The 115,343-nt window shown below is 58.2% G+C and carries 92 protein-coding genes and 2 pseudogenes (1 of these 94 cut by a window edge); 42 read left to right on the top strand and 52 right to left on the bottom strand.

From position 1 onward, the window contains the following. The 4 genes in view from GRX64_RS12325 to GRX64_RS12310 are tightly spaced (at most 26 nt apart) and all read right to left on the bottom strand, a layout consistent with a single transcriptional unit that may run on beyond the window. A protein-coding gene (locus GRX64_RS12325) for a protein kinase domain-containing protein (protein ID WP_166267623.1) crosses the window boundary here: on the bottom strand, positions 1 to 1,162 show its 5' portion. It extends 689 nt beyond the left edge of the window; the window shows 1,162 of its 1,851 coding nt (coding positions 1-1,162); its start codon is at positions 1,160 to 1,162; its stop codon lies off the left edge, out of view. 9 nt (positions 1,163 to 1,171) lie between these two features. Then, a complete protein-coding gene (locus tag GRX64_RS12320; protein WP_166267621.1) occupies positions 1,172 to 2,779 on the bottom strand; it encodes a dihydrolipoyllysine-residue acetyltransferase in 1,608 nt (535 codons plus the stop codon). A 26-nt stretch (positions 2,780 to 2,805) separates the two neighbouring features. Beyond that, the gene (locus GRX64_RS12315) at positions 2,806 to 3,783 is read right to left on the bottom strand and encodes an alpha-ketoacid dehydrogenase subunit beta (RefSeq protein WP_166267619.1); all 978 of its coding nucleotides are present in this window, start codon (positions 3,781 to 3,783) and stop codon (positions 2,806 to 2,808) included. A gap of 1 nt (position 3,784) precedes the next feature. Then, entirely contained in the window at positions 3,785 to 4,972 is a 1,188-nt protein-coding gene (locus tag GRX64_RS12310; protein ID WP_166267617.1) for a thiamine pyrophosphate-dependent dehydrogenase E1 component subunit alpha, read from the bottom strand. Positions 4,973 to 5,390: 418 nt separating this feature from the next. On the opposite strand from GRX64_RS12310, the gene GRX64_RS12305 reads away from it, so the two are divergent. The 13 genes from GRX64_RS12305 to GRX64_RS12245 all read left to right on the top strand — a co-directional run bounded on the left by GRX64_RS12305 (position 5,391) and on the right by GRX64_RS12245 (position 18,401). Next, positions 5,391 to 7,040: an AMP-binding protein gene (locus GRX64_RS12305; RefSeq protein ID WP_166267615.1), complete on the top strand. Its 1,650-nt coding sequence runs from the start codon at positions 5,391 to 5,393 to the stop codon at positions 7,038 to 7,040. Continuing rightward, on the top strand, positions 7,037 to 7,453 hold the full coding sequence (locus GRX64_RS12300; RefSeq protein ID WP_166267613.1) for a PaaI family thioesterase: 417 nt from the start codon (positions 7,037 to 7,039) through the stop codon (positions 7,451 to 7,453). Before GRX64_RS12305 ends, GRX64_RS12300 begins: the two co-directional genes overlap by 4 nt. 4 nt (positions 7,454 to 7,457) lie before the next feature. Continuing rightward, the gene (locus GRX64_RS12295; protein ID WP_166267611.1) at positions 7,458 to 8,264 is read left to right on the top strand and encodes an alpha/beta fold hydrolase; all 807 of its coding nucleotides are present in this window, start codon (positions 7,458 to 7,460) and stop codon (positions 8,262 to 8,264) included. Between the two features lie 75 nt (positions 8,265 to 8,339). Then, positions 8,340 to 9,137, top strand: coding sequence for an ABC transporter ATP-binding protein (locus GRX64_RS12290; RefSeq protein ID WP_166267609.1), 798 nt, complete (start codon positions 8,340 to 8,342; stop codon positions 9,135 to 9,137). Further along, entirely contained in the window at positions 9,134 to 9,856 is a 723-nt protein-coding gene (locus GRX64_RS12285) for an ABC transporter ATP-binding protein (RefSeq protein ID WP_166267607.1), read from the top strand. Before GRX64_RS12290 ends, GRX64_RS12285 begins: the two co-directional genes overlap by 4 nt. Positions 9,857 to 9,978: 122 nt before the next feature. Further along, positions 9,979 to 11,193 (top strand): ABC transporter substrate-binding protein, encoded by a 1,215-nt coding sequence (locus tag GRX64_RS12280; RefSeq protein ID WP_166267605.1) that lies wholly within the window; start codon positions 9,979 to 9,981, stop codon positions 11,191 to 11,193. A gap of 104 nt (positions 11,194 to 11,297) precedes the next feature. Beyond that, complete coding sequence (locus GRX64_RS12275) at positions 11,298 to 12,185, top strand: branched-chain amino acid ABC transporter permease (RefSeq protein WP_166267603.1); 888 nt, start codon at positions 11,298 to 11,300, stop codon at positions 12,183 to 12,185. Positions 12,186 to 12,226: 41 nt separating this feature from the next. Then, on the top strand, positions 12,227 to 13,183 hold the full coding sequence (locus GRX64_RS12270; protein WP_427901658.1) for a branched-chain amino acid ABC transporter permease: 957 nt from the start codon (positions 12,227 to 12,229) through the stop codon (positions 13,181 to 13,183). Between the two features lie 189 nt (positions 13,184 to 13,372). Further along, positions 13,373 to 14,998 (top strand): acyl-CoA synthetase, encoded by a 1,626-nt coding sequence (locus tag GRX64_RS12265; protein WP_166267599.1) that lies wholly within the window; start codon positions 13,373 to 13,375, stop codon positions 14,996 to 14,998. A 439-nt stretch (positions 14,999 to 15,437) separates the two neighbouring features. Further along, entirely contained in the window at positions 15,438 to 15,968 is a 531-nt protein-coding gene (locus tag GRX64_RS12260; protein WP_345790078.1) for a GFA family protein, read from the top strand. Positions 15,969 to 16,050: 82 nt separating this feature from the next. Beyond that, the gene (locus GRX64_RS12255; protein WP_166267595.1) at positions 16,051 to 16,335 is read left to right on the top strand and encodes a hypothetical protein; all 285 of its coding nucleotides are present in this window, start codon (positions 16,051 to 16,053) and stop codon (positions 16,333 to 16,335) included. Positions 16,336 to 16,582: 247 nt separating this feature from the next. Then, the gene (locus GRX64_RS12250) at positions 16,583 to 17,713 is read left to right on the top strand and encodes an alcohol dehydrogenase family protein (RefSeq protein ID WP_235937658.1); all 1,131 of its coding nucleotides are present in this window, start codon (positions 16,583 to 16,585) and stop codon (positions 17,711 to 17,713) included. Positions 17,714 to 17,789: 76 nt separating this feature from the next. Then, positions 17,790 to 18,401, top strand: a complete 612-nt coding sequence (locus GRX64_RS12245) for a cation efflux transmembrane domain-containing protein (RefSeq protein WP_166267593.1) — start codon at positions 17,790 to 17,792, stop codon at positions 18,399 to 18,401. A 268-nt stretch (positions 18,402 to 18,669) separates the two neighbouring features. On the opposite strand, the gene GRX64_RS12240 is transcribed toward GRX64_RS12245, so the two are convergent. Further along, positions 18,670 to 19,227, bottom strand: coding sequence for a PEP-CTERM sorting domain-containing protein (locus tag GRX64_RS12240; RefSeq protein WP_166267591.1), 558 nt, complete (start codon positions 19,225 to 19,227; stop codon positions 18,670 to 18,672). Positions 19,228 to 19,714: 487 nt separating this feature from the next. On the opposite strand from GRX64_RS12240, the gene ybiA reads away from it, so the two are divergent. Then, entirely contained in the window at positions 19,715 to 20,263 is a 549-nt protein-coding gene (gene ybiA / locus GRX64_RS12235; protein WP_235937657.1) for a riboflavin biosynthesis intermediates N-glycosidase, read from the top strand. Positions 20,264 to 20,427: 164 nt separating this feature from the next. On the opposite strand, the gene GRX64_RS12230 is transcribed toward ybiA, so the two are convergent. Beyond that, a complete protein-coding gene (locus GRX64_RS12230) occupies positions 20,428 to 20,997 on the bottom strand; it encodes an NnrU family protein (RefSeq protein WP_166267589.1) in 570 nt (189 codons plus the stop codon). 343 nt (positions 20,998 to 21,340) lie between these two features. Between GRX64_RS12230 and GRX64_RS12225 the strand changes: the two genes are divergently transcribed. After that, complete coding sequence (locus tag GRX64_RS12225) at positions 21,341 to 22,726, top strand: FAD-binding oxidoreductase (protein ID WP_166267587.1); 1,386 nt, start codon at positions 21,341 to 21,343, stop codon at positions 22,724 to 22,726. Positions 22,727 to 22,858: 132 nt separating this feature from the next. Here GRX64_RS12225 and GRX64_RS12220 read toward each other — a convergent pair whose 3' ends face one another. Both GRX64_RS12220 and GRX64_RS12215 read right to left on the bottom strand, forming a co-directional pair. Next, positions 22,859 to 25,117 (bottom strand): ATP-dependent DNA helicase, encoded by a 2,259-nt coding sequence (locus GRX64_RS12220; RefSeq protein ID WP_235937656.1) that lies wholly within the window; start codon positions 25,115 to 25,117, stop codon positions 22,859 to 22,861. Further along, positions 25,114 to 26,814 (bottom strand): VRR-NUC domain-containing protein, encoded by a 1,701-nt coding sequence (locus GRX64_RS12215; RefSeq protein ID WP_166267585.1) that lies wholly within the window; start codon positions 26,812 to 26,814, stop codon positions 25,114 to 25,116. Before GRX64_RS12215 ends, GRX64_RS12220 begins: the two co-directional genes overlap by 4 nt. A gap of 107 nt (positions 26,815 to 26,921) precedes the next feature. Between GRX64_RS12215 and GRX64_RS12210 the strand changes: the two genes are divergently transcribed. After that, entirely contained in the window at positions 26,922 to 27,464 is a 543-nt protein-coding gene (locus GRX64_RS12210) for a glutathione peroxidase (protein WP_166267583.1), read from the top strand. A 482-nt stretch (positions 27,465 to 27,946) separates the two neighbouring features. On the opposite strand, the gene GRX64_RS12205 is transcribed toward GRX64_RS12210, so the two are convergent. From GRX64_RS12205 to GRX64_RS12165, 9 genes are all read right to left on the bottom strand, one after another. After that, positions 27,947 to 29,635: an AMP-binding protein gene (locus tag GRX64_RS12205; protein ID WP_166267581.1), complete on the bottom strand. Its 1,689-nt coding sequence runs from the start codon at positions 29,633 to 29,635 to the stop codon at positions 27,947 to 27,949. A gap of 52 nt (positions 29,636 to 29,687) precedes the next feature. Continuing rightward, on the bottom strand, positions 29,688 to 30,266 hold the full coding sequence (locus GRX64_RS12200; protein ID WP_166267579.1) for a peroxidase-related enzyme: 579 nt from the start codon (positions 30,264 to 30,266) through the stop codon (positions 29,688 to 29,690). Positions 30,267 to 30,285: 19 nt separating this feature from the next. Beyond that, the gene (locus tag GRX64_RS12195; RefSeq protein WP_166267577.1) at positions 30,286 to 31,188 is read right to left on the bottom strand and encodes a hydroxymethylglutaryl-CoA lyase; all 903 of its coding nucleotides are present in this window, start codon (positions 31,186 to 31,188) and stop codon (positions 30,286 to 30,288) included. After that, positions 31,188 to 33,203, bottom strand: a complete 2,016-nt coding sequence (locus tag GRX64_RS12190) for an acetyl/propionyl/methylcrotonyl-CoA carboxylase subunit alpha (protein ID WP_166267575.1) — start codon at positions 33,201 to 33,203, stop codon at positions 31,188 to 31,190. Before GRX64_RS12190 ends, GRX64_RS12195 begins: the two co-directional genes overlap by 1 nt. Next, positions 33,203 to 34,009, bottom strand: a complete 807-nt coding sequence (locus tag GRX64_RS12185) for an enoyl-CoA hydratase-related protein (RefSeq protein WP_166267573.1) — start codon at positions 34,007 to 34,009, stop codon at positions 33,203 to 33,205. The genes GRX64_RS12190 and GRX64_RS12185 overlap by 1 nt, the downstream gene beginning before the upstream one ends. Positions 34,010 to 34,023: 14 nt before the next feature. Next, positions 34,024 to 35,631, bottom strand: a complete 1,608-nt coding sequence (locus GRX64_RS12180) for a carboxyl transferase domain-containing protein (RefSeq protein WP_166267571.1) — start codon at positions 35,629 to 35,631, stop codon at positions 34,024 to 34,026. Between the two features lie 246 nt (positions 35,632 to 35,877). Then, a complete protein-coding gene (locus GRX64_RS12175) occupies positions 35,878 to 37,044 on the bottom strand; it encodes an isovaleryl-CoA dehydrogenase (protein ID WP_166267569.1) in 1,167 nt (388 codons plus the stop codon). A 131-nt stretch (positions 37,045 to 37,175) separates the two neighbouring features. Further along, positions 37,176 to 37,586 (bottom strand): MerR family transcriptional regulator, encoded by a 411-nt coding sequence (locus tag GRX64_RS12170; protein WP_166267567.1) that lies wholly within the window; start codon positions 37,584 to 37,586, stop codon positions 37,176 to 37,178. Between the two features lie 304 nt (positions 37,587 to 37,890). Continuing rightward, complete coding sequence (locus GRX64_RS12165; RefSeq protein ID WP_166267565.1) at positions 37,891 to 39,168, bottom strand: porin; 1,278 nt, start codon at positions 39,166 to 39,168, stop codon at positions 37,891 to 37,893. A gap of 201 nt (positions 39,169 to 39,369) precedes the next feature. On the opposite strand from GRX64_RS12165, the gene GRX64_RS12160 reads away from it, so the two are divergent. From GRX64_RS12160 to GRX64_RS12125, 9 genes and pseudogenes are all read left to right on the top strand, one after another. Beyond that, the gene (locus GRX64_RS12160) at positions 39,370 to 40,290 is read left to right on the top strand and encodes a LysR substrate-binding domain-containing protein (RefSeq protein ID WP_166267563.1); all 921 of its coding nucleotides are present in this window, start codon (positions 39,370 to 39,372) and stop codon (positions 40,288 to 40,290) included. Between the two features lie 153 nt (positions 40,291 to 40,443). Then, a complete protein-coding gene (locus tag GRX64_RS12155; protein WP_166267561.1) occupies positions 40,444 to 41,976 on the top strand; it encodes an ABC transporter substrate-binding protein in 1,533 nt (510 codons plus the stop codon). A 2-nt stretch (positions 41,977 to 41,978) separates the two neighbouring features. Continuing rightward, positions 41,979 to 42,896, top strand: a complete 918-nt coding sequence (locus GRX64_RS12150; RefSeq protein WP_166267559.1) for an ABC transporter permease — start codon at positions 41,979 to 41,981, stop codon at positions 42,894 to 42,896. Then, complete coding sequence (locus tag GRX64_RS12145; RefSeq protein WP_166267557.1) at positions 42,897 to 43,841, top strand: ABC transporter permease; 945 nt, start codon at positions 42,897 to 42,899, stop codon at positions 43,839 to 43,841. Further along, a pseudogene (locus GRX64_RS19600) lies at positions 43,801 to 44,748 on the top strand (ABC transporter ATP-binding protein); the annotation flags it as partial. The gene GRX64_RS12145 and the pseudogene GRX64_RS19600, both read left to right, overlap by 41 nt. Before the next feature lie 87 nt (positions 44,749 to 44,835). Next, a complete protein-coding gene (locus GRX64_RS19595; protein WP_427901657.1) occupies positions 44,836 to 45,909 on the top strand; it encodes an oligopeptide/dipeptide ABC transporter ATP-binding protein in 1,074 nt (357 codons plus the stop codon). Then, complete coding sequence (locus GRX64_RS12135) at positions 45,906 to 46,979, top strand: alpha/beta hydrolase family protein (RefSeq protein WP_166267553.1); 1,074 nt, start codon at positions 45,906 to 45,908, stop codon at positions 46,977 to 46,979. Before GRX64_RS19595 ends, GRX64_RS12135 begins: the two co-directional genes overlap by 4 nt. 32 nt (positions 46,980 to 47,011) lie before the next feature. Then, positions 47,012 to 47,875, top strand: coding sequence for an alpha/beta fold hydrolase (locus GRX64_RS12130; RefSeq protein WP_166267551.1), 864 nt, complete (start codon positions 47,012 to 47,014; stop codon positions 47,873 to 47,875). A gap of 24 nt (positions 47,876 to 47,899) precedes the next feature. Then, a complete protein-coding gene (locus tag GRX64_RS12125) occupies positions 47,900 to 49,309 on the top strand; it encodes a lyase family protein (protein ID WP_166267549.1) in 1,410 nt (469 codons plus the stop codon). Positions 49,310 to 49,432: 123 nt separating this feature from the next. On the opposite strand, the gene GRX64_RS12120 is transcribed toward GRX64_RS12125, so the two are convergent. From GRX64_RS12120 to GRX64_RS12065, 12 genes are all read right to left on the bottom strand, one after another. Then, entirely contained in the window at positions 49,433 to 49,804 is a 372-nt protein-coding gene (locus tag GRX64_RS12120) for an acyl-CoA thioesterase (RefSeq protein WP_166267847.1), read from the bottom strand. A gap of 138 nt (positions 49,805 to 49,942) precedes the next feature. After that, positions 49,943 to 51,406 (bottom strand): NAD-dependent succinate-semialdehyde dehydrogenase, encoded by a 1,464-nt coding sequence (locus GRX64_RS12115; protein ID WP_282433950.1) that lies wholly within the window; start codon positions 51,404 to 51,406, stop codon positions 49,943 to 49,945. A gap of 87 nt (positions 51,407 to 51,493) precedes the next feature. Next, positions 51,494 to 52,624: a zinc-dependent alcohol dehydrogenase family protein gene (locus tag GRX64_RS12110; RefSeq protein WP_166267545.1), complete on the bottom strand. Its 1,131-nt coding sequence runs from the start codon at positions 52,622 to 52,624 to the stop codon at positions 51,494 to 51,496. A 33-nt stretch (positions 52,625 to 52,657) separates the two neighbouring features. After that, positions 52,658 to 53,332, bottom strand: coding sequence for an ATP-binding cassette domain-containing protein (locus tag GRX64_RS12105; protein ID WP_166267543.1), 675 nt, complete (start codon positions 53,330 to 53,332; stop codon positions 52,658 to 52,660). A gap of 1 nt (position 53,333) precedes the next feature. After that, positions 53,334 to 54,110 (bottom strand): ABC transporter ATP-binding protein, encoded by a 777-nt coding sequence (locus tag GRX64_RS12100; RefSeq protein ID WP_166267541.1) that lies wholly within the window; start codon positions 54,108 to 54,110, stop codon positions 53,334 to 53,336. After that, complete coding sequence (locus GRX64_RS12095) at positions 54,107 to 55,051, bottom strand: branched-chain amino acid ABC transporter permease (protein ID WP_345790077.1); 945 nt, start codon at positions 55,049 to 55,051, stop codon at positions 54,107 to 54,109. The genes GRX64_RS12100 and GRX64_RS12095 overlap by 4 nt, the downstream gene beginning before the upstream one ends. Beyond that, positions 55,048 to 55,947, bottom strand: coding sequence for a branched-chain amino acid ABC transporter permease (locus GRX64_RS12090; protein ID WP_166267539.1), 900 nt, complete (start codon positions 55,945 to 55,947; stop codon positions 55,048 to 55,050). Before GRX64_RS12090 ends, GRX64_RS12095 begins: the two co-directional genes overlap by 4 nt. A gap of 67 nt (positions 55,948 to 56,014) precedes the next feature. Then, the gene (locus GRX64_RS12085) at positions 56,015 to 57,340 is read right to left on the bottom strand and encodes an ABC transporter substrate-binding protein (RefSeq protein WP_166267537.1); all 1,326 of its coding nucleotides are present in this window, start codon (positions 57,338 to 57,340) and stop codon (positions 56,015 to 56,017) included. Positions 57,341 to 57,384: 44 nt separating this feature from the next. Then, a complete protein-coding gene (locus GRX64_RS12080; protein ID WP_207308792.1) occupies positions 57,385 to 58,752 on the bottom strand; it encodes an ABC transporter substrate-binding protein in 1,368 nt (455 codons plus the stop codon). 217 nt (positions 58,753 to 58,969) lie between these two features. Then, on the bottom strand, positions 58,970 to 60,325 hold the full coding sequence (locus tag GRX64_RS12075) for a sigma-54-dependent transcriptional regulator (RefSeq protein ID WP_235937655.1): 1,356 nt from the start codon (positions 60,323 to 60,325) through the stop codon (positions 58,970 to 58,972). Continuing rightward, the gene (locus GRX64_RS12070) at positions 60,300 to 62,060 is read right to left on the bottom strand and encodes a sensor histidine kinase (protein ID WP_166267535.1); all 1,761 of its coding nucleotides are present in this window, start codon (positions 62,058 to 62,060) and stop codon (positions 60,300 to 60,302) included. Before GRX64_RS12070 ends, GRX64_RS12075 begins: the two co-directional genes overlap by 26 nt. Before the next feature lie 636 nt (positions 62,061 to 62,696). Next, positions 62,697 to 63,620 (bottom strand): peptidoglycan-binding domain-containing protein, encoded by a 924-nt coding sequence (locus tag GRX64_RS12065; RefSeq protein WP_166267533.1) that lies wholly within the window; start codon positions 63,618 to 63,620, stop codon positions 62,697 to 62,699. A 313-nt stretch (positions 63,621 to 63,933) separates the two neighbouring features. On the opposite strand from GRX64_RS12065, the gene GRX64_RS12060 reads away from it, so the two are divergent. The 8 genes from GRX64_RS12060 to GRX64_RS12025 all read left to right on the top strand — a co-directional run bounded on the left by GRX64_RS12060 (position 63,934) and on the right by GRX64_RS12025 (position 78,722). Next, positions 63,934 to 65,076, top strand: coding sequence for a 4Fe-4S dicluster domain-containing protein (locus tag GRX64_RS12060; protein WP_166267531.1), 1,143 nt, complete (start codon positions 63,934 to 63,936; stop codon positions 65,074 to 65,076). Next, a complete protein-coding gene (locus GRX64_RS12055) occupies positions 65,073 to 65,537 on the top strand; it encodes a cyclic nucleotide-binding domain-containing protein (RefSeq protein ID WP_166267529.1) in 465 nt (154 codons plus the stop codon). The genes GRX64_RS12060 and GRX64_RS12055 overlap by 4 nt, the downstream gene beginning before the upstream one ends. Before the next feature lie 2 nt (positions 65,538 to 65,539). Continuing rightward, positions 65,540 to 66,370 (top strand): FAD/NAD(P)-binding protein, encoded by an 831-nt coding sequence (locus GRX64_RS12050; RefSeq protein WP_166267527.1) that lies wholly within the window; start codon positions 65,540 to 65,542, stop codon positions 66,368 to 66,370. A gap of 1 nt (position 66,371) precedes the next feature. Further along, positions 66,372 to 67,154, top strand: coding sequence for an NADH-quinone oxidoreductase subunit B family protein (locus tag GRX64_RS12045; protein WP_166267525.1), 783 nt, complete (start codon positions 66,372 to 66,374; stop codon positions 67,152 to 67,154). Beyond that, the gene (locus GRX64_RS12040) at positions 67,144 to 68,433 is read left to right on the top strand and encodes a Ni/Fe hydrogenase subunit alpha (protein WP_166267523.1); all 1,290 of its coding nucleotides are present in this window, start codon (positions 67,144 to 67,146) and stop codon (positions 68,431 to 68,433) included. Before GRX64_RS12045 ends, GRX64_RS12040 begins: the two co-directional genes overlap by 11 nt. Further along, positions 68,426 to 68,977, top strand: coding sequence for a hydrogenase maturation protease (locus GRX64_RS12035; protein WP_166267521.1), 552 nt, complete (start codon positions 68,426 to 68,428; stop codon positions 68,975 to 68,977). The genes GRX64_RS12040 and GRX64_RS12035 overlap by 8 nt, the downstream gene beginning before the upstream one ends. Before the next feature lie 269 nt (positions 68,978 to 69,246). Further along, the gene (locus GRX64_RS12030) at positions 69,247 to 70,212 is read left to right on the top strand and encodes a universal stress protein (RefSeq protein WP_166267519.1); all 966 of its coding nucleotides are present in this window, start codon (positions 69,247 to 69,249) and stop codon (positions 70,210 to 70,212) included. A 2-nt stretch (positions 70,213 to 70,214) separates the two neighbouring features. After that, positions 70,215 to 78,722 (top strand): glycoside hydrolase family 94 protein, encoded by an 8,508-nt coding sequence (locus GRX64_RS12025; RefSeq protein WP_166267517.1) that lies wholly within the window; start codon positions 70,215 to 70,217, stop codon positions 78,720 to 78,722. A gap of 425 nt (positions 78,723 to 79,147) precedes the next feature. Here GRX64_RS12025 and GRX64_RS12020 read toward each other — a convergent pair whose 3' ends face one another. Beyond that, positions 79,148 to 81,580 carry a response regulator gene (locus GRX64_RS12020; RefSeq protein WP_166267515.1) on the bottom strand — a complete coding sequence of 811 codons (2,433 nt, stop codon included), beginning with the start codon at positions 81,578 to 81,580 and terminating at the stop codon, positions 79,148 to 79,150. Positions 81,581 to 81,825: 245 nt separating this feature from the next. Further along, complete coding sequence (locus GRX64_RS12015; RefSeq protein ID WP_235937654.1) at positions 81,826 to 82,797, bottom strand: LysR family transcriptional regulator; 972 nt, start codon at positions 82,795 to 82,797, stop codon at positions 81,826 to 81,828. A 100-nt stretch (positions 82,798 to 82,897) separates the two neighbouring features. Between GRX64_RS12015 and GRX64_RS12010 the strand changes: the two genes are divergently transcribed. Both GRX64_RS12010 and GRX64_RS12005 read left to right on the top strand, forming a co-directional pair. Further along, the gene (locus GRX64_RS12010; RefSeq protein WP_166267512.1) at positions 82,898 to 83,374 is read left to right on the top strand and encodes a DoxX family protein; all 477 of its coding nucleotides are present in this window, start codon (positions 82,898 to 82,900) and stop codon (positions 83,372 to 83,374) included. A 100-nt stretch (positions 83,375 to 83,474) separates the two neighbouring features. Further along, complete coding sequence (locus GRX64_RS12005) at positions 83,475 to 84,290, top strand: DODA-type extradiol aromatic ring-opening family dioxygenase (protein ID WP_166267506.1); 816 nt, start codon at positions 83,475 to 83,477, stop codon at positions 84,288 to 84,290. 587 nt (positions 84,291 to 84,877) lie between these two features. On the opposite strand, the gene GRX64_RS12000 is transcribed toward GRX64_RS12005, so the two are convergent. The 9 genes from GRX64_RS12000 to GRX64_RS11960 form a co-directional block, all read right to left on the bottom strand. After that, a complete protein-coding gene (locus GRX64_RS12000; RefSeq protein WP_166267504.1) occupies positions 84,878 to 85,219 on the bottom strand; it encodes a hypothetical protein in 342 nt (113 codons plus the stop codon). A 777-nt stretch (positions 85,220 to 85,996) separates the two neighbouring features. Further along, a complete protein-coding gene (locus GRX64_RS11995) occupies positions 85,997 to 86,236 on the bottom strand; it encodes a sulfurtransferase TusA family protein (RefSeq protein WP_166267502.1) in 240 nt (79 codons plus the stop codon). 114 nt (positions 86,237 to 86,350) lie between these two features. Then, complete coding sequence (locus GRX64_RS11990; protein WP_235937653.1) at positions 86,351 to 87,394, bottom strand: formate dehydrogenase subunit gamma; 1,044 nt, start codon at positions 87,392 to 87,394, stop codon at positions 86,351 to 86,353. A 214-nt stretch (positions 87,395 to 87,608) separates the two neighbouring features. Continuing rightward, a complete protein-coding gene (gene fdh3B / locus GRX64_RS11985; protein WP_099617849.1) occupies positions 87,609 to 88,217 on the bottom strand; it encodes a formate dehydrogenase FDH3 subunit beta in 609 nt (202 codons plus the stop codon). A gap of 15 nt (positions 88,218 to 88,232) precedes the next feature. Continuing rightward, positions 88,233 to 91,118, bottom strand: coding sequence for a formate dehydrogenase subunit alpha (locus GRX64_RS11980; protein ID WP_166267498.1), 2,886 nt, complete (start codon positions 91,116 to 91,118; stop codon positions 88,233 to 88,235). Positions 91,119 to 91,205: 87 nt separating this feature from the next. Beyond that, positions 91,206 to 91,397 carry a twin-arginine translocation signal domain-containing protein gene (locus GRX64_RS11975; protein WP_166267496.1) on the bottom strand — a complete coding sequence of 64 codons (192 nt, stop codon included), beginning with the start codon at positions 91,395 to 91,397 and terminating at the stop codon, positions 91,206 to 91,208. 41 nt (positions 91,398 to 91,438) lie between these two features. Continuing rightward, the gene (locus GRX64_RS11970) at positions 91,439 to 92,050 is read right to left on the bottom strand and encodes a TorD/DmsD family molecular chaperone (protein WP_166267494.1); all 612 of its coding nucleotides are present in this window, start codon (positions 92,048 to 92,050) and stop codon (positions 91,439 to 91,441) included. Between the two features lie 94 nt (positions 92,051 to 92,144). Then, positions 92,145 to 92,744 carry a DUF3306 domain-containing protein gene (locus GRX64_RS11965; protein WP_166267492.1) on the bottom strand — a complete coding sequence of 200 codons (600 nt, stop codon included), beginning with the start codon at positions 92,742 to 92,744 and terminating at the stop codon, positions 92,145 to 92,147. Further along, entirely contained in the window at positions 92,744 to 93,322 is a 579-nt protein-coding gene (locus GRX64_RS11960) for a DUF3305 domain-containing protein (protein ID WP_166267490.1), read from the bottom strand. The genes GRX64_RS11965 and GRX64_RS11960 overlap by 1 nt, the downstream gene beginning before the upstream one ends. A 150-nt stretch (positions 93,323 to 93,472) precedes the next feature. Between GRX64_RS11960 and GRX64_RS11955 the strand changes: the two genes are divergently transcribed. Genes GRX64_RS11955 through GRX64_RS11940 form a run of 4 tightly spaced genes read left to right on the top strand, consistent with a single transcriptional unit; the run spans position 93,473 to position 97,494 of the window. Beyond that, entirely contained in the window at positions 93,473 to 95,452 is a 1,980-nt protein-coding gene (locus tag GRX64_RS11955; RefSeq protein WP_166267488.1) for a 4Fe-4S binding protein, read from the top strand. A gap of 22 nt (positions 95,453 to 95,474) precedes the next feature. Beyond that, positions 95,475 to 96,320 (top strand): Mrp/NBP35 family ATP-binding protein, encoded by an 846-nt coding sequence (locus GRX64_RS11950; protein WP_166267486.1) that lies wholly within the window; start codon positions 95,475 to 95,477, stop codon positions 96,318 to 96,320. Then, positions 96,317 to 97,021: a biotin/lipoate--protein ligase family protein gene (locus GRX64_RS11945; protein ID WP_166267484.1), complete on the top strand. Its 705-nt coding sequence runs from the start codon at positions 96,317 to 96,319 to the stop codon at positions 97,019 to 97,021. Before GRX64_RS11950 ends, GRX64_RS11945 begins: the two co-directional genes overlap by 4 nt. Beyond that, positions 97,018 to 97,494 carry a DUF6505 family protein gene (locus GRX64_RS11940; protein ID WP_166267482.1) on the top strand — a complete coding sequence of 159 codons (477 nt, stop codon included), beginning with the start codon at positions 97,018 to 97,020 and terminating at the stop codon, positions 97,492 to 97,494. Before GRX64_RS11945 ends, GRX64_RS11940 begins: the two co-directional genes overlap by 4 nt. Here GRX64_RS11940 and GRX64_RS11935 read toward each other — a convergent pair whose 3' ends face one another. From GRX64_RS11935 to merT, 8 genes are all read right to left on the bottom strand, one after another. Then, on the bottom strand, positions 97,495 to 98,742 hold the full coding sequence (locus tag GRX64_RS11935) for a molybdopterin-binding protein (protein ID WP_166267480.1): 1,248 nt from the start codon (positions 98,740 to 98,742) through the stop codon (positions 97,495 to 97,497). After that, on the bottom strand, positions 98,739 to 99,245 hold the full coding sequence (gene mobB, locus GRX64_RS11930; RefSeq protein ID WP_166267478.1) for a molybdopterin-guanine dinucleotide biosynthesis protein B: 507 nt from the start codon (positions 99,243 to 99,245) through the stop codon (positions 98,739 to 98,741). The genes GRX64_RS11935 and mobB overlap by 4 nt, the downstream gene beginning before the upstream one ends. Continuing rightward, positions 99,242 to 99,829, bottom strand: a complete 588-nt coding sequence (gene mobA / locus GRX64_RS11925; protein WP_166267476.1) for a molybdenum cofactor guanylyltransferase MobA — start codon at positions 99,827 to 99,829, stop codon at positions 99,242 to 99,244. The genes mobB and mobA overlap by 4 nt, the downstream gene beginning before the upstream one ends. 32 nt (positions 99,830 to 99,861) lie before the next feature. Then, entirely contained in the window at positions 99,862 to 100,731 is an 870-nt protein-coding gene (locus GRX64_RS11920) for a formate dehydrogenase accessory sulfurtransferase FdhD (protein ID WP_166267474.1), read from the bottom strand. Positions 100,732 to 100,815: 84 nt separating this feature from the next. After that, positions 100,816 to 101,613 carry an ABC transporter substrate-binding protein gene (locus tag GRX64_RS11915; RefSeq protein WP_166267472.1) on the bottom strand — a complete coding sequence of 266 codons (798 nt, stop codon included), beginning with the start codon at positions 101,611 to 101,613 and terminating at the stop codon, positions 100,816 to 100,818. A gap of 9 nt (positions 101,614 to 101,622) precedes the next feature. Next, positions 101,623 to 102,333 carry an ATP-binding cassette domain-containing protein gene (locus tag GRX64_RS11910; protein ID WP_207308791.1) on the bottom strand — a complete coding sequence of 237 codons (711 nt, stop codon included), beginning with the start codon at positions 102,331 to 102,333 and terminating at the stop codon, positions 101,623 to 101,625. After that, positions 102,326 to 103,021, bottom strand: coding sequence for an ABC transporter permease (locus GRX64_RS11905; RefSeq protein ID WP_166267470.1), 696 nt, complete (start codon positions 103,019 to 103,021; stop codon positions 102,326 to 102,328). Before GRX64_RS11905 ends, GRX64_RS11910 begins: the two co-directional genes overlap by 8 nt. 503 nt (positions 103,022 to 103,524) lie before the next feature. Continuing rightward, the gene (gene merT / locus GRX64_RS11900) at positions 103,525 to 103,881 is read right to left on the bottom strand and encodes a mercuric ion transporter MerT (RefSeq protein WP_166267468.1); all 357 of its coding nucleotides are present in this window, start codon (positions 103,879 to 103,881) and stop codon (positions 103,525 to 103,527) included. Between the two features lie 73 nt (positions 103,882 to 103,954). Between merT and merR the strand changes: the two genes are divergently transcribed. Further along, positions 103,955 to 104,368 (top strand): mercury resistance transcriptional regulator MerR, encoded by a 414-nt coding sequence (merR, locus tag GRX64_RS11895; protein WP_166267466.1) that lies wholly within the window; start codon positions 103,955 to 103,957, stop codon positions 104,366 to 104,368. A 93-nt stretch (positions 104,369 to 104,461) separates the two neighbouring features. On the opposite strand, the pseudogene GRX64_RS11890 reads toward merR, so the two are convergent. Continuing rightward, positions 104,462 to 104,952: pseudogene (locus tag GRX64_RS11890) on the bottom strand (IS66 family transposase); the annotation flags it as partial. A gap of 77 nt (positions 104,953 to 105,029) precedes the next feature. Between GRX64_RS11890 and GRX64_RS11885 the strand changes: the two are divergent. Next, positions 105,030 to 106,131 (top strand): IS3 family transposase gene (locus tag GRX64_RS11885; protein ID WP_166267464.1). Its coding sequence is split into 2 segments (ribosomal slippage): positions 105,030 to 105,283 and positions 105,282 to 106,131, totalling 1,104 coding nucleotides; the frame shifts between segments, so codons are not numbered across the junction. 373 nt (positions 106,132 to 106,504) lie between these two features. Here the strand turns inward: GRX64_RS11885 and GRX64_RS11880 are convergent. The 3 genes from GRX64_RS11880 to GRX64_RS11870 form a co-directional block, all read right to left on the bottom strand. Continuing rightward, on the bottom strand, positions 106,505 to 108,262 hold the full coding sequence (locus GRX64_RS11880) for a putative bifunctional diguanylate cyclase/phosphodiesterase (protein ID WP_166267462.1): 1,758 nt from the start codon (positions 108,260 to 108,262) through the stop codon (positions 106,505 to 106,507). A gap of 88 nt (positions 108,263 to 108,350) precedes the next feature. Further along, on the bottom strand, positions 108,351 to 109,736 hold the full coding sequence (locus GRX64_RS11875) for an ATPase domain-containing protein (RefSeq protein ID WP_166267460.1): 1,386 nt from the start codon (positions 109,734 to 109,736) through the stop codon (positions 108,351 to 108,353). A gap of 753 nt (positions 109,737 to 110,489) precedes the next feature. Then, positions 110,490 to 112,061 (bottom strand): ATP-binding response regulator, encoded by a 1,572-nt coding sequence (locus tag GRX64_RS11870; protein WP_166267458.1) that lies wholly within the window; start codon positions 112,059 to 112,061, stop codon positions 110,490 to 110,492. A 1,017-nt stretch (positions 112,062 to 113,078) separates the two neighbouring features. Here GRX64_RS11870 and GRX64_RS11865 point away from each other — a divergent pair. After that, positions 113,079 to 114,554 (top strand): bifunctional diguanylate cyclase/phosphodiesterase, encoded by a 1,476-nt coding sequence (locus GRX64_RS11865; RefSeq protein ID WP_166267456.1) that lies wholly within the window; start codon positions 113,079 to 113,081, stop codon positions 114,552 to 114,554. The last annotated feature ends 789 nt before the right edge of the window (positions 114,555 to 115,343 follow it).

Here is a 115,343-nt window from a genome sequence, read left to right as displayed (position 1 = left end):
CGGTTTCGCCCATGCCCTGCATGAAGTTCTTGTAGTAACGGTCAAGCTGGACGTCGTTGACGTCATTGAGGGTTTCCGGCGCGCCTTCCTGGCGCAGGAACGATTTGCGTGAGCTGTACACCACGGTGTCGATCTCGCGCGGTGACGGCCGCACCCAGACCGGCACCAGCGGCGCCACCGCAGGTTCGGGCAGGTCGACCATCACCGTGCGGGCGATGCGTGGCATTTCTTTCAGATAATAGTCTCCGGCCCGTTGGCGTTTGATCGGGTCGGGGTCAAGCATGGCGTCCAGCATCCGGGCAAATTCCATCGGCAGCCCCAGTGACGTGGCCGGAATGGCCCGGTGGCCGAACCGGCACGACTGCCCCGAGGCCAGGGCATAGAGGGTGCCGGCCGCGCCCTGTTCGTCAAACCGTGGCGACGACAGGCCGCCGTACAACTGCTCGTCGCCAATGAAATAGACGTCGCCCAGTCGGGCGTTGGTCTGCTGCAGGTTGTCCGACATCAGCTCCATGACGTTTGCGGTAACGAACTGCTGGTTTTCATCCAGCTGTGCAAACACCGACGAGCCCCAGTCGATCAGCGCAATGGTTTCGTGCTCGGCATCAAACACCAGGTTCGAGGGCTTGATATCGCCGTGCACGATGGGCCGTCCCGCCGGCCCAGCCTCGCGTCGCAGGTTGCGCAGGATGTCCGCCAACTGGTCGGCGATGCGCACCACCAGCCTGGGCGGCAAGCGCCCCTCCTGTAGTGAGACTTCTTCCAGGTTAATACCGGCGGCCCGCTCCATCACCAGAATCGGCTGATTGCGGGCCCGCTGATAGGAAATCAGGCGCGGCACCCGGGGGTGCTCGACCTGTTGCAAGATGAAGGCCTCATCCTCGAGGCGGTCCTGCAGGTGTTGTGGCAGGTTGACGCGAGTGAACTTGAACACATGCTCAAGATCACGGACGCCTTCCAGTTCCAGCCGGCCGGCGAAGACGAAGCCGTATGCGCCCTTGCCGATCATCTCGATGTCCTGGTAACCCAACTGCCGGAGTTGGGTGGCGCACAGCGCCACCCAGTCCTTGAGCTTCTTGGCATCGTCGTGACTGAGCAGGTAAATCGACTGCTCTTCCGGGATGTAAAACTGCTGTAGCTGGGACTGGTTTGGTTGCGCCATGGTGAAAGCTTAACCCAAATGCAGCAGCATCGACTGCGGTGATTCCAGGTAGCCTTTCCAGCAGTTGCAGAAGCGCGCAATGGTGCCGCCATCAATAATGCGATGATCGCCCGCCCAGCTGACCGTCATGATCGCTTTTTCCACCACCTGGCCACTGGCGTCGAAGCGTGGCAGGCGTTGGGTGCGGCCCAGTGCCACAATGGCCACCTCGGGGGCATTGATGATCGGTGCCGCGTAGGTGCCACCGAGCGCGCCAATGTTCGAGATGGTGATGGTGCCACCCTTGAGGTCGGCCTGATTCACCCGGCCCTCACGGGCGGCCGAGGTCAGGCGTGCAACTTCATCGGCGATTTCCAGCAGGGTCAGTTGTCCGACATCTTTGACGTTGGGCACGATCAGGCCTGCCTTGCTGTCCACCGCCATGCCGATGTTGCATTGGGGCTGGTAGCGGATCTCGGTGACCGCCTCGTTGACCTGGCTGTTCAGGATCGGGAAGTCTTTCACCGCCAGCGCCATCGCTTTCATGATGAACGGCATCAGCGTCAGTCGCGAACCCCGTGCCTCGGCTTCGGGTTTCAGCTGCTGTCGCAGAGCCTGCAGGGCGGTGACATCGATGTCCTCGCTGTAAATAAAGTGCGGGATGGTGGTTGCCGACGCCACCATGCGTTTCGCCATCACCGCCTGCATGCCCTTGATCGGCTCGACCCGCACCTCCTGGTCGGCTGTGCCGCGACGGGGTCTGGCCTGAGCCTGCCCCTCGGCCCTGGGTTCAGCCGTGGTGGCTTTTGCAGGCTGATCCAGGTGAGCCAGGATGTCGGCTTTCAGCACCCGGCCATCCTTGCCTGACCCGGCAATGTCGGCCAACTGCAGGTTGTGTTCCCGCACCAGCCGCCTGACCGCCGGACTGGCCGGGATGCGTTGTCGATTGCCGCCGGTCGATTTGGCCGGGGCTGGTGGCCGGTCCGGTGCCGGGGCGGAGGGCGCCTGTGAAGCCACCTCGGCCTGGGAACCCGTGTCGGCTGGGGTCTCGCGGTCACGGGGCACAAACGCAAACAGCGGTGCGTGCACCCGGGCAATCTCCTGCTTCTTGCAGTACAAGCGGGAGACCCGGCCGGCCTTGGGCGCGGTGATCTCAACCACGGCCTTGTCGGTCATGACATCGACCACCGGCTGGTCTTCCTCAATGTCGTCGCCCTCCGCGACACGCCACTCCACCACCTCACATTCGACAATGCCTTCGCCGATATCCGGCAAAATGAAATCCTCGGTGACGTTGTCGCCGGTCACGACCGCCTCGGTTTGAGGGCCGGTGTCGGGCACGGGCGACCGGGGCGTTGCTGCATCCGTAGGGTTTTTGTCACTGTTGTCGTGCGCCTTGCCGCTCTCGTCCACCAGCGCAAACAGCGGCGCGTGCACCTTGGCGATGTCGCCTTCCCGGTGGTAGAGGCGGGTAACCCGGCCTTTATAGGGCGCCGGAATTTCCACCAGTGCCTTGTCGGTCATGACCTCCGCTACCGGCTGGTCTTCCTCGATCAGGTCGCCCTCGCTGACCAGCCACTTCACCAACTCGCACTCCACGATACCTTCGCCGATATCGGGCAGAATAAAATCACTCATAGTTGTTCTCCTGTCCTGATATCGACCTAGAAATCGACGCTGGCTTTGATGGCGTCATACACTTTCAGATGATTGGGTAGATGTTCCTTTTCCAGCACCAGCGGGAAAGGGGTATCCAGGCCAGTCACCCGGGCGATGGGGGATTCCAGGTACAGAAAGCAACGCTCCTGTATGGTGGCGGCGATTTCGCCGGCAAACCCGCCGGTCAGCGGCGCTTCGTGTGTGACCACCAGCCGGCCGGTCTTGAAGACGGAGCTGGCAACGGTGTCCGCGTCCCAGGGCAGAATGGTGCGAAGATCGATTATTTCGCAGGAAATGCCATCTTTTTCAGCCATTTCGACTGCCTGTTCGATCACTTCCATTTGCGCACCCCAGCCCAGCAAGGTCACATCGGTGCCTTCCTTGAGGATTTCAGCCTCGCCCAGCGGCAACTGGTAATCGCCTTCCGGTACGTCGCCAACGGACGCGCGATACAGTCGTTTGGGCTCAAAGAACAACGTTGGGTTCGGGTCGTGGATGGCGCCCAGCAGCAAGCCTTTGGCCTGGTGCGGATTGCGTGGCACCACGATCTTCAGCCCCGGTGTGTGGGCAAAATAGGCTTCCGGTGACTGCGAGTGGTAGAGCCCGCCGGCAATGCCGCCGCCGTAGGGCGCGCGAATGGTTAACCGACCGACATCGAACAGGTTGCCGGAGCGGTAACGGAACTTGGCCGACTCGTTCACGATCTGGTCAAAGGCGGGAAAGATGTAATCGGCAAACTGGATCTCCGCGACCGGCACTGAACCCTGGGCCGCGAGGCCATTGGCAAAGCCGATGATGCCCTGTTCGACCAGTGGCGTGTTGAAACAGCGGGATTTGCCGTACTTCTGTTGCAGGTTGCTGGTGGCTCGGAACACGCCACCGAAAACACCCACATCCTCACCGAAGCAGAGCACCCGGTCATTGGCCGCCATGGCCGTGTCGAGGGCGTCGTTGATGGCCTGTAGCATATTCATCTTAGCCATGTCATGACCCTCCCTTGGCGTGGCTGGCGCTCTTGGGGTACGCCTCCGGGTACTTGCGGATATGCACCTTCAGTTTTTCGAACTGCGCCTGCAGCGCCGGCGGCACGGTGTCGTAAACATCGGTGACCAGGCTTTCCAGTGGCGGCGGTGGACGCTTTTCGGCGCGCTTCATGGTCTCCAGCACCTCGCGGCGCAAGGTTTCCTGCAGGTGCTTCTCCTCGTCTTCGCTCCACCACTGGCGGTGTTCCAGCCAATGCCGCATGCGCAGAATCGGGTCTTTTTCGCGCCAGACCGCTTCTTCGTCCTTGCTGCGATAGCCCGAGGGGTCGTCCGATGAAGAATGCGCCGCCAGCCGGTAGCTCATGGCCTCGATCAGCACCGGGCGGTTTTCTTCCACCGCCATGCGGCGGGCCGCGCGGGTGGCTTCGTGGACGGCCAGAATGTCGTTGCCGTCGACCCGGATCACATCCATTTTGTAGCCATAGGCGCGGGGGGCGACACCGTCGGCGGCGAATTGTTCGGTCGCGGGGGTGGAAATCGCGTAGCCGTTATTGCGGCACAGGAAGATGACCGGCACCCGATGCACGGTGGCCATATTCAGGGCGGCGTGGAAATCGCCCTCCGAAGCCGCGCCTTCGCCAAAATAGACAATGGTGCAGTGGCCGTCGCCGGCCAGTTTCTGGCCATAGGCATAGCCGGTGGCCTGGGGTATCTGGGTGGCGAGCGGTGACGAAATGGTCATGTAGTTGAGCTTGCTGGAACCATAGTGGATCGGCATCTGGCGACCCTTGCCGTAGTCCAGTTCGTTGCCGAACAGCTGGTTCATGAACTCGTCGATGGTAAAGCCGCGATAGGCGAGGGCGCCCTGCTCACGGTATTGCGCCATGATCATATCGGCGTCGTCCAGGGCGGCGGTACTGCCGATGACGGCAGCTTCCTCCCCGGTGCATTGCATGTAAAAGCTCAAACGGCCCTGGCGCTGGGCGGCCAGCATGCGTTCATCGAGTACCCGGGTGGTAATCATTGCCCGGTAGATGCGCAAGGCCTTTTCGCGATCAAGGTCCGGCTCTTTTACGCCCTTGTAGAGCTTGCCGTCCTGCTTGAGCATCTTAAAGGTGGGAATCCGGAACTCCGCACCGTCGGTAAATTTCGGCGTATGGCTAACGCCGGACTTTGTTGTTGTCGACATAATCCTCTTCCTGGGGTAATGGCCTGAGGAACAAAATACCCCTTGTGGGGGTATCGTTGGTTTCAGTATAGCCAACCTGCCGGAACCTGATGTGAATCCCGGTGGGGCCAAACTGGGGCATTACGTTAACGTAAAATGAGGCTGGGGGACAGGGTAAAAAAATTGGTGCTAAACTCCCTGGAAGGGCCGCCACAGTGCCACAGGCAGACGAACACGGTCGTGTCAGCAATGGCGACCGCCTGCCGGGCCGGTGTTTTCCGCAGGGCCTTTCTGACACAGGTCTTGCGGTCGGTTTTAACGGCGTTGCGCCAGGGTTTTGGGCGCGGGCGTTACCCCTAAAGTTTACCTTTACGTAAACAAGACCCTGTGATACACATTGAGCATGCAATCTGAATCACAACAATAAAAGGAATCGGACATGAGCCTCCCGGAATACACATCCGTCTACGACAACTTCGATCCCGCTGCCCTGGAAGCCGACATTCTGGAGGGGCGCCTGAGCACCGGTCTGAACGTCTGTACCGAGATCTGTGACAAATGGGCGGCCGACCCTGCGCGGGTGGCTCTGTACTGGGAGAAACCTGATGGCGGCGCCGGTAAGCTGACCTTTGCTGAACTGCAGGCCGCCGCCGCGCGCTTTGCCAACTATCTGGCCTCCCAGGGTATTGGCAAAGGCCATCGCGTTGCCGGTTTGCTGCCCCGGGGCCCGGAATTGCTGATCGTGATCGCCGGCACGTTGCGCGCCGGTGCGGTCTATCAACCCCTGTTCACGGCGTTTGGTTCCGGTGCGATCGAATACCGCCTCGAACGCGCCAGCACCCGCCTGGTCGTCACCGACGCCACCAATTTCCCCAAGCTGGATGAGGTAGCCAGCTGCCCGCCGGCGCTGTGTGTTGACGCCGCCGACACCGGCAGCGATGTGTCCGATTTCAAGGCCGTGCTGGCGCAGCAGTCGGATCAGTTTGAACCAGTGATGATTACCGGCGCCGACCCGTTCCTGCAGATGTTTACCTCCGGCACCGTGGGCAAGGCCAAAGGCGTTGCGGTGCCGGCCAAGGCTCTGCTGGCGTTTTACGTGTATATGAAGTACGCCATCGACCTGCGGGACGACGACGTGTTCTGGAACGTGGCCGACCCGGGTTGGGCTTATGGTCTGTATTACGCGGTGATTGGCCCGCTGATGATGGGCCACGCCACGCACTTTAATCCGGGCGCGTTCACCCCGGAGAGCACTTACAACATGATCCGCAAGTACAAGATCACCAATCTGGCGGCGGCACCGACCGCGTACCGCCTGTTGAAAGCCAACGATGACGTGTTGCCGGAAGGCGAAGTGCTTGGCTTGCGGGTCGCCAGCAGTGCCGGTGAGCCGCTGAACCCGGAGGTGACCAACTGGGTTGAGCGCCGCCACCATTGCCCGGTGCTGGACCACTACGGTCAGACCGAAACCGGCATGACCTGCTGCAATTTCCACGGCCTGTCACACCTGAAGCGCCAGGGAGCCATGGGTTACTCCTCACCCGGCCACCGTGTCGTTGCGTTGAACGAGCAGAACGAAGAGGTGGGTCAGGGCGAAGTGGGCCAGTTGGCGGTGGACGTAAAAGCGTCGCCGCTGTTCCATTTTGACGGCTACACCTGGGGGGAGAAAGACCCGTTTGTGAACGGCTATTACCTCACCGGCGACATGGCCATCTGTCATGGCGATGGCAGCTTCTCTTTCAGTGGTCGCGACGATGACATCATCACCACGGCCGGCTACCGGGTTGGGCCTGCGGATGTGGAGAGTACCTTGCTGGAACACAGTGCGGTGGCCGAATCCGGTGTGGTCGCCAAACCCGACGAGAAGCGTGGCTCCATCATCAAGGCCTATGTAGTGATTCGCTCCGGTCAGGAGCCGGTGGATGAGAACGCCTTGAAGGAGGAGCTGCAGACGCTGGTTCGCCGTCGGCTGTCGACCCACGCCTACCCGCGGGAAATCGAATTTGTTGAGCAACTGCCGAAAACACCGAGCGGCAAGATTCAACGCTTCGTTCTACGCAAGCAGGCCAAAGACGAAATTGCGCAATGACGGTAACGGTAGACGAGTTGCGGGCGTTTCTGGCCGAGCAGTTCCCCCAGGGTGAGCGCTACGGCACCCTGCAGAGTCTGGGTGATGGCTGGGCCGAAATGGTGTTGGAGGTGACGGAAGAACACCTGCGACCGGGCGGCACCGTATCGGGCCCTGCAATGATGGGGCTTGCCGACGTGGCACTGTATGCCGCGCTGCTCAGCCGGATCGGTCTGGTGCCGTTGGCGGTTACCAGCAATCTCAATATTAACTTTCTCCGCAAGCCTGTCGCCCACACCGACATCACGGCCAGGGCGACGTTGTTGCGGGTGGGCAGAACGATGGGCGTTGGCGAAGTACTGGTGCATTCGGTTGGCATGGCCGATCCCGTGGCGCAGGCCACCATTACCTATGCCATACCCAGGCCAAGGTGAGGTCTTGAACGTTCTCGATCTTGCCGTGCCGTTGGGCGATGGCGTGGTGTTTCAGGCGCAGCGGATCTGTCACCCGGCCAGCCGTGGCCCGACGGTGGTGTTCCTGCACGAGTCACTGGGCAACATTGCCTTGTGGAAGCGTTTCCCGGCCCAGCTTGCGGAACGTACCGGCCTTGATGTGCTGGTGTATGAACGCCAGGGCTATGGTGCCTCCACCGACGAGGTGTTGCCGCGGCCTTACCGTTACCAGGAAGACGAGGGCGCAATCTGGCTGCCCCGGTTGCTGGACGCGCTGGGCATTAACGAAGTGGTGCTGATCGGTCACAGTGACGGCGGCTCCATTGCCCTGGTGGCCGCCGGCGCCCTCGGCTCCCGGGCCCGTGGGCTGGTGACCATCGCGGCGCACACCTGGGCCGATCACCTCACGGAGTCCGGTATTCGGGCGATGATGGCGCGCTATGACAAAGGCCTGCGGGAAAAACTACAGCGCCATCATGGCGAGCGCACCGATGAGCTGTTTCGGGCGTGGCACGGCATCTGGCTCGATGAGGGCTTCCAGCAATGGCTTGATTTCTCTCACTGGATGGACGTCATCGACTGCCCGGCCCTGATTATGCAAGGTGAAGACGACGAATACGGGGTGCCGGAACAGGTCACTGACATCGTTGATGGTATCGGGCCGAATGCCCGGGCGGCTTTTATCGAAGGCACGGGTCATGCCCCGCATCTGGAGCAGCCAGAGCGGGTGTTGGCGCTCATCTACGACTTTTTGCTCATAGTGAACGGTCGAAAAGGTGAAGGTTTTGTTTGACGCTTACGTATACGTCAATCTAATCTGTCGCAGCATTAGATGAGTATTACAACAAAAACGAAAGGTATATGGCACATGAGTGACCAGTTTGTTCTGGAGACCCGGGGCCTTGTCAAAGAGTTCAAAGGCTTTGTGGCTGTCGACGACGTTAACCTGAAGGTTCAGAGCGGTCATATCCATGCTCTGATCGGACCCAATGGTGCGGGCAAGACCACGGTCTTCAATCTGCTCACCAAATTCCTGATTCCTACCCGGGGCAAGATCCTGTTCATGGGTGACGACATCACCTCCATGAAATCCGCCGCTATCGCCCGCAAAGGGGTGGTGCGCTCGTTTCAGATTTCGGCGGTGTTCCCGCACATGACCGCACTGGAGAACATCCGTGTGGCGCTGCAGCGTTTTGAGGGGCACTCCTTTCACTTCTGGAAATCCGGCAACAGCCTGAACGCGTTGAATGAGCGCAGCATGGCCCTGTTGGACCAGGTCGGGTTGACCGAATTTGCCAACACCACCACCGTCGAGCTGGCCTACGGCCGCAAGCGGGCGCTGGAACTGGCCACCACGCTCGCCATGGAGCCCAAACTGCTGTTGCTTGACGAGCCTACCCAGGGCATGGGTGCCGAAGACGTCGACCGGGTGGTGGAACTGGTGCGCAAGGCAGCCCAGGGCCGCACGGTATTGATGGTGGAACACAACCTCGGCGTGGTGAGTAAGCTGTGTGACCGCATCACGGTGCTGTCTCAGGGCTCAGTGCTGACCGAGGGCGACTACGAAAAAGTCTCCAACGATCCGAAGGTGCGGGAAGTCTACATGGGCAAGTCTTCAAACAGCCCATCAGCCAGTGCACCAGAGAACCAGGAGGCCTCCGAATGAGCCAGGCGCCGCAAAAGGAATACGAACAGCTGCGGGTATCCGGGTTGCACGCATTTTATGGCGAGTCCCACATCCTTCATGGCATTGACCTGGTGGTTAACCGCGGCGAGCTGGTCACCCTGCTGGGGCGCAACGGCGCCGGGCGCAGCACCACCCTCAAGGCCATCATGAACATGGTGGGCCGCCGTACCGGCTCCATCATGATCAACGGTGAGGAAACCATGTCGTGCCCGCCTCACCACATTGCCCGTCTGGGCGTCGGGTACTGTCCCGAACACCGCGGCATATTTTCCGAGCTCAACGTTCAGGAAAACCTGACCTTGCCGCCGGTAGTGCGCAGCGGCGGCATGGCGCTGGAAGAAATTTACAACATGTTCCCCAACCTCTACGAGCGCCGGCTCAGCATGGGCACTAAGCTGTCAGGAGGGGAGCAGCAAATGCTGGCCATGGCCCGCATCCTGCGCACCGGGGCCAACATGCTGTTGCTGGATGAGATCACCGAAGGCCTGGCGCCGGTTATTGTTGAAAAACTGGCGGAGGTGCTGATCAAGCTGAAAGAGAAAGGCCTGACCATCATTTTGGTGGAACAGAATTTCCATTTCGCCGCCCCCTTGGCCGACCGTCACTACGTGATGGAACACGGCCTGATTGCGGAGGAAATCAGCGCCGGGGAGCTTGAAGCCAAGCAAGCCATGCTGAACAACTATCTGGGCGTCTAGTGTCCCGCAGATAGCAACAGGGACAACACGAAACGACACTGCCAACAACAACAGGAACCGTAAAAGACAGCTTTTAAACAATCGACAACAACCAAAGCACTGACAGTAGCGGAGATACAACAATGACAATTATGAAAAAGCTTCTGACCTCAGCGATTGCATCAACCCTGATGGTAGCCGGCGCCCAAGCCGACATCTCAGGTGATACCGTCAAAATTGGTTACCTGGCCGACATGTCCGGAACCTACCGTGACCTGGCTGGCCCGAATGGCCTGATAGCGCTGGAAATGGCCGTCGCCGATTTTGGCGGCACAGTGGCGGGCTCGAAAATCGAGATCGTCAGCAGCGACGACCGTAACAGCCCGGATGTGGCTTCTGCCACCGTGCGCCGCTGGGTTGAAAACGAAGACGTCGATCTGGTGGCCGGCCTGGTGGCATCCTCGGTTTCGATTGCAGTGAGCGACATCCTGGAAGAAAAAGACAAGCTGGGCATCGTCTCGGGCTCCGCTGCTTCCAGCATTACCAACGAGCACTGCACACCCAATCATATCCACTATGTGTATGACACCTATCCGCTGGCCAACGGTACCGCCAGTGCCGTGGTCAAAGAGGGCGGCAAAACCTGGTTTATCCTGACCGCGGACTACGCCTTCGGCCACGCCCTGGAAGGCGACGTAACCCGCGTGGTGGAAGCCAATGGCGGTGAGGTCATCCAGACCCTGCGTCATCCGTTCCCGACACCGGACTTCTCGTCCTTCATCCTGCAGGCCCAAGGGTCCGGGGCCGACGTGGTCGCGCTGGCCAACGCCGGTGCCGACACCACCAACGCCATCAACACCGCGGGCGAATTCGGCCTGACCCAGTCTGGCCAGACCCTGGCGGCACTGTTGCTGTTCCTGGCCGATGTTCACGCACTGGGTGTCGAAGCAGCCCAGGGTATCCAGCTCACCACCGGCTGGTACTGGGACATGAACGACGAAACCCGTGCCTGGTCTGATCGTTTCATGGAGAAAACGGGTGTACGCCCAACCATGATTCATGCGGGTGTCTATTCCAGCACCATACAGTACCTGAATGCGATCAAGGCGACCGGGTCCGACGACGCGCAAACCGTGCGCAAGCAGATGATGGCTACGCCCATCAATGACATGTTTACCTCCAACGGCCGCATCCGTGAAGACGGTCGCATGGTGCATGACATGTACCTGGCCGAAGTGAAGACACCGGAAGAGTCCAAGGGTGAGTGGGACCTGTACAAGATTCTCCGCACCATCCCGGCTGACGAGGCCTATCGTCCGTTGTCCGAGAGCAAATGCCCGCTCGTGACTGGCAAGTAATGGCCTGACCGACTGGCCGCCCCGAATTCCCGGAGGGGCGGCCATAGGAAACCGCAGGCGCACACGCCCGTTGCCGCGTCTGCGCTGCTTTTGGAGTTCGTAACATGTCCATGATTCTGGGTGTTCCCTTGGCTGTGCTGTCTGGCCAGTTGTTGCTCGGGGTGATTAACGGCGCCTTTTACGCCTTGTTGAGCCTTGGGCTGGCGGTGATTTTCGGCCTGCTCAAAATTATCAATTTTGCCCACGGCGCCATGTACATGCTGGGCGCGATGGCAACGGTCATCCTGTTCGATACGTTGGGCGTCAACTACTGGGTGGCGTTGTTCGTGGCCCCGGTGTTGGTGGGCTGCCTGGGCATGGCGATCGAATACTTCCTGCTGCGCCGGATTGGCGGCCAGGATCATATCTACAGTCTGCTACTGACCTTCGGCGTTGCGCTGATGATTCAGGGCATTCTCACTAACATTTATGGGGTGTCCGGTTTGCGATACTCCATGCCTGATGTATTCAAAGGCGGCATGAACCTGGGCTTTATGTTCCTGCCGTACTACCGCGCCTGGGTCATCGTGATGGCGCTGCTGGTGTGCTTTGGCACCTGGTTCATGATCGAGAAAACCAAGCTCGGCGCCTACTTGCGGGCCGGTACGGAAGATTCCCAATTGCTGCAGGGGTTTGGCATTAACGTGCCCCTGCTGGTCAGCCTGACATACGGGTTCGGGGTCATGCTGGCGGCCTTTGCCGGAGTGTTGGCAGCGCCGATCTACTCCGTCACGCCCGGTATGGGTTCCCACATATTGATTGTGGTGTTCGCGGTGGTGGTGATCGGTGGCATGGGCTCCATTGCCGGCGCCATCATTACCGGCATCCTGATGGGCGTGGTCGAAGGTCTGACCAAAACCTTCTACCCACAGGCATCGTCTGCGGTCATTTTCCTGGTCATGGTCGTCGTGTTGTTAATTCGCCCCTCGGGCCTGTTTGGTAAGGAGGCGTAATCATGAGCGAGTCTGCACAACATGCCGACATCCAGAAAACCATGCTCGCGCAGCAGAAATCCGAGCACCGGAAAAAACAGATTCTCAACCTGGTGCTGCTCGCATTGTTGTTGGTGGCGCCAGCGGTGCTGTACCCCGTGTTCCTGATGAAGATTCTGTGCTTTGCCCTGTTTGCGGTGGCGTTTAACCTGCTGCTGGGCTATACCGGCCTGTTGTCGTTCGGCCATGCGGCGTTTCTGGCCAGCGGTGCCTACACCACCGGCTATCTGCTGTCGAACTACTCGGGCCTGACCACCGAAATGGGCATTCTCGCCGGCACCGCCGTCGCGACTTTGCTGGGGCTGGGCTTCGCGGTGGTGGCGATCCGCCGTCAGGGTATCTACTTTGCGATGATCACCCTGGCGCTGGCGCAACTGATGTTCTTCTTCTTTGTGCAATCGGAGTTCACCGGAGGTGAAGACGGCCTGCACGGCGTTCCCCGTGGCTATCTGTTTGGGTTCATTGACCTGAGTGACAACATGAACATGTACTACTTCGTACTGGCGGTGTTCCTGGCCTCGTACCTGTTGGTGCAGCGGGTTGTCAGCTCACCCTTCGGGCAGGTGCTCAAGGCCATCAAACAGAACGAGCCCCGGGCGATCTCGCTGGGTTACAACGTCAATCAGTACAAGCTGCTGGCCTTTGTGATGTCGTCCGGTCTTGCAGGTCTGGCGGGCTCGCTGAAAACCGTGGTGTTCCAACTGGCGTCCCTCAACGACGCTCACTGGCACCTGTCCGGCGAGGTTATCCTGATGACCCTGATCGGCGGCACCGGCACTTTGCTGGGCCCGGTGGTCGGCGCCACCTTTGTGGTGAACCTGGAATATCAGCTGTCCCAGGGCCCTCTGGGTGACTGGGTGGATGCCATCCTCGGCGCCATCTTCGTGCTCACCGTGATTGCGTTCCGCTCCGGCATCATCGGAGAGGTTCAGAAATTCATGCGCAAAAATCTGAGCTGATCCCCGGACTTCCTGGACCCTCCAAGCCACCGCCGCAGTCCTTTTTCATGACTGCGGCGATCGGCCGTTTGTCTACTTGGCGTACGATCCAACTGTCGCTACTCTGGTGTTATCAACAGCCGTATTGAAAACAAACAGCGCTTCCTCAGGTCGCACGGCATCTAATAACAACGCCTTCAGGAGATCAGCATGACCTCAATCTTTGACGAAGGGCTTGAGCCCGTCGCCGCCAACTTCGCCCCGCTGTCCCCATTAGACTTCATTGCCCGCACCGCCAGTGTGTACCCGGAATATCCAGCCGTCATTCACGGCGACGTGCGTCGTACCTGGGACGAAACCTACCAGCGCTGCTGTCGCCTGGCCTCGGCCCTGGCTGAGCGGGGCGTGGGCAAAGGCGATACCGTCGCCGCCATGCTGCCCAACATTCCCGAAATGCTGGAGTGTCACTTCGGCGTGCCCATGCTCGGTGCGGTCCTCAACGCCCTGAATACACGGCTGGACGCCAAAACCATTGCGTTCATGCTGGAACACGGCGAAGCCAAAGTGCTGATTGCCGACCGGGAATTCGCCGGCGTAATCCATGAAGCCGTTAGCCTGCTGGACAATCCGCCGCTGGTGATCGACGTGGACGACCCGGAGTTTGGCGGTGCCACCGCAGTCAGCGAACTGGACTACGAGACGTTCCTGAACGCCGGCGATCCGGCGTTTGACTGGCAGATGCCGACCGACGAATGGCAGGCAATCTCCCTGTGTTACACCTCCGGCACCACCGGCAATCCGAAAGGCGTGGTGTACCATCATCGCGGTGCCTACGAGAATGCCCTGGGCAACCAGGCGGTCTGGTCCATGGGCCAGCATCCGGTGTACCTGTGGACCCTGCCCATGTTCCACTGCAATGGCTGGTGCTTTCCCTGGACCATCACAGCGTTTGCCGGTACCCACGTGTGCCTGCGCAAAGTGGAGCCGGAGAAAATCCTGGAACTGATACACGACCACGACGTTACCCACATGTGCGGCGCGCCCATCGTGCTGAACACGCTGTTGGGGGCCTCCGAGTTCGCCAAGGCCGGCATCAACAACCCGGTCCGCGCGATGACCGCCGGTGCTGCGCCCCCGGCCAAAGTGATCGAGGCCATTGAGGAAATGGGCATCTACGTGACTCACGTGTACGGCCTGACCGAAGTGTACGGTCCGGTCACTGTGTGCGCCTGGAAATCCGAATGGGACGATCTGCCCGTGCAGGAACGGGCCGCCATCAAGGCCCGGCAAGGCGTGCGCTACCACACCCTGGCCGGCATGATGGTGGGCGACTCCGAGACCATGGAGCCCGTCCCCAAAGACGGCGAGACCATCGGCGAAATCTTCCTGCGCGGCAACACCGTGATGAAGGGCTACCTGAAAAACCCCAAGGCCACCGCCGAGGCCCTGCGGGGCGGCTGGTTCCACACCGGTGACCTGGCTGTCTGGCATCCCGACGGCTACGCCGAGATCAAAGACCGCCTGAAAGACATCATCATCTCCGGCGGCGAGAACATCTCCACCATTGAAGTGGAAGGCGTGCTGTACCATCACCCTGCCGTACTCGAAGCCGCCGTGGTGGCGCGCCCGGACGACAAGTGGGGCGAAACACCCTGCGCCTTCGTCACCCTGAAACCGGATGCGCCCGACACCAGTGCCGATGACATCATCCAGTTCTGCCGGGCGCGAATGGCCAAGTTCAAAGCCCCCAAAACCATCGTCTTTGGCGACTTGCCCAAAACCTCCACCGGCAAGATCCAGAAATTTGTGCTGCGGGGACAGGCCAAGGAGCTTTAAGGCGTTGTACCTGCCGTGTTGAACTGGCGGAGTGATACCGACAAGTTTGTATCACTCCGTTGCCTTTGGCGGATCGCTTTGAATGGAACCCAGGTATCAATGGGGCAAGGTACGTCGTAGGCCGGTCATCCTTGGACATGCGGGGTTGTGCGTTTTACGATCAGGCTTTTGGTGGGGGTAAAAGGTAAGACCCCACTGTAGGGATTCGATCGATTTAGTTCAGACCAGTATGTTTAAATTGAAATCAATCTGACCCCAGTGGATTACCCCAGTGGATTAAAGCGCGACACGAGCGTAACACTCTGGCCGTCGGCAAATTCAAACCGATTGGCATTAACGTGTGGTCTGGAGATAATGCTTAATAGTGAGTCCCAGTTCGTCCCGGGCCTGGCGGCCCTCCACCGAACGCCTTTTTTCGCTGCGCAAAGGCCGCCGCTGAATGTTGGCGACATGGACAATCCCTGCGGTCAGGCAACGCCATAATGTGGCACATCAAGGCCGTGGAAGCAGGGATACGCCCTATCATTCGTCAGGCCCCTCAATCGCTTTATCGGAGGTTTGTTACATGACGATAAAGGGAAGCTGCCTTTGCGGGGCTGTCACATACGAAATCACTGCGGCATTCCAGTTCCTTGGCAATTGCCACTGTTCCATGTGCAGGAAGTCCAATGGGGCTGCCTTCGCGACGTGGGGAATTCTTAATCCTGGAACCTTCCATTGGACGTCCGGCGAGACACTCATTCAGAATTATGAAACGTCTCCCGGAAATACGCGCCTGTTCTGCGAGAGATGCGGATCCACACTGGCTAGCGCGCACTCCGGTGTCGTTGGTGAAGTAGTTATAGGAACTGTTGACGGTGACCCGGGCGCAATACCACGGGAGCACATTTTTGTTGGCTCAAAGGCGCCTTGGTACCAGATTACGGACACTCTTCCACAACATGAAGCGTGGCCCCCTGGGTTGGCATAGCGATGCCTAACTTGAGAGTTAAGCCGACCAAATTTGCGCTGCCGATAAAAATTGCAATATTATTCAATGTATTAGGTGGTGCATGAAAGATGCTCGCAATCGACTGAAGAATGCGGAGCTGCTGTCGCTCATCGGCGCCTGCCTTGCCACCGGCGGAATCGCTCTGTTCCTCCAATCCTGGCTGGAGCCGTTCAAGCTTCTTCTCTTGTTCGGGGGTCTCGCGATGCATGCAACAGCGATGTATTACCGGCATCGTCTGGAGCGGGCCGCGGGGAGCATGCCAACTCATTGGGAAAGATGGCTGTACTGGTCCTGCTGGCTCATCTTGGCAATACTGGTTTTCTATATCCTGATGGTTGGCCCCTAGCCGGTCCGCTGCCTAACAATTCATTCGAGTCGAAGCCACCAAGCGGCTCGGCTTAATTCAGGCGTGGAGGTCGTAGAGATAGGTCGAAGGCTTATCGACACGGACTTGGTCAATAAGCAGCTTAAAGATTGCGCCTATCCTTAAAATCGGTAGTCAGTGTCATCGAAAACATACCCAGGTTTTAAGTAGGGATATCATCTCATAAAGGCCTGAAGGTTTGTCTACCGCCCCGTAATCTGGAGATACCATGCCTGATTTGAGTTATTTACAACAACCTGCGCCGGACCGGTTTGACGGGTCGCCGGAGCAGTCGGTCATGAAGGCGGTCGTGACGGTCGGCAACGGCGGTTATGACATGCTGCGCTATATCGACGTGCCGGTCCCGGTGCCAGGGCCCGGTGAAGTGTTGCTTAAGGTGCTGGGTGCCGGCGTCAACAACACCGAAATCAACACACGGATCGGCTGGTATTCCTCGTCGGTTGAGGGCGGCACGGAGCAACGTTCCGACTCCTCTGAGGCGGCGGATGTTGACGATGGTGGCTGGAACGGCGCCACGCCGTTTCCCCTGATTCAGGGCACCGATTGCTGTGGCGAGGTTGTCGCCTGGGGCGATGGTGTGACACAGCCTGAGGTGGGCAAACGGGTGCTGGTCAGGGCCTGTATGCGCCCCAAGGGGTTTGCGTCACTGGATAATATCTGGATGGCATCGGATTTCGACGGGGCCTTCGCCCAATACGTCAAAGTCCCCGCAAGCGAGGTATTTGAAGTCGATTGCGACTGGAGCAGCACCGAACTTGCGACCATTCCTTGTGCCTATGGCACGGCGGAAAACATGTTGCACCGGGCCGGCGTCAGTGCCTCCGACCGTGTTTTGGTGACCGGCGCCTCTGGTGGCGTTGGCTCGGCCGTTGTGCAACTGGCGAAGCGCAGGGGCGCACATGTGACCGCTGTCGCCGGTGCCAGTAAGCTCGATGCGATTCGTCACCTGGGTGCCGATGAGGTGATCCCCAGGGGCGCAGACCTGAGCGATGATACCCGGAAACTCTGCGTGGATGTTGTTATCGACAATGTCGCGGGCGAACAATTCGGGCAGTTGTTGAAGGTGATGGCGCCGGGCGGCCGTTATGCGTCTTCCGGAGCGATTGCGGGGCCGATCACTACAATGGATATGCGTGACTTTTACCTGAAGGACCTAACCCTCATTGGTTGCACGGCGTGGGACGAACCGGTCTTTGCGAATCTGATCCGATACATTGAAAACGGAGAAATCCGTCCGCTGGTCGCGAAAACGTTCAAACTTCAAGACATCGCCGTCGCCCAGGAGGAATTTCTGAAAAAAGCGCACCTCGGCAACTTTGTGTTGGTGCCACCGCATTAATGTCCGGGCTCCGGACACCCTGCGCGCGTGCGCCACGGCGTTGAACGTCAGGCCCCTGGTAACGGTTGGAGTGACAATGGCAGAGTGTGGTTGCGGCACGGAGCAGGCCGATACATTGGAGAAGAAGACACTGATGATTCTTCTCGCCATAAACGGATGCATGTTTGTTGCTGAATTGATATTCGGCTGGCTGGCTCAGTCTGCGGGCCTGATTGCGGACTCGCTGGATATGCTGGCGGACGCCACCGTCTACGGCCTCTCACTCTACGCCGTCGGCAAAGGCGTCTTGCGCAAAGCGAGGGCGGCCCAGGTGAGCGGCGTCCTTCAGATCATCCTGGGGCTGGGTGTGCTTTTTGAAGTGATTCGGCGATTGATGTTTGGCAGCGAGCCCCTGAGTACCGTCATTGTGCTAGTGGGGGCGGTCGCTCTGTTGGCGAATATTACCTGTCTGGTTCTACTGTCCAAACACAAAGAGGGCGAGGTGCATATGCGCGCGTCCTGGATTTTTTCAACCAATGATGTCATCGCCAATCTTGGGATCATTGTGTCGGGTGTGCTTGTCGCTGTCTTTGATAGCCGTTTCCCGGATCTGATTCTGGGGGCCATCATTGCGGCCATTGTGATTCGCGGTGGGATGACGATTTTGAAAGAGGCAAAGGCCACACGTGATGCCGCGGCCTGCACCTGACAAACTGCCCGGTCGGTACGATTTGCTTCCACCCTTTAGGCCCGTCCTTAGTGTAAGAGCCGACCGATGTCGGATTATTTTACAGTGCCTGTTGGCGCCATCAGCGCCGTGATGTTGCGCGTTGGTACCCGTTCGAGCGGAAACGTGTGACGCGATGACGGAAAACAGAGGGCGTTGACGGTCAGCAAGCTAGCTGGCCAGAGAAATACGGATTAAAAAGCCGGCAGCAAGGCTGCCGGCTTGATGGGCTCGCGTCAGAACCGGATGGTCAAGCCGCCGTTTGCTTGCGTAAGCGGCGGCGCAGAAGGTAAAGGCCGAGCAAGCCTCCGGCCAACATCATGCTGGAATTGGGTTCCGGCACGTCAACGGGCGGTGGCGGGAGCTGGCTATCGAATTGAGTCACGTGACTGATCGTCCAGCCATCAAGGCTGTTGTCGCTGTTTTTGTCGAACAAGGGTGCAAGATCGGATAACAGGAAGACGCCCCAGTCCTGGCTGGCGGTGTTAGACATCAGCGCCCAGGCTTTGGCGTTCTTGACCAGGTAGTATTCGGGCTTTTCACTCAGTGAAAACGCGAAAACGTCGGCGACATCTGTGGCCAGCAGATTCACACTCTCGTCTTTTACAGCGTACTGCAAGTTTCCCCCCAGCACCGAGTTCACCCAGGTTGTTTCTGTTATCGGGCTGGAGTTTACGAGCGTAGAGGTGATGGACAGCACCACGTCGAGGTCACCAACATCCGTGTTGTCGTTCAAAATATAGCCGTGGGACAGTGAACTGGCGCCCATCAAGGCAAGGGCGCAAAGGGAAAGCAATGTTTTCTTCATCTCAGGCACTCCAGTGTACTTTTTTCTTTGGTCTGTCTGGTCTCAAAATTCATGCGGTAATTTGCAGGCTCTGAGCAGTTCAACATTTCCCAAGGCAATAGCTGGGCCATTGTCATAGGTTGCTGTCTATATGAACAAATTTATTGATTTTTCCTGAGTGATTTACACTTAATGTAAATAAAGTCGACATTTCCGCCGTTCCAATGTCGGGGCGAAGTGCGGACCGACGCAGTGTTGATCATCTGCAAACCGCGAGTTTGCGCGGCTCATCCATCTCGCGTCCAAAGTGAGAATACGAGGCCGGGTATTGGCCTGTGCACCGGAAGTGCAGCCCTGCGTGACGTTCAGTGGCCGTTGGTGGTGGCGGCCAGTGACTGTGTTCGCTAATTTGGGGGTGTGATTCAGCGGTTGATGTGGAAAACTCCGAGGTAGGCATGTAAAACTGGCCTGTTAGTGGGTAGCCACAAAACGCCTAGGGGCGGCAGCAATGGTCCGCACCCTCGCGTTTGTCTGGCTGGATGCAATGCACCTTTTGAATCGGCAAATGGACACGATGGCACTCTTTCCCTCCGACAATGACGAACATTCCCTGTTTACCTCCCGTGAGGATGTAGACAGCCCTCTGGGCACGTTTGCACCTTACGCATTTGACCTGGAAGGTAAGACCTGGCCCACGGTCGAGCATTACTTTCAGGGGATGAAATTTGGAGATTCACCGAGACAGGAGCAGGTGCGCCAGGCCGAGTCTCCGCGCCAGGCCCGAAAGCTGGGGCGTAAGCGCCATAAGAGCTTCCGGCGCGACTGGAAACAGGTTCGCGAAACGGTAATGACCCGGGCGGTGTACGTCCGATGCCGGACTCACCCGGATTTCGCCAATGCCCTGCTGGCCACCGGGGATCAGCCCATTGTGGAAAACAGCAACTACGATTATTTCTGGGGCTGCGGCCGTGATCGCCGGGGCGAGAATACCTATGGCAAAGTGCTGATGAATGTCCGCGACAAGCTGCGCGAAGAGCGAGCGGCCGATCCGGCCTAGTGACACCGCAGTTGCAGTCCAGTGCCAGCGATTTTCTGGCACCGGATCGCCGCCAGAGAACGGCAGAAGACCCGCCCGAGGCAAGGCCAATGGGAATACACCTGGACCGTGCCGGGCCCCACACACGGTGCCTCAGTCAGGCCCGTGTGTGGGGTGTTGTTCGGTCAAACCGGCGATACGCCAATCAACCACTGATGCAGCCACAGCACCGTGAGCACATACACCGCGAGACCGCCGACGATGGCGATGACGTCGTTGGTTGCTCGGGCAGGAAAGGCGTGGATTTTGCGCGGGACTCGGCGCTTTATTGATATCCGGTCGGCTACCGCCCAGGCCAGGAAGGCACCGAACAGCACCAGGTCATGCAGCATGCCATTGGCCAGCAAATGCGCCAGAGCCCAGAGTTTGACTGCGACCAGGGTGGGGTGCTTTAACGTTGCGCTGATTTTGCCGGGAAAATACGTGGCAAAGAACAACGGAAAAACCGGTAGCAGCAGGAGCAGGGCCAGGTGGCGTAACCAGCCCGGGGGTTGGTAAATCAGCGTCGGATCCAGGCGCGCACTGCCGTAGCCCGACACAATCAGTACCAGCCCGGCCAGGGCGATCAGCGAGTAGACACCCTTGAAGGCAACATCACCCATGGCAGCCGCCAGCCGGTTCCGCAGCGGCTCGTTGATAATCGAGATGGAATGAACACCCAGAAACAGTAAAAGTCCTGCTACCAGCAATGCCATGTTGTTTTTCCCTGTGTTGTTATGAGATTCAGGCGGGTCAAGGTGTGGACCCACCGTCCTTCAGGTTTTGCCTTCTGCCCGCATGCGGTGGTCCGCTACAACAATCTAGCACCTTTCACCAGTGACTCCACTTGGACTGCGCCAATAAAGCCTTGTGAGCCTGCCCCTCGACCCATTTAACGACAATTAATTGAGTCTTGGCGGTTGCAATGAAAAAAAAGAGAGTAAGATTTCTAATATCCGGCCCATGTCCTGAGAACGCTGTTTGAATCAGGCAGGTCTGGTGCAATGGCCTGGAAGGAGTCAGCCGGGCCTGACGGCAGGCAAGTACACGGAGGTGGGTATGGTTCCTTTAAACAGTGAAACAATGGAAGTATTCAAAGCACAAGTAAATTGTCCTGTGCTGCAACCTGATGACGCGGGTTATGACGAGGCGCGTCAGATCTGGAATGCGATGATTGATCGCAAACCCGCATTCATTGCGCAATGCCAGTCTGTGGATGATGTGATTGCCGCGGTAAGCTTTGCCCGCAAAAATCACATGCTGTTGTCGGTCAAGGGTGGCGGTCACAACATCGCCGGCAATGCAGTGTGCGACGACGGCTTGATGATCGATCTCTCGCAGATGAAAGACATTCGTATTGATACCGAGCGGAAAAGGGCAAAGGTTGGTCCCGGCTGTACGCTGGCGGATTTCGATGCGGCCGCCCAGGAGCATGGGTTGGCGACACCCCTGGGGATCAATTCAACCACCGGCGTTGCGGGTTTGACCCTGGGTGGAGGGTTCGGATGGCTGAGTCGAAAATTCGGTATGACCGTTGATAACCTGTTATCGGCGGAGGTTGTGACCGCTGACGGCCAGTTGCTCCATGCCAGCGAGGAAGAACACCCGGATTTGTTCTGGGCGTTGCGGGGTGGCGGCGGTAATTTTGGCATTGTTACGCGGTTTGAATTTCAACTGCATCCGGTCGGGCCTGAGTTGTTGAGCGGGTTGATGGTGTTTCCATTCGCCCAGGCCAAATCGGTGATGACCCAGTTCGCACGCTTCACGGAAACCATGCCGGATGAGCTCAATGTGTGGATGGTTGCCCGGCGAGCGCCGCCGTTGCCCTTCCTGCCGGAGTCGGTTCATGGCGAGCCGGTGGTCGTCCTGGCGATCTGTTACGTCGGCGACCCGGAAGTCGGGGAAAAGCTGATTGAGCCTTTGCGTTCGTTTGGCGAGGCCCACGGTGAGCATGTCGGGGTGCAGCCTTTTACCGCCTGGCAGCAGGCCTTTGACCCGCTGTTGGTTGAGGGCGCCCGGAATTACTGGAAATCCCATAACTTTGTGACGCTCTCGGACGATGTGATTGGGGTGCTGATCAAGTACGCGGGCAAGCTGCCGTCGCCCCACTGTGAAATCTTTGTGGGCTCCATCGGAGGCCAGACGGGGCGGGTTGCGTCGGATGCCATGGCCTATTCCAGTCGGGATGCGAATTACGTGATGAATGTGCACGGTCGTTGGGAAACCCCGGACCAAGACGACCACTGTCGCCAGTGGGCGCGAGAGTTCTTTGAGGCCGCCAAACCCTACGCCAGTGCCGGCGCCTACATCAACTTTCTGACCCAGGACGAGCAGGAACGGGTGGAGTTTGCCTATGGCCCGGCCTACAAACGGCTGGTGGAGTTGAAGCAGAAGTACGACCCGGAGAATTTGTTCCGGGTGAATCAGAACATCCGGCCTCGCTAGCGGTCGCGGTGGCTGGTGGCAAACGTCCAGGCCAAGGCCTATGTGAGAGGAGCCTATGGAGTGGCGGCAGCCCCGCCACTCCGCATTGGTTGCCTTGTGACTCTTTGATTTCCTGACTCACACCCTGATAGCTCAGAACCACCACTGCGGCAGCAAACGGCGAATCGACGGTTGCAGGAAGCGGTCATCGATCAGCCAGATCACGCCCCGATCGTCCGGTGTCCGGATCACCCGGCCGGCCGCCTGTGTGACTTTCTGCATGCCGGGAATCAGATAGGTGTAGGCGTAACCCTCGCCAAACCGGCGCTCCAGTCGCTGGCGCAGCACCTCGTGCCAGTGATCGAACGGGGGCAGCCCCAGGGTGGTGACGAACGCGCCGATCAGCCGGTCGCCGGGCAGGTCGATGCCTTCGCTGAACACGCCCCCGAGTACCGCAAACGCTACGCCACTGTTTTCATCCCGGAATCCGTCCAGAAAGGCCGTTCGCTCCTCCGCCGACATGGCCGGGTTTTGCCGGCGTCGCGGAATGTCCGGGGCCAGGGATTCCAGCGCCGCCGCCACCTCGCGCAGGTAGGCGAAGCTGCTGAAGAACGCCAGGTAGTTGCCGGGCCGGTCGCGGTATTGGCGCGCAATCAGTTGGGCGATGGGCGCACGGGACGCGTCCCTGTGGGCTTTGCGGGTGCTGATGTCCGGTGTGAAGTGAACACTGAGTTGATCCGCTGTGAAGGGCCCGGGCAGCGAGCGGAAGCAGGTGTCAGAAGGCATGCCGAGTAAGTCGCGGTAGTAGAGCCCGGGCGACAGCGTAGCGGAAAACAACAGCGTGCTGTCGGCCGCCTCGAAACGCTCACTGAGAAAGTCCGCCGGTATCAGGTTCTGGATGGTCAGGCAGGCCTGGCCCCGCCCGCGTCGGGAAAATTCACACACGGAGTGTTCCCCGAACACATCGGCGAGCCGGGTGAACGCGAGGCTTTCAAACATCAGCTCCTGCAGCATCAGGTCCGGCGGGTGGTCGGTCAGGTAGTCGGTAATCGCCGACACCAGTAGGTTCAGTTGGCCGGCAAGGGCGCCAGGTATCTGGTCCAGCAGTCGGGATTCGGTGTCCGTGGGTGTGCCGGAGGTTTGCTCGGTGATGAGCTTTTGCCAGCCTCGGGCGACCCGGTCCAGGGCCGGTTTCAGCTTTTTGGGCACCTGCCGCCGCGCCGCCAGCAGCCGGGTCTGGCTGAGCTCGACGGAGTACATGCCCCGGGCGCGATCGATCAGGTTGTGGGCCTCATCAATGAGCACGCTGGTCTTCCACTGGTTCTGTTTGATCAACGCGTGCAGCAGGGCGGATTGGTCAAACATCCGGTTGACGTCGGCAACGATCACGTCGCACCAGCGGGCCATTTCCTGGGCCAGAAAGTAAGGGCAGATCTGGTGGCGCAGGGCGATGGTGCGCAAGGTGGCCTGGGTGAGAATGCCCCTGGTATTGGCGGCTTCGGCGCGGGCGGCGGGCAGACGGTCAAAAAAACCCTTGGCCAAGGGGCAGTCGTCGCCATGGCAGGCTTTGTCACGGTGCTCGCAGGCGTGGTCTTTGGCCACCAGCTCCAGGGTGCGCAGGGCGAGCGGGTCGGACTGGCGGGCGGTCAGACGCTCGACCGCGTCCACCGCCAGATGCCGGGCGGTATTGCGGTTGGTGAGGTAGAACAGACGGTCTTGCCCGGCCTTGGGCATGGCCATCAATGCCGGGAACAGTGTGCCGAGGGTCTTGCCCAGCCCGGTGGGTGCCTCCAGTAGCAGGGTCTGTTGCTGGCTGGCGTTTTTGTACACGGTTTCGGCCAGCGCCCGTTGTTGTGGGCGAAACGCGGGGAACGGAAAGCGCAGGTTGGCCAGTGATCGGTCCCGGTTGTCACGATGGCTCTGTTCCTGCTTCGCCCAGCCAACGAAGTCGGCACACAGGTGCTCGAGTTCCTGCCACAGTTCAGCGACGGTGCCGGTTTCGATGATCGGCGTCTCGCGGTCCTTGCCGACGTCGTAATAAATCAACGCCAGGGACACCTGCTTCAGATTTTCCTGCCGGCACAGCAGCGCACCATAGGCGCGGAGCTGGGCCCGGTGCAGTGCCCGTTGTGCGGGCCGGATGCGGGCCAGGTCGCCACGGTGGGTCTTGATCTCCTCCAGTCGGTACCGACCGGCATCGTAGCCGTCGGCGCGGCCGCTCAGCGTCAGCTCACCGCACTGGCCAGACAGGGCAAATTCGGATTGGTAACCGTAACCCCGGCGGCCCTGGATGGCTTGATGGCCGGCGATCCCTTCCTCGGCAGTGGGCGCCGGGGTATAGCGCAAATCCAGGTCACCCTTGCGGGCGGCGAACTCGCACAGGGTACGCACGGCAACGCGCAGTCCACTCATCCGTCAGGCACCTGCCAGCGCACATGGCACACGGACGCGCTGATGCCGTTGGCAATGAAGAACTCGAGCCAGCGTTGCTGGTGATCTTGCAGGCGGTCGCCCGGGCCTTTGACCTCAATCATCTCGTAGCGGCGCTCAGGGTCGGGCTGGCCGGGTCGGAACCGGATCAGGTCGGGAAAACCGCTGCGATACTCGCGCAGGTTGCGCAGTTTGCGTTCGAAAATCAGCCGCAGGTGAGACGCGGGAATGCAGTCCAGGGCGAGCTGCAACAGGTCTTCGGACAGCACCGGCCAGATCACAAAGCGGTTGGTAATGCCCTGTTTGGCGGACCAGGTCTGCCACAGGTGCTGCTGATAACGGCCATCGGACAGCCGGGCCAGGCAGCGGTCGAAAAGGGTCTGACGGCGGGCGACGAAGTCTTCCCGATACAGGTCCACCGGCCCCGGATGAAAAGGGTGAAAAAACGCGCCGGGCAGCGGTGCAAACAGGGCCTCCCAGCACAGCAAGCCGAACAGGCCATTGAACAGGGTGTTTTCCACGTAAAACACCGGCGCGTCGTCGGAGTGCAGGTGATTCATCGCCGACCCTTCAACCGAATGGCCGGGTTGCGGTGCCAGCGTCAGGGTGACCGTCTCAATGGCTGGCCGGACGGGCACCGGCTGCGCTGGCCGCTCAAGTTTTTTGGCCAGCCGTTTGAGAATGCGCTCCAGGCCGCGTTCTTCCCCGGCGTACAGGCCCAGCGCCTCATGGGCGAGCGTCCAGGCCTGCCGGTATTCCTTCAGCCGCTCCAGCAATCGCAGTTGCCGCAGGCGCGCCTGCCGGTGCCCGCTCTGCTCAAAGGCGGTCAGAGCCAGGGCGGTATCGCCGCCGCGCTCGGCCAGCTTGCCGAGTTCAAACAGTAACCGGGCCCGCCGGGTCTCCAGCCAGGGGTTGTCGAGCCGCTCCGGGGCATCCTGCCAGACGGTCGCCGGGGCTTCCCCGGCGTCCAGGCGCTCGCGGCAGTCGTGCAGCAGGAGGTAACAATCGACCTCGGCCCGGGTACCAAAGGCCCGGGATTCGGCTGACAGCGGTACGGGCTCGTAGCGGTGATGGCCCAGCTCAACCAGGACAAAGTCGGACCAGCTCTGGCGCAGGTTGCCAAAAAACATCAGCCGCAGGCGGTCAAACAGGGCGCCATGCCGCACACGGAGCACCTCGGCGTCGAGGTGTGCGGACCAGTGGTGGAGTGGCAGCGGGTTGGGTTGCTGCTGCATCAGCGCGGTCCGGAGTGCGGCTTTGCTGGCGGACGTTTTCAGGCCGGCGGTGGCCATCCGACCCGCCAGGGCCGGGCGCAATTCGCGGAGCGTGAACAGTCGCAACAACTCGGTGGCCGGCAGCAGCGGGTCGGCCTCAAGCCAGCCATGGCGCACCAGCTCGGCCGCCGCCCGGGGCTCCGGTGCCCCCAGTTCGGGGTAGCGGAGCTTGTCGAGCCGGAAGCAGTCCCCGGAGCGCATGACCATTCGCACCAATAGGGCGCGGGCTGGCCGGGTGAGCCCGGTCAAGGCCTTGAGGCAGTCGCGCTCCGCCGCCGACAGCAAGTCGCCGTGGTGAGTGTGAACCCAGCTCACCACCGTCTCGAAGTTTTCGAGATAGTACAACGGATTGTCGAGATCGGCCGTTCCCGGCAAGGAACGGACATCCAATGGGCGTGATGTCATGGGTCAATACGAGTCGTTGGAAATAACCGCAGCCGTCCGGAAACTTTTTCATCGGATGAATCGTACTACTTGGGTAATTAATGATAATGCACTATGGAGACCTTGTTATGCGAGCCCTGATTGCCGCCTGTTTGCTGGCGCTGTCGCCGACCCTGATGGCCGCCGAGTGTCCGGCGTTTCTCGACGCTGAGTTGCGTAAACTGCACTCCGCCGACACTGTGAATCTCTGCGATATTGCGACCGGCAAGCCGGTGCTGGTCGTCAACACCGCCAGCCATTGCGGTTTCACACCTCAATTCAAACAGCTGGAAACGCTGCACCGCAAGTACCAGGACCAGGGCCTGGTGGTGGTAGGCTTTGCCAGCGATGACTTCCGCCAGGGGGCGGATTCCGAAGCCGAGGCCGCCAACGTGTGTTACAAAAACTTCGGCGTCACCTTCACCATGATCGCCCCCACTGCGGTCACCGGCTCGGGGGCCAATCCGGTGTTCCAGGCCATCAATGCGCAAAGCAAGCCACCGGGCTGGAACTTTTACAAATACCTCATTGCCCCCGATGGCGCCGTGGTCGCCTCCTTCAACAGCGGCGTGCGCCCGGATGACCAGCAGATCCTGAGCCAGGTTGAACAACTCCTGCCCGCCCGTCCTTAGGTTACAGACGGACTGGGTTGGACCGCACCGCTGACAGCTCAGTACTCGGAGTGCGGTGGTCTTGCGGTGGTGATGACACCTTGCCTTGGAATGGGCTTTTGTAGCCGACTTCGGTGGCTGCCGGCAACGTTCGGGCTTTGAGGTCAGTTCTCGATGAACCGATGGTGTCAGCCGTGGGCACATAAAAGTTCATCAAATTTTACTGGTCAACACGGCGATGTCCGGCAGGGGCACCTGCGTCTGTCGTCGAATGGGCTTTTGTAGCCGATGCTTCCGCTTCGGTGCGGGCCTTGGGCCTGCCGGGTTGACACTCTGGGCCCTGATGAGCCCTCCGAAGCGGAAGCGTCGGCTACGGTTGCGGGGGCCGACTTTGGTGGCTGCCGGTAACGTCCGGGTTTAAGGCCGATTCGCAATGAGGCAATAAAAAAGGGGCGACTGAATCGCCCCTTTTACTTTTAACGCCAACCAATTGCTCAGCGGGTTTATTTCTTCAGGCCCATTTCCTTGATAGAGACCTCCCGCATTTTGAATTTCTGGATTTTGCCGGTCACGGTCATGGGGAATTCGTCCACGAACTTGTAGTTTTTCGGGATTTTGAAGTGGGCGATCTGGCCGGTACAGAAGGCAATCAGATCGTCCGCACTGACCGGGTCGGCGTCCGGGCGCAACTTGACCCAGGCGATCAGTTCCTCACCGTACTTGTCGTCAGGAATGCCGGTGACCTGGACTTCCTCAATGGCCGGATGGGTGTAGAAGAATTCCTCGATTTCCTTCGGATAAATGTTCTCCCCGCCACGAATCACCATGTCCTTGATACGGCCGACGATCTGGATGTAGCCGTCCTCATCCATCTGGGCAAGGTCGCCGGTGTGCATCCAACCGGCGTCGTCGATGGCTTCCTGGGTTTTTTCGTCGTTGTCCCAGTATTTCAGCATCACGCTGTAGCCGCGGGTGCACAGCTCGCCAATCTCACCCCGGGGCACCACACGGCCGTTGACGGGGTCGACGATCTTGGTTTCGAGGTGGGGCTGGGTTCGGCCCACGGTGGTGACCTGCTTCTCAAACGGGTCGAGGGAACTGGTCTGGGTGGACACCGGGCTGGTCTCGGTCATGCCATAGGCAATCTGCACTTCTTTCATGTTCATCTTGCTATTGACCTGCCTCATCACCTCCGCCGGGCAGATGGAGCCGGCCATGATGCCGGTGCGCAAGGACGACAGATCAAACTGCTCGAATTCGGGGTCGGCCAGTTCGGCGATGAACATGGTGGGCACGCCGTACAGGGCGGTGGCTTTTTCCCTGTGCACGGCTTCCAGCACGGAGCGCGGCTCAAAGCCCTCTCCCGGGTAGATCATGGTGGCACCATGGGTAACGCAACCGAGGTTAGCCATCACCATGCCAAAGCAGTGATACAGCGGCACCGGGACGACCAGACGGTCGTTCTCGGTGAAGTTCTGGCTTTCCGCCACAAAGTAGCCGTTGTTCAGGATGTTGTGGTGGGAGAGTGTGGCCCCCTTGGGGTTCCCGGTGGTGCCGGAGGTGAACTGAATATTGATCGGGTCGTCGAACTGCAGCACGCTCTGGCGCTGGTCAAGATCCTGCTGTGACACCTGGGTACTGAGGCCGATAAACTCGGCCCAGGTCCACATGCCATCGTGACTTTCGGTGTCCAGGTTGATCACGCCTTCGAGTTGCGGCAGGCGCTGGGCCTTGAGTTGGCCAGGCTGGCTGGTTTTCAGTTCCGGTGCCAACTGGTAGATCAACTCCCGGTAATTGGAGGCCTTGAAACTGTCGGCGCTGACCAGGAAGCGCACCCCGGAGAGGTTCAGCGCGTAATCCAGTTCATGGGCGCCGTAGGCCGGGTTGATGTTCACCAGGATGGCCCCGACCTTGGCGGTGGCAAACTGGGTGACGGTCCACTCGTAACGGTTGGGCGACCAGATGCCGACCCGGTCATTCTGCTGCACGCCCAGGGCCATGAAGGCGCGGGCGGCGTCGTTGACCTTGTCGACGAATTCCCGGTAGGTCCAGCGAATGTTCTGGTGCAGGGCGACCAGGGCTTCGGTGTCGGGGAACTGCGCGGCGGTGCGGTCGAGCATATCGCCAATGGTCATGCCCAGCAGCGGTGTTTCGGATGTGCCGCTGGTGTAGCTGGGAAGAGTCTGGTGCATTGTCCTGCCTCCATTGTTGTTGTAGTTGAGGGCGAGCAGACAGCGGTGCCTGCTAGCGGCTCTGACTGTGGTAGTCCAGATTGGGTTGCATGTCGCTGGCAATGGCCACGCGATTGGTCATGTTGTAAAAACCGATCAGGTTGCTCAGGTCCCAGATGGCGCGGTCACTCAGACCGGCATCCCGCAGGGTCTGGATCTGGCTTTCGGTGGTGGTCGCCGGGGTAAGGGTGAGGGCAGACGCAAAGTCCAGCATGGCCCGTTGCCGGGTGTCGAGCCGGGCGGTACGGTAGTTCATCACCATGTGTTCGCCCAGCGTGGGATCGCCGCTCAAAACACGCACCGCGGCGCCATGGGCGACCAGGCAGTAGTAGCACTTGTTCTCGGAGGACACCACGACCGCGACCATTTCCCGCTCCAGCTTGCTGAGTTCGCTTTCACCCAGCATCAGCTCGTTGTACAGGCGGGTAAAGCCTTCCAGTTGCGCCAGGTTCTGGCTGTAGGCGGTGAGTACGTTAGGGATCATCCCGAGCTTGTCCTGACAGATCTGGAAGTACTTCCGGGTCTCTTCCGGCAGCGCCTCAAGGTCAGGGATGGGCAGATCCAGAGCGACAACGTGTTGATTTTGCGGCATAACAGCTCCCGTTAACGAATTACTGGGCGCCCAGGGCCTGGCCGACCTTGGACCCGTTGTGCCGGTGCAACTGCGCGGAGATCCACCCGCCGGTGGCCACCAGCTTGTCCAGGTTGACCCCGGTATTTATGCCCAGCCCCTGTAAAAGGTATAGCACGTCCTCGGTGGCCACGTTGCCGGACGCGCCTTTGGCGTAAGGGCAGCCGCCCAGACCCGCGACTGAGGCATCAATGACGGCCACGCCTTCTTCCAGTACCGCGTACAGGTTGGCCAGAGCCTGACCGTAAGTGTCGTGGAAATGCGCCGCCAGACACGCCATCGGAACGTACCTGGCGACCGCTTCGAGCATGCGTTTGGCCTTCAGGGGGGTACCGACCCCGATGGTGTCGCCCAGGGAGATTTCGTAACAGCCCATGTCGAACAGGGCCTTGGCCACGGTGGCGACTTTCTCGGGCGCAATCTCGCCCTCGTACGGGCAGCCCAGCACGGTCGAGACATAGCCTCGCACCGGGATGCCGGCCTGTTGGGCGGCTGCCATCACTGGCGCAAACCGCTCCAGGCTCTCGGCAACGGAGCAGTTGATGTTCTTCTGGCTGAAGGACTCCGACGCCGCGCCGAACACCGCGACTTCGTCGGCACCGGCGGCGAGGGCGTTTTCAAACCCTTTCAGGTTGGGGGTGAGCACGGAATAACGCACCCCGGCCTTGCGTCGGATACCGGCCATGACTTCGGCGGCATCGCCCATCTGCGGTACCCACTTGGGCGACACGAAGCTGGCGGACTCGATGTGGGTGAGGCCGCAATCGGCCAGCCGGTCAATCAGGCCGGTTTTGATGTCGGTGGCAATGACCGCCCCGGGTTCATTCTGCAGGCCGTCCCGGGGGCTCATTTCCACCAGCCGTACGTGTTGGGGGAACGCCATTAGCCAGCCTCCTCGTTGACGGTGTCTTCATCGGTTTTGTCCACCTCGATGGCAATCAGTTCAGCACCTTCGGAGACCTGATCGCCTTCGGCGAAGAAAATCTCACTGACCACGCCGTCGGTCGGGGCTTTGATGGCGTGTTCCATCTTCATCGCCTCCATGATGACCAGGGTTTGCCCGGCCGCCACGTGGTCGCCGACGTTGGTTTGTACGGCCACGATGGCGCCATTCATGGGCGCGGCCAGGCTGCCTTCGCCGGCCATTTCCTCATGGCCAAAGGTTTCCTTGTACAAGGTGCACTGGAACGTGTCGCCTTCGTAGAAGAGCACCAACTGGTCCATGTGAAGGTTGCCATGGAGGCTGATGCGGTGACCGTTGATCACTGCCTGCAGGTAATCGTCGTCGAGCCGGGCGGTGAGGTTGTACACGCTGTCACCGACAAAGACCTGGTAGCGGTCGTCCCGCTCCAGCACCTTCAGGTCGTGGAGGTCGTCACCCACCTGCAACTGCAGCGGCTGGGCGTACTCTGAATTCAGGCGCCAGCTGTTCTGGCGGCCAAACGGTGACCAGGGGTCGGTGCTGATGGATTCCCGCGACTTGCGCTGCTCCAGCACGAAGCCGGCCGCCAGGACCAGGGCCTTGTGGGTGTCCAGTTTCGATTTCGGGAACAGCAGATCCCGGTGGCTGTCGATAAAGCCGGTGGTCAGCTCTGCTTCCCGGAACGGTTGGGCATCCGCCAGGGCGTGCAGGAACCGGATGTTGGTTTTTACACCGGCAATGCGGTAGTGCTCCAGGGCCTGGACCATGCGGTTGATGGCCTGGTCCCGGGTTTCGTCCCACACGATCAGCTTGGCGATCATCGGGTCGTAGTGAATGCTGATGTCATCGCCTTCGGTGACGCCGGTGTCCACCCGCACATGGGCGGATTCGTCCGGTGTACTCAGGTAGCGCAGGTTGCCGGTGGCGGGCAGGAAGTCCTGGTCCGGGTCTTCGGCGTAGATGCGGGCTTCCAGGGCGTGGCCGCGGGTTTTTACCTGGGCCTGCTCCATTGGCAGCGGGTCACCCCAGGCCACCTTGAGCTGCCACTCGACCAGATCCTGCCCGGTCACCATTTCCGTCACCGGGTGTTCGACCTGCAGGCGGGTGTTCATCTCCATAAAGAAGAAGGAGCCGTCCACGTCGTAGAGAAACTCCACCGTACCGGCACCGACGTAATCGATTGCCTGAGCGGCTTTTACCGCCGCTTCGCCCATGGCCTGTCGGGTGTCGTCACTCAGGCCCGGGGCGGGCGCCTCTTCCAATACTTTCTGGTGGCGCCGCTGCACGGAACAGTCGCGCTCGGCCAGGTACACGCCGTGGCCCTGCTGATCGCAGAACACCTGGATTTCCACATGGCGGGGTTGGGTCAGGTAGCGTTCGATGAGCATGTCGGGGTTGCCGAAGGCGTTCTTGGCTTCGCGCCTGGCCCCGGCGAGGGCGTCATCGAAGTCGGCCATGTGTTCAACCACGCGCATGCCTTTGCCGCCGCCACCGGCGACGGCTTTCAGCAGCAGCGGGAAGCCGCATTTTTCGGCCTCCTTGCGCAGGGTCTCCGGGGACTGGTCGTCACCGTGATAGCCCGGCACCAGCGGCACACCGGCTTTCTCCATGATCGCCTTGGCGGCGGACTTGGAACCCATGGCGGCGATGGCCGTGGACGGCGGGCCAATGAACACCAGATCGTTGGCTTCGCAGGCTTGCGCAAAGTCGGTGTTTTCCGACAGAAAACCATAGCCGGGGTGGATAGCCTGGGCGCCGCTCTCTTTGGCAATTTCAATGATTTTGTCCGCCCGCAGATAGCTTTCGGAACTGGCCGCAGGGCCAATGTTGAAGGCTTCGTCGGCCATGGCGACATGGCGGGCGTTGGCATCGGCGTCGGAATAGACCGCGACGCAGCGGATGCCCATGCGATGGGCGGTTTGTATGATCCGGCAGGCAATTTCGCCGCGATTGGCTATGAGTATTTTGCTGAACATTATTCTTCCTCTGGAACCCAGTTGGCCTTGCGTTTGTTCAGGAAGGCGCTGAGCCCTTCCTGACCTTCGGCACCCACCCGGATGTCCGCAATGCGTTGCGCGGTGTCGTCGATGACGTCTTTGCCGATCACTTTTTGGCTGACGGCGAACACCAGGTCCTTGGCGGCTTTCATGGCCTCAGGCCCGTTGAGGGCAAGTTGCAGCAGCAGCTCGTCGCAGCGGCGTTCCATGGCGCTCAGGTTGTCACACACGTCATGCACCAGACCGAACTGTTGGGCTTGCCGCGCGGTGAAGACCTCGGCCGTAATGAAGTAGCGGCGGGCCTGGCGTTCACCGATGGCGCGCACCACGTAGGGGCTGATTACAGCCGGAATCAGGCCGAGTTTGACTTCGCTCAGGCAGAAACTGGATGTCTCGGTGGCCAGCACAATATCGCAGCAGGCGGCGAGGCCGACGGCGCCACCGAAGGCGGCACCCTGAACCAGGCCGATGACCGGCTTGGAGAGGTGATTCAGCACGTTCATCAGCCGCGCCAGTTCCCGCGAGTCGTTCAGGTTTTCCTGGCGGCTGTTGTCCGCCATGCGGCGCATCCAGCCCAGGTCCGCTCCGGCGGAGAAGTGCTTGCCCTCGGAGCGCAGGATCACAATGTGAGTGTTGTTGTCGGCGTCTACCTCCTCCAGCGCGGCGATCAGTTGCTGGATAATGACGTCATCGAACGCGTTGCGTTTGTCCGGTCGGTTCAGCACCACGTCGGTGACGCCGTTGGCGCGACGATTGAGCAGAACCGCTGTTTCCTGGTCGGTCATGGCGTTCTCTCCCATTACATCCGGAACACGCCGAAGCGTGTGGGCTTCGCCGGGCGGTTGAGGGTGGCGGAAAGGCTCAGGGCGACCACTTCACGGGTCTGGGCCGGGTCAATCACGCCGTCGTCCCACAATCGGGCACTGGCGTAGTAGGGGTGGCCCTGGTGATCGTAAGAGTCGATGATGGGCTGTTTGAAGTCCGCCTCTTCGTCGCTGCTCCAGGCTTGCCCCTTGCGCTCCATGCCTTCCCGGCGCACCGTTGCCAGCACGCCGGCGGCCTGCTCACCGCCCATGACCGAGATGCGGGCGTTGGGCCACATCCACAGGAAATCCGGGCTGTAGGCGCGGCCGCACATGCCGTAGTTGCCGGCGCCAAAACTGCCGCCAATCAGGATCGTGATCTTGGGGACATTGGCGCAGGCCACGGCCATCACCATTTTGGCGCCGTGCTTGGCGATGCCCTCGGCTTCGTGCTTCTGACCCACCATGAAGCCGGTAATGTTCTGCAGGAACAGCAGCGGAATGTTGCGCTGACAGCACAGTTCGATGAAGTGGGCGCCTTTCTGGGCGGACTCGCTGAACAGGATGCCGTTATTGGCGATGATGCCCACCGGATAGCCGTGAATGTGGGCAAAGCCGGTGACCAGGGTGGGGCCATAGTAGCGTTTGAATTCGTCAAAGTCGGAGCCGTCAACGATGCGGGCAATGACGTCACGCACATCGAACTGTTTGCGCAAATCGGTACCGACGATGCCGTATATTTCCTCGGCGTCGTACAGCGGTGCCTTGGGTTTGCGGATCTCCACGTCCGCCGGTTTGCGGCGGTTGAGGTTCGAGATGCAGCGGCGGGCAATTTCCAGCGCGTGGGCATCGTTCTCGGCGTAATGATCGGCGACGCCGGAGATTTTGCAGTGTACGTCGGCGCCGCCCAGGTCTTCGGCACTGACCACTTCACCGGTGGCGGCTTTTACCAAGGGTGGCCCCGCCAGGAAAATAGTGCCCTGATTGCGCACGATGATGGATTCGTCCGCCATGGCAGGCACGTAAGCGCCCCCGGCGGTGCACAGGCCCATAACGACGGCGATCTGCGGGATATCGTCGGCGGACATGCGGGCCTGGTTGTAGAAGATGCGGCCGAAGTGGTCCCGGTCCGGGAACACCTCGTCCTGCCGCGGCAGGTTGGCGCCACCGGAATCCACCAGATAAATGCAGGGCAGGCGGTTTTCCAGCGCAATTTCCTGGGCTCTCAGGTGTTTTTTTACCGTCAGTGGGTAGTAGCTGCCGCCTTTCACGGTGGCGTCGTTGGCGATGATCATGCATTCGGTGCCGGAAACCCGGCCGACGCCAGCGATCACGCCTGCGGCCGGGACGGCCTCATCGTAGACGTTGTAGGCGGCAAACTGGCCAACTTCGAGAAACGGCGAACCGTCGTCCAGTAGGCGATTGATGCGCTCGCGGGGCAGCAACTTGCCGCGGGCGATGTGGCGTTCCTGGTAAGACGGGCCGCCGCCTTGCTGGATGGTGGCGACTTTGTCCCGCAGGTCTGCCACGACTTTTGCCATGGCCGCCTGGTTGGCCTGGAATTCGTCCGACCTCGGGTTTACTTTGCTCTGGAGTGTTGTCATGTGGTCTCTAGTCCCTGTCTCGGAGCGGGCGGATGGGGTGTTCCGGGAAACGCCACGAGCATCCATTGTGGAGTCCGGCCAGCAATCTCAGGTTGCGGCCGTTCGGCTGCCCATGCAGTGCCGCTTCATCGTCGCTTGTCTTACCCTTGTGCGTGTGACTCCGGCCCTCCGTGGCCGGGGATGCTTTCCGGATGCCAAACCGCCGACCGCCACTGGTTGTGCACGGTGCTGGGGTGCGCAAGGCGCTTACTTGTTCAGGTACAGCTCGCGACCGATCAGCATGCGCCGGATTTCGGACGTCCCTGCGCCGATTTCATAGAGCTTGGCGTCTCGCAACAAACGGCCGGTGGGGTATTCGTTGATGTAACCGTTGCCGCCGAGCAGCTGGAGGGCATCCAGCGCCAGTTTGGTGGCCATTTCGGCCGAGTAGAGGATCGCGCCGGCGGCGTCCTTGCGGGTCGTGTTGCCGCGGTCGGCGGACATGGCGACCATATAGACATAAGACTTGGCGGTGTTCATCCAGGTGTACATGTCCGCCACTTTGCCCTGGACCAGCTCAAATTCGCCAATGGCCTGGCCGAACTGTTTGCGTTCGCGAATGTACGGAATGGTGATGTCCATGGCGGCCTGCATGATGCCCAGTGGGCCGCCCGACAGGACGAGGCGTTCGTAGTCGAGGCCGCTCATCAGGACCTTGGCGCCGTTGCCCTCACCGCCCATGACATTTTCCTTGGGCACTTTGGCGTCTTCGAAGACCAGCTCGCAGGTGTTGGAACCGCGCATGCCCAGTTTGTCGAGTTTCTGTGCCTGGCTGAATCCCGGGGTGCCGCGCTCCACAATAAAAGCCGTGATGCCCCGGGGGCCGGCACTGGGGTCTGTTTTGGCGTAAATCACGTAGACGTTGGCGTCGGGGCCGTTGGTGATCCACATCTTGTTGCCGTTCAGTACGTAGTGGTCGCCCGCGTCTTTGGCCGTCAGCTTCATGGAAATGACGTCGGAGCCGGCGTTGGGTTCGGACATGGCGAGGGCACCGATGTGCTCACCGCTGATCAGCTTGGGCAGGTATTTCTGTTTCTGTTCTTCGGTGCCGTTGCGGTGAATCTGGTTCACGCAAAGGTTGGAGTGGGCGCCGTAGGACAGGCCAACCGACGCCGACGCCCGGCTGATCTCTTCCATCGCAATCACATGCGCAAGATAGCCCATGCCTGCGCCGCCATAGGCTTCGTCCACGGTAATACCCAGCAGCCCCATGTCGCCAAATTTCCGCCACAAGTCGTTGGGGAACAGGTTGTCCTTGTCTATATCGGCGGCGCGGGGCGCAATTTCGCTGGCGGCAAATCCGTTGATCTGGTCGCGCAGCATGTCCACGGTCTCACCGAGGCCGAAGTTGAACTCTGAGTATTGTGATTTCATATCGATTACCTTGTTGTTCCAGCTGCCGGGTGCTGTGGCTGTTGGGTGTTCTCAATTTTTGTAATAATGGCCGGGGTCTGCAGGTCTTGGTTTCGATACCCACTGAGGTATCACCGGTTGTCCGAGTGGCGTTAGGCCGTCGCTTGCTGTTTCTTCTTCTGTAGCTCTTCCAACGCCTCCCGGCACCGGGCTTCGGCGGTTTCCATCTCCATTTCCGCCTGGGCAATGTCGTTCTTCTGCTGCTCCAGCTGGTCCCGCTTTCGTGCCAGTGTTTCCAGCATCAGGAGCAGTTGTTTTTCGTTACCGCTCAGGGTCTCGTCCCACAGATCGAACAACTCCTTGGTTTCCGCCAGAGAGAAGCCCATGCGTTTGCCACGCAGAATGAGCTTCAGGCGGACCCGGTCTTTAGAACTGAAGATCCGAGTCTGACCGCGCCGCGAAGGCCTAAGCAGCCCCTGGTCCTCGTAGAAGCGGACACTTCGGGTGGTGACGTCAAACTCCTTGGCCAGCTCGCTAATACTGAAGGTTTGCTTATCAGACATAGTGATTCCCTTTTTAAACCTAGATTAGATAAAGTTTACGTAAACGTAAAGTATTTTCGGGGCAAAATTTTTGTGTTGGCAGGCTATTTTGAGGGATCTGTTTGTCGGTTGAAATGGGGGGCTGAAGCAAAAAAAGCCTGAAAGCAGCGGGAGGTGCCTGGCAGTCGTGACCGCAGAATCACTGCGACAGGCCCCGCGCTGTCAGGAGAACAAAAAAAAGCCCCTCATGGGAGGGGCAAAGGAACACAACAAAAATACAATTTGAAAAACTCAGTCGCCTGGTCACGCAAGGCGACGGTACTTGTTAAAACTTGACCCTGGCGCCGGTGGTCACAATCACGATGTCCTCGTATTCGGGGTTGTAGCAGGTCCGGCCAGACGTGGTGCACCACTCTCCGCGCTCGAAACTGTGTACCTTGGCACCGCCATAGGCGTCGAAGGTCTGGGTTGGGCTCCAGACATAACCGGCGCCTACTACCGTTCCGGCCTCGTCATCCTTGTTTCTGTTCTGCGTCTGGCCCCAATGGATATCAAAGGCGTGCTGACGATTGGGGCGGAAGCCAAGCTTCGCGTACCGAAACTGGGCCAGCTCTGATCGGGTGGCCGTAAAGGTGCCCGTTTTCTCGTCACTGGTCAGCTCGTCTTCGTAATTAACCGCCGCCAACGATAAATTGAGGCCGGTGGCGCTGTGGAAGTAAGACACAGAGCCGCCATAGGTGGTGATGTCCGGATCAACGCTGGGGTCCGGGTCAAACGGTGCATCCGGGTTGTCGGCGTTTTGCGTTGCGACCGAGTAGCCCAGGCCAATCAGTAGCCGGCCGCCCGGCGCGCGCAAGCCCGATCTCAGACCAAATTGAAGAATCGAGTCGTGGCCGTCGGAACCACCGCTGTCATGGCCGGCGCTTACCGAGAGGGTCACCGGCCCAAGACGGGGGCTGTCATAGCGGATTCGGTCATGGCGGCCCTCAAAGTTGAAGTCCCGGATGCTGCCGCTGATTGACGACCGGTTGCCATCGCCGTCCTGCAGGTCAAATGCCTCGAATCCGGTGAAGTTGCCACTGCCATCGAACTTTCGTTTAAAGGAAGACGCCTTCAGCGCGTAGCTCAGGTTGCCGCCAATCAGGTTGGGGTTTCGAAAGCTGATCACGCCGGTGCCGGAATAGTCTCTTCGGCCAGCTCCGTAAGCGGCACCTTCACCCCGGCCAATGGTGATTTTACCGTAGGGCGAATCGATAAATGCGTCGCTGATCCGTTGAACCACTTCTCCATCGATCGTTTTGTTGTCGGGTTCGACGTCATTGGAGGAGTTCGAATAGACGCCCAGTTCGATCAATGCCCCGGCTGTCCATTCATCAAACAGTCGTTGAGTACCACCAACGTTAAAACGTGTCGGGCTGTTTCGGTTATCAACATGATAGATTTCCGTATCAGAGCCTACGCCGAGGAAATCGGCGCTGTATCCATCCTTAACGTACATAATGGCGCGGTTAACCTGGCCACCTACCTCGACTTCAAGGGCTGATGCGGGGAGCGCCGTCAAGCTGAAAACACTGGCCGCGATCAGCGATTTGGGAAATTTCATGTACCCTCCGGGTTCTTGTTTTGTGGTATTTCGCTAGTGGCGTTTGGATGAAAAATTAAGCTACGTTTGTTTGTGCCGGTAGCTATCAGTTCGATGTCATGACGCCATCCAGATCATCGTTATCGACTACTATTGATACCTATGTAAATTGAAAACATTGGATAGGTATATGCGTTTTCTGCATGAAAGCTGGAGAAAATATTGAATATCAAGAAGTTGAAATGCTTCCGCGCGGTGGTTATCCACGGCTCCCTGGTGGCCGCCGCCTCGGTTATGAACCTGAGTCAGCCCGCGACCAGTCGCCTGATTTCCACATTAGAGGATGAGCTGAAGCTTAAACTGTTTAAACGAGAGAAGCGTCGCCTGGTGCTCACACCCGAGGGCAAGGAGTTCTATCGGGAGACCGAAAAGATCCTCGCCAACCTTGAGGACCTGCCGCGCATTGTGCGTGAAATAAAAGGCGGCGGTACGCGCACGTTGCGTATCGTGGCACTGGCCCGCCTCGCCAACAGCCTGGTGTCACCGGCGCTGGCGCGCTTTGTAAAAGAACATCCGGACCAACGCTTCAGCGTCGACGTGAGGGGGCACCGCGACATCGAACAATGGGTGGCTGGCCGTCATTACGACATAGCGGTCGCGTTGACCAAGCCGTGCAATCATCCTTCCGTTATACAGAGACCGTTTTTCGATACCGACGCCATGGTCATGATCCCGCGAGGGCATCCACTGGAAGCGCTCGAAACAGTGACCGCCGAGCAATTGGCGGAGCACGATATCATTGCCCTGGCCTCCGGTTTACGGCCTCGATTGCAGATGGAGGAGATCTTCCAGGCCGCGGGTGTTGAGCTGTCCTGCAAAATTGAAACAACGTCCAGCGTTCTGGCCTGCCAAATGGTCGTTGAGGGGCTGGGTGTTACTATTATTGACCGTCTGACGGCGCTGGCCGTGAACGAGGCCCGGTTTTGCCTGCGCCCGCTGAGCCCGAGCTACCGGTTGCAGTTCGTACTTCTGTTCCCGCCCGGATTTGAAGAGACCCCCGCCACCACCAGCCTGGTTCGTTGCCTGCAATCGGAGGTTATGTCTGCACTGGGGGATCACGCGACCATGACCGCCGAGGATTGAAGGGGCCATCAAGATACATGCATAAATTGCATAGAAATATGATTTATATTCAATTTTAAAATCAATTAGGCCTGCCTACACTCACTTCATTCCTTGATCTTCCATCGCAATGGCGCAGATCGAGCGCTCCAAATAATTACAATAGGAGAAGCAATGAAGACTCGGTACCCGGATCGGTTAGGTCGCCGCCTGACCGGTTTGTTCCTTGCCTGTGTCCTGCCGTTGTACGCCTGTGCGGACCAGGAAACCGACACGTTGGTGGTCGCGTTCTCCAAGCCGCTGACAACGGTCGATCGACTTTACTCCATTCAGCGTGAAGGCTTGATTCTTTCCCGCCTGACGGACGACGGTCTGTTTTTCGTTGATCCCAAGACATTGGAATTCGAACCATTGGCAGCGGCGTCCTATGAGTGGGTGACCGACACGCAGCTGGATATTACGCTGCGCGACGATGTGATTTTCCATGATGGGAGCCGTCTCACAGCGGAGGACGTGGTTTATACCTTCGAGTGGGTGTTGGATGAGGACTCGGATACCAGCCGTGGCCCTGTCATTCAGCGCTGGCTGGACAGTGTTGAAACGCTGGCTCCGGGCCGCGTGAGGTTCAACCTGAAACTGCCGTACCCCATGGCCCTCCGTGACATGGCGGTCAGCATACCACTGCGAAAAAAGGGTACGTACGAGGACGAAACCGCAGACGCACCGTTAAATGGTATCGGGCCGTATAAGGTCGTCAGTTTCAGTGCCGGCCGGGAAATTGTCCTGCAACGGTTCGAGGACTACTACGAGGGTAGCCCCAAGGCCGGTCCCGCAATCGAGCACATGAAATTCCGGGTCATACCTGACCAGGGAACCCAACAGGCCGAGTTGCTGAGCGGTGGCATTGATCTGATGCTGGATGTGCCCCCGGATGTGGCCGATAACGTCAGCCACTTGCCCAACGTCGAACGGCTGGAGGGCAACGACATCCGCATTGGGTACGTGACGCTCGACGCTGCCGCCAACTCCGACCCCGACACGCCGTTCAAACACTTGAAGGTCCGTCAGGCGATCAACCACGCCATCAACCGCGAAGAAATCACCCGGTACCTGGTTCGTGGCAGCGCAGAGGTGGTTGATTTTGCCTGCCATCCCCGGCAGTTCGGGTGCGATGGCAACGGCCCACGCTACCGGTTTGACCCGGTCAAGGCGAAGCAGCTGCTGGCCGAGGCCGGCTATCCGAACGGTTTTTCGTTTGACCTTTGGGCTTACCGGGAAAAGATCATTGCGGAGGCGATTGTGAATGACCTCAAAGCCGTGGGCCTCGATGTGCAGCTTCGCTACGTCAAACTGAATGTGTTCTCCAAAGTCCGCAATGACAAAGACATGGAGGCCTTTTTCGCCTCTTATGGCAGTGGCGGGACGGCGGATGCTTCGGCGTCCACCGGAGTGCATTTCGCCCGCAACTCCGCCCGCAACTACTCCGGCGACGAGGCGCTGGCAGACACCGTGCTGGCGGCTGAGCGAACCATTGACCCGGGTGAGCGTCAAGCACTTTATCGCCAGGCCCTGAACCGGATTGCCGAACAAGCCTACTGGGTCCCCATGTTTTCCTACAGCCAGAACTACCTGTTGTCGCCAGAACTTGAGTTTCCGGTTCCCAAAGACGGCGTTCCCCGGTTCTGGCAAGCCAGCTGGAGGCAGTGATTATGCTGAACTATGTCCTGCGAAGAGGCTTCATGGCCTTGCTGGTCGCACTGACCGTTTCCTTCGGGACCTTCGCACTGTTCCACTTCGCCACCGACCCGGCCCAGACCATTGCCGGCGAAGACGCCCCGCAAGAAATGGTGGACGACATCCGTGAGCAGTACGGGTTTGACCGGCCGGTCTCCACCCAGTACTTCAATTGGCTGGGTGGTGTATTGCGTGGGGATTTTGGGGAGAGCTTTTTTTGGAAACAGCCGGTCGTGGAGCTTATTCAGGAACACGCGGGCGTGACGGTCATGCTGGCGCTTGCCTCGCTGTCGGTTACGATCCTGATAGCGTTGCCCCTGGGGATCAGCGCCGCGCTGCGACCCAACACCTGGGTTGACCGCTTTGCCCTGTCCACTGCGGTCTCCGCGCAAGCCGTCCCCAATTTCTGGCTAGGGCTGATGCTGATCATTGTGTTTGCGGTGACGTTTCCGATTTTCCCGGTTTCGGGTGACTCAACATGGCGACACTTCGTGCTGCCAGCACTGGTGCTGGGGGCCAGTTCTGTCCCCGCCGTCATGCGCCTGACCCGAACCGGTCTGCTCGATGTGCTCTCCTCGGATTACATCCGGACGGCGCGAGCCAAGGGTTTCATTGGCTACAGGCTTATTTTGCAGCAAGCCCTGCGCAACGCGTTGTTGCCCATCGTCAGTGTTCTGGCCGTTCAGCTTGGATACAAACTGGGCGGGTCCGTGGTGACCGAATCGGTGTTCAGTATGAATGGGTTGGGGCGGCTCGCCGTGGAATCGATCTTCAATTCCGATATCCCGACGGTGCAGTCGTTGATTCTGATCTTCGTGCTGACATTTGTACTACTTACGCTGGCGGCTGACTTGATCAACGCCTGGCTTGATCCTCGGATCCGGATGGGGTGAATGATGACAATAAGAGAAGCAGTGAGCGGTTCCAGTATCGCATCCGTCGAGCACAGTGACGCAGAGCAAAGCACCGTCAATCTCGGGATGAGTCCAACCAGGGCTGCCCTGATGCGCGCCCGAAAACACCAGGGTCTGAAAATTGCGCTGGGTATTCTCTTGGTGATGGCGGTCTTTGCGGTATTTGCGCCCTGGCTTGCACCCCATGACCCGTATTTGCAAACCCTGTCGTTGCGCATGTTGCCACCAGTTTGGGTAGAGGGTGGACAGTGGGAGTATTTGCTGGGGACGGATCATCTGGGGCGGGACTACCTGAGCCGCATCATCTATGGCGCAAGAATCTCGATGACCATCGGAATTGGCGCAGCCTCTATCGGTGCCCTCATTGGCGTCACGCTTGGCTTACTCGCCGGTTATTTCGGTGGTTGGCTGGATCAGGCGGTCAACTTCCTGGTGACGTGCCAACTGGCGGTCCCGAGCCTGCTGCTGATCATGGCCCTGGTGTTTGTCATCGGGCAGTCGATCACGGTGGTGATATTTGTGATCGGTGCCACGCACTGGGTGTTCTACCTCGTTGTCACCCGATTTGCCACCTTGCGCTTAAGGGAACTCGATTTTGTCGCGGCCGCCAGCGCCATGGGCTGCAGTCGGTTCCAGATTGCCGTCAGGGAAGTGCTGCCAAACCTGGTCAATCAAATCATGGTGATCTTCACGCTGGAAGTGGCCGTTGCGATCCTGAACGAAGCGACGCTGTCCTTCCTTGGGCTGGGCATTCCATCCCCGACACCGTCCTGGGGCCTGATGATTGCCGAGGGCAAGACCGCCATGTTCTTCCAGCCCTGGCTGGTTATTTTGCCAGGGGTATCGCTGTTCATTCTCGTCATTGCCGTCAACTTGCTGGGCGATGGGGTACGTGATGTCACTGTTACCAATCGGAGAAACTGATATGAGCACGGCATCGATCTTGGATATCCGGGAGTTGTCAGTAGAGATTCCGACGGAATCGAGCACGCTCAAAGCGGTGAGAGGCATCAGTCTCGATCTGAAGCGCGGAGAGACGCTGGGTATCGTGGGCGAATCCGGCTCCGGCAAATCCATGACGGCTCTGGCGATTATGAATCTGCTGCCGCCGTCCGCGAAGCGGGCAGCGGCGTGTATAAACTTCGATGGCAATAACCTGGCGCAGGCAAGCGAACGGCAGCTCGCCCGAGACGTGCGCGGTCAACGAATCGGAATGATTTTCCAGGAGCCGATGACGAGCCTGAACCCGGTTTACTCCATTGGTCGGCAGCTGACCGAGACCATGACGTTGCACCGGGACGTGTCGGCGGCAACCGCCGAAGCACGAGCGGTTCATCTGCTTGAAAAGGTGGGCCTGCCAGATCCGGCGAGCCGGCTGAAACAATACCCCCACGAACTTTCGGGCGGGCAACGGCAGCGGGTCATGATTGCCATGGCGCTGATGAACGAGCCGGAATTGCTGATTGCCGACGAGCCGACCACGGCGTTGGACGTCACCATACAGGCCCAGATTCTCCATTTGCTGCGCGACCTTCAGCAAGAGCTCGGTATGTCGATGATCCTCATCACCCATGATTTGGGCGTGGTGTCCCGTGCGGCGGACAAAATCGCCGTCATGTACGCGGGCGACATCGTAGAAACCGGCAACACGACCGAGGTGCTCAAAGACCCTCGACACCCCTACACGCAAGGGTTGCTCGAGTGTGTGCCGGGCTATCGCAACGGGGCAGCGCAACGCCTCGGGGCGATCCCCGGGATTGTCCCGGCTATGACGGGCACCGTTCAGGGCTGTGCGTTTGCGTCCCGATGCCCCCGCGCGGTGGACCTGTGCCGAACCGACGTGCCGCCCAGAGAAGCGGTTTCCCCCGGGCGCTACTACGTCTGCCATGACCCGGTGACCCATGACACGGCAAAGCCATTGACGGTCGAAACGGCCGCCCATGAAGGCGCCGCCGGGCCATCACAATTACCCAAACCGACGGTTCTGACCGTAGAGCAGGTCAGTTGTACCTTTTCGGTTCGCCGAGGTCTTTTTGGCAAGCGTAAGCCGCTCAAGGCGCTGAACGAGGTGAGTCTGAGCATTGAAAAAGGCGAGATTCTGGCGCTTGTCGGCGAGTCCGGTTGCGGTAAGACGACCCTCTCTCGGACCATTATGGGGCTCCAGTCACCCAGTGGCGGCTCCGTCATCCTGAATGGACAGCGCATTGAAGACCTGCCCCCGTTGCAACGCGCCCGGATGATCCAGCCGATTTTTCAGGACCCATATTCGTCACTGAATCCGCGCAAGACCATCGGGGACATCATCGGCAAGCCGCTGGCGGTGCACCGGATCGGTACCAAAGCGGAACAGCGTGCGCACACCCATCGCATGATGGAGCTCGTCGGGTTACCGGCCCGAGTGTTCAACAGCTACCCGGATCAGCTCTCCGGCGGCCAGCGCCAGCGGGCGGCGATCGGCCGGGCATTGATCATGAACCCGGAGGTTGTCATCTGCGATGAGCCCACATCGGCGCTGGATGTCTCGGTGCAGGCACAAATTCTGAATCTTCTGCTCGACCTGAGGGATGAGTTGGATCTGACCTATTTGTTTGTCACCCACAACCTGTCGGTGGTCGAGCACATGGCCGATCGGGTCGCCGTTATGTATTTGGGTGAAATCGTGGAGTGCGGTGATCGGGACCAGGTGATGTCCGACCCCAAACACCCCTACACCCGCGCGCTGATGGACTCGGCGCTCAGTATTTCGCCGGGTGAGACGGTGCCGGATCTTGGGCTCTCGGGTGATTTCCCCAACCCGATAAACCGGCCGTCCGGGTGCTCGTTTCACCCTCGTTGTCCCATTGCGGAGCAACAGTGTCGTGACAAAGCGCCAGCGTCCGAACTGATCGATACCACTTTGGTTAAATGCTGGAAGGCCGGGGTTTCAGTCGGCCGGTCCGGCAACCCGTCAATCAACGAATCCAACAACAATATGGAGGAATCCGCGCCATGAAGACGATCGCTGTTTTGCTAGTTGGGCTGTTTTCATTCCTTGCCGGTTGCCAGACCATGGCACCGGGCAAGGCCGCTTATTCGGAAGACGCCGAGACGGACGTTTTCCAGTCGGACACCTTTGAAAGCTATGGCTCATTCGTGGTGGCCGCGGGCACGGATGAGAAGCCCGTTGACATGAGGCTCTGGTACTCCCGCCCGGACGAAGTGACGGCGAATACGCCCGTGGTGCTGGTCATGCATGGTGGTCGGCGTAATGCGGATGTCTACCGGGATTTCTGGGGTTCTTACGCCAAACAGTACGGGGTTCTGATTGTGGCGCCGGAAGTCTCTGAAAAAGACTTTCCAACAGGGTGGGGTTATCAGACCGGTAACTGGGTCACGGCGGATTCGTCGTCCGTCGACGACACCAAAGGCGAGCGGAACCCACCGCAACAGTCCACCTTTGCGGCGGTGGAAAGGGCCTTTGACCAACTGCGCAAAAAATTTGGGCTGACCACCGCAGAGTACGACATCTGGGGCCATGGCAGCGGCGCCCAGTTTGTCACCCGCATGGTCATGCTGTGGCCGCAGGCCAGAATCCGCACCGCGGTCGCCGCCAACTCCGGTACCTATACCTTTCCGGACTGGAGCCTGCCATTGCGCTACGGCCTCAAGAACACCGGCATTGAAGAAGCGGATCTGAAGCCAGCGTACGCTCATCACCTGGTCGTTATGCTGGGCACCGGCGACAACGATCCCTCCCACCGCCTCTTGAGCAAACTGGAGATCGCCCGGGCACAAGGCGCCCACCGCCTTGAAAAGGGCAAGAACTTTTACTGGGTCAGCAAAGCCAAGGCGGAGGAGTTGAACGCCGAGTTTAATTGGGAGATCCGCACGGTTTATGGCATCGGCCACAGTGGCCGAGAAATGTCGGAGGCCGGCGCCAAATACTTGCTGGCCGGTAAGGTGGAGGAGCCGTTGTTTTCCGGCGACCGGGCGTCCAGTGAGGAGGACAGCAGGCCAAGCGAGATTGACCAGTTGCTCCAGGGCTCTGATGAGGGCGAAGACCCCTTTTCGGTCGCTGAATAAGTGTTCCATTCCACGGCACAGAGAGTTCACACATGAACGATGTTCTTGGTTCCGGAAGGCCAACGCCACGAGACCGCGTCCGTCTGGATCACGGTTGGCTCAGCTTTCTTGACGGCGGTCGGGGTGAACCGGTGTTGTTCCTTCACGGTCTTAACGGCAATGCCTCGAGTTGGCAGGGACAACTCCAGGCATTGGCGCCGCAGATGAAGATGATGGCCTGGGATGCGCCCGGCTATGGCAACTCGGATGTCGCGGGCGATTCCGTGGCCGAGCTGGCCTGGGTGGCCATTGACTTTATCAGGCACGCCTCGCCGGTACCGGTGAGTATTGTCGGCCACTCCATGGGGGGCTTGGTGGCCATGAAAATTGCCACGCTGGCCCCCGACCTGGTCAACCGCCTGGTCCTTTCCTGCACTCACGCCGGGCACGGGTTAAGCCGGGACGGCGGTGCCGATGAACGCTACCGCCGACGGCTGGCAGAACTCAGGGACCTGCCGCCCGAGGTCTACGGCGAGCGCCGCGCAAAAGGCATGCTGCCAGCCGGCACGGCCGGGGAGGTGTTCAACACTGTGGCGCAGATCGCCGCCGAGTCCAGGGCGGAGGGCGTCGCAGCCGCCGCCTGGGCCATTCAGACCGCGGACCTGACCCCCGACCTGAAGCGGATTCGGGCGCCCACACTGGTGATCACCTGTGACCAGGACAAGGTGGCCCCGCTGACAAAGGCTCAGCCTTTGTTACAGATGATTCCAAACGTGCGACACGTCCAACTGGCCGGGCTGGGTCATGCCCCTTACATTGAGGATGCCCCGCAATACAACGCCGTCATTTCGGATTTCCTCCTGCTGGACAACGTCAGGGCCGGCGTAACTGGGTCGGGTCAGTCGCCAACCGACTGAATCGAGTAATCAAGAAGGTATGTTATGAAGACGACACCTCAGAATGAGTCTGACCCTTCGTCTGGACGAAAACCGGTTGGTGAGCTGTTCTCGATATCGTCAAAAATACAGGCGTGGCTGGATATTGAGGTGGCCTTGGCCGAAAGCCAGGCCGAGCTTGGCATGATTCCCATCGAAGCGGCTGAAGAAATTGCGCATAAAGGTAAGCTTGAATGGATTGACCGGACGGCGTTATTGGCGGATATAGAGATCACCAAAGCGCCTATTGTTTCTCTGGTCCGTTTCCTCGCAGGCGTCTGCGAGCGGGGTGCGGGCGATTATGTGCATTGGGGGGCGACCACCCAGAACGTCATGCAAGCGGCGGAAGTGCTGCTGATCCGTGAGTCCCACCAACGATTGCTGGGGCATCTGGCAGGGTGCCTGGACGCACTGGCAGTGCAGGCTGAAAATGGGGCGGAGTTGGTGATGGCGGGGCGAACCCAGCGCCGTCATGCGTTGCCGATTACGTTCGGCTTCAAAGTCGCGGCCTGGATTGATGAATTGCTGCGGCACGAGGAACGGTTGCGAACCGCCGAGCCAAGAGTCTTTACGTTGATTTTTGGGGGTGCTGTCGGCGCCATGCATTCATTCGGCGACGCGGGCGAAGCGTTGAGCCGGAAACTGGCCGACAAACTGGCGCTCGGCTGTTTCGACGTTCCCAGTCGATCGGTCAATGACCACATGGTGGAGTACGTGTTGTTGCTCGGTTTACTGGCGTCCTCCTGCTCAAAAATAGCTCAGGAACTCTACGTGCTGATGTCGGAGGAATATGGCGAAGTCTATGAAGACCTGGGCGCCGACGTTGTTGGCAGCAGCACCATGCCGCAGAAGGTTAACCCGAAACTGTCCGTCAACGTTATTGCCGTGGCGGCGCAGCTTCGGGCCCAGGTGAATCTGGCATTGGACGCCGGGCACATCAGTCATGAAGGCGACGCGGTGCCGAGCAAAATTCTCTACTCAGCCATCGACACGGCCTGCCCGCTGGCCATTGAGATGCTGGCGGGTCTGGAAGAATTGCTGACCCGGGTTCGGCTGGTGCCGGAGCGAATGCGAGCGAATCTTGGCCTGACCGGTGGCATGATTAATTGTGAAAACGTGATGATGAAACTGGCCAGTCATGGCATGGGTCGACAAGTCGCTCACGATGTCGTTCACGAGGCGGCCATTCACGCTGCCCGCACCAATCGTCCCGTGGCCAATATTCTGTCTGACAACAAATTGATCAACGCCGTCATGCCAAAGGCAGAGGTCATAGCGGCCCTGGCCCCGGAGTCTCACCTGGGTGACAGCGTCCGACTGGCGGGCAAACTGGCCGGCCGGGCCCGGCACCAGGCCGGGCTCGTGCGCCAGAGGGTGGCGGCGCTGGGGCATGGAGAGGCACATTCGGCGCCTTAATGTGCTGTGTAATGGCGACGAAGAGCCTGGGTTATTGCTCGGGGCCATCATGGTCAGGCGAACTGGGACGGACTCTTACTTCAGCCACTTTGTGCGGCATGGCAACATCCGTTGCCTTGGTATTCAGTTTGCCAGTATCCGCTCAAGTGCTGCCCGAATTTCACCGGGGATGGGGGCCGACGCATTCTCCTTGCGGTCCACAAACACGTGCACAACCTGCCCGAATGCGGCCGCTTCGGGATCGCCTGCTCTGAAAATGCCGACCTCATAAGTCACCGAACTTCTGCCGATTTTCACCACCCGCAGTCCTGATTCGATGGCCTCTGGGTAGGCGACCGGTTTTCGGAACTGACAGTTGGAGCTGACGATATATCCCACGATGGGGGCGTTGTGAATATCCAGGCCCCCATCCTCGATCAGGTAGCGGTTTATGGCGGAGTCGAAGTAGGAATAGTAAGTGACATTATTAATGTGCCCATACACATCGTTGTCCATCCATCGCGTGGTGACGGGGTAAAAAATGGTGAAGTCTTCGCGTTGCACTGTCGGGCTCCTGACAATTCCTTAGGCTGGGTTGTCCCGTCGTGATTCTGGCGCAAAGCCGCGACGGCGATCAACCGAGGGCGTCTAACGTTATCGCATACCACCGAGACAGAGGTACTTGAGTTCCATGTACTCGTCCAGACCATAGCGGGAACCTTCCCGGCCGAGACCGCTTTCCTTGATCCCCCCGAATGGTGCCACTTCCGTTGAAATGATGCCTTCGTTGACGCCGATCATACCGGCCTCCAGTGCCTCGGCCACATGCCAGATACGGTGGATATTGGTGCTGTAGAAGTAAGCGGCGAGCCCGAATTCGGAATCATTGGCCAGGGCGATCGCCTCGTCGTCGGTTTCGAATCGAAACAACGGTGCCACCGGACCGAACGTTTCCTCGCTGGCGATCTGCATGTCCTGGGTCACACCGGTGAGAATGGTGGGCTCGAAGAAGGTGCCTCCCAGGGCATGGGGCTTCCCGCCCAGAGCGATGTCAGCACCCTTCGATGTGGCGTCGGCAATATGACGTCGCACTTTTTCCAGTGCTGCGGGGTTAATGAGCGGTCCCTGGTGAGTGTCACCCTCAAGACCGGCGCCAACCACCAGCATGCCAACAGCGACCTTGAGCTTTTCGACGAACGCGTCATACACACCGGATTGAACGTAGACCCGGTTAGCGCAAACGCAGGTCTGGCCCGTGTTGCGGTATTTGGACGCCATCAGGCCTGCGACCGCGGCATCGAGATCGGCGTCGTCAAATACAATGAACGGTGCGTTCCCACCCAGTTCCAGGCTGACTTTCTTAACCGTTTCGCTGGCCTGACGCATGAGGAGTTTGCCGACGGGGGTGGATCCGGTAAAAGACAGTTTACGCACGCTGGGGTTGCCGGTCAGTTCATCGCCGACGGCAGCGGCATGCGCCTTCGAGCAGGTGATGATGTTGATCAGCCCGGCCGGTATGCCGGCTTGCTCGGCCAGCGCGGTGATGGCCAGGGCCGAGAGCGGCGTGTCTTCCGCCGGTTTGACCACGACCGGGCAGCCGGCCGCCAGGGCCGGTGCCACTTTGCGGGTGATCATGGCAATCGGAAAATTCCAGGGGGTAATCGCTGCAACAACACCGACGGGCTGTTTGATCACCACGATACGCTTATCTTTGCCATGCCCTGGAATCACATCGCCGTAAGCACGCTTGGCCTCCTCGCCAAACCATTCGATGAAGCTGGCCCCATAGGCAACCTCGCCTCGGGATTCGGCCAACGGCTTACCCTGCTCAGCTGTCATCAGGCGTGCCAGGTCTTCCTGGTTGTCGAGCAATAGGTTGAACCACTTTCGAAGAATAATGGCGCGCTCCTTGGCAGGAGTGCTGCGCCAAGCCGGCCAAGCGGTTTCGGCGGCCTCAATGGCCAGTCTCGTGTCGCCGCCATCCATATCGGGCACGCTGGCCAGAGGCTCGCCATTAGCCGGGTTACTGACGGTAAGACTCTGACCGGAAAGGGCCGAGACCCACTGCCCGTTGATATAAGCGCGCTCGCGGAGAAGAGCTGGATTCTTCAGTTGCAGGGACATAGTTTTCTCTCATCAAGCGTGTCGGTCCGGACATCAGTCCGGGAAACGGGCCCCGCTCGCGTCATCCAATCAGATGGGGCTCTAATCAAACAGGATAACCTGGCGGACGGCCTTGCCGGAGGCCAGCCTTTCAAATCCCTCGTTAATCTCGTCCAGCGTTAGCGTACCGCTGAGCAGTTTGTCCACCGGCAGCTTGCCCTGACGAAAAAGGGTGACATAACGGGCAATATCACGCACGGGGACGCAGCTGCCGACATAGCTGCCTTTCAGGGTTCGTTCTTCAGCAACCAGACTGACCTGCTGGATGGCGACTTTCTTATCCGGGTGGGCTAGCCCCCCGGTGACAGTCGTGCCGCCACGACGGGTGATCTGGTAGGCGAACTCCAGGGCCTTTTCGGATCCGGCCATTTCGATGGCGCAGTCCACACCGCCACTGGTCAGGGTTTTTATCTTCTCGATGCACCCATCTTCGCCAGAGTTGAAAACGTGGGTGGCGCCCAGCTCCTTCGCCAGCGCGAGCTTGCTGTTGTCCAGATCGATTGCAATTACCTCCCCGGCCCCGGCCACCAGGGACCCCAGCACACTGTTCAGGCCGACACCGCCGAGGCCGATGACGGCTACTGTCTGACCGATCCGGATGTTGGCTGAGTTGATAGCGGCACCCACACCGGTCAGTACCGCACAGCCGAACAGGGCCGCGTGATGCAGGGGCAGTGCCGGATCGACTTTGACCAGGGAATCCCGTGACACCACGGCATGATCGGCGAATGCTGAAACCCCCAGGTGATGATTGATCGCAGTACCATCGGACCGGTGCAGTCGATGTTCGCCACAGGCCAGGGTACCGGCGTTGTTGGTTTTTGCTGCCGGCTCGCACAAAGCGGGCCGGCCTTCTGCGCAAGGGGCACAGTGGCCACAGCTCGGTACGAAGACGGCGACCACATGATCCCCTTGTTTCAGATCGCGGACCCCGCTGCCGACCGATTTTACAATACCGGCGGCTTCATGGCCCAGCGCCATGGGGACCGGGCGCGGACGGTTACCATCGATCACTGACAGGTCGGAGTGGCACAGACCGGCGGCTTTGATCTGGACCAATACTTCATTATCACCGGGCGGGTCCAGCTCCAGCTCTTCAATGATGAGCGGTTTGGTGTCCTGATAAGGGCGCTCTGCACCAATGGCTTGTAGAACGGCTGCACGAATTTTCATTGAGATTCTCCTTGAGTCTTCGTCATTCGGCTCTTAGTCCGCTGACACAGGCGCGTGTTCACGACCCGCCGAAACGGAACCGCGTTCGATTCGCCAAGTGGTGTCTACCAGGTCCGCGGAGTGGGTGTCGTCCGATTCTGCGATTAATACCGTCAGGCCCTCCCCACGCAGGTCTGCTATTACAGAAGATAGTCGCTTGGCGAGCACCGGCGCGACCCCTTCGAAGGGTTCATCCAGCAGGATCAGCTCCCGGCCTGGTATCAGGGCGCGGGCCAGGGCGACCAGTTTTTGCTGGCCACCGGAAAGTTGAAGGGCCTTGCGCGCTCCAAAATCAGCGATTTCCGGCATCAGGGAGAAAATCCATTTCAGCCGTTCTTCACCGTCCTTGATTTTGTTTGCCCAGGCCGGCATCAGTATATTTTCGGTGACGGTCAGTTCCGGAATCAGGCGACGGTCCTCCGGCATATAACTGATCCCCATGCTGGCGCGGTTATAGGACGCAAAGCGGGTAAGGTCTTTCCCCTTGAACTCGATTTTTCCGCCATCCGCCGGTAGCAGACCCATGATGGCCTTGATCAACGTCGTCTTGCCGGCCCCGTTATGACCAATCAGGCTGGCCATCTCCCCGCTGGGGACAGTCAGGTTTATATCACGCAGAATACTGATCTTTTCGATCGAGACGTCAAGGTGGGTGATGATAAGACTCATGTCAGACGTCTCCCTGCTCGGTTTGCGGTTGGTGGCGTTTGCCGGTCACCAGCTCCTGTACCTGTGCATCCGCCAGAACCTCGTCGACTGCGCCATCCTTGATGACAACGCCGCTGGCAAAGGCCAATACCCGGGTGACGTAGCGCTGGATGATCTCCATGTCGTGCTCGACAAAAAGCACGGTCAGACCGCGCCGACGAACCACCTCCATTACAGTATCCATAAGGTTGTACTTCTCGTCCGTGCTGACACCGCTGGTGGGCTCGTCCAACAGCAACATCTTCGGATCACCCAGCATGGCGATGGCAATGTCCAGCAATTTGCGGGCACCCTGGGGCATGGCAGTGACCATTTCATTGCGGTATTGAGTGATATTCATCTGCTCCAGAATGTCGTCGGCCGCCGAAATACGCTCCGGTGTACGCACCGGGCGGATCATATTCAGTTGCCTGCCTTCCGCCGCAGACAGAGCAATCGCGAGATTGTCCAATACGGACAGTTCCAGAAACAGCTGTGGAATCTGGAACGAGCGTGCCAGACCGCGGCGCATGAGTTTCCGGGGGCCGAGATTCCCAATAGGCTGACCGCCGAAGTTGATGATGCCGGAGGAGGGGGGCAGGTAACCGGTGACCATGTTGATAAAAGTGGTCTTGCCCGCGCCATTGGAGCCGATGACCCCGACAATTTCACCGTCGGTAATGGTGACGTTAATGTCCTCTGCGGCGACCACCGCACCAAAATAGCGTGACAGGCCTTGCGTTTTTAATATATCGGTCATGCCTCAGCCCTCCGCTTGCGGGTAAACAGGCTCCAGATACCTTTTGGCAGGAACAGGATGATCAGCAACAGAACAACCCCCAGAATGAGCTGCCAGGAATTCGGGAACAGCTCAACCGCGTAGGTTCTTACCAGGATAAAGATGAACGCCGCAATAAACGGTGCCGCAACGTGACCGGTCCCGCCCAGCAGTGCTATGAATACAAACTCACCAGAAATTGTCCAATAAGCCATGGTGGGGTCGACATGTCCGGCGGTCAGAGCGGTCAGTGAACCGCCAATGGACCCCAGAGCGGCCGCAATAACGTAATTGATGTACAGCACCTGGCGCCGCGAGATACCCATATATTCAACGCGGACCTCGTTCTCGCGGATTGCCTCGCAGGCCAGCCCGAGACTGGACTGGAAATAGCGATTCAGGAACAGCGCCGCGGCCAGGGCAAGGACAATTGCCAGCCAGAGAGCGGTACTGCTCTCGTGGCCCTGAGCCGGCTGATAACCCAGAATCGACCAGTCCACCACGCCAAAGCCATCGGTGCTGCCAAGCCCATGGCTCTTCACCAGGATGCCGTAGAGGATCATGGAAAAAGCCAGCGTGAGCATGGCGAAAAAGATTTCCCTGTAACGTGTCAGCAACAGCCCCAGCACCATGGCCAAAGCAACGGTTGCTAAGACGCCCAGGCCAATCAAGGCCAGCGCATCGGTGACATCCAGGAAGCGTCCGCCGAGACCAACAGCATACCCGCCCATACAATAGAATAGCCCCTGGCCGAAGGAAATCAGGCCGGCGCGCATCAGCATGACCACTCCCATGACGACGAGGGCGGCGGCAATGGCCAGTGTTGACGTAAAGACGAGCCAGTCAGGACTGATGAACGATGACAGTCCAAGCACCAGGGCCGCCACAATCAGCAATACTTCTGATTTTTGCAGATGCATCATATTTTCCTCGCAGTGGCCTGACCGAACAGTCCGTTGGGGCGGAAGATCAGGACCGAAGCCATGACGGCATAAATGATGAACAGCTCCAGTTGCGGCATGGTGTGGATCGAGGCGGCCCTGGCAAGACCGACGATCAGTGCCCCGATGGCGGCACCGGTTATGCTGCCCAGCCCTCCGGTCACGACGACCGCAAAGGCGACCACAATGACCTCAACTCCGATGCCCGGAACCACAGAAATAATAGGCGCGGTAAAACCGCCGGCAATCGCGCCGAGGCCGGCTCCGATCACAAAGGTCATGGTAAACATCCGGCGGACATTGACGCCCATGGCCTCGGACACTTCGCGATCGTGAATAATGGAACGCAGTATCTTCCCGGTGCGGGTTCGTTCAAGCCAGAACCACAGGATGGCACCGACCACCACGGATACACCAATCACCATGATCTGATAGCCGGATACGCTCAGTACGCCGAAATTGAAACGGCCCAGGGCGGCGTACGGCTGATAGGCAAAATAAGGGGTCGTTCCCCAGGCCAGCTTCATAAGGTCTTCGAGTATTAACAGCAGGGCAAAAGTAACAATCAGCATCAGTACTTCGTCACGCCCATACATCAGGCGCAATACTCCCCGCTCCATGATCAATCCGGCAATGGCTCCGATAACGATGGCGCAGCCGGCAAGCAACGCGAAGGCAATCCAGAGTTGATCCCCACCATTGGCGTAATACCAGCCTATGGATGACGCTGAGGCGTAGGCACCAAGAGCGTAGAGGCTGCCGTGAGCCATGTTCAGGATTCGCATAACGCCATAAATGACGGTCAGCCCGGCTGCGACAAGAAACAGCCAGGATGCGTAGATAAGGCCGTCTATAAGAATTGCCCAGATGGTTAGCATCTGCGTCTACTCCTGTTGAAAAGAGTTCCGGTGCCCCACTCAGGCGCACCGGAACCAGGGTGGTGGATCAGTTGCAATCGGCTTGCGGGAAGCCACTCTTGATCCACTCCTGGGCATCGTGACCATCAGGTGGAGACACGCAGGCACCGGAGTAGGAACGAATGTTGCGAAGCTCCGGGCCGGTTTCCGATGAATAGTAGTATTCTCCGTAGTACATCGGCTGCAGAGCCTGGTGACCATCAGCCAGGGCCATGCGCACAGTGCCACTCACAGATTCGAACGTTGCACTTTTAAGCGTAGACGCCAACTGCTCGTCCGACGGCTTACCCTCAGCGCCGGAATTGTCCGCTGCGTACTTCAGGGCCAGCAGAGCCTGAGCCATCTTCGATGATGGGTAGCTCGGTGGCACGCCATGTTGCGCTTCATAGGCTTTCGAGAACCATTCGCTCAGATCGTTATCCGGCATGAACGCACCGAATGGCCCACGACCACCGAGAATGGTGCCGTCAGGCGCCTGGCCTTTGAATCGGTTAAAGCCGGATTCACCGGTGGTCAGCAATGCGGTTGCCTGATCGAGAAGGCCGCGCACATTGGCCTGAGCCACGAACGCTTCCATGTCACCACCCCACATGCTCGAATGGATGATTTCGGGACGGTTGGTCTGGAGTGCTGAAATCTCGGTGCCGTAACTGCCCTGGAAAATCTGCGGCGTCTGATTGTCCACAAACTCAGCACCTGGCATTAATTGTTTCATGGAGAGCTGGAAATCGTTCCAGGAATCCTGACCCCAGGCATAGTTTTGCTGGATACCGGCCACCCGTGTGATGTCCGGGCGGGTTTCTTTCAGATAGTGGGCGGCGCCAACATTATCTGCAGTGGCATCGAGGCCAGTCCGGAAAAAGTACTTTGGACTTTCCAGTTCCGGGAAAAGTCGCGGTGTGCCACAGTCAAAGGCGATGGTGAACGTCTTCAGCTCTTCGGCGACCGGGCTGACGGCCAGGCAATCACCACTTGAGATGTAGCCAATTACGGCATCGACGTTCTGACGCTGGACCAGGTTACGGTATTCCTCCACTTGTTTAGTCGGTCCACCGGCTTCGTCGATGACCACCGACTCCAGTTGCAAGCCATTAATACCCTTGGTGTTGTAGGGTGCCGGCAGGGTGCCTTCGTTGATGGCCTTGATCACGGTCTCCGCGGCCTGCGCCGCCGGAACCCCGAATGGTCCGGATGCACCGCCTGACAGGAAGGTCACCAGTCCGACTTTGAAGGTGTCTTCCTGGGCGCTGGCGGAGCCAGCGAAGCCCAAGATGCCACCGGAGGCTATGGCCAGAGAGGTGGCGGTGCCCAAGAGCGTCCGCTGCCAGGATTTGGGTTGTAGGGAGTGTCCCATTGTCTTCTCCTTCATTGTTATTGTGAAAAACAGCTGACGAGAGGTCAGTTGTCGTATTCACCGCGTCGCTTCTTGACGAGAGCGGGGGACGGTTTCAGGGATTCAGCATCGTAAATGTGCCAGTTACCCAGCATGACCTGGGCCGGCGGATAGTGAGTGTTGGGTACCGGTGTGCCGACGGCCTGCGCCTGGACAATCTGGTGGGTGCCCGGATCAATATAGGAAACATAGCCCTCTGGATCTTTGGGCAGGCGGATGCGTAAACCTTCCAGCGCCGAAATCATGGCTTCGGTGTCGGTGACCTTGCCGGCCTTGCGAATGGCCAGGGCGATGGTAAGGATGCCTGCGTAGGCACCTTGCGCGGGGTAACTGGGGTAGTGTCCTGACAGGGCGTGGAAACGATTGACGAAATGGCGGTTGAGCTGAGTGTCAGGCCAGTTCACATGGTGCCGGGCGGACAGAATGAGCCCTTCCGGGGCCTTTGGGCCCAGACTGACCAGGGTTTCGTAGTCACCGCCCGCATCCAGATTGGCCACTCGCATCTGCTTGAATAAACGGGTGGTGCGGGCCTGCTCAATGAAGGCTGTGAAGTCCCCGCCCCACAGCGACACCACCAGCACGTCCGGTGGCGATTCAAGCAACGCCTGGATGTAAAGTGAGTAGTCCGGTTCGTAGAGTTTGGGCCAGTAAGTGCCTGTCACCTCATAATCCACCCCGACTAGCCCCAGGGCCTGCTGGAGGTCGCGCCAGGCGACCCGGCCATACTCATAGTCGGGTCCGAGGAAGGCCAGCTTGTTCCAGCCGTTTGTCTGTTGTAATTCTTTCAGGTAACGGGCACCGGCGGCGTGGGAATACCAGGTATCGCTGGAGACCCTGAAGTAGTATTTGTGGCCCTCCTCCAGGGTGGCCCTCGAGGAGGCGTGATCGGTACCGATCAGAATGGTTTTTCGCTCTTTTGCCAGACGACTGACGGCCATGCCCACACCCGAACTGACCATGCCGCAGAGGATGTCGGCGTGATCCTGGTGAATAAAGTCTTCCGCCATGCGAACAGCAAAGGAAGACTTGGAACGGGAGTCGTCCACGATCACTCGCAACCTGGGCGAGTCAGGATCAGCCGCGAGTTCTTCAAGGGCGAGTTTGATACCGACGATGCTGTCCTTGCCATAATTGGCAGAGCGACCTGTCATCGGGAACATGCAGGCGACGGTAGCGTCTGCGGTCTCTTCAGGTGCGCCGAGCTCGGCCCGCCCTACAAAAGGTGTGACCTGTGCAGGGACCGTCGCGTGCCCCGAGCTCATAACGAGCAGCATAACGAAAGCAACACTGGCATTGGTCAGCAGACCACCCAGGAAGGTGATTGTGCAAAGGATGATCGGCGCTTGGCGTAAGCGAGCCCGCAGTCCAGGCAAGTCAGTCTCCCCAGCCAGAATGTTCCGGCATGTGGTTACGTGTTTTTATTGTGAACCAACTGACAAGGTAGTAAGCAAAACGGGTGCCAGTGTCGGTGTCGGGCGCTTTCAGGCGGGGCGCCCGTCGAACGAGGCTTCCCGGTCTGAACATCAGGCGGTTTTATGAGCGCAAAGCGCTCAGGCGGGCGACCCATAAGAGCGATTTGCGCTCAATTGCTCAGGTGATACCCAACCGTTGCAGACGGCGTTTGAAAGCGTGCCGGGAAAGCCCCAGCTGTTCGGCGGCCCTACCCTTGCGGCCGCCGGCTTTTTCCAAAGCCTCCAGCACCAATTGGCGTTCGGCACGCTGCAGATGCTGGTCAAGGGAGGCGGCCGTCGAGGTGGGATCATTCCCGCGCGACTCGCCGACAGCGTGGAATTCGGCGGGAAGGTGCTGCCTTCGGATCAACTGGCCGGGGTGGAGAATGGTCAGGCGTTCCACGAGATTGCGTAACTCGCGAACGTTGCCCGGCCAGCTGTAGGCCAGCAGCAATTCCTGAGTTTCCTGAGGGATCGTGATGGGGCGACAGCCTTCTTCCCGGGCTTGTGAGTCAATGAAGGCGTCCAGCAGTTCGCGAAGGTCATCGTCCCGCTCACGCAGTGGTGGGACGGTCATCTCAATGACATTGAGCCGGAAATAGAGATCATCCCGAAAATGGCCCAGGCGGACTTCCTCTTCCAGGGAACGATTGGTGGCTCCAATTACCCGCACATCCGCGGTATGGTTGCTGCCGCCGCCGACGGGACGGTAGTCGCCGTTTTCCAGAAAATGCAGAAACTTGGCCTGCAGGGCGAGGGGCAGTTCGCCGATTTCATCGAGAAACAGGGTGCCGCGATGGGCCAAAGCCACCAGACCCGCGCGCTTTTGGTGAGCGCCGGTGTAGGCCCCTTTTTCGGCACCAAACAGTTCCACTTCGATGAGTTGTTCCGGTAAGGCGGCGCAATTGATCTCGACAAAAGCCCCGGCGGATCGCACGCTTTGCTCATGAATGGCTCGGGCCACGACGGCCTTGCCGGTGCCGGATTCACCCAGCAAAAGAATTCTGCCCGCACTGCTGCCGGCGACGCGCTGGACGGTCTGCCAAAGATGCGCCATGGCCGCACTGGAGCCTACCAGGCCGGATGAAGTGGCCCCCCGGGTGCGATGGTAGGTGATCTCCTCCTGCATGCGGGTGCGCTCGGTGATGTTGCGGATCAGGTGCAGCAATTCGTCAAGGGCAAAGGGTTTGGTGAGATAGTCGGTTGCGCCGGCTTTGACCGCCTGCACCGCCGCCCGGGTATCGCCATGGGCGGATATCATCACTACCGGCAGTTCGGGGTACAGTCGGGCGGCTTCGAACAGCACATCCATGCCGCTCATTTCGGGCAGCCGCAAATCAAGCAGCACCAGGTCTGGCAGGCTGTCTTCCATGGCGGCAAGGCCCGCTTCACCCGAATAGGCGCACTGGCTGTGAAACCCAGCCTGATTCAGGGCGAAGGTGAGTGAGCGGACAAAACTTTTTTCGTCATCAATGATCAGGATCTGTGAAGGCATGTCGATTGTCAGCAGGTCGTTGTTTTTGTGTATTGTGCGCCATCAAAAGGTTATCACTATTTGCCGCCGGCAGGGTGACGGAAACGGTGGTGCCCTCTCCCTTAGTGCTCTGGATGAGCAAGTCACCCCCGTTGAGTTTGATCAACTGGTGCGTGATGCTTAATCCGAGACCGGTGCCTTCCTGGCGCGTGGTGAAGAAGGGTTCCGTGACTCGTTGCAGGACACTTTCATGCATGCCGCTACCATTGTCAGTGACATCCACGGTGGTCCGGTCTCCGTTGCGGAACGTTCGTAGCTGAACGACACCGCCCGGCTCGCAGGCCTGAATAGCATTGGCCACCAGGTTTACCAGGCATTGGATCACCTGATCCGGGCTGGCGTACACGGATTGTCTTGGATCGCCGCTGGTGCTTACCGTCACATGGTGAGTTTCTGCCAGCCCGGAGGTGAGCACGGATGCATGGCGGAATATCCGTCTGATATCGACTGGCTGAGGCGCCCCGGCAACTGGGCGGGCGTAATCGAGCAAGTTACCGACCACTCGGTTGAGCCGATCGATTTCATCCTCCAGCGAGATCAGCAGATCCCGTCTTTGGTCATCGGCTTCGCCTTTCTCCAGTGCTTGCACTGTCAGCTTGATAGTGGCCAGCGGATTGCGAACTTCATGGGCGACCCCCGTGGCAAACTCCCCGAGCACGGCCAGTTTTTCCGCCTGGACCGTACGCTGGATCATCTCTTGCAGACGGTCTGCCATGGCATTGAAGGCATGGGCCAGCACATCGATCTCATCCTTATCATTCTTGGGTGCCGACAAACGAAATTTCAGATCACCGGAGGCAAAGGCTTCAGCGCCTTGGGTCAGTCGGGCCACCCGCCGACGCAGGCTCCTCGCCAGCGCCCAGAATAAAGCCACCGTGCCGAGGACCATTACGCTGGCCAAAGCGTAGAGTCCGAGCTGGGCATCCCGCAATGGACTCAGGATTTCACTCGCGGAAACCACGTAATCAATACGCCAGCCGGGCAGCACTTCCGGCCCGGTACGCAGGGCCTCTGGCGTGGTTGTCTGCAGGTTGCCGGTAGCATCGATCAGGTCGCCAGCGGGTGTGCGCAAAAAGAAGGTCAGAATGCCCGCGAGATTTTCAGTGCGCATCAATTCGGTGAGCGACGCTAACCGCACGTGCAGACCAATGGAGCCCTTGATCGCTTGGTCTGCACTGTTCCGCAAAGGTTGACGGATTAACAGCCAGGCGGGGCCGTCGCCGCCTGGCAAAGAGGGACCGATGATCTCGCTGTTGCCAAAAGTAACGGTAGGCAGGCCCTTCAGTGTCCAGCTCTCACGGTCCCAGTAGGGGCTACCGGAAGCGGCCTGGCCAGGAATGACATCGGTCAGTGCCTCATTGCCATCGAAAAACAGAACACCGTAGAGATCCGGTGAATCCGCCTCCACCCTGACTAATTCTTTGACACCCTCGGGCACCGCATCGTTATAAGAAAGGTACAGAGGGGTAGAGGGATGGGTGGACAGGGTTTCGAGCTGGTAGATCCGGTTTTCGATGAAACTGGTCAGACGATTGACGTTGCCGGCGACCTGGGCCTCCAGGCGCTCTCCGGCGAGACGTTCCGTCAGCAAGTCCGAGACTGCGGCGTAAAGCGCGCTCAGTAACGCAATCGAACCGACCATCAGGGTCAGTGAAAGAAGAGTGTAACGGCCCACCAGACTGAATCTGGGTTTCATGGCAACCTCATTTTAATTTCAGACAGCGATAAAACAGACCTTTACTGTCTTGTCCGCTCCCCAGAAAAAGAGCAGGTCGCATGGCAAAGAATGCCGCCACTCGTGGGTACAAATTCACTTACAGTGGATCTCCAACCGTCGTTCAGGGACCTTGGGCCATCCGTTGGCGGAAACTCAAAACACAGCAGTCAGCGTGATGGGTCTTGGCGTCGCTGGCAAGGCCCACCACTTCAATCATAGTTCCATATTCTACAGGCCGCAGTGTCGTAACGCGGGTGATCAGCTCAATGTGTTGAAGAACGTTGGGATAGGCGACTCGGCAGAATCCAGGATCGATGGGTTCGCGGGTGTCGATTAAAGCGCCAATGCAAAGGTTGTCGTAAGTAAAGCAACGGCCATTGCAGGGCATAACCGCTTGGATAAGAGCGGCCAGTATTTAAAGGTGGGGCACGGACCTTGAAAAGGATTCGATCGAATGGCTTTTCGACAGCGGGCTTCGTAGCTGGGCAACCGATCAGCCACCGAAACAGCCCATCACGGTGGGCCGGCTTGAAGTGGACGATGGCGCGATCACCGATCGTCTTCTGCCGCTTCCGGTGCGAGCAACAGGGTGCTGAGCGTCAGCGCCTTGTGCTGTCAGACGATCCACCCGAACAGAAAGTCAAACAGCGAGCTGAAGAAATCGCCGCCACGGGCGCCAGTTTTCTGAGGTTTTTGCTCGTTGACGCCGGTCTTGGCGACGTCGGCTTCCGGTGCGGAGGCAGGTGCGAGGGCTGGTGAAGTCTCGTGCGTGGTTGGCGCCTCCACCGACAATGTTGTCGCAGGGGCACTCTGTTCTTTGGCGACCTCGGTTGCCACTGGGTCGGAGAAGGGTTTGGTCGGTTTGGCTTCCGGCACCGGTGCCGGCTCGGCAGACCCCGTGTCACTCGAAGCGGCGGCCACAACGGGCGTGTCCATTACCGGTGGTGCGGGCTGGGGTTCGGCGGCCGGGGGTTGCGCGGGCCGGGCAGGCGCTGACCGGGTTACGGTTGGCTTCCGGTCCGGTTTGGGCGCGGTCCCAGTGGCATTGCGGGGCTCGGGTTTGGCGATCACGGTCGAGTGGGCCGGTTCCGGTTTGGCGCTTGCCAGCGCTTGCGGTGCTGGCTCGGGTTTTGGTCTTGGCTTGGGCTCAGGCGCGGACGCCCATATGGTAGCCGGTACGGCTGAATAGCCGTGGCTCGGCGTCAGGCCCAAGGCGTTCAACGCCGCGTTGGGAGTCGCAAGCGCATTGTCACTGACGGTTGCACCCTCGTACGCAATCCCCAGCGCCTTCAGCGTATCGGGGTCCAGGTTGCTGGTGGCCTTCAGCCCCTTGGTACCGGACTGAAAGCGCTTGATCGCAGCACGGAGGTCGCCGTCCAGCCAACCGTCCGCCTGACCAATGTCATAGCCACGCCCATACAGGGAGTTTTCGGCGGCGAAAATGGTATTCACTGACGCGGCGTAAACGTTCGTGGTCAGTGATACGGCGACGGCGATGCCGACGCTGAAACGCTTCCAGGTGGATCGAGTCTGATCCATGGGGTAAATCCTCCGATGATTGGCCTGCGAATGAACGTGGGTGACCGCATCAAACTACCAATAAAAGCGACAGTCGCCCATGACGCAGTTAACGTACTGGTGCAAAAGATTGGGAAGAGCTGACTTCGTTACAGCGCCGGGTTTGAAGGGTTTGAAAACAGGACCGAAACTGCTGCCGCCTACCTGCGACTGGCCCTGCGCTGTGTCGGGCGCGAGTGATCAATTATTGACCAGGGTCAACGCCTCCCCAGGCGTGCAGAGGCATAATCCAAAAGTGGGCTGTTTCTGGGTTTGATCGGCGGGCCAGGCGGACATGGACGACTACAACGATACCGCAGTTATCACATCCGAGGGCCTGCAGTGCCTGATTGAAGCACTGCTCAACCGAAGCTATCAGGTGGTGGGACCTCAAATTCGTGATCAGGCCATTGTCTACGACACACTGACCGATATTGACCAGTTGCCGCAGGGCTGGAGCGACGAGCAGGACGGCGGGCACTATCGATTGCGTCCCCGGGCTGATGGCGCTTACTTTGGTTATGCGGTCGGCCCGCATTCCTGGAAGCGCTTTTTGTACCCCCCGCATCAGAGCCTCTGGCAGGCAAACAAGGACGGTGACCGGCTTTACTTCAAAGATGAAAGGCCGGATCCGCCCCGCTTCGCTTTTTTGGGCGTGCGGGCCTGTGAACTGAACGCCATCGCCATTCAGGATCGGGTGTTCATGGGCGACGCCTATTCCGACCCCGACTATCAGGCGCGCCGGGAGGGCACTTTTATCGTCGCGCTGAATTGCAGCGAGGCGGGCGGGACCTGTTTTTGCGCATCCATGGCGTGCGGTCCCGAGGTCAAAACAGGGTTTGATCTGGCACTGACCGAACTCCTGAACGAAGGGCCCCACCGCTTTCTGGTTGAGTCTGGCTCGCCGGCAGGTCTCGAAGTCATGGCCGAGCTGCCCCGGCGCAACACCACCCGGGCGGATCTACAGGCGGCGTGGGCCGTGGTGGAGAACACCCGCCGTAGCATGGGGCGCACCATGCCCGATACGGATATTCCGGCGTTGCTGCTGGACAATTTAACCCATCCCCGTTGGGACGATGTGGCGCAGCGCTGCTTGAGCTGTGCGAATTGTACGATGGTTTGCCCCACCTGCTTCTGCAGCACCGTTGAGGACAGCTCGGATCTGGCGGGCACCACGGCAGAGCGTCATCGCCGCTGGGATTCCTGTTTTACGGCGGATTTTTCATACCTTCATGGCGGCAGTGTCCGCCAATCGACACGGTCGCGCTACCGGCAGTGGATGACCCACAAACTGGCCACCTGGGTGGAACAATTCGGCAGCTCCGGGTGTGTCGGTTGCGGCCGGTGTATTACCTGGTGTCCGGTGGGGATTGACCTCACCGAGGAAGTGCGCGCGATTCACGACACCTCACCAAAGGGCAAGGGAGAGGCGAGGTGAAAGACATTGCCCAACTGGTGGGCGAGCACCCGTTTTTTCAGGGGCTGGATCCGAGTTTTTGCCAGTTGGTATGTGGTTGTGCCCGTAACGTGCGGTTCGAACCGGGGGAGTACCTGTTTCACGAAGGCGGCGACGCCGACCAGCTCTACCTTATCCGCCATGGCCGGGTGGCCCTGGAAATCGCAGTGCCCGGAAAATGGTCGTTGAGCTTCCAGACCTTGCAGGACGGTGACCTGGTCGGAGTGTCATGGGCGGTGCCTCCCTACCATTGGGCTTACGATGCACGCGCCATCGAGCTGACCCGCGCCATCGCCGTGGATGCCCGCTGCCTGCGTCAGAAATGCGACGCCGACCCGGCCCTGGGCTACGAGGTTCTGCAGCGGCTGTTGCCCATACTGATTTCCCGCTTGCAGGCCACGCGGCTGCAGATTCTCGATGTCTACGGCGACAGGGACCAGTAACCATGCCGCCGCCCGACTTCATGATGCCGATGCCGGTCAAGGTGATGCAGCGCCGACAGGAACTGGCGACCACCTGGACACTGGACGTCGAGACGGGCCCGGATGAGCTGGCTGCCTTCACACCGGGTCAGTTCAATATGCTGTACGTATTTGGCGTGGGAGAGATCCCGGTCAGCTTCAGCGGCGACCCGGCGGGGCGGGATCGGCATTGCTTCACTGTGCGAGCCGTGGGACCGGTCTCCCGGGCACTGACGGAATTGCCCATAGCCGCCAGTCTTGGCAAACGTGGTCCTTACGGTACTGGCTGGCCGCTGGCGGCAGCGGAAGGGGCAGACCTGGCGCTGATTGCCGGAGGCTTAGGACTGGCGCCCCTGCGGCCAGTGCTCTACCACGTGTTGCGTTACCGGCAACGGTACGGTCGAATCACGCTGCTGTACGGCACCCGCAGCCCGAGCGACATCCTGTTCCGCGACGAGCTGGACGGCTGGCGGCGGCGACAGGACCTGGAGGTGCGGGTTACCGTCGATCACGCGGGCAGCGAGTGGCCTGGGCAGGTCGGAGTGGTGCCGGCGCTGGTGCCGACCCTCGGCTTCGATGCCAGCAACACCGTGGCGTTCTTGTGTGGTCCGGAAGTCATGATGCGCCTGACCGCCAGTGCGCTGTTGGATGCCGGGTTGGCGCCAGCGGGCATCTACCTGTCCATGGAGCGCAACATGAAGTGTGCGCTCGGGCATTGCGGCCATTGCCAGTTTGGTGGCGTATTTGTGTGCAAGGATGGGCCAGTGCTGCCGTATCCTCGTTTGCGCGGGCTGCTCAGCCTGCAGGAGCTTTAAGATGAACCGCCCCGGTCGCAAGCCCCGCCTGGCGGTATGGAAATTTGCCTCGTGCGACGGTTGCCAGCTCAGCTTCCTGGACTGTGAGGACGAACTGCTGGACATTGCCGGAGCGGTGGACATTGCCTATTTCCCCGAAGCCATGCGGGGACCTATTCGCGGCACCTACGATGTGTCCCTGGTGGAGGGTTCCATCACCACCGCCGGTGATGCGAAACGCATCCAGAGGGTCCGCCAGCGGTCGCGCACCCTGGTGACCATCGGCGCGTGTGCCACCGCCGGAGGCATTCAGGCACTCCGTAATTTCGCCGATATTGATGCCTTCGTGAACGTCGTTTATGCCAGCCCCGAGTACATCGCCACGCTGGCGACGTCGACCGCCATTGCCGATCATGTACCGGTGGACTTTGAGCTGCGCGGGTGTCCCATCAATAAGGTGCAGCTGGTGGAAGTCATTTCGGCTTTCCTGTGTGGGCGCCGGCCGGTTACCCCGGCGCACAGCGTCTGTATTGAGTGCAAGCTGCGGGGCACCGTGTGCGTCATGGTGGCCCACGGCACGCCGTGTCTTGGGCCGGTCACCCATGCCGGCTGCGGGGCCCTGTGCCCCGGGTATAACCGGGGTTGCTATGGCTGCTACGGGCCCAAGGAGAACACTAACCTGCCGGCGCTGAGCGGACAGTTGGCGACGCTGGGCATGACCCGCCCCGAGCGGCTGCGGTTCTACCGGAGTTTCAATGCCGGGGCCGCGCCCTTCCAAGAGGAGAGCCAGCGCCATGAGTCGTAGGACGATCAGTGTGAATTACCTGGCCAGGGTGGAAGGCGAGGGCGCTTTGCGTTTGACCATCAAGGATGGCGCGGTGCGGAATGCGGAGCTGCGTATTTTTGAGCCTCCGCGCTTCTTCGAGGCGCTGCTGCGGGGGCGATCGTATACCGAGGCGCCGGATATTACCGCACGCATTTGCGGCATTTGTCCGGTGGCCTACCAGATGAGCGCTGTACATGCGATTGAGGCTGCCTTCGGCCTGCAGCTCGACAGGCCACTGCGAGACTTGCGGCGGCTGCTCTATTGTGGCGAATGGATTGAGAGTCATGCCCTGCACATTTACCTGCTGCACGCCCCGGACTTTCTGGGCTATGCCGGTGCGGTGGACATGGGCCGCGACCACCCGGCTCTGCTGCGCCGGGGGCTGGCACTGAAGAAAGCCGGCAATACCGTGATGGCCCAGTTGGGCGGGCGAGAGGTTCATCCCATTAACGTGCGCGTTGGTGGATTCTATCGCGCGCCCAGGCGCCGCGAACTGGCGCCGCTGGCCGAAACCCTGAAGCGGGCACGCGAGGATGCACTGGACACGGTCCGTTGGGTCGCCGGTTTCGACTTTCCCGAGTGTGACCGGGGCTACCAGTTTGTGGCCCTGCGCCACCCCGACGAATACCCCATGAATGAAGGGCGCATCGTGTCCAACCGCGGGCTGGACATTGCCGCCGGGGATTATAACCACCATTTTGTCGAGTCCCAGGTCCGCCACTCGACCGCTTTGCATTCACACTTGCGGTCGCAGGAAGCCTATCTGGTGGGGCCCTTGGCCCGCTACAGCCTCAACCACGACCGCCTGGCACCGCTGGCCCGGGAAGCCGCCGCCGAGGCGGGGCTGGGCACCACCTGCCACAACCCGTTCCACAGCATCATTGTGCGCAGTGTGGAGGTGCTTCACGCCTGCGACGAAGCCCTGCGTCTGATCGCAAATTACCAGGAACCGGCAGCGCCCGCGCAGACGATAGAACCGATCGCCGGAGAGGGCTGCGCCTGTACCGAGGCCCCCCGGGGGTTGCTGTTCCACCGTTACAGACTGGATGACCAGGGCATTATTCAGGACGTCCAGATCGTGCCCCCCACGGCCCAGAACCAACCCAGTATCGAGGCGGATCTTAAAGTGTTGGCCAATGACTGGCTGGATCTGCCCGACACGGCCCTGCGCGCGCGGTGCGAGCAAACCGTGCGCAATTACGACCCTTGTATTTCCTGTGCCACGCACTTCCTGAACCTGGAGGTGCGCCATGAGTAACAGGCCCGGTCCGGTCCGGATCATCGGGGTTGGCAATGCCGACCGGGGCGACGATGCGGTGGGCCTGGTCGTGGCCGCGACACTGCGCAAACAGCGGAGCAGAGAGTTCACTGTGTTGACGAACGATGGCGACATCGGCCGGTTACTGGATTGCATGGCGGGGGCCGACTCGGTGTTACTGGTCGATGCCGCCCGAACCGGCGCGACACCTGGCAGCCATTGTTTTTTTGATGTCACGGAAACCCCCTTGCCTCCGCTGTCGGGAGCGGCCTCCTCCCACGCACTGGGGCTGGCGGACGGCATCGAACTGGCTCGGTCTCTGGGTTTGCTGCCGCCGGACTGCCGGGTCTGTGCCATTGAAGCGGCCTCGTTCGAAGTCGGTACCGGACTGTCGCCCGCGGTCGCAGCGACGGTCGGATCGGTGGCCGAAGCGCTGCTCAGCGCTGTCGCTACGAGGCTGCAGGCGCGGGCCGGGTTGGCGCGGCACGGCTCAACGGCTGTCACCGCCGAGTCCCGGCCAAGTGCTTGCGACCGGCCCCGTTAGCGCACGCCGGATGACTGACCGCAGGTAGGCACCGCCGCTAACTCGAGTGAGCTGCTGTGAATGGTCGCGGCTTGAGCTTTCGCCGTTGATTTTGTCATTCACATGGAAATAGGAGTTTGGCTGATAAAGCCGCCAGAAGTAATTGGATATAACGGTAGTAGGCCGCGCGTATTTGTTATGGGCGGGCGTCGGTTGCCAGCTCATGGTCAGCGAGGTAATGGATTGGCGCCAGCCTGCGGGGCCTTCCGCATCGCAAAGGAGGCGAGTTTATGTTCGAGCGTATTGTTATTCCATTGGATGGGTCCTGTCTTGCGGAGTGGGGCCTGCCTCATGCCATCAGTCTGTCGAAAGCGTTTAATGCCCAGTTGGTGCTGGTTCGCGTTATCAACAGTGAGGAGTCCTCCGGCAACGGTTACCCACCAGATCCGATCACCTGGGAAGCACTGCGGGCGGAATCAAGCGCCTATCTCGATACCGTAGCGTCCCGACTCGGGGGGCTGGGGCTCAAGCCCAGGGTCATGACCCTGGAAGGCGAGCCCGTGGACCAGATCATCGATTTCGTTCGCCGTGACGGCCCGACGCTATTGGTCATGACCAGTCACGGTATTGGTGGCCACAGCCATTATATGCTGGGGAGCGTGGTGCACAAATCGGTTCTTCACGCGCATGTATCCTTTTTGCTCGTGCGAGCATTCAGTGAACAGTGTGGGTTGCTTGAAGAGCAGCAATACACCCGTTTACTGGTGCCTTTGGATGGTAGCAAGCGCGCGGAATGCGTACTGACGCCCGTGGAGGCGCTGGCACGGGCGGATGGCAGCGATGTGCTGCTGGTGTCGGTTGTGGAATCGCTCTCCGAGCGTTACGGACTGCTGCCACAAGACGAGCGTCGCATGTTTTTGGAGGAGTTGGAGCAGCAGCAGCGTGTAACGCTCGAACGCTATCAGAATCGTATTCGTGAACGCTGGGCACAGGAGGGGCTGCGGGTTGAGGGCCAGGTGGTGTCTGGGCAGTCACCGATCATGGCGGTCTGGAACCTGACCCGTAAAGGTCAGGTGGACCTGGTGGTGATGGCCGCGCACGGGCATTCCGGCATCAACCACTGGCCGTTGGGGGCCTTGCCGCTGAATGCCCTCATTTACGGTGAAACTCCGCTCCTGGTGATTCAGGATCTGGAACCGAACGAGATCAAGCCCACTCGCGCTGACGAAGATGCCAGCGAAGTCTGGGGGCATTGACCGTGACGCAGACGCCGAGAGCAGAATGGCAGGCCGAAGGCGAGCTCGATAGCGCGGCCTGGCGGTCGGGGAGTGCCGCACAACCGTCGGTTCTGGATACTGTGGCACCCGGCAGTCGCAGTAGTTTCGGGCCTATCAGTGAAGCCTTGACTCAGTATGCCCGCGACCTGAGACGCATCCACAAAAGGCTTTACGCATTGCAGCGCGATCCGCACGCGGCGGGGCCCTGGGTCGATTGGTACACCGACAATGAGTATCTGATTCGTCGGGTTCTGCACAGCCTGCGGCGCGACTTGTCGGTTAATTTCCTCAAACACCTTCCGGTCCTGACCCAGGGGCCTGCTTGTGGTCAACCGCGCGCCCTGGAGCTGGCGCGGATGGCTCTGGAACAGTGTGGCCAGCGGTTTGACCACAGTTTTCTGGAAGCACTGGTGCTGGAACACCGCCAACCGGCGCCGTTCAACACGGCGGAACTCTGGGCATTGCCATTACTGCTGCGTTTCCAGGCTTTGCGTCTGATCCTGCAGACGGTGCAGTGGCGAGTGAAGCAACTGAACACTGAGACGCCTTCGCACGCGATGACCGACGCCGAAGCGACGGATGTGGTGGTCAATGGGGTCTGGAGTCTGCATCGGCTTGAGCGCACGGACTGGCAGGGATTCTTTGAGCGCACCTCACAGGTGGAGAATACCCTCCGCGACGATCCCGCAGGCGCATACAGACGCATGGATTTTGAGACGCGGGACCGTTACCGCAATGCGGTGGAGAAGTTGGCCCGCAAAACCGGTTGTGATGAGTTGGCGGTGGCCAGGGCCGCGATTGAGCTGGCCGTTGTCCAGGTAGAGGAAGACACGGCAGCGCATTACGAGGCTGTTCGATGTCATGTGGGCTATTACCTGATCGGTCCGGGCCAGAAACACCTGCATGAGACGCTGGGCTATCGTTCACCGCGGGCCGCGCTCAACGCTTCGCTATGGCGCCATCGTCAGGGTCTTTACCTGGGCCTGCTTGGCGCCACTGCGGTGTTGTTGGTTTTGTTCCCGAGTGTCTACGCCATGATTTTCGGGTCGGTGTGGCAAGCTGTGCTGGTGGCGGTCATTGTGTCTGTGCCGGGCCTGGTCATCGCGTCAGTGCTGGTCAACTGGTTGATCACGCTGACGATGGCACCGAGGGTGCTGCCCAAGCTGGACTTTGCCCCTGGTATCGATCTGGAACACCGCACGGCGGTTTGCATGGCGATCCTGGTGGCCGGTCCGCAGGATGTGAGTCGTGCGCTCGGCCAACTGGAACGTCACTATCTGGCCAACACCGACCCGTGTTTGCATTTTGGGCTCCTGACGGGGCTCTTTGATGCAACACATAAAATAACGGCCGAGGACGAAGCCCTGCTGAATCAACTCAGGGCGGGCGTGAACAGTCTGAACGCGCATTATGGCGGCAGTGAGTCGCCGTTCTTCTGGATGCACCGGCAGCGCACCTGGGCTCCGCACGAAGGCCTGTGGATAGAGTGGGAGCGCAAGCGCGGAAAATTAAAGGAGTTCAATAACTTCATTCTCAATGGCGACCTGGGGACGTTCAGCGATGGGGCCGGTAACCGGGCTTTGCTGCGTCAGGTCCGCTACGTCATCACCCTGGACGCCGACACGCAACTGCCCGTGAACGCCGCCCGGCGCTTGGTTGGCACCTTCGCCCACCCTCTGAATCAGCCGGTGTGGGACCCTACGACCGGCGTCATCGCCGCCGGCTACAGCATCCTGCAGCCGCGCGTTGAGATTAATCCGTTGACCGCCACACGCAATACATTCACCCGTATTTTTTCCGGTGACCGCGGGCTGGATCTATACACCCTGGCGGTGTCGGATGCCTATCAGGACGTTTTTGGCGAAGGCATCTTTACCGGCAAGGGGATCTATCACGTCGCCGCCTTTGAAGGGAGCCTGCGCGATGCCGTGCCCGAAGGCGCGGTGCTCAGTCACGATCTGTTCGAGGGCATCCACGGTCGCACGGCACTGGCCAGCGATGTGGTGCTGTACGAGGATTACCCACCGGACTACCTGACTTACCTGCGCCGGTTACACCGCTGGGTGCGTGGCGACTGGCAACTGCTGCCGTGGCTCGGATCGCGGGTTCCGACCGAGACCGGTTCACGGCGCGCGAACCGCCTTGATGCCGTGCACCGTTGGCAGCTCATCCATAATCTGCTGCGCAGCCTGCAGAGCCCATGGTTGCTGCTGCTGCTGGTTTTGGGTTGGTTTTCCCTGCCGGGTTCCGCATTGCACTGGACTATATTGGCCCTGCTGACGTTGCTGGTTCCGACCCTGACCAGTGTGGTGGGCCTGGCGCACTCGACACTGCGCCGCCGGCGCACGGCCTCAACGTGGCGGAATCTGGTGGCGGACATCAAGCGCTGGTTGCTGGCAGTGGCCTTCCTGCCCCTCGAGTCACGGATGGTCTCCGATGCCATTGGTCGCTCGCTCTATCGCAGCCATATCAGTCACCGGCGACTCCTTGAGTGGACCCCCGCCGCCATGGACGCAGGCCGCAACAACAACAGCTCGGCCAGACATTATTGGCGCAGCTTGTGGTTTGGCCCGGGTCTGGCCGCTCTGGTGGGCAGTCTGCTGTGGGTCGACGCTTCTGAGTCATTCTGGTTTGCAGCGCCGGTATTGGCGTTGTGGCTGGTGTCGCCGCATGTGGCGTATCGACTGCGCCGCGAATACCGGCCGGTCGTGGAGGTCATGCGACCGGAGGACCGGACGCACCTGCGCCGGCTTGCACGCCGCACTTGGTTTTTTTTCGAGAGCTTTGTTGGGCCAGAGGACCATTGGCTACCCCCTGATCACTATCAGGAAAACCCCAAGGGCCTGGTCGCCCACCGCACGTCACCGACCAATATCGGGTTGTTATTGCTGGCCAACTGCACGGCCTATGATCTCGGTTATATCGATGCTGAGGAACTACTGATTCGTACTCGGAATACCCTTCACACCCTGGAAAAAATGCCACAATTTCGTGGGCATATACTCAATTGGGTTGATACCCACCACCTGACGCCATTGTCGCCCGCGTATGTGTCCACGGTGGATAGCGGGAATCTGCTTGGGTGCTTGATCGCGCTGAAGCAGTTACTGATCCACCTGCGGGATGAACCGGTCTGGAAAGGGGACCGCTTTGAGGGTGTACTCGACGCGGTGGGCGTTCTGGAAGACGCACTGGGCGATGACCCCTCGACCAGCTCCCGGCGCCTGTTGGCCGGGGAACTTGAGGAACTGCGACGTCAGGTCGTTGCAGGGCGCGACCAGCCTGGCACCTGGCCACGGCTGCTTGATGCGGTGGCGCATCGCATTGACGTCAGTCTTGATCCGGCGATTCAGCGCGTTCTCCGGGAGACGGAAGCGCTGCCCCCTGAAATCCTTGCCGACATGCGTTTATGGCTGGAGCGGATACACCACCATATGCGTCGCCTGAAAGAATATCGGGATCGGTTTTTACCCTGGTGGCACCTGATTCAGCGGTTGCCGTCACCAGACCCGTCCGAACTGCCCGATAAGCGCGCGGGCGCCTGGAGCGCATTGCTGTCGGAATTGACGCGCAGTGCCACTTTTTCCGAACTGGGAACGATCGAGCACCGGTTGCAGCATTTGATAGGGCAGTTGCAGCCTGCGTTGGACACGCCGGAGACGGAACTAAGCCAATGGCTAAAACAATTAAGCGTGCAACTGAGCAGTGCCAGTAAGGCCTCGCTACAGGTATTGGCGTGGGCGGAGGAAGGGCGAGCGCTGAGCGATAAACTCTTTGCCAACACCGACATGTCGTTTTTGTACAACCCTGTCCGCCATGTTTTCAGCATCGGCTATAACGTGGACCTGGGCAAGCTGGACGATAATGGCTACGACCTGCTTGCTTCGGAGGCACGGCTGGCGAGTTTTCTGGCGATTGCCAGGGGTGAGGTGCCGGCCCGTCACTGGGTTTGTCTGGGGCGCCCCATGACCCGTGACGACGGCAATGCCCTGTTGCTGTCCTGGAGTGGCACCATGTTTGAGTACCTGATGCCGCAGTTGCTGATGGCTGAGCCTCCTGGCAGCCTGCTGGGGCGCAGTGCCAGGGCCGCCATTGATATTCAGATCAACTTTGCCCGCAGCCATGACATACCCTGGGGCATATCGGAGTCGGGCTACTACCTGCTGGATAGCGCGCAGAATTACGCCTATCACGCGTTCGGAGTACCGCAACTTGCCCTGCGGGTTGAAAAGACCTTCCTTGAACTGGTGGTGACGCCTTACGCTACCTTTCTTGGGCTTTGGTGGCGGCCACAGGCCGCAATGGACAACCTGAAACGGCTGGAAGGCATGGGGATGTTGGGACACTATGGCCTCTATGAGGCCCTGGATTGCACCAAGCGCCGCATGGAAGTGGGCAAAACCCAGGCCATCGTCCGGAGCTACATGGCACACCATCAGGGCATGTCGCTGGTCAGCGCGGGGAATGTCCTGGTTGGCGCGCAGGCTGTCGCACGCTTTAGCCGGGAGCCCCTGGTGCGTGCCACTGAGTTGTTACTGTTAGAGCGGGTTGATCCGGAAGCGGAGGTAGAGTTTCCCGCTTCGGTGTTGCCGGAGCCCGGGAAATCAACCGGAGAAGAGGTGCCGACGATTGTGCCTTGGGGGGTGCCGGTTGACACCGTCACGCCACGGGGCCATTGGTTTTCCAACGGCCGCATGAACGTGCTGGCGACCAACACCGGCGGCGGTTTCAGCAGTTGGAAAGGGTTTGCCCTGACCCGTTGGCAGCCAGACCGGACCGTGGACACTTGGGGCAGCTGGCTTTACTTGCAAGACATCGACACCGGCCAAAATTGGTCGCTGACCCGCCGACCCAGTCGGCAGCCTGGTCTGAAGGAGCAAGTGCGTTTTTCCGGCCATGGTGTGGATTACCGGCGTCAGTACCAGGACTTGATCCAGCGACTGGAAGTGACGGTGTCGCCCTGGGAAGACGTAGAGCTGCGGCGAGTGACATTGACCAACCATGGCGACCGCCCGCGACGGTTACGCCTGACCACGTACGCCGAAGTGGTGCTGGCCGAGCTGCGCGCCGATGCCCAGCACCCGGCGTTCAGCAAACTGTTTGTGCACAGCGAATACCTCGCCGACCGATCCCTGTTGCTGTTCGAGCGGCGTGCCCGTGAGTCGGTATCCGAAGCCCCGGTGATGGCCGAGTTGATCATGGGGGCGGGCGGTGTCCTGGCGCCCGAGGCGCTGGAAACCGATCGCGCCGCTTTTCTGGGGCGCCTTGCCTCTTACCGCCACCCGAAAGCCCTGGATGAAGAAGTCGCCGTGAGTGGGGCCCTTGGCTATTCACTGGACACGATTGCAGCGCTGCAGACTACCGTCACAATCGCGGCGGGCGCCACGGTGCAGGTGGCTTTTTTACGCTTCGCCGGGACTAGCCGTGAGGAGGTTCTGGACGCCGCAGGGCATTATACGTCCTGGCCGAGGGTGCAGCGCGTGTTCGAAGAGGCCCGCCTGGAAGCCGGCCGCGAATTGGCGCGGGCAAATATCGACAGTCCGGCATTGCGCACGATTGCCCGGCTGACGTCTGCGGTGCTTTATCCCCATTCACGGTTACGCGCACCCGTTCAGGACCTCACTGCGAATCGGCTGCGCCAGGAGCATCTCTGGGGTGTTGGTGTGTCGGGGGATTATCCGATCGTTCTGATGACGTTTGGCCTGGACGCGGGCCCTGAGCCACTGCGGATGTTGCTCCGGGCGCACGCCTATTGGCGTAAGCGGCACCTGCCCGTCGATGTGGTGATACTGAACGTGGGGGACTACGGTTATGAGGGGGCCACCCGGGATACGCTGCGTCGACTGCTCATCGAGCAGGGCGCCGAACCCTGGATCGGTGGCCGTGGCGGTATCTTCCCCCTGAAGGCCGATACCCTGGATGAGAAGGATGTTGTGTTGCTCAAAGCCGCGGCTGCCGTGGTCCTGGACGGCGCCGCGCCGTCGTTGATGGCTGACTTGAGTCGAATGGACATTACCGTAGCGCCGTTACCAAGGCTTCGGGTTTGGCGGCCGCGCAAGCGGGCGCAGGATGTCCCGCTAGCCCGACCCCAGAATCTGCGCTATGACAATGGTTATGGCGGTTTCACGGACGATGGCAAGGAGTACATCCTGGAAGTCACGTCACAGCGTCCCACTCCGGCGCCGTGGATCAATGTCATCGCCAATCCGGTGTTTGGTTTCACCGTCTCCGAGGCCGGGGCCGGTTTCAGCTGGTTCCGGAACAGCGCCGAAAACCGACTGACGCCCTGGCGCAATGACCCGGTGCTGGATGAGCCCGGTGAATGCTTATACCTGCGGGACGAGGAAACCGGCGCGTTGTGGGGCCCGACGCCAAAACCGGTGCCCCACCGCTCCACTTACCTGGTTCATCACGGTGCCGGCTATTCCCGCTTCGAGCATCGTCAATACGGAATCGACAGCGACATCCTGTGTTTCACGCCGCCGGACGACGCCGTCAAAATTACCCGGGTCCACCTGAAAAACCGCTCCTCCCGGCCACGACGGCTCACTATGACCTATTACGCCGAATGGGTGCTTGGCACCCGACGGGAGGTGACCCAGCTGTTCCTGAAACCGTTCTACCTGCCGGAGCAGCACGCGGTCCTGGTGAGCAACCCCTATAACCCGGAAGGCCCTGACCAGGTGGCGTTTCTGGCCACCAGTCGCGAAGTGCACGGTTACACCACGGATCGCAGCGAATTTATCGGCTGCAACGGCGGTCTTGATGCCCCGGCGGCCTTGGCGCGGGTGGGGTTGGCCAGTTGTGTTGAACCCGGGCGTGACACCTGCGGGGTACTGCAGGTGCACGTGGACCTGCCAGCGGAGGGGGAAGAAACATTTACCTGGCTGCTGGGCGTGGGCGCTGTCCAGGCGGAGGCGCTGGAGCTGATTGAGCGTTTTCGGGCCACGGCAGCCGTTGACCGGGCGTGGGACCGCAACCAGCGGCACTGGGAGCACCTGTTGGGCCGGCTGTCCCTGGAATGCCCGGACCCCGGTATTGGCTTTCTGTTCAACCGTTGGCTGCTGTACCAGACCGTGACCAGCCGCCTGTACGGACGAACCGGACTTTACCAGTCCAGCGGCGCGTTCGGTTTTCGTGATCAGTTGCAAGACACTACGGCACTGTTGCAGGTCACGCCTGCGATGTGCCGTGAGCGGATACTCGACGCGGCGGCGCGGCAATTCGCAGAAGGCGACGTCTTGCACTGGTGGCACCCGCCGCGGGCACGAGGCGTTCGCACCCGCATTTCCGACGATCTGGTCTGGCTGCCTTACGTGTTGTGCGAGTATCTGACCGTTACCGGCGGCGACGATGATCTGCTGGACACGCAGATACCTTATCTCGCGGGCGAGCCCTTGCATCATCATGAGTCGGAGCGCTATGCCGAATACGTCCCGTCCGGGGAGGTGGGCAGCCTCTATGATCATTGCCTTCGGGCCATACAGCACGCCTACCGCCTGGGAGAGCATGGCCTGCCCCTGATCGGCGGTGGTGACTGGAACGACGGCATGAACCGGGTGGGCGCCGATGGGCGCGGGGAAAGTGTCTGGCTGGGCTGGTTTCTGGTGCTTACGATGCGGCGTTTTGCCGATGTCTGCGACCGACGCGCCGACTCTGGCACGGCCGGGGCCCTGCGATCCTGGGCGGCGACGCTGGCGTCGGAAATCAACGCCCGAGCCTGGGATGGGGCGTGGTTCCGCCGCGCCTATTACGACAACGGAGTGCCTATGGGCGCCGCCGGCGACATGGCCTGTGAAATCGATTCGATTGCCCAGTCCTGGGCGGTTTTATCCGGTGCGGCGGAGGGCACTCGGGGCGCCCAGGCCATGGACGCAGTGTGGCAGCGGCTGTTTAAAGTGCCGCCGGGGCAGGTGTTGTTGTTCACTCCGCCCTTTGTCGGCAGCCACCCCGACCCGGGCTACATTGCGGCCTATCCGCCCGGGGTGCGGGAAAACGGTGGGCAATATACCCATGCCGCCTGTTGGGTCGGCCTGGCGTTTGCGGCGTTGGGCGATGCTGGCCGGGCCGCCGCCGTGATGAACGCCATTAACCCAATCCGACACGGCGACAGTGGGCCGGCAGTGGCCGAATACCGGACCGAACCTTATGCGGTGGCAGCGGATATTTACGGCGCCGCGCCTCACATTGGCCGTGGCGGCTGGACTTGGTACACGGGTTCGGCCGGGTGGATGTACCGGCTGATTCTCGAAGGTGTTCTGGGCATAAAACGTCACGGCGAGATGCTGGAAGTAAACCCGTGTTTGCCGCCGGAGTGGCCCGGCTGTTCGCTGCTCTACCGCTACGGTGACCGCGACAGTGTCTGTCGCATCACGATCACAAGAATGAGCGCCGAAATGCCTCCGCCCGAGGGGACCTGCGCGCCTTGCTGTATCGCGCTCGAGGACGATGGGGGGGAGCAGGAAGTGACGGTGTGCGTCCGGCCTTGATGACATGACAAAAGGGGGGGCTGGGGATCGCATCCGGAGCAGGATTCAGACCGATGGTTTCCTGGTGACAATATCGGAACGGGTTTCAGGCTGCGTTGGTTCCGTCGCCCTAGCACCCCTCGCGAACAAGCGTCATTTCACGCTCCTGCATGTCCGCCTGACCCGTTGGGATGGCCAGGGGGCCGAGATGCAGAGAGTAAGGCAACCGAAATTGCGTTGATGAAGCGGGGCGGGATCGTGCTCACGGGCACGATTGCGGCAAACCCGTGGCCGAAACGGATGCGCTTGCCTGGGCCACAAAATTCGAAGGTGCCAGCGCCTGCCGGCCGGCGCGCCAGCGCAACAATGCAGCGGCGGGAAGTCGTGTGATGACGGTTACAACAGGGGCCTTGGCGTGCGCAGGCCATTGAATAAGGAGCGGTGTATTACCTGATCGGTTCACGGCTGTTTGCTATTGACGTCCGGACCCATTGCCGAACTTTCGATATCAAAAGATCTGGATTCAATGGCTTGGAGATGAAATCGTCCATGCCAGCGTCTTTGCATTTTTCATTGTCACCTGCCATGGCATTGGCGGTTACCGCAAGTATCGGAATATCGCGATAAAATTCTCCGGCCACACCTGACCTAATCTCTTTTGTTGCCTCGTAGCCGTCAAGTTCCGGCATTTGACAATCCATCAGGATTAACGAATAAGGCTGTTCGACTTCTGTTTTTTTGAGCATGTTGATTGCGACACGGCCATTGCGGGCAAATTCCACCGTTAATCCAGCGTTCTCCAATATGGCCTGAACCAGCACCTGGTTTACCTCACTGTCCTCGGCACAGAGTATGGATATGCTCTCTTGCTGGCTGTACGCGTTGTCAGCTGCGCTTGAATAGGCCTCGCCACTTTGTAATGGCGACAACTGAGGGCGCTCTTCCCAGGGGGTGGTTGTGGTCGACGGCCCTGCTTGTTCGGTCACGGTGCAATCGGTCACTGTACACAAGGCATCGTACAGGTGTGAGGACCTGAGTGGCTTAGCAAGAGCCCCTGCGAACCCCAGTTTGGCAAGCTGGCCGCTGTCGCCTTTGTCTGTTATTGGAAGCAGCATAAAACACTTCATCGACAGGAAGCGGGGGTCGTTTAAAAGTTCCCGGCCCAGTGTTTCACCATTATTGACAGGCATGTTCATATCGATCAGACCGATGTCAAAAATGGCAGCGTTCTCGTCATAAAAGGCTTCGCACGCGGTGATCGCGGCAGCAGCGTTCGCGGCGGTTACTGTTTTGATGTTCCAGCGGCTCAGTTGGCGACAGATCACGTTGCGATTTTCTGCATTATCGTCGACAACAAGTGCCGTCAGCTGATCAAACTGTGCCACTGGCAAGTTTGCCGGGGGTTGGTCTGAGGCGGCGAGTTTGAGTACGCAGGTGAAGCAGGAACCAACCCCTGGTGTACTGTCCACGGTAATGCTGCCGTTCATTAATTCGCACAACCGTTTAACAATCGATAAACCCAGACCAGTGCCGCCAAATTCTCGTGTTGTGGAGGCATCCACTTGACTGAAAGAATCGAACAACATTTCCTTTTTTTCCGTCGGAATCCCGATGCCGGTATCACTCACGCTGATTGCAACTTTATATGCACCTTGGGGCTCTGCTTGGATACGGGCACATACAACAATTTCACCTCGCGTCGTGAATTTTATCGCGTTGTTGATCAAATTGGTTACGATCTGCCGGAATCGGTGGGGGTCGCCTATTACCGTTTCTTTATTTAGCTCAGAGGTGTCAAGAATGAGCTCCAGCCCTTTTTGTTCTGCCTGGTAGGCGGCGTCTTCTACAATCATGCCGAGTTGCGTTTCAATGTCGAAATTCAACTGCTCGAAGCTGACTTTGTCCGCCTCAATTTTCGATAAATCCAAGATATCGTTAAGCAGAATGAGCAGAGACTTGGCGCTCCGATCCGCGACTTTCGCCCGCTGCCGCTGCTCTTTACTGAGATCACTGCCCAGCAGCAGGTACAGCATGCCGATGACGCCATTTAATGGCGTGCGGATTTCATGGCTCATGTTCGCAAAAAACGAATTTTTCACTGCCATCGCGTTTTCTGCGGATTTTTGCAGTTGCCGGGCCTTTTCGCGCTCCTCCGCCAGACGCCGATACGCCCGGCCAACGAGTTTCTCCGTTGGCACAAATATGACGATGACTTCCAGAGCCAACAGAAAAATCACCGCCAAGCCAATGCCCAGTTGCATCAGGGCCAAAGAGTTTACGCGCGCCAGTGCTTCTGCTTCGTATTGGCTCACAACCGCATCAAGGTCATCGAGCAATAGGGTCAGGAACGTGGGATCGAATAACGTTAAGTCGATATCGTTGACGACGTCCGAGGAGGCAATATCACTCAGCATCCATGCAGAATTTGCGAAGCGCCGGACTCTGTCATCAAGGCTTGGGTCGCCACCGAAATATAATTGACGCAGCGTAGGCGACAAAGCTTCCCCATCACGCGGTAGGTGTTGCGTCAACACGCGATGATTCTCCCTCATTTTTAGTGCTAACGCGCCAAGTTCGCTCGAGACATTCGCATAATATACCGAATTATCAATAGCCTGCTCCTGCCGTACGGCATAAAGTGAAATCCTTTGAGAGAGCATGCGCTGACTGCCGGCGAGGTTGATTACCGAGGAATCTGAAGATTGGGTTTGCAAGATTTGGTTAAAGAGAACGGTGGATAAGAGGACCAAAGCGGCGATCAAGCTTAAGGCGATGGCATAACTCAATCGGAAGCGACGTAGTATAAACCGAGGGCTGTGGTGTTCCGATTCGACATCGACACTGTCTGCTGGGGGCGCGGATTCAACGTTATCGGGCATTTGGACCTATGGCAGTCGGGGCTGTCCCCAGATAACAAAAAATTAACACAAAATCCTTTTGTGAGGAAATCGTGGGGAAGGACTAGGCTGTCCAACTCTGCCAAGTCGGCCGGATTTCGCTCACGGCGTGCTCGCACTGTAAGCGGCAATCTGTGCAGCGACTTGTGCCAAAGTCGCTCCGGCCGTTTATTGGCGGGCCTCCCAGTGTCGGCACACCCACTGACATGCCCGCTGGCCAACGTCCATTACTCAAAATGATCCCAGTAGGGCGGGTCGCCAAAAAAACCGTCGCTGAAGGCGATAAAACTGCGCACTTTGCTCGCCAGCAGCTGCCGGTGTGCGTATACCGCATAGAGTGCCATCGGCTCCGGTTCATACTCTGGCAGGACAACCTGCAGTTTCCCTTCTTTGATCGCGGAGCCTGAAATAAAGGTGGGTTGCAGGGCAATGCCTGCGCCGGCGATGGCAGCTTCGACCAGCACATCGCCGTTGTTGCTGACCATGTCGCTGCCGTGGTCACGGCCACTGCTTTGCAGCCACCGGTGCACCGCCTGGCTGGCGTCCAACGCCATGTAACTGTAGCGCAGGTAACGGTGGTTCCTGAGGTTTTCCGGGCGTTGGGGCGTGCCGTGTTCTTTCAGGTAGGCCGGCGAGGCGCACAGCACCAGCCGTACCGGCGCAATCCGTTTAGCTATCAGTGAGGAGCTTTTCAGGTGGCCGATCCGCAGGGCGATATCGAACCCCTCTTCGAGAATGTCGACTTTGCGGTCATTCAACTGCAGATCAATGCCTACGCCTGGATTGGCGCTTTGAAATTCGCTCAGTAACGGCGCCATGTGACGGGTGGCGAACGACACGGGCGCACTGATGCGCAGCATTCCCCGGGCTTCGCGTTGCAGATCACCTAGCTCGCTCTCCATGTCGTCAATGTCGTTGAGGACCTGTTGGGCACGCAGGTGATAGCTCGTTCCCGCCTCGGTCAAGTGTAGCTTGCGGGTGGTGCGGTTGAGCAGGCGCACTGCCAGGTGTTGTTCAAGCTGGGATACGTACTTGCTGACCAGCTGAGGCGACATGCCCAGCCGGTCGGCGGCGCGGGTAAAGGTGCCTTCGTTCACCACGGTGACGAAGGTGCGCATGGCGTCGATGCGGTCCATCAGTGTGTCCTGATCCGGTGATGCATTCAGATTATCAATGAATAGTTGATAATAAAACAACATTGTCGGGCTTAGTCTTTTGATTTGGCGATAGTAAAGTGGCGTCATTACCTGAGGCGCGGCTTCAGGACACATCAACAGCGAAAGATTCGAGGTGACTATCATGAACTCCACATTCACTCAGGCATTGTTCAGATCCACTGGCGGCTATGCCGCATTGATTCTGCGGGTGCCCGTCGGTCTAATCCTGGCTGCCCACGGCGCTCAGAAACTGTTTGGCTGGTTCGGCGGCTATGGTCTGGAGGGCACCGGGCAGTGGTTGGCGAGCATCGGTCTGGCGCCCGGTTACTTAATGGCCCTGCTGGCCGGCGGTGCCGAGTTTTTTGGCGGACTGGCGCTGGTACTGGGTCTGCTGACCCGTCCGGCGGCGCTGGTGTTGGCCTTTACCATGCTGGTCGCCATGTTTGCCGTGCACATCGGTAATGGCTTGTTCATGGCCAACAATGGCTACGAGTACGCCTTGACCCTGTCCGTCGTTACTCTGGCGCTCGCGATTCAGGGCGGTGGCCGGTTTGCGCTGGACAACAGGCTGCTGGCACGGTTGGGTGGTGGTGAGCTGCGACAGCGGGTGGTTGAGTGACCATCGGTGGCATGATCACAACACAGTAATACAAACTGGACTGGCGCTCTTACGGTAATGATGAGCGCATTTTTCACCATCACTGAGGGGAGCAATTGCCATGAGCGCTCAATCCGATGTTCTGTTTATTTCCCACGGTGGCGGGCCAATGCCGTTGCTGGGTGATCCGGGTCACCGTGAGCTGGTGGATCGGCTCACTGACATTGCCGGCAAGCTGCGTAAGCCCTCGGCCATTCTGGTCATCAGCGCACACTGGGAAGAATCGGTACCGACGATCACCTCGGGTGCTACCCCGTCGCTGATCTACGATTACTCCGGCTTTCCGCCGGAGTCCTATGCAATCAAGTACCCATGCCCCGGTGAGCCTGCGCTGGCCCGGCAGATCCACGAAGCGCTGGAGAAGGCCGGGATGCCTGCGCGGCTCGATGACCACAGGGGCTTTGATCACGGTCTGTTCGTGCCGCTCAAGCTGATGTACCCGCAGGCGGATATTCCGTGCGTCCAGCTTTCACTGGTGAACAGCCTGGATGCCCGCACGCACCTTGCCCTTGGCCAGGCGCTGCAGGGGTTGGACTACGACAACCTGCTGGTGATCGGGTCCGGTTTCTCGTTTCATAACATGCGTGCGTTCTACTCGCCGAATACGCCGGAGATCGCAGCCCGCAACCAGGCCTTTGAGGACTGGCTGGCGAAGACCTGTTGCGATGCCAGCATGGCCGAGGCTGAGCGCACCGAGCGATTGTTGCACTGGGATAGCGCGCCCCACGCCCGGTTCTGTCATCCCCGGGAGGAACACCTGTTGCCGCTGCACGTGTGTTACGGATTGGCAGCCAAACCAAGCGGTGCGCACATAACGGCAACGATCCTGGGGAAGGCATCGGGGATGTTTTATTGGGGCACGGGACTGTCGGGATGACCGATTGAAGCGAGCCGCCACCCGAGTGTTTATCCACAAACACAGACAGACCGCTTCGCACTCAAACGCGACACCCTTGAGCGCATTCATGCGTTGCTAGCGGTCGTCAAACAGGCGGTTATTATTGCCAAGCCTTTGTACCGTCGGCGAAGTGCAACCGATGCGAGGGTAGGCCACGCTTGGGGTGTGACCGGTCTGCAGGCACTTGCCCGGGCTGGGCTTCCAGGCACCCACCAGCCGGTCTCCGATCGCGCGCTCTATGATGATGGCTTGACCTTGGCATCCGTCGCTTTATCTGCACGCCAAGGTGTGCCTTCGCAGCTCGCATAGGTGGGGCAGTTGGGCAGGCAGCCCCGGCAAGGCAGGCGATGTGGTGTGTCTGGGGCGTTGGCGGACGGTTGCTTTAACATGGAATGCCTTCTGATTTGGGTCAACAGAAGGATGTTACGGTCGCGAGGGGCGATCGGATGTCCGCTCCGTCTTTACCAGCGCTCGGGTGCTCGACGAACCACGTTCGCGGGTTCAACCGTGACCGGCAACCCGGCAGTGAATGGCACCCCGGCGTCAGGGTAAGGGTCTAGGAATATTTAGGCGTCATTGCCGGTTGTTCGCTCGGAGAAGCGTGCCGTCAGCCGCTGGACTACACGGGGTGCATGGTTCTCCGGCAGGGTTCCGAGGGCTTCCGCTTGGCCAAAGAGCTCCGATTCGCAGGTCCGCAAATCGGAGACACGTTCGACACCATTGACCGCGATAAAGTAGAGTTCCTTGCCCGGCTTCTTGCCGATCACCAGGTCGCCCTCATAAACCACCACTTCCCCAAAAGCGCCGATTGATGCGGCGCTGGCTTGTGCTTCACCGGTGAGTTGCGAGAAGTGGGTATATCGTCGCGTGTTGCCAAATGCCCAGCTCCACAATCGAGAGTCCGTCATTGTGGTTCCTCCAAATGGACCTTAGTGTAATTAATCAGACAACTCGGACTATGCAGGAAGTTGGCCAGTAATTGAGCAACCGGCAAAAGTGTACAAATTGTCACCTGCTGTACACCTACGTGGGATGGTCGGCCGTGTGGTGAGGTTCACAATGTTGTCGCCTCAGCCGACGGCATCCTCTTGGGATCGTTGAAAACGCTCGTTTTTCCCTCTGCATGGCCAGGCAGCAGGTTGTCAGTCCAGGCTTTGGGAGAATGGGCGGATGCGGCCAGGTCGGCTCACTAACCCTGAGGCTGTCCGCATTCCGCCATTGCTCAGCAGACATAAGAGCCAGATTGTTGCGCATTGCGAACCGTTTTAGGGCATCACAAGGGCTGCTTCCATCGTAGTGCATGCACTGCCTGTGCCGGAGGACGCCAAGTCGGGTTGGGAAAAGCGAACCTGCGCTGGCACGGTCGATCCATGAAGCGCTGTAGAAGGCAGGGATGCCAGCGCGGCTCTCCAACCCAAGAGACGTCGGTTGCGGTCTGTTCGTGCCGCCCAAATGTGTTGCGGACTGGCAGGCAAACCAAGTGATGCGCCCACAACGCCAACGATCCTGGCGCACGCCTTAGGGGCGCTTTATCGGGATGCGGGCACAGCGCAGGAGTTGTTGATTGGGGCATAGGGGGGTGCGTGAGCAGTCAACGCTGATGCTACCTTAACCATTGGATTTCAGGGATGAAACCGGCCGATACGTGCAGTAGGGGGCTTGCCATAGCGTTTCAGAACGGGGAACTATGCCAAACGGATACGATAACGGAGGACACTGGCATCCTCTTCGCGGATCCATTCAATTCTGTGACCGGTCAGCTCACACAGCGACTGTAAATCCCGACGACCGCTGGGGTCGTCGGCCAGAAACTCGACCTGCGTGCCGCTAGGCAAATCTTGGGTACGTTTTTTAAAACGCAAAATGGGGAGAGGGCACACCAAACCGATGGCATCGATTTGATGTACCCCAGATTGATCAGTCAAGACGTACGCTCGTACTGCTGGTTTGCTCGGCTGAGGACCAACCGAACTGGTCCAGAGCAAGCGGGGCGATAAAGGCAATTACCAATGCAGCTGCAAATGCGAAAAGCATAACCTTCACGGTGATTCTCCTTTGCCTTGTTTGGCTTCGACTTCGGCCACCCAGAGATCGTGGTGTTGGCGCGCCCACTCCAGGTCAACCTGGCCATTGCCCATAGCGTCGAACGCACCTTCCATACCAACTGAGCCGATATAAATGTGTGCGATGATGGCCACCATCATCACGAACGCCACAATCGAGTGCCAGATGTTGGAGTACTGCATCTCTTCGTGCGGTGCCAGAATTGTCGGCAAATCCGTTCCCAAAATACCGTTCACGAGGCCAAAGGTCTTGGCAAACATTGGCATTTCAAACGGGAACAACAACGACAGGCCCGACAAGGAGACCGAAAAGCCCAACACCATTACGGTCCAGAAAATAATTTTCTGACCGGCGTTGAACTTCTTCGCGGGAGGATGAGCCTTGGTAAAGATACCGCCGCCGACCTTGAGCCACTGCCAGTCCAGCTTGTTGGGGATATTGTGCGCCACCCACATACAGAAGGTCATCACCAGACCCAGCATAAAGGCCCACGCAACGTTGTTGTGAATCCACTTGGAGCCAGCAGCCAGAGTTGCAAAGGCGTCGGGCCCCAAAACGGGGATCAGGAAGCTGCGTCCCATCAAGGTGATCAGGCCGGTTAACCCTAAGGCGATGAACGAGCCTGCCAACAACCAGTGACCAAATCGTTCGATGATTTTGAATCGTTCGATTGTGGTGCCCGCCGGGCCGCCGTCGATTTTGATTCTGCCGCGCACAAAGTAGAACACGGCGAGCAGGGCGATGATGCCCAGGATTGCACTACCACCGTAGGTGATGATCGGCCCTTCACGTAGTTTGTACCAGGGCATGCCCCCGTCCTGGATCAGGACATCCGCGGCTGGGTTGCGGACCTGGGTGCTGGGATCAATCTCGTTATAGCGAATGGCACGATAGACTTCAGAATCAGAACGTCCACCGTTCGTACCCAATTGAGCATTACTCGGCGCAGCGTTAGCTGTGTCACCGACGTTTTCAGAACGAAAGGACTCGTCAACGTTCATCTGCGCCTGACGAGCCATGATATCTTCCAGGGTCTGAGCGCCCCCGGTCGCTGTCCGATCAACCTCGGGAGCTGTTTCCGCCCAGACAGGGTTGAGGGCCAGTGTCGCCAGTACAAAGGCGGCGGCACCTAAAAATTTAAAGTTCATGAGAGCACTCCAATGGAATCAACAAGAAGAGTTCGTCGCCTCAATGAATTCCGGGGCCCGAAGGCCCCGGAACACTCAGGCTAACTTAAGCACCCTTCTTCTCGTAAGCCGTGCCCCATCCCCAGGCGCCGGAACCGAAACCACGGTTCACCACACGCTGGCGATAGATGTCGGCCACCTCATTGCCGTCACCGGCCAACAGGGCTTTGGTGGAGCACATTTCTGCACAGATCGGTAACTTGCCCTCGGCAATACGGTTGCGTCCGTATTTGGAGAACTCGGCCGTTGAGTTGTCTTCTTCAGGACCTCCTGCACAGAACGTGCACTTGTCCATCTTGCCTCGGCTGCCAAAGTTGCCCGCTTGGGGAAACTGGGGCGCGCCGAATGGGCAAGCATAAAAACAATACCCACAACCGATACACAGGTCTTTGGAGTGCAGCACTATGCCGTCTTCAGTCTGGTAGAAGCAATCCACCGGACAAACGGCCATACAGGGCGCGTCCGAACAGTGCATGCAAGCTACCGAGATTGAGCGTTCGCCAGGTTTACCATCTTCGATGGTCACCACGCGTCGACGGTTAATGCCCCAAGGGACTTCATGTTCATTCTTACAGGCCGTTACGCAAGCATTGCATTCGATGCAGCGTTCGGCATCGCAAAGGAATTTTGCGCGTGCTTGTCCTTCAAGTGCCATGGTCTACACCTCTTATTATGCCGGCATAATCGAACATAGGGTGGCTTTGGTCTCTTGCATCTGAGTGACCGAGTCGTACCCGTATGTCTGAATTGTGTTGGTGGATTCGCCCAGAACGTAGGGGTCGGAGCCCTTGGGATACTTGTCCCTCAGGTCCTTGCCCTCCAGATGCCCGCCGAAGTGGAACGGCATAAAGGCGACGCCTGCGCCAACACGCTCAGTCACCATGGCTTTCACCTTGATGCGCCCGCCTTCGGGGCCGGACACCCAGACGTCATTGCCGTCACGAATGTTCAGGTTATTCGCATCGCGCGGATTCACCTCAATGAACATGTCCTGCTGCAGCTCTGCCAGCCAGGGGTTTGAGCGGGTCTCGTCACCACCACCTTCATACTCAACCAGTCGGCCTGAGGTCAGAATGATGGGGAAGTCTTTGCTGAAGTCGTTCTTTTGAATGGACTCGTACAAAGTCGGGACACGCCAGAACGTCTTGTCGGCGTAGGTCGGGTAATCTTTGACCAGGTCGCGACGCGAGGTGTAGAGCGGCTCGCGGTGAATCGGCACGGGGTCCGGGAAGTTCCAGACAATGGCACGGGCTTTGGCGTTACCAAAGGGCGCACACTCGTGCTTGATTGCAACACGCTGGATGCCGCCTGACAGATCGGTCTTCCAGTTGGTCTCGGGACCGGCAACCGCAGCAATGCTGGCTCGCTCTTCGTCCGTAAGGTCCCCATCCCAACCCAGATCCATCAGCATTTGCATGGTGAATTCTGGATACCCGTCCTTGATCTCGGAGTTTTTCGAGTAAACGCCGTCAGCAAGCAAGTTCACGCCATCCCGCTCGACACCAAACCGGGCTCGGAAGGTGAGACCGCCCTTGGACACCGGCAGTGACATATCGTACAGGTTCGGCGTGCCCGGATGGTTCATCTCGGGCGTACCCCAGGATGGCCAAGGCATGCCGTAGACATCACCATCACAGGGTCCGCCCACCGCTCGCAGGGTGGTTCTGTCAAAGTGGTGCTGGTTCGCCATGTGCTTTTTCATGCGCTCAGGCGATTGTCCGGTGTAGCCGATGGTCCACATGCCACGGTTGAACTCGCGGGTGATGTCTTCAATCGACGGCTCGTCGCCTTCAATCGCAATGTTGCGGAACATGCGATCGGTGAAACCGAACTTGTCCGAAAACAGCTTGATGATCTCGTGGTCAACCTTGGAGTCAAACAGTGGCTCAACCACCTTTTCACGCCACTGAAGCGAGCGGTTCGACGCGGTTACTGAACCATAGGTTTCGAACTGGGTGGTTGTTGGCAGCAGGTAAGCGCCGTCTTTGCGATCGTGCAGCACCGCTGAAACGGTTGGGAAGGGATCCACCACGACCAACAGGTCCAGCTTTTCCATGGCTTCCTTCATTTCGAGCATGCGGGTCTGGGAGTTGGGCGCGTGGCCCCACAGAACCATGGCCCGGGTATTGTCCGGCTGCTCAAGGTTTTCCTTGGCCTCCAGGACACCGTCGATCCAACGGGAAACCGGAATGCCTTTCTCGTTCATCATGGCTCTGGATTTGCCATTTTTGTCCCACACGGCAAACCGGCCTTTCAGCCAATCCAGGTCTTCCTCCCAGACGCGAGCCCAATGAGCCCAGGACCCGGCAGCCAGGCCATAGTAGCCGGGCAGGGTGTCGGCCAGCACGCCCAGGTCGGTGGCGCCCTGAACGTTATCGTGACCACGGAAGATGTTGGTGCCGCCGCCGGCAACGCCCATGTTGCCGAGCGCCAACTGCAGGATGCAGTATGCGCGGGTGTTGTTGTTGCCGTTGGTGTGCTGAGTACCGCCCATGCACCAGATCACAGTACCCGGGCGGTTATTGGCCAGGGTACGAGCAACTCGCTCAAGCTGTGCGCCTGGCGCACCGGTGACGCGCTCGACTTCTTCCGGATTCCAGCGTTTCACCTCTTCACGAATCTCGCTCATACCGTACACCCGGGTGCGGATGAACTCTTGGTCTTCCCAGCCGTTCTCGAAGATGTGCCAGAGAATACCCCAGACCAGTGCAACGTCTGATCCCGGGCGGAAACGCACATACTCATCCGCATGAGCCGCGGTGCGAGTGAAGCGCGGGTCGCAAACGATCAGCGGCGCGTTGTTCTCTTCCTTGGCTTTTAAAATGTGTAACAGCGACACCGGATGCGCTTCTGCGGGGTTACCCCCGATCAGGAAGATCGCTTGGGATTTGTGGATGTCGTTGTACGAGTTGGTCATCGCACCGTAGCCCCAGGTGTTGGCTACGCCAGCGACCGTCGTTGAGTGACAAATCCGGGCCTGGTGATCGACGTTGTTGGTGCCCCAGTAGCCCGCAAATTTACGGAAGAGGTACGCCTGTTCGTTATTGAACTTCGCACTGCCCAACCAATACACCGAATCGGGTCCGCTCTCTTCGCGGATTTGCAGCATCTTGTCGCCGATTTCGGTGATCGCCTGGTCCCAGGAGATCTTTTGCCACTGACCGCCGACCATTTTCATCGGGTGTTTCAAGCGGCGCTCATTGTGAGCGTGCTCACGCACGGCGGCCCCTTTAGCGCAGTGGGCGCCCAGGTTGAAGGGGCTGTCCCAGCCGGGTTCCTGGCCCGTCCAAACGCCGTTTTGTACTTCGGCTTCGACGGTGCAGCCCACCGAGCAATGCGTACACACGGACTTTTTGCGCACAACCTCGCCGCCCCCAGTCGACGGGGTTGAAGCTTCAACCCGCGTAGACGTCAGCGACAAAGCCGCCATGCCACCCACTGCGACACCGGAGGCCGTCAAAAACCCACGACGGTCCATAGTCTTTGCAGCGAGGGATGAAAGTAAAGATCCAGCACGGGAGCCTTTCGCTACCCCGTTGGTTTTCTTCCTTAACATGTCAGTTACCTCTGCTTTATTATTCTCGTTTTTCCGGAGGGGTCGTCATCCAAGAGCATCACGCAACCTTGAATGATTCACGCTTCCTCAAAAGCGAGCCGATTCGAAATATTTACGGGTGTGTTCAGTGTCACGCAGTCCGCGGCTTTTCGGGACGTTTTGTTTGACGACCTCCGCTGCGGCGTTTGGTGCAACCGCCACTGCAACGGCAGCCGGAGCTGCAGCAGCTGCCATTCGCAAGAAGCGGCGACGGCTGTTTTCACGCTTTGGGTTGTCCATAGGACATCTCCACCTGGGTTAAGGGATCGGATAGACCCCGGTTATTGAATCGCAAACGCATCAGCTTCTACGGTCATGAAAGCCCGACCCAATGAGCCTACCGGAGCGTAAAATATTGAGCTTTGCGCTTCTTCCAAATCGGAAAAAAACAGTGCCGCCCACTTTGCCAGGTGCGCGTCATAAAAAGTTTTTTGCGAAATCAGATCACTGTCGCACGGGAACTCGCCGGTAATGATGCCCGCCATGATTTCACACAGCGTGCCGATGTGATCTTCGGGTTCTTTGACGTCGCTACGGGATTTGATGCCCCGGGCCATGAGGTCAGTGCGCAATTCCGCCAGGGGTTTTTCGTTCAGAAAACCGGTGAGGTAATAACTGGCGTACGGCAGCAGTTCACCACGACCGAGTCCAACGAACAGATTGTTGTACTCCCGCTCGACATCGTAAGGCGAGGTGCGCTCTGCGAGAGCCGCCAGATTTTTTGACGCGGCGCCCAGAGGGGTGTCGTCAGCCTGCAAGGATGCCAATCCTTTAAGCAGCTCACTCGAAGGCGGACTGCCCAGCAAGACGCCGAGTAATTGGTAGATTTGGGCGCGTGCGCGGTCTTCGTCGCTAATGGATCGAGGGCACTGAACTTCAGCAGTGTTAAGCAAGTCTCAGTCCTTACTTTTTATTGTTTGAATTTTGCACTATTGGTTTATATATAGCGCCGATTGGACTATGGCGCAACTGTGCTCCTGAACAAGGCTACTCAAAACGCATTCGAGGGCGATAAAAAGGTGCCGGTTTTACCTCGGTCCCGGTCGCCACGGATTCAACATGCCCGGCAGTGGTCGACGGGCCATCAGCGCTTTCGGACGCCAGGCTCTCGGTGCTCTCTGCCGGTGCAATCGCATCCGGCACCTCAGCCTCTTCCTCAATTTGATCCGCGACCTGCTCGGTAACCTTTGCGGATTTATCGAACATGCCCTGGCCCACCTTGTATATCGTCTTTACGCTGTCGGCTGCAGTAGCGGCATCAGAGAAATCTTCGTCGTAGTCATTAAGACCATCCAGCACTGCCAGGACGGGATTGGACTTCCAGAGCACCCGCAGGGCCTTACGGCGCAATAAGTCAGGAATCTCTTTTCGCATGAACCCCGTGATGTCGGTGCCCAGCTCGATGGTGTCCGGATCCGGCAAACCGTACTTCTCGAGCACCTCGTGCTCAGGCAGGGCTTCATTAAGGGCAAGTTCCTGCGCTTCGGGCGATGGCTCGGACTCAATGGCCGGAAGCGGCGCGGGCTCAGGCTTTCTGGACGCGTTGGTTTTTTTGCGCGACCAACGCTGTAATCGTGACTCAGCCATTACTGAACTCTCGATTTTTTGATGCTGGAAGGTGCACGGAAGACGTCACTCTCCTGACGAATTCGTGCATCGCCTTTGCCGTCCTCGACACCATCAACGCGGACCTCGTCCCGACGACGTTTTTTGAACGGCTCTTCGATATAGTGCATATCGATAAACTCTTTGATCCAGGCCGCCAGGGACTCAGGAATCGGAACAGGCTCGACGATGCTCTCGCCACTGTCCAGTGAATCCAGTGCCTCATGGGCACTGGCGGTAACGGCGCTGACAACCCAACCTGACGGTGACCGGTGGGTCTGGTCCTTATCCATGACGACCCAGACCGACGGGACGGTCATGTTAAGGGATACAAGGTAACCTTCCACGTCGGCGCGAAATAGTTCCATCGGCACGGTGCCCGCGTGATAGTCGACCACCTCGCCATCGCTGACCAGCTGTTTCCAGAACGCATCGGGCGCGCCCGGAATAACCGCCACTGGCGTCCAGATTTCCCGAGCCCAGCGGGTCACTCCAGGAGATCGGCGAACGACGGCGCCGACTTGCAACTCGCGTTTCCAACTCTCTATACGACTGTTCATGGCGTTACTCGTCTTTTATCTAGTGAAGCTAGCAGAGCCCAAACAAATATCCAATTAACCAATTGTCCAATCGCAAACCGCTGTGGCATCCTCAAAGATCGGTAATGACAACGTATACGTATAAAAACAACTAAAAGAGTCAAACTTCTGATGACGGCACACAAAACCCTACTGTTATGCACCTGCAATAAGACACAGTCCTTCGATCCCAAGGTACTGCAATTGGCCGCGGCAGCTGAGCAGGTGATCGCGGTGGATCAACTGTGCGGCAAAGATATGAAGACCGCCGCCGAGCACCTGGGTGGCAGTGCCGAGTTGCTCATTGCCTGTGGCCAGCAGGCCGCCCTGTTCGAGCGGCTGAGCGAGGATGTGCAAGCTGAAATTCAGCACTCTGCGCCGCTCAGTACCATTGACATCCGGGACAGAGCGGGCTGGAGCGCACCGAGTGCAATCCCGGCACGCTTGCACGCCAAGCAGGCCGCCTTGATCGCCGCCGCGCAATTACCGGCGCCCATGGCGCCTGTGAAAACTATTCAGTCCAGTGGGGTGTGTTGCATTGTCGGCCCCACCGACCAGGCCATCAGAATGGCCGAACTGGTCCAGGACGAGCTGGGCGTGACCTGTATCGTCAACGATGCGGGGCTGGTACAGCTCCCGTCCGCCGGTTACGACGTGGCGAAAGGTCGACTGACGGCCGCCCGAGGCGCGCTGGGTAGCTTCAAACTGGAGTTTGCCCAGCTGCAAAGCCTGAATCCCGCTGGTCGTGGTGCTCCCGGTTATGGCGAGGTCAAAGCCACGGCCCGCAGCGAGTGTGACGTTTTTATCGACCTGCGCGGCGGTGAGCCAGCGTTCCCCAGTTATCAGAAACGCAACGGCTACTTCTGGGCGGACCCGGCCAAAACCGGCGAGTTGGAGCGTATCGCTTTGACCGCGAGGGATCGGGTTGGTGAATTCGAAAAAACGGTGTTTTTCAAGCTGGAGACCTCGCTGTGCGCGCACTCCCGGGCGAACAAATCCGGGTGTACCCGCTGCCTGGACGTCTGCCCCACCGAAGCCATTTTTTCCGCGGGGGACCACGTACAAATCGACTCAGATATTTGTGCCGGCTGCGGATCCTGCGCAGCGGTTTGCCCGACGTCTGCGGTAACCATGAACGAAACCCCGTTCGAGGCGCTGACCAAGGCCGTGGATGTCATGGCCAAGGTTTATCGCGAGCAAGCCAACGAATCCCCGCGTCTGGTTTTCCATACGTTGACCGCGGGTGGTGACGCCATTGCCGACCTGGCGCGGCATGGGGATGGACTTGCGGACGACCTGATTCCGCTGGGGCTGGAGCATGTTGATCGTATCGGCCATGCCGAGATAATGGCTGCGTTGGGCGCAGGCTACGCCGAAGTCCTGATCCTGGCGGACAACGAGACAGATCGTGAGGCCGTTACTGCGGAAGTGGAACTCTCACAGGCTATGCTGAAAGGCACCCATCACTCCCCAAGCCGCGTCCGGGTGATAGCGGCAGACGCACTTGGCGCCGAAGGGGATAACGCTGGCCGGGTGAGCGATCCGGTGCTACTGGTCGGCGGGCGCCGCGACATCACGCGGGTTACCGTTACCGCGATGGCGGACAGAATCGAAGCGCCGATCCCGCTGCCAGTGGGGGCACCTTACGGTGCGATAGACATCGATTCGGATAAATGCACGCTCTGTTTAGCCTGCGTATCACTGTGTCCCACCGGGGCCTTGGGCGATCATCCGGACCGGCCCGAGGTTCAGTTTACGGAAAACGCCTGCGTTCAATGCGGCGTGTGCGACAGCACCTGCCCTGAGACGGCCATTACTCTGAAACCTCAACTGGACCTGTCGAAGGCTGCGCTGAGTGCCCGGGCATTGCATGGCGAAGACCCGTTTGAATGCATCAAATGTGGTACACCCTTTGGCGTCGCCAGCACCATTAACCGAATCGTTGAGAAATTGGAAAACATACACTGGATGTACAAAAACTCTGATAATGTCCAGCTCATTAAGATGTGTGACGACTGTCGAGTGAACGCCCAGTTCCACGGAGACGACGCGCCCATGGCGGGGGGCAAGCGTCCTCGGGTTCGCACCAGTGACGACTACCTAGACAGCTAAAAAAAACTAAGCAGGACAAAACATGGTTCAATACGTTGATGCAGGACAACCCAACCTGATTGGTACCGACGCGCCCCGGCCGCAAGACAAAAACCCGAAGGGGATTGATCGCATTATCGCCATTGCCTCGGGCAAAGGCGGCGTCGGCAAGTCCACCGTGGCGTCCAACCTGGCGGTTGCGCTGGCCTCGAAAGGTCTGAAAGTGGGCCTGTTGGACGCCGACGTCTACGGCCCGAGTCAGCCCCGCATGCTGGGCGTCTCAGGTCGCCCGTCCAGCCCCGACGGCCATACCATATTGCCCCTGCGCAATCATGGCGTGACCCTGATGTCCCTGGGTCTGATGACCCCGGATGATGAAGCCATTATCTGGCGGGGGCCTATGCTGATGGGCGCCCTGGAGCAGATGATGAACCAGGTGGACTGGGGCAGGCTGGACGTGCTGCTGGTGGATCTTCCCCCGGGCACCGGTGACGTCCAAATGACCCTGAGTCAGAAGTTCTTTGTTGCGGGCGCTGTGGTGGTCTCGACACCCCAGGACATTGCACTGATGGACGCGCGCAAAGGCATCGACATGTTCAACCGGATGGAAGTGCCGCTCTTTGGCTTGATCGAAAACATGGCATCCTTTGTCTGCGACGGTTGCGGTAAAGAGCACCACCCCTTTGGATCCGGTGGTGCCCGGGCGGAGGCAGCAAAGCTTGGCGCCCCCTTCCTGGGTGAAATCCCCCTCGATCTGGATATTCGTATCGGCTCGGACGGCGGCGTTCCGATTGTGGTGTCAAAGCCGGACAGCCCGCAGGCGAAGGCTTTCCAGCGGATCGCTGATGAAATCATGGTCTCTGACTTTTATGCCCGAGCCATCCAATGATCGAATCACCCCAATTCCCGCCGCTGTTTTCGGGCGAAGTGGTGCCCAAACATATGGACCCCTTCGATAAGGCCGTCAGTCGGGCCATCGCAGGGGTCGATTCAGGCACGATTTTTTACTCCGAGGCGATTGACGTCTTGCGCGCAGCCTTGGTGTTGGCGCCGGAAACGCCTTTGGAAGAGGCGATTCAGGCGGTCTATGTTGCCCAGATAGGCCTGGCAGAGAGTCTCGGCGCATTGGCCCCACCCGAAGTGCCCGTGCATTTCCAATGGCCCGACCGCATTAAGGTCAACGGTGCGGTCTGCGGTGGTGTTCGCTTTGCAGCGGATGTGTCAGACCCCCTGGCTTATCCTAACTGGCTGGTCATTGGCATTGATGTGCCCTTCATGAATTTGAGCGACGAGCCGGGCGAAAACCCGAATCGAACCTGTCTGCACGAAGAAGGTTGTGTCGAGATTACGTCCATGGCACTGCTGGAAAGCTGGTCCAAACATACCCTGCTGTGGCTGACCTATTTAATGGACAGTGGATTCGCACGGGTGCACAAAGAGTGGCGGCCACGCTGTGACACTCTGGGTGAAGTGATAAACCAGCCAAAGTCTGGTGTCTTTGTCGGACTGGATGAAAAAGGCCGGATGCTATTGCGTCAGGGTGTCATGACCGAGACAGTGAGTTTGATTGAATTTGCGGAGCACCTATGAAACTGGCCAGAACCCTGCGACTGGATGTGTCCGATGAGAATGTGTTCGAAACGCCGGCCCCAAGCGGCGAATGGGCCATCTCGGGCGGATTTGAATTCTCCAATTGGACCGAAGCGGATCTGAAGGGTAAGGCCCGTCAGGCTTTTACGAACGGTTGGTACAGTGTGGAATCGGGCGGCCGCGCCAGTTTTGTGGGCGTCTGCAACATCACCGAAACCGAATTGGCGCAGCTGCGCCAAACCCTGGCGCAAATCTTTATCGAGCGTTACGGTGCGCCGGATATTGACGCCGCCTTTCCGGTCGCCTGCGAAGAAATCGACCAGATGCGCAATATGTGTGAGGACTTCGAGGAGAACACCTTGCTGATGGTCAGCCGCACACTGACCGAGTTAGGTGTTGAGGAAACCTATCGCTCCCGGGCTCCGCAAGATGCCTCGCTAGAGGCCTTTGCGGTGCATGGCAGCGTTGATTGATTACAGGCCGAAGCTGCCGTAGGGGATAAACCGCACGGGCGTCCCCGGCTCGATCTGCTGGGCGCTTTCGTCCAGTTCCACCAAACCCTCGGACCAGGCCAGGCCAGTTACCCGGCCCGATCCCTCAGAGCCAAAGACTTCAACCTTCCCGTCACGGACCCGGGCGCGCAACATCTCTCCGCGCCCCGGTTTCTTGTTCTTCGAAAAATTAGCGGGCATGACATAGCCCTGGGGTTCGAACCACTCACCCCCTGCCAGCAGTGCCATCGCCGGTGCGCCAAAACGCAACGTACAGACCCAGGCGGCCACCGGGTTTCCTGGCAAACCCACCACAGGCGTTCCCCGGAACATGGCCAGCGCCAGGGGGCGGCCCGGCTTGATCGCGATGCGCCAGTTGCTGATGTCACCATGGGTTTTCAGGGTTTTCGACACATGATCCTCGTCTCCTGCAGAGACACCGCCACTGGTGAGAATCAAATCGCACTGCTCAGCCCCACGCTCTAACGCGGCTTTGACGTCTTCGGCCCGGTCCAGTACATGGCCCAAATCGACCAGCTCGTAGCCGAGCTGCGTCACAAGAGCACCGAGCATCGGACGATTCGCGTCGTAGATTTGCCAGTCGGTGACCACTGAGCCAACCGGCTTCACTTCATCGCCCGTGGACAGAACGCCGACGCGTAGTCGCCGATACACATCCACCGACGCGACCCCAACGCTGGCGAGGACGGAAATCTGGGTCGGCGTCAGACGGGTGGCCGCCGCGAGGATCCGATCCCGTGCCTTGATGTCCTCACCGGCTTTGCGTGCGTTGGCGCCCGCTTTTAAGGTGCCGTTCAAACGCAACTGTCCGTCGATGACTTCGCAGTCCTCTTCCAGGACCACCGTATCCGTTCCGGCCGGCATCACTGCGCCGGTCAGGATCCGGATAGCATGGCCCTCAGGCACATGTCCCAGGTAAGGCTCGCCGGCGGCACTGCGGCCATCAACCAGAGACAGGGCGCAAGGCACCTCGGTTAAAGGCCCGGCAAATGCATAGCCATCGACCGCAGAATTGCTGCTGGGGGGGTGAGCGCGGGGCGCATGCACATCGCTCGCCAGTATCCGGCCATTCAACTGCGACAATGGCACTGCGTGATCCACACCCACCACGGGATGCAGCCTGCAACGCAGCCGTTCAAGGGCCTCATTGACCGGTGTCCAGTTCACCCCGGGCGGCAGGGCAAAACAGTCATTGCGAAGTGCGCTCATGATTCTCCCGCTAATGGCGGTTTAAGGCTCAGAATAAAGTCAGCAATTCCGGATACATCGTTCAAGTCAAAGCAGGGGCCCGAAAACTCCGAGGCATAGTCCGATGCCACGGCAATAATGCTGGCGTCTTCCTGGTGAAGGGGCGTGCGCGAGCATTCCCGCCTGTGCACTTCAATCTTGGGGTGTGAATGGGTTTTAAAGCCCTCCACCACGACCCAGTCGCAGGGGGACAGTCGGGCCAGCAACTCACTCATGGTCGGCTCATCACCGTCGTGCAGCTCGTGCATGATGGCGAAACGCTGGCCACCCGCCAGAATGACTTCCCGGGCGCCGGCATCACGATGACGATAGCTGTCGGTGCCGGGCTGGTCCACATCCACCCCGTGATGGGCGTGTTTTATGGAGTTTACCGTAAAGCCCCGGCTGGACAGCTTACGAATCAGCGCGCTGGCCAGGGTGGTTTTTCCGCAATTTTTCCAACCTACAATGCCGATAACGTTCACTTCAGATGATGCTCCGCCCAGGCCAGATCCTTCGGCGTGTTGATATTAAAAAAGTCATCGGGACCGAACAGGACCAGCGACTCGCCCTGGGCCTGGGTCCATTGCCGAATCTTGCGGACGCCGTCGTTCAACGCGCCTCGCAGGTCATGCCGCAACGCAACCTGCCAGCGGCCAAAGGTTGGCTGGGGCAGTCGGCCGCGCTCGGGATCCGGGGTGGCCGCCAATACCACCGGGGTATCATGCTCGGCCAATCGTGCAGCCAGATTCCAGGGGAACGACGGGGTATCGGCGGCGACGCTGATCAGCCATTCATGCCCCTGTTCGGCCGCCCAGTCCATGCCCGCCAGCACACCCGCCAGCGGGCCCGGAAAATCGCCGATAGAGTCGGCCACCACGGGCAGACCCAAATCATCAAACCGACTCAAATTACCATTGGCGTTCAACACCACGGCGTCGACTTGCGGCGTGATTCGATCGATGACACGCTGGATCAAAGACTGTCCGCCCAGCATCAATCGTCCCTTGTCACCACCGCCCATTCGGTTTGCCTGGCCACCGGCCAGAATGACCGCGCACTCAGTCATGCTCCGCCTCCGTCAATCATGCTGAAGCTCCTTCAATCATGCCGAGCGCCTTTGCGACGCAGTTTCTTGTCTTCATCGGGCACCTGCGACAAGTCCTGATCGTAGACCAGGCGGTGCTGGCCGCTGAGGCAGGTGAATTTCTTGCCTCGCATTCGTCCGATCAACGTCAACCCGACCTGTCGGGCAATATCGACGCCCCAGGCAGTAAAGCCTGACCGGCTGATGAGGGTTGGGATGCCCATCAAGGCCGTCTTGATCACCATTTCGGACGTTAGGCGGCCCGTGGTGTAGAGGACCTTATCGGCCGCCGGGACGCCGTTTAAGTGCATCCAGCCTGCGATCTTGTCGACGGCATTGTGACGCCCGACATCCTCCATATAGGCCAGGACTTCAAGCCCCTGACACAGGGCCGTGCCATGAATGGCACCGGTTTCCATGTACAGGCTGGGCGTGTGATTAATCTGATAGGAGAGATCGTAAAAGGTACTGGTGTGTACCGGTGTGTCCGGTAATGCCAGCCCCTCAAGCCCCGCCATCATGTCACCAAACACCGTGCCAACGGCGCAGCCGGAGGTCCGGGTTTTCTTTTCCAGTTTGTCCTCCACATCCGTGACACCAGCGGTGCGGACCACAGCAACTTCCAGCTCTTCGTCGAAGTCAATCTTGGTGACTTGGTCGGTCGCTTTCAGCATCCCTTGATTCAGGAGGAAACCGAGTGCCAGATACTCCGGGTGATCGCCGATGGTCATTGCCGTGACGATCTCCTGACTGTTCAGGTAGATGGTCAGAGGGCGTTCTTCGATCACGCTGATCGACTTCGATTGACCGGTTTCATCAATGCCCTCAACGCTGCGGGACAGCCGAGGGTCGTTCGGGTTGGGTAGCAGGGTTTCTATCATCATTATTATTGTAGCCCGGTTAGGGTATTTGCGAGACTCAAAGCCGTCGCAAAATTACGTTCATTCAGCTCAATTGTATCTGTTCAGTTAGTGGGCGTTCGGAAAAAATAGCTGCTTGCCTTCAACCTGGTAGGCGCCAATAGCGGCTTGTCCGGTATTGGACAACAACCACTGTGTAAAGGTCTCAGCCGCCGCCTGGTTCACGTTCGGGCACTTACCCACATTGACGGGAACGACACCGTACTGGTTAAACAGGGCGGGCTCTCCCTCAAATAAAAGAATGCTGTCTTGTTTGTTGGCAAATGAAATCCAGGTGGCTCTGTCAGTCAACACATAGGCGCCGAGGCCCAACCCGGTATTAAGAGTTGCGCCCATGCCGCTGCCGGTTTCGAGGTACCACTGACCGGATCCGGCCTCAGGGTCGATGGCTGCCGCCTGCCATAATGAGCGCTCTTTTTTGTGAGTTCCCGAATCATCACCGCGTGAGGCAAATTTGGCTCCGGCTTGCTTGATTCTCTGCAGAGCGTCAATGACGTCACGGGCGCCTGCGAGATTTGCCGGATCGGCTTTGGGTCCGACGATGACAAAGTCGTTGTACATCAGGTCGCGGCGGTAGCCACCATAGCCGTCAGCGACAAATTTCTCTTCGGCCGACTTGGCGTGTACCAAAAGCACATCGCCATCACAGCGCATGGCATTTTTGATCGCCTGTCCCGTGCCCACAGCGACTACATTGACCTGAAGACCGGTCTCCTTTTTCAGAATCGGTAAAAGATAGTCATACAGGCCACTATTCTGGGTTGAGGTGGTGGACTGAACGATGATCGTATCGGCCAGGGCGTGAGTGCTCAGAGCAAACGCAATGAAGGTGATGAGGTGTTTCATAGCTGTCCTCTAAAACAGAATTTCACCGGCTAAATAAGCTTTAGCCACTGGGGTTTGGGGCGTGGTAAAAAATTGTTTCGCGGAACTCTGCTCAGCTACCTGCCCATTGGAAATAAATACGATCTCATCGGCCAAACGTCTTGCCTGACCCTGATCGTGACTGACCAGAATAACCTTGGTCCCCATGGCGCTTTGGGTTTTGACCAGGGACTCAATCAGTAGGACCGATGCGGGATCCAGACTAGCCGTCGCCTCATCCAATATCAATAACGCAGGCTTACTCAACAGGGCTCGCGCCAGGGCCAGTCGTTGTTGCTCTCCGCCGGACAACATCCGCGCCGGTTGATCGGCCCGGTCAGCCAAGTTGACAGACTCTAGCGCTTGAACCAAATGCCGGGGGGCGGATTTCGCGATCTCGGGGGCCGCAAAGGCTAAATTCTGTAATACAGTCCGACGCAGCAGCACCGGGTGTTGGAAAACCATGGCCTGTTCGTCGCGACTGTTGGCCACCGCCAGAGAGCCCAGTGTGATTGCTCCGCAATCCGGAGTAATCAATCCATGCAAACAACGGAGGAGCAAGCTCTTGCCGGCACCGTTTGGGCCCATAATGACAGTAATGCCAGATTCCTCAATCACCAGGTCCAGCCCACCCAGCACCGCCCGGTTGCCCTTGACCAGGCGCAGGTCATTGATACGAATCGGCAAGAGTGAATTAGGCATACTGGCGCTTCGCAGCATATTCACGCACACCGATCACCAGTGCGTTGACCAGCAACGACAGCACGAACAACACCGCACCCAGACCCAAGGCAAGGGCCAGATTGCCCTTCGATGTTTCCAGCGCGATGGCGGTTGTCATGACACGGGTCAGGTGATCAATATTGCCCCCCACGATGATCACCGCACCAACCTCCGCAATGGCCCGACCGAAACCCGCCAAAATGCAGGTCGTCAACGCGTAACGCGCATCCACCAAATAGGCCAAAATCGCCCGTCGCCCGGTGACGCCCATCGAGTAAAACGTATCGCTGTATTCCTGATATAGATTTTCAATCACCTGATTCGACAGCGCCGCGATAATCGGGGTAATCAGCACCACTTGCGCGATGATCATGGCAGAGGGCGTGTACAGCAGCCCCATCCACCCCAGCGGACCGGATCGTGACAGCAGCAAATACACCATCAATCCCACGACCACCGGGGGCATCCCCATCAGGGCGTTTAGCAGAAGGGTGCAGAATTTGCGTCCCGGAAATTTCGTGATCGCCAGATAGGTGCCAAGGGGTAAGCCAATGACTGCGGAAATGCCAAGAGCGACGAGGCTGACACGAATGGACAGCAGAAGGATTTCGAATAAATCTGCGTCGAGCGAAAAAATCAGTCGAAAAGCTTCAGCCAAAGCATCCATTTATACGGATAGTCCTGCAGCAGTAAAAACAAAGATTCAATCGTCTTTGCCTCAGATTCGCAAGGCTTTAAAGCGGGCACAGCCCGAGCGAGAATGAAACCGGGCGACTCGGCGAATCCAGGTGCGCTAAACGAATCATGACAAGACACTAGAATAGTAGACGCCTGACGCCGTCACAGTAAACGCTATAAAAGTACAGGTGTTGATGATGATAGGAAAGCGGTATTAGGGCGAATGCACCCTCGGGCGTTTGAGCAGGAATGACCATTGTAGTGGTTCAATGATTCCGGACACCAACGTAGGTGGTAATATCGCCCTCACGCATTCAACGATGGCAGTTCACCCGTTGCGGCTGAGGAAAACCTTAAAACACTGTCCGGGATTAGTTGACCACTACACAGTTACCGAGAGCGTCACTCTTTGATTGGCGGACCAAGCTGGCATGCTAAGCAAGGCGAGGAACAAGGCAAGAACAAACCGGGTATGCATTGGGAAATCTCCTTTCAATAAAAAAGAGGCAAGACGTAGGGGAAAACTAAAGCGATCAGTATCAGTGCCGTAACTGCCCAAAAAATCACTTTATAGCTTTGTCGCACTTGCGGAATGGCACAGGTTTCTCCGGGTTCGCACTGCTCGATAGGGCGATAAATACGTCGCCAGGCAAAAAATATTGCGACTATCGCCGCGCCAATGAAAAGCGGTCGATAGGATTCCAAAGCTGCCAGGTTGCCGATCCAAGCACCGGAAACGCCCAAAGTGATAAATACCAATGGCCCGAGACAACACGCAGAGGCGAGAAGTCCAGCCATCCCCCCAACAGCAAGAGAAGCACCTCCTGATTTAGATTTAAACTTCGACATGACGCTTACACCTGTTATCCATGGACTTGATCAGATAAGGTTACTTCCGTAGTCAACTACGGAGTCAAGCATTATGTCGGTTAAAGCCAATTCATGGACCATTGGCGGCTTGGCCAAGGCGGCCAACGTAAATGTCGAGACGATCCGCTATTACCAGCAGCGTGGTCTGTTATCGGAACCCAAGCGGCCTCCAGGTGGTATTCGACGCTATGGTCACGCCGATATTGATAGGCTGACGTTTGTGAAAGCGGCGAAGCAGCTGGGTTTCAGTCTCGACGAGATCGGCGATCTTTTGCGACTGGAAGATGGCACCCACTGTGAAGAAGCCAGTGCGCTCGCCGAGCACAAGCTGAAGGATGTGCGCGAAAAGATCGAAAGGCTCGTAAAAATCGAGAAGGCTCTGAGCGAAATGGTCAGTCAATGCCACGCACAGCCGGACAGTATTGCTTGCCCGCTCATTGCGTCGTTACATGAAGGAGGCATATGAACAGGAGGCTAAAGGATTAGCTCCTAAACCTATCGTCCTTTTGAAAGCATAAAGGATTTGGGATTACAGGATGATTCCCTCTACCATTTAAGACTAATTCTCGTTAGATTCGTCCAGCTTCCAGTTGAGGGGCAACAGCTGGTCTATGGCGTTATTCTTCTGCGTCGGCAGACGGGTCAGCACATCCTTCAGATAGGCATACGAATCAGGCCCATTCAGCATGGCTGACTGGATCAGTGTCATGATCGCATCGGCACGCGGCCCGTCCGTAGTGAACCTGCGAACAGCCAGTTGGAACGGCCTAACGCCCAGGACCGGATCTGGTTTTCCACCCAGTTGTTATCGATGGGCACAGCGCCATCGTCCAGGTAGCGCGTAAACGCTGTCCAACGTGTGAGGCTGTAATCCAGGGCTTTGGCCGTGCTGGAGCCATTCGGCACTGTCTGGCGGTGCGCCAGCATCCACTGACGCAGAGCGTCAGCAAGTAGTTTGGCTCTGGTTTGCCGGATTTCCCGCCGCTTATCCGGCGGCAGGTCTTTGGTTTCTCGTTCGATCTCGTAAAGTCCGCCGATATATTCCAAGGCGTTTGTAACCATCCCCTAAAATCGGTGCATGCGTAATTAGAGTTCTCCGTCCTACAATGAGGCAAACGGAGAGCGACATGAAGAAGTCACGGTACAGCGAGTCCCAGATCGTCAAGATTCTGAAAGAGGTTGAAGGCGGCAGACTGGTCAAGGAGGTGTGTCGGGAGTACGGCATCTCCGACGCGACCTACTACAACTGGAAGTCCAAATACGGCGGTATGGAAGCCTCTGATGTGAAGCGGCTCAAAGAGCTTGAAGAGGAAAACCGACGTCTGAAGCAGATGTACGCCGAGCTGAGCCTGGACCATAAGCTGCTGAAAGACGTCATCGAAAAAAGCTGTAAAGCCGGCCGTTCGTCGAGAACTGGTGGATTACCTCAAGCAGGCTCATGGCACCAGCACCCGCCGGGCCTGCCGAATCGCTGGCATCAGTGACTCTGCGTATCGCTACCGACCGGATACGTCGAGAGATACCGCCGTGATTGCAGCGCTTCAGAGCGCCGCTGAACGTTATCCGGCTTACGGATTCAGCAAACTGTTCAAGGTATTGAGGCGATGGGGGCATGGCTGGAACCACAAACGGGTGCACCGGCTGTATTGTGCGCTCAACCTGAATATGCGTCGAAGGGGCAAGAAGCGGCTTCCCACCAGACATCCGGAGCCCTTGACCGTGCCAGCAACCGCTAATCTCTGCTGGTCCATGGATTTTATGAGCGACAGTCTGTTCTGTGGTCGCCGCTTCCGGACGTTCAATGTGGTGGACGACTTTAACCGGGAGGCCCTGGCGATTGAGGTGGATCTGAATCTACCGGCCCCGAGGATCATTCGGGAACTGGAACGCATCACCGCCTGGCGAGGCTACCCCGCCAAATTACGGATGGATAACGGCCCTGAGTTCATCTCCATTGCCCTGGCAGACTGGGCTGAACAACATGGCATTGCACTGGAATTCATTAAACCGGGAACGCCTACCCAGAACTCCTATGTCGAGCGCTTCAATCGAACTTACCGGGACGAGATTCTAAACATGTATGTCTTCCGGAATCTCACCAAAGTCCGGCAACGAACGGAATCCTGGATGACGGAATACAACGATGAACGTCCCCACGATTCACTGGAAGACCTGACGCCCTGGGAATATCTGGCGAAATACCAACAGGTACAGTTCCATCAAACCTAGGTAAAGCAGAGCAGCCCTTTAGCAAACTATTGTGAATTAATGGCGCGCGGCTGCTGGCAAATGATCTTGATTAGAGCCTGATCAACACAGAGTTAACCGCTGCCTCTTAAAAGCAGCGTTCGGTTCAGAGTCACTCGACGCTTGTCGTTCAGATTGAATCCGCATTTTCCGTCGGCGGGACGCTCACTGGGTTACGGAGGCATCAATCTCCTGGCTGAGGGCGTTGAGACCTAAGTGGAGCTAAATATGCGCAGAGCAGTAGGAATTGAGCGTGCAAGGGGCACCATTTCTACGGCTAATGTTCCAGGCCCAGATGTTAGATCTATTTGTAAACTCCAATAAGGCATAGTGCAATTCTGGGTGTTGTAGTGGTTCAAGGCTTCCAGTTTATTAGCCATTCTCGTAATTGGCTTTCTGGCATTGGTCTAGCGTAAAAATAACCCTGTGCCACATCCACCTCATTTTCTCTCAGATACTCCGCCTGTTCTTCAGTTTCAACGCCTTCGGCAACTATCCTGAGATTAAAGTTTTTCGCAAGCCAGATTACAGTTTTAGTAATGGCGGCACTGTTGTCATCAGTTAGTATGTCGCGAACAAAACTTTGATCAATTTTCAGAACGCTGACGGGTAACTTGTGGAGATAACTCAGGGACGAATAACCCGTGCCAAAATCATCAATTGCAATCTCAATCCCAAGTGCTCTCAGCTGATTCAGTTTGTCCAAATTCGATGCTTCGCATTCCATAAACATGGATTCGGTCAGTTCAAGTTCCAAGGCCTCGGGAGGCAGGCCAAACTCTGCTAACTTTCTGCATATGCCGTCCACAAAATCATCTTGCTTCAAGTCTGCTGGTGTAATGTTGATGGCAACACACTGAATACCAACTCCATCTGCACGCCATGCTTTGATATCAGCGCACGCCTGGTCGAGAACCCAGCGATCTACGTCGACAATGAGCCCGGTAGCTTCGGCGACGGATAAAAATTCGCCTGGGGGCACCAACGCTCCTCCCGGCAACCTCCACCGGACCAGCGCTTCTACATTCGTTACCGATAGAGCTTTCAAGTCGACTTTGGGTTGATACCACAATTCAAACTGATTTTTGCCGACCGCACCTCTAAGTCTGGCCTCTGTTCTGATGAACCGCAATGCATCATGCTGCAGAGTACGTGAGTAAAATATTGGGTACCCCCCACCCCCAATGCCCAGCGCGTTTATCGCACAGTCCATAAGGTGTGATGCATCGGATGCATCATCCGGATACGCCCCGACCGCCACCGACAGCTCAATGTGAATTTTTTCACCCAGCACTATCAGGTGCTTTTGAGTCAATGATTGCACCCGCTGGCAGAAGTCCATCAATGCTTCAAGAGACTGTTCCGGGGGGGGAGTAACACTCCAGGTGTCAGTAGTCAGACGGGCGGTAAAATAGCGACTGTCCATTAACGTTTGTAAGCGGTCCGAGAACACCACAGCAATTTCATCTAGGGCTTGATGGCCGAGTGAATCCAGAACTTTTCTCAAATCCAGTTTGATCACGACCAGACGGACAGTCTGCTTAAGAACCGACGCATCGTTAATCGTCTCTGTCAGTCGCTCGGCGAGCTTCTGCTTGTTCGGCAGCTTTGTGATGCGATCATGGGTCACCAAAAATGCTAGTTGTTCTTGCTGGGTCAGTGCAAGATGTCGGGCGCGCATCAACATACCCACACGCTCTGACAATTCCAAGCGGTCAATCGGCGTAACAATAAATTCATCCACCAGGTCCCACAGGTAATGAAGCCGTTGCTTCAATTCGACTGCTGATAAAATAAGGATGACAGGTAGGAATGTTGGCTCGTCCCGAAACTTGGCTTCCTGGATGGAGGTATGCCAACGTTTGAGACCAGTGACGTCAACAATGGCAATGTCAAATCGCAGTGCCTCATATTGTGCACTATGGGGGTCGATTATTTCGTAAGCAGGCTGAAACTGCTCTTTCAGCCGGAGACGATTGCCCTGGTTGCTGACCGCGAGCAGCGCTCTTGGATTACGGGTGCCTACAGGCCACGCCGATCGCTGATCGTCGTTGTTGGCACCAACGTTGGGCTGCTTCATTAACCTTATATTAGCGATCTTCGAGCTTTCCATTGCATTTTAGCTCTCTTAGTGGTCGCCGTCGACAGGGCACACTTGTGCAATCATGGGAGCGCCACCGCAAGGACAACCCCCAGCCTTTTCAGGAGTCCAGTGGTACGATGTTTACTTTATGGGGGCCAACCCGGTAGATGTGAGGTGTTTTGTCACAATTACTCAGACGCTTCTTTGACACCTGCAAGTGGGCTTGATCTCCATCGACACCTCGACCGTGCCAAAGGTTGATTACGTTGTCAGACAGATAGCTTATGCCCTTTTCTGACAAGCCGTTGTCACCAAACCGGCCGGAGGTCTCATTGATCAACAGGACTGAAATATTCATCCGAGACAGGCTCTTGGACAGCGCATGCAGGCGATCTTTGAGCGCTCCCTCGCTGAGCGTTAATTCGAACCCGGCGGTACTGTCAAACACCACCATTTTTGTCCCGCTTTCAAGAACATCCTGGTAGACAATCGATGCAAATTCATCGGCAAGATAACGAAGCGGCTCGATTTGATCTACGGATAACGTCCCCCGCTCCAGCGCCATTCCAACTTCAATGTCTAATTTCTGTGCACGGTGAAGATAAGACGATATTTCTTCCTCGAACAGATAGACAGCCGTATGACCCAGATTGTGAGCCGTCTCGGTGGCGATGCAACTGCTTAGGGTCGACTTCCCAATGCCCGACGGCCCGCTTATCATAGTAATCGTACCCATTTCAAGGCCGCCGCCAAGCAATTGATCCAGCTCTGGAAGGCCCGTGGAGAAGGCGGTAAACCGCCCTTCACTTATCTCTTCCTTTGGTGGGATCGGTCGGGGAAAGATCTCAATGCCATAGCGACCATTGCGCATCTGGTGACAGCCGCTGAAAAAGCCGGAGCCGCGGAACTTTTCGACACAGATTTCTTGCCCCAGATCTTCTTGGCGAAGTGCAATCACCCCGTCAGCAAGAAACTGAAGATCATCATCCGGCGTGGACGGGCTGTGCTCGGAGGTAAACAGAACCGTTACCCCACGTGATGTCAGAAAACTGATGAGAGAAAGAACTTCTTTGCGATACTGGAAGACGTCAGCAGACAAAAACCGGAACTGCGTTAATGAGTCAATAAACACGCGCTTTGGCTTTAGCCGCTCAACGGCCTCAACAATAGCGCCCGACAGGGGTGCATGCTCGACATCTGAAGATGCGAACACATCGTATTTTTCGGCCTGCGAAAAAAAGTGCTCATCAGGGCTCAAGCTCAGAAAATGAAGACCTGAAACGTCCAGTCCTATGGTGTTGGCATTGCGGCGAACTTGCGTATCCGATTCTTGAAAGCCGATGAACAAGGCTGGCTCACCTTCAGACGCCGCACTGAGAAAATGAAGTCCCAGTGTGGTTTTGCCCATGCCGGGCCTGCCCCTAATGAGGTAGGAGGCCTCCGGTAGCAAGCCCCCTTTCAATATGGTGTCCAGTCCCGGAAGACCTGTGGAAACTTTGGACATTAGACCTCCTTGCCAAAGCTAAATGCGCTTTTATCCTGAACTTCTCACAATTAAAGCAAGGCTGAAAGCTAAGCATATACAGGGCAGATATTCAACACAATTAAATCTCTGATCAGGGTTGTCAACAATCTATAAAAGCTGATCAAGTCATTGCAGCGATTGAATTTAGTGAATAAAATCAGAAAGCTAGGGGTGATTTACTCTTATTTCGAATTCATAAAGAATTGATGTTGGCCCGCTTCGCGGAAAACATCAAGGTAGTGTGTGACGTATTCGCCATTCTTTTATTATGATAACTGTAGTGGTCAACTAATCACGGCTAGAGCTCTACACAATCAAAGTATATTTATACACCGCTTCAGAAATTTGAGTTCTGAAATTGCTGTGACTAAGATCACACAATAGGGTTTAGTCGGGTTTGGGCACTCTGAAATTCGGAGTTTCAGGAGTAAAGGAACGTCGTTTTCCGGTCATCGAACACCTCGCTTATGGTGGCGATATTACCACCTACGTTGGTCTCCGGAATCATTGAACCACTACAATGGCGTTGCTTTGACTGGTTGAATGTAGCCCCGCCAAAAGCGGAGGGATTACCAGGACAGAAAGTTGTCCACCGTTTTAAAACCGAGCCCGCCCCCAAAACCGGCTGACTGCCGAGCGAATTGCTCCATTACCGGGTCTAATTCCAATGGAATTCTCACCACGCCTTTGGCCATTTGGCTCTTCGCAGCTACCTGACTTTCAGGACGGTGCTTATGAAGCCAGTTGTTGCTGGTCCTGGTCGGTGATGGCGGGCTCCAGTACCACGTGTAGGACGGTCCCTTTCTTGAAATTAGACATAAAGCGTATTTTCCCTCCCTGTACCTCAGTCATCAATTTGGCGGAATAGGTCCCCAAGCCCGTTCCCTGTGCCTTATTAGCGGTTGTGTATTTGTCGAAAAAAGTGTCCTTTAGGCTGTCAGGGATGGTCCCTTTATTATGGATCATCAGATTAATTTTAGTTTTTTTGTTCAATATAATGTAAACGATATCGCCCGGTGGCGAGGCTTCAACAGCATTCTTAAGTAAATTTCTCAACAAGGAAAGGCACAGGCTTTCCTCCCCGAGACAAAGACAGTTCGAGCTTGGCCGCAGCGATAAACGGACCTGCTTTTGATCCGCTTCGCTCTTCATCTCCCGAATGACCCGTTTTGCTAATTTGACCAAATCCACAGGCATTGGCTCGAACCGATAGGCACCAGTCTCCATTTTATAGAGATCAAGGGTTCGGTTCACCATATTGAGGGCGTCAAAACCAGCGTCTCGCATGGTTTCCAAGGCGCCCGCGACATGTTTGGTCCATGGTCCATTCTGCAATAGAGCGTCGGCGGTGGAGATGATGGCGGACAACGGACTTTTAATGTCGTGGCGTGTCATACATTCAACATCCTCTCGCAGCCGGGCATTTTCCAGCAGAGTATCAATGTGGTTGCGCAGGTCTTCTTTTGCGTGGCGGATTTGGATATGTGTCGCGACGCGTGCTTGAAGCACCATTGGATCAGCCGGTTTGGTGATGTAATCCACGCAGCCCGCCTTGAATCCCCGAGTAATCTCCTTGGACGTTGCATGTGCGGTGAGAAATATAACCGGTATGGCCGCGGTGGCGGGGTCGCTTTTTAGCCGTTGGCAGAAGTCATACCCAGATGTGTCTGGCAGCGCCACCTCCATCAGGATGAGGTCTGGCACCGCAAGATTGTGAACCATCTCCCAGGCATGCTCCCCACTGATTGCCGATCGGATCTCATGAACCCGCTCTAAAATAGGGGCCACGGCTTTGTCCGTCGCTAGATCGCCCACCAGCATTATCGAGGCGTTGCCAAAATCATGTCCAAACACTTCATTAGGAGTTTCATGACTCTCTACCGCAGTTGCGCTGATTTCTGCACGGCCAGAGGGTTTCATCTGATTGGTAATTTTATTGACCCGATTCTGGAGATCTGAGTAGGTAAAGGGCTTAATAAGGAACTGGGTGACACCCTCCTCGATAGCTTCACTGACCAACGTCCTGTCACTTTCAGCCGTCACCATCATAAAAGGAATGCTGCGCCAAGCCGGAGTTTTCCGAATTATTTTCAGTAATTCCATGCCATTCATTTTTGGCATGTTGCTATCAGAAATAATTAAGTCGACTCGTTCGGTAGCCAATAGGGTTAATGCCTGTTCACCGTTTTCAGCCAGAGAAACATTGTTCAACCCCATCAAGCGAAGGCTGTCTTTCACCATTTTCCGCATCGCGGCAATGTCCTCAACGACTAAAATGGACATAGACTTGGAAGGAAAAACCATGGTGGTTCCTTAGTGGATTGTAGTAGTTTGGTGAAGGTCGCGGGCGTAAGCTTGGCCTATTTGGTATGCGTTATTGGGAAGCTGCGTCAGGTGCTGGAGCGTATGGCAGACTAGGATTGAAAGGGGAAACTGTTCTACTTAGGCGAGTAACATTGCTGCGACCGGCTCCTGTCATCCATAGCCCGTTAAGTGGTGAGAAAATGATTTTCTGTACGTCGGCCATAAAGCAACTCCTGTAACTCCAAGTTCAGAATCCCTACATCTGGCTAAAATGTGTGATTTGAGCTTAGTCACAGCAATTTCAGAACTCAAATTTCCAGGACCTCTCTTTCAGCATTCCTCTATATTAAAGACTGACGGCCAAGGTGCAACTTGAAGAAAGTATTATTGAGATGTGCCAAGCCCGGCAAAATGATGGCGGGCACTGTATCTAGGTACCTCGCCATACAACTTGTTGGTTCATTCACCCGAGAAACCTTACAGAATGGGCGCGTTGGGGAAGCTCACAGTCGTTGGGCAAGACCTAATATCCGTGCATTTGTTTGCCCGAGCCAGAGGGACATCTGATATTTCCCTAGATCCAAAACAACGCTCAAGTTTCTTGGCAACCAGTTTTGTAATATTTCATTACACAATAATGGTTCTTTTTTGAACTACGCTGACAGGGGTTGGTTTCGATTGGCCACGAAGGTAGCTGAAATCACAGGCTATTGGTCACATGATTGAAAGTGAATTTAATATCCAGAAACTGTAAAAACTTGTTTATTCAAAGGCAGCCAAATGAGTAGAGAGAGGAGTAGCTCCCGTCCTAACTTCGAAAACATATGGCGCTCGCAGAGATGGCCACAATTGTCGAAATTCTCGATATTAATTTGCAGGCTGTTCACAATCATCGCTTTTATGGCCTCTGGGGCCTGGGTTGTGTACCTCACCGGAGGCACAGGCTATGCGTACCCTTATGTAATCCTGCTACCGGTATTGTTATCAGCCGTATGGTTTGGATTACCTGGAGCAGTCATGAGCTCGACATTGGCAGGGCTCCTTCTTGGCCCGTGGATGCCTCTGGACGTCGCAACCGACACTTATCAGTCAACAGAAAACTGGCTGGTGCGGATCGCATTTTTCCTGCTGATCGGTGTTTTTTCAGCAGGGCTTTTCAAAAGTTTGAGGCAGGCCAATCAACGCCGGCTTCACGCGCTTGAAATCGACTCCAAAACCGGACTTAGGACACAAGCGGCCCTTATCCAGGATCTTGAAAGGTCGCTTAAAAACACAAGTCGGAATAAGTCGCCCCCATCCGCGATATTACTGGTCAGAATGCAGGACCTGTGGGAAATTCTGCAATCGATGGGTGCCGAGACGGCTGAAAAAATGGTCAGTGACCTGGCCAAACGCATCAGTCAAAACATCAAAATACCTCACCAACTATACCGATTCAGCAAATCGGAGTTGGCCATCTTATTCGCCGTTGCATCTCGGGAGGAAATTGGTTGTCAGGAAGAGGTCGGTTTTATTTTTGAAGTGGCTCAGAAGATTGGTGAAGAAGAAACAATCGTAAAGGGGATTTCACTGCGCGTTCAAATTGTTGCCGGGAGCTACCTTATTAGAGAAAACGATCAGAATGCAGAAATTGTGATCAACCGCGCGCGAACCGGTTTGTCGGTAGCAATCGAGAATAATGTTCCCTACCGGCGTTACGATCCGATGTTCGATCAAAAAACCGCTGAACGGGTACAACTTATAGCTCGGGTCCGCGACGGATTGGCCAATCAGGAGTTTCAGTTATTCTACCAGCCCAAGGTATGTCTGCGGACCGGCCAACACGTTGGTTCAGAAGCATTGCTTCGATGGTTCAACCATGAAAAAAAAATGGTTATGCCTGGGCTATTCATGCCCAAGGTGGAAAGTACGACACTGATAGACCCTGTGACGCGTTTCGTGGTCGCGAGAGCTTGCGAAAATATCAAGTCGGAGAGCCTTTTGCCGGTTAGCGTCAACTTCGCGGTTAACAACTTGATGAATCTCGCGTTAATAAACGATCTTGGGAGACTGGTTTCTTCATACGGAGTAACCCCGGAATTTCTTGAGATAGAAATTACGGAGGGCGCACTGATTCAGGACCCGGAACAAGCAAAAGAGGCCGTTGGACGTCTACGCGACCAAGGTTTTAAGGTCAGCCTGGACGATTTTGGCACAGGATATTCTTCATTTCAGTACCTGATCCACCTGCCGCTTTCGGGCTTGAAGATCGACCGGGCTTTTGTCCACAACCTGGAGGCCAGCTCAGAAGCCCGAACGATCATGGAATCCATGATACATATGGCCAAGGCATTAAAACTTGAGGTAACTGTAGAGGGCATTGAGACAGAGCAACAAGAGAGGATAGTCACCGATCTGGGAGCGGACCTGGCTCAGGGCTTCTACTACTCAAGGCCTCTGGCCTTGCCTGAGTATCAACAATGGAAAGGGACTCCAGTCAGCGTCTTGAATTAGAACGGAACAGGTTTCAAGTTTGAGCCTTTTTTGGAGCATACGGGGCTTGGCACTGTGGCTTATCCAAAGTCGACCAGAAGTGCACCTGTTGTGTACCTAGGTGTATCCATCAGCAACTTTTGCTTCAGTTACAGTTCCACGAATAACCTGTAAGTACACTTTCGGCGCACTCACCGTACGAATTTCCGATTCATTTCATAGGGATGCTAGCTGCCTTTCCACGATTCTGCGAACCTGAGCTCTGTAAAAAGTTTGCACGCGGCCTATTTGTGCACGTTTCTGCAAGTTAAGTCCAGAGGTCTGGATATTTTCTATCAAGAACAGTGACCTACAGTGTTGATATATTAAAAGTGTGCAATGCTGTGCAAATTAAACCGCAAGAATTTACGGCTTTGATGTGTTCTTCATTATCTGCCACCCATAAAACCTACAGGCATCCTTGTAGACCTATGTCATCAAAGAAACCCAGGTGTGAGATGAGTTCCGGAGCTTTCGGAAGGAGGGATCCCTTCAGTCTGAGGCAGTCAAACAGGTTCGGATTAAGTGCGGTGCGAATGTTCGCTTTTGTTTATAAGAGGCCATCTTGAAAGGCAATGGCTCCCGGCCTATGTCATCCGAAAGTGTTGGAAATGCCAAATTTTGTGGTTTCAAGAACAGGTTGTTGGGAAATAATGGGTGAAGAATCGGAAAAAGTGCAACCGACTCTGTATTCAAGAGGTTCAGTCAGTAATGAAAGTGTTACATGTAACCGAGGTACTAAACAAATGGTCAATATCTATATCCGAGGAG

The sequence above is a fragment of the Marinobacter caseinilyticus genome (genome assembly GCF_011074955.1).
Classification (GTDB): Bacteria; Pseudomonadota; Gammaproteobacteria; order Pseudomonadales; family Oleiphilaceae; genus Marinobacter; species Marinobacter caseinilyticus.
The sequence above is the reverse complement of the archived record's forward strand: the minus strand, read 5'-3'. Positions and strand labels throughout refer to the sequence as shown.

Excerpts from the sequence above, each read along its gene's own strand:
- GRX64_RS11975 (WP_166267496.1), bottom strand. The coding sequence starts at position 91,397 with ATGGACAACCCAAAGCGTGAAAACAGCCGTCGCCGCTTCTTGCGAATG.
- GRX64_RS12105 (WP_166267543.1), bottom strand. The coding sequence starts at position 53,332 with ATGAGTCTTATCATCACCCACCTTGACGTCTCGATCGAAAAGATCAGT.
- GRX64_RS11940 (WP_166267482.1), top strand. The coding sequence starts at position 97,018 with ATGAAACTGGCCAGAACCCTGCGACTGGATGTGTCCGATGAGAATGTG.
- GRX64_RS12215 (WP_166267585.1), bottom strand. The coding sequence starts at position 26,814 with ATGACATCACGCCCATTGGATGTCCGTTCCTTGCCGGGAACGGCCGAT.
- GRX64_RS12285 (WP_166267607.1), top strand. The coding sequence starts at position 9,134 with ATGAGCCAGGCGCCGCAAAAGGAATACGAACAGCTGCGGGTATCCGGG.
- GRX64_RS11980 (WP_166267498.1), bottom strand. The coding sequence starts at position 91,118 with ATGTTAAGGAAGAAAACCAACGGGGTAGCGAAAGGCTCCCGTGCTGGA.
- GRX64_RS11880 (WP_166267462.1), bottom strand. The coding sequence starts at position 108,262 with ATGGAAAGCTCGAAGATCGCTAATATAAGGTTAATGAAGCAGCCCAAC.
- GRX64_RS12010 (WP_166267512.1), top strand. The coding sequence starts at position 82,898 with ATGAACTCCACATTCACTCAGGCATTGTTCAGATCCACTGGCGGCTAT.
- GRX64_RS12270 (WP_427901658.1), top strand. The coding sequence starts at position 12,227 with ATGCTCGCGCAGCAGAAATCCGAGCACCGGAAAAAACAGATTCTCAAC.
- GRX64_RS12100 (WP_166267541.1), bottom strand. The coding sequence starts at position 54,110 with ATGACCGATATATTAAAAACGCAAGGCCTGTCACGCTATTTTGGTGCG.
- GRX64_RS11945 (WP_166267484.1), top strand. The coding sequence starts at position 96,317 with ATGATCGAATCACCCCAATTCCCGCCGCTGTTTTCGGGCGAAGTGGTG.
- GRX64_RS12245 (WP_166267593.1), top strand. The coding sequence starts at position 17,790 with ATGGCAGAGTGTGGTTGCGGCACGGAGCAGGCCGATACATTGGAGAAG.
- GRX64_RS12135 (WP_166267553.1), top strand. The coding sequence starts at position 45,906 with ATGAAGACGATCGCTGTTTTGCTAGTTGGGCTGTTTTCATTCCTTGCC.
- GRX64_RS11915 (WP_166267472.1), bottom strand. The coding sequence starts at position 101,613 with ATGAAACACCTCATCACCTTCATTGCGTTTGCTCTGAGCACTCACGCC.
- GRX64_RS12060 (WP_166267531.1), top strand. The coding sequence starts at position 63,934 with ATGGACGACTACAACGATACCGCAGTTATCACATCCGAGGGCCTGCAG.
- GRX64_RS11865 (WP_166267456.1), top strand. The coding sequence starts at position 113,079 with ATGAGCTCGACATTGGCAGGGCTCCTTCTTGGCCCGTGGATGCCTCTG.
- GRX64_RS12320 (WP_166267621.1), bottom strand. The coding sequence starts at position 2,779 with ATGAGTGATTTTATTCTGCCCGATATCGGCGAAGGTATCGTGGAGTGC.
- mobA (WP_166267476.1), bottom strand. The coding sequence starts at position 99,829 with ATGACTGAGTGCGCGGTCATTCTGGCCGGTGGCCAGGCAAACCGAATG.
- GRX64_RS12085 (WP_166267537.1), bottom strand. The coding sequence starts at position 57,340 with ATGGGACACTCCCTACAACCCAAATCCTGGCAGCGGACGCTCTTGGGC.
- GRX64_RS12180 (WP_166267571.1), bottom strand. The coding sequence starts at position 35,631 with ATGACAACACTCCAGAGCAAAGTAAACCCGAGGTCGGACGAATTCCAG.
- GRX64_RS12195 (WP_166267577.1), bottom strand. The coding sequence starts at position 31,188 with ATGGCGTTCCCCCAACACGTACGGCTGGTGGAAATGAGCCCCCGGGAC.
- GRX64_RS12045 (WP_166267525.1), top strand. The coding sequence starts at position 66,372 with ATGAACCGCCCCGGTCGCAAGCCCCGCCTGGCGGTATGGAAATTTGCC.
- merT (WP_166267468.1), bottom strand. The coding sequence starts at position 103,881 with ATGTCGAAGTTTAAATCTAAATCAGGAGGTGCTTCTCTTGCTGTTGGG.
- GRX64_RS12265 (WP_166267599.1), top strand. The coding sequence starts at position 13,373 with ATGACCTCAATCTTTGACGAAGGGCTTGAGCCCGTCGCCGCCAACTTC.
- GRX64_RS11955 (WP_166267488.1), top strand. The coding sequence starts at position 93,473 with ATGACGGCACACAAAACCCTACTGTTATGCACCTGCAATAAGACACAG.
- GRX64_RS11960 (WP_166267490.1), bottom strand. The coding sequence starts at position 93,322 with ATGAACAGTCGTATAGAGAGTTGGAAACGCGAGTTGCAAGTCGGCGCC.
- GRX64_RS11990 (WP_235937653.1), bottom strand. The coding sequence starts at position 87,394 with ATGGCTCGTCAGGCGCAGATGAACGTTGACGAGTCCTTTCGTTCTGAA.
- GRX64_RS12165 (WP_166267565.1), bottom strand. The coding sequence starts at position 39,168 with ATGAAATTTCCCAAATCGCTGATCGCGGCCAGTGTTTTCAGCTTGACG.
- GRX64_RS12090 (WP_166267539.1), bottom strand. The coding sequence starts at position 55,947 with ATGCTAACCATCTGGGCAATTCTTATAGACGGCCTTATCTACGCATCC.
- GRX64_RS12230 (WP_166267589.1), bottom strand. The coding sequence starts at position 20,997 with ATGGCATTGCTGGTAGCAGGACTTTTACTGTTTCTGGGTGTTCATTCC.
- GRX64_RS12185 (WP_166267573.1), bottom strand. The coding sequence starts at position 34,009 with ATGACCGACCAGGAAACAGCGGTTCTGCTCAATCGTCGCGCCAACGGC.
- GRX64_RS12310 (WP_166267617.1), bottom strand. The coding sequence starts at position 4,972 with ATGTCGACAACAACAAAGTCCGGCGTTAGCCATACGCCGAAATTTACC.
- GRX64_RS12030 (WP_166267519.1), top strand. The coding sequence starts at position 69,247 with ATGTTCGAGCGTATTGTTATTCCATTGGATGGGTCCTGTCTTGCGGAG.
- GRX64_RS12050 (WP_166267527.1), top strand. The coding sequence starts at position 65,540 with ATGCCGCCGCCCGACTTCATGATGCCGATGCCGGTCAAGGTGATGCAG.
- GRX64_RS11965 (WP_166267492.1), bottom strand. The coding sequence starts at position 92,744 with ATGGCTGAGTCACGATTACAGCGTTGGTCGCGCAAAAAAACCAACGCG.
- GRX64_RS12095 (WP_345790077.1), bottom strand. The coding sequence starts at position 55,051 with ATGATGCATCTGCAAAAATCAGAAGTATTGCTGATTGTGGCGGCCCTG.
- GRX64_RS12290 (WP_166267609.1), top strand. The coding sequence starts at position 8,340 with ATGAGTGACCAGTTTGTTCTGGAGACCCGGGGCCTTGTCAAAGAGTTC.
- GRX64_RS12280 (WP_166267605.1), top strand. The coding sequence starts at position 9,979 with ATGACAATTATGAAAAAGCTTCTGACCTCAGCGATTGCATCAACCCTG.
- GRX64_RS12110 (WP_166267545.1), bottom strand. The coding sequence starts at position 52,624 with ATGAAAATTCGTGCAGCCGTTCTACAAGCCATTGGTGCAGAGCGCCCT.
- GRX64_RS12150 (WP_166267559.1), top strand. The coding sequence starts at position 41,979 with ATGCTGAACTATGTCCTGCGAAGAGGCTTCATGGCCTTGCTGGTCGCA.
- GRX64_RS12075 (WP_235937655.1), bottom strand. The coding sequence starts at position 60,325 with ATGCCTTCACAGATCCTGATCATTGATGACGAAAAAAGTTTTGTCCGC.
- GRX64_RS12260 (WP_345790078.1), top strand. The coding sequence starts at position 15,438 with ATGTTGGCGACATGGACAATCCCTGCGGTCAGGCAACGCCATAATGTG.
- GRX64_RS12275 (WP_166267603.1), top strand. The coding sequence starts at position 11,298 with ATGTCCATGATTCTGGGTGTTCCCTTGGCTGTGCTGTCTGGCCAGTTG.
- GRX64_RS12015 (WP_235937654.1), bottom strand. The coding sequence starts at position 82,797 with ATGTTGTTTTATTATCAACTATTCATTGATAATCTGAATGCATCACCG.
- GRX64_RS12065 (WP_166267533.1), bottom strand. The coding sequence starts at position 63,620 with ATGGATCAGACTCGATCCACCTGGAAGCGTTTCAGCGTCGGCATCGCC.
- GRX64_RS12300 (WP_166267613.1), top strand. The coding sequence starts at position 7,037 with ATGACGGTAACGGTAGACGAGTTGCGGGCGTTTCTGGCCGAGCAGTTC.
- GRX64_RS12240 (WP_166267591.1), bottom strand. The coding sequence starts at position 19,227 with ATGAAGAAAACATTGCTTTCCCTTTGCGCCCTTGCCTTGATGGGCGCC.
- merR (WP_166267466.1), top strand. The coding sequence starts at position 103,955 with ATGTCGGTTAAAGCCAATTCATGGACCATTGGCGGCTTGGCCAAGGCG.
- GRX64_RS12035 (WP_166267521.1), top strand. The coding sequence starts at position 68,426 with ATGAGTAACAGGCCCGGTCCGGTCCGGATCATCGGGGTTGGCAATGCC.
- fdh3B (WP_099617849.1), bottom strand. The coding sequence starts at position 88,217 with ATGGCACTTGAAGGACAAGCACGCGCAAAATTCCTTTGCGATGCCGAA.
- GRX64_RS12205 (WP_166267581.1), bottom strand. The coding sequence starts at position 29,635 with ATGCACCAGACTCTTCCCAGCTACACCAGCGGCACATCCGAAACACCG.
- GRX64_RS12210 (WP_166267583.1), top strand. The coding sequence starts at position 26,922 with ATGCGAGCCCTGATTGCCGCCTGTTTGCTGGCGCTGTCGCCGACCCTG.
- GRX64_RS12125 (WP_166267549.1), top strand. The coding sequence starts at position 47,900 with ATGAAGACGACACCTCAGAATGAGTCTGACCCTTCGTCTGGACGAAAA.
- GRX64_RS11875 (WP_166267460.1), bottom strand. The coding sequence starts at position 109,736 with ATGTCCAAAGTTTCCACAGGTCTTCCGGGACTGGACACCATATTGAAA.
- ybiA (WP_235937657.1), top strand. The coding sequence starts at position 19,715 with ATGGTCCGCACCCTCGCGTTTGTCTGGCTGGATGCAATGCACCTTTTG.
- GRX64_RS12200 (WP_166267579.1), bottom strand. The coding sequence starts at position 30,266 with ATGCCGCAAAATCAACACGTTGTCGCTCTGGATCTGCCCATCCCTGAC.
- GRX64_RS12220 (WP_235937656.1), bottom strand. The coding sequence starts at position 25,117 with ATGAGTGGACTGCGCGTTGCCGTGCGTACCCTGTGCGAGTTCGCCGCC.
- GRX64_RS11870 (WP_166267458.1), bottom strand. The coding sequence starts at position 112,061 with ATGGTTTTTCCTTCCAAGTCTATGTCCATTTTAGTCGTTGAGGACATT.
- GRX64_RS12190 (WP_166267575.1), bottom strand. The coding sequence starts at position 33,203 with ATGTTCAGCAAAATACTCATAGCCAATCGCGGCGAAATTGCCTGCCGG.
- GRX64_RS12000 (WP_166267504.1), bottom strand. The coding sequence starts at position 85,219 with ATGACGGACTCTCGATTGTGGAGCTGGGCATTTGGCAACACGCGACGA.
- GRX64_RS12120 (WP_166267847.1), bottom strand. The coding sequence starts at position 49,804 with ATGGACAACGATGTGTATGGGCACATTAATAATGTCACTTACTATTCC.
- GRX64_RS12020 (WP_166267515.1), bottom strand. The coding sequence starts at position 81,580 with ATGCCCGATAACGTTGAATCCGCGCCCCCAGCAGACAGTGTCGATGTC.
- GRX64_RS12225 (WP_166267587.1), top strand. The coding sequence starts at position 21,341 with ATGGTTCCTTTAAACAGTGAAACAATGGAAGTATTCAAAGCACAAGTA.
- GRX64_RS12005 (WP_166267506.1), top strand. The coding sequence starts at position 83,475 with ATGAGCGCTCAATCCGATGTTCTGTTTATTTCCCACGGTGGCGGGCCA.
- GRX64_RS12170 (WP_166267567.1), bottom strand. The coding sequence starts at position 37,586 with ATGTCTGATAAGCAAACCTTCAGTATTAGCGAGCTGGCCAAGGAGTTT.
- GRX64_RS12155 (WP_166267561.1), top strand. The coding sequence starts at position 40,444 with ATGAAGACTCGGTACCCGGATCGGTTAGGTCGCCGCCTGACCGGTTTG.
- GRX64_RS11920 (WP_166267474.1), bottom strand. The coding sequence starts at position 100,731 with ATGATGATAGAAACCCTGCTACCCAACCCGAACGACCCTCGGCTGTCC.
- GRX64_RS12130 (WP_166267551.1), top strand. The coding sequence starts at position 47,012 with ATGAACGATGTTCTTGGTTCCGGAAGGCCAACGCCACGAGACCGCGTC.
- GRX64_RS12175 (WP_166267569.1), bottom strand. The coding sequence starts at position 37,044 with ATGAAATCACAATACTCAGAGTTCAACTTCGGCCTCGGTGAGACCGTG.
- GRX64_RS12250 (WP_235937658.1), top strand. The coding sequence starts at position 16,583 with ATGCCTGATTTGAGTTATTTACAACAACCTGCGCCGGACCGGTTTGAC.
- GRX64_RS12040 (WP_166267523.1), top strand. The coding sequence starts at position 67,144 with ATGAGTCGTAGGACGATCAGTGTGAATTACCTGGCCAGGGTGGAAGGC.
- GRX64_RS11950 (WP_166267486.1), top strand. The coding sequence starts at position 95,475 with ATGGTTCAATACGTTGATGCAGGACAACCCAACCTGATTGGTACCGAC.
- GRX64_RS12315 (WP_166267619.1), bottom strand. The coding sequence starts at position 3,783 with ATGGCTAAGATGAATATGCTACAGGCCATCAACGACGCCCTCGACACG.
- GRX64_RS11935 (WP_166267480.1), bottom strand. The coding sequence starts at position 98,742 with ATGAGCGCACTTCGCAATGACTGTTTTGCCCTGCCGCCCGGGGTGAAC.
- GRX64_RS12070 (WP_166267535.1), bottom strand. The coding sequence starts at position 62,060 with ATGAAACCCAGATTCAGTCTGGTGGGCCGTTACACTCTTCTTTCACTG.
- GRX64_RS11910 (WP_207308791.1), bottom strand. The coding sequence starts at position 102,333 with ATGCCTAATTCACTCTTGCCGATTCGTATCAATGACCTGCGCCTGGTC.
- GRX64_RS11905 (WP_166267470.1), bottom strand. The coding sequence starts at position 103,021 with ATGGATGCTTTGGCTGAAGCTTTTCGACTGATTTTTTCGCTCGACGCA.
- GRX64_RS12305 (WP_166267615.1), top strand. The coding sequence starts at position 5,391 with ATGAGCCTCCCGGAATACACATCCGTCTACGACAACTTCGATCCCGCT.
- GRX64_RS12255 (WP_166267595.1), top strand. The coding sequence starts at position 16,051 with ATGAAAGATGCTCGCAATCGACTGAAGAATGCGGAGCTGCTGTCGCTC.
- GRX64_RS12145 (WP_166267557.1), top strand. The coding sequence starts at position 42,897 with ATGATGACAATAAGAGAAGCAGTGAGCGGTTCCAGTATCGCATCCGTC.